This window comes from Rhodohalobacter sulfatireducens (genome assembly GCF_022012475.1).
Taxonomy (GTDB): Bacteria; Bacteroidota; Rhodothermia; order Balneolales; family Balneolaceae; genus Rhodohalobacter; species Rhodohalobacter sulfatireducens.
The window spans coordinates 1-115,343 of the sequence record NZ_JAKLWS010000013.1 but is presented as its reverse complement, the minus strand read 5'-3'; the positions used below and the strand labels follow the sequence as shown (position 1 = coordinate 115,343).

The following is a 115,343-nucleotide window of genomic DNA, read 5'->3' as shown; positions in this document are numbered from 1 at the left end:
GATCCTTCACTGAAAAAATGATGAAACAGGGAGTGATTCTTCGAAGGACTCATGCGTTTAAATTGCCAAATTGTATCAGAATCACCATTGGAACAGAGGAAGAAATGAATCATTTTAAAGAGAGTTATTCAAAGCTCTTAGAGATGTCAGAATTCTAAAATTTTTGAAAGTGAATGAATAATCAAACAACCGGAAATAAGGTAGATATTGAGTGGAAACGAGTTGCAAGACTCCTGCATCTTTCACGTTCTATAGATGATATTGAAGAAAAGGAGCTGGTTCCGGATAAAAAAATTCTGTACCAGTTTTCGGCTCGGGGACATGAGTTGGCTCAAATTCTACTGGGGCTGCATCTCACGAATCCAAAAGATGTAGTGAGTGCATACTATCGTTCAAGACCTTTAATGCTGACTCTCGGCCTGTCTACGGAAGATGCCATTGCATCAGGAATGGCAAAATCGGGTGGCTACAGTAATGGTAGAGATATTGGTGTGGTTTGTAACATGCCCAATGAAAATGGACCGATGGTTTTGCCATTGGCCGGCGATGTTGGATCTCAATATACCCCCGGTGCCGGAAGCGCCCAGGCGATTCAGCTGCTCACAAAATCAGGTAAAGAGGGGTATGAAAGTGCAATATCGGTAATCTGCGGTGGAGACGGGTCTGTGGCTACAAACGGATTTTGGTCAGCTCTGACTATGGCCACCACACTGAATCTCCCCATACTCTTTTTTATTGAGGATAATGGATATGGAATTTCGGTTGAGGGAAGTTATCAAACACCGGGAGGAAACATTGCTAATAATCTCTATTCTTTTAAAAACCTGAAAGTTTATAAAGGTAGTGGGACAGAGCCCGAAGAGACTTCAAAGATTATTCAGGAATCCATAGAATATGTCCGAAATCATCAGGGCCCTGCACTTTTGAGATTGAAAGTTCCCCGGCTCAATGGCCACTCATACCAAGATAATCAGGCCTACAAACAGGAAAAACTTCTGGAAAAGGAACAGGAGAATGATCCGCTTAATAAATTGAAAGATTTTCTGATTCCCGATTTTTTATCTATTGAGGAATGGAGGGACATTGAAGAGGAAACGAGGGAAGAAGTAAAGAAAGCAGCCGAATCAGCCTGGAGTCGTTCATCTCCTTCAGAGGACCATTTGGAATACGCTCTGTATCATGATGGTATGGAGGTTCAAAATGTTGGCGGATTGTTTAGTTCCGATTTTGATTTTCCGAAAACGACAACGGAGCCTCAATCTGCAAAGCAGAGAATCAATATGGTGGAGGCGATCCGGCGAACACTGGAATATGAGTTGGAAATCAATGAGAAAGTTCTCGTTTTTGGGGAAGATGTTGGGAAAAAAGGAGGCGTCCATGCGGTGACATCAGGACTCCAGACAACATTCGGAGGCCATCGGGTATTTGATACAAGTTTATCTGAGGAAGGAATTATCGGTCGAGCCGTTGGATTGGCTTATGCCGGATTTCTGCCGGTAGCTGAAATTCAATTTCGAAAGTACGCAGATCCCGCAACAGAACAACTCAAAAATGCGGGTACCATTCGCTGGAGAACTGCCAATAAATTTGCAGCACCGATGGTAGTCAGAATGCCGGGTGGATTTGCAAAGTGCGGCGATCCCTGGCACAGCGAATCGAATGAGAGCTTCTTTGCGAAGATGATCGGCTGGCAGCTTGTAATGCCATCCAGTGCAGAGGATGCCGCCGGACTGCTTCGATCAGCCATGAGAGATAATCATCCCACTATTTTTTTTGAGCATCGAAATCTGTTGGACTCAAAATACGCTCGTACACCATATCCCGGAGATGAGTTTGTTGTTCCGATTGGGAAGGCTAAGAAACTGCAAGAGGGATCGGATCTGACTATTATCACATGGGGAGCAATGTGTGAAAGGTGTGAAGAGGCGGGCAATAAAACAGATCATTCTATTGATATTATTGATTTGCGAACCATATTTCCCTGGGATAAAGAGATGGTTTTTGAATCTGTGAAGAAAACAAACCGATGCCTGATTGTTCATGAAGACAATCGAACGGGAGGTTTCGGAGGGGAAATCAGTGCTGCCATATCAGACGAACTATTTAAATTCCTGGACGCCCCGGTTCAGCGACTTGCCTTTCCGGATATCCCGGTTCCTTACAATGTTGATTTGATGAATTCGGTAATGCCGAATGCGAAGAATATTGCTGAAAAGATTGAAGAGCTGGTTAGATTTTAGTCGTGAGTCGTGAGTCGTGAGTCGTGAGTCATGAGTCCGAAATAGCGCGAGCGTCCCGCTCGTGCTTACAATAATGTAATTAGGGTACAATAGAGTCATTTACGCCATCGGTATACCAATAATACTCGCTTGAAAACCATCTGGCCACATATAAGAAACTTTCTAAAATTCTTGGTATAGTACACATATCAACATAAGTAAACACTGCTCAATACCATGAAATATCTCGTCACTCTTTTTATTCTCCTCATGCTCATCCCGCCAAAGCCAGTGGAAAATGATGATGAAAGCGGAAACGATTTTTATATCTCCAATCGAGAACCGTTGGTCAAGGAGCCCTATATCCAACTGCCCATTGGTGACATCAAACCAAAAGGATGGTTGTTGGAACAGTTAAAGAGACAAAAGTCTGGTTTGACGGGAAACCTGGATGAGGTCTATCCAAAGGTCGTGGGTGAATCCAACGGATGGCTGGGTGGAGATGGTGACGGTTGGGAGCGTGGCCCCTATTGGCTGGATGGCCTGGTTCCCCTAGCTTACATTTTGGATGATGAAGAGCTGAAAGCCAAAGCTCAAAGGTGGATCGAATGGAGTTTAGAAAATCAGAGAGAGGATGGATATTTCGGACCGATTCCATTTGAAACTGAGCCTGAACCAACCCAAGGGGTCCAAAAAACACCGCGGGAGGATTGGTGGCCGAAGATGGTGATGCTCAAAGTGCTCAAACAATATTATATGGCTACCGAAGACGAGAGAGTTCTGGATCTAATGACCAACTATTTTCGATATCAACTTGAGCATCTGCAGGATCAACCATTGAATAATTGGTCGTATTGGGGGAATCGTCGAGGAGCGGATAACCTGATGGTTGTCTATTGGCTTTACAATTACACAGGGGATGAATTCCTGTTGGAACTGGGTGATCTGATCCATTCTCAAACCTATGAATGGAAGGAGGTGTTTGAAGATGGACGAATCGCAAATCTGAATCCTGTTGCTCATTTGCATACGGTAAATTTGGCGATGGGGCTAAAAGCTCCGGTGATCTACTATCAAAAAAATCAGGATGAACAATCAATACGGTCTGTGAAAGAGGGCTTGGCCGATCTGAAAAATGTCCATGGATTTGTATCCGGACTCTTTGGAGCCGACGAAAATCTTCATGGAAATAACCCCACCCAGGGTACTGAGTTTTGCACCGTGGTGGAGATGATGTATTCATTTGAGCAGATCGCTCGAATCACCGGTGATACCTACTTTTCGGATTATTTAGAAAAGGTGGCGTTTAACGCTCTTCCATCTCAACACGATGATCATTTTGAAACCCGGCAGTATTTCCAGCAGGCCAACCAGGTAAAGATCAGTCACGAGGTTCGAAATTTCTATAATGATGCCAATGCACAGCTCTGTTTTGGTGTACTGACCGGCTATCCATGCTGTACCACAAACATGCACCAGGGATGGCCGAAACTGGTGCAAAATCTATGGTATGCCACACAGGATAATGGCCTTGCTGCAATGATCTACTCATCCAATCAAGTAACTGCCAAAGTTGGGAATGGAACTGAAATTACAATCGCGGAGCAGACTGATTATCCGTTCAAAGAGCAGGTGAATTTTACAATTCAAACTCCAAATGATGTTGAGTTTCCGTTTGAGTTAAGAATTCCTGGTTGGGCTGATACAGCTTCGATTGAAATAAATGGTGAAAGCTGGAAAGAGATCAAAGATAATTCTGGCCAGATGGTAAAAATTGACAGAACCTGGTCTGATGGAGATGAAGTGACATTGCATTTACCCATGGATGTTCGTTTGAGCCGATGGGCTGAACAATCAGTTGGAGTAGAGCGTGGGCCTCTGGTTTATGCATTGAAAATTGGCGAAAGATGGGAACAGAAGCCACCTGAAGAGGGAAATTGGCGGATTGAAAATCCTTACAACGAAGTCTATGCTACCACTCCCTGGAATTATGGATTGACGAATGAAGCGGTCAATAATTCAGATTTTGAGATTATTTATACCGATAAGAAAAATGTTTATCCATGGAATTTAGAGAATGCCCCTGTTGAGATTAAAACCAGCGGAAAGCAGATTAAAGAGTGGACAATGTACCAGAATTCGGCAGGTCCCTTGCCGGCAAGTGGTCAGCACTTGTATGGACATCAAGCAAGTACTGCAGAGGTACAAACTGAAGAAATCACGCTGATTCCTTATGGCTCAACGACTCTGCGAATTTCACAGTTTCCGGTCGTGGAGTGAATAAGTAGAGATAGCGTGAGCGTCTCGCTCGTGCTTGAATATAAATAAGGCACAAATGAGACGTTTTCGTTATCACAAGTACACCCCTCGCGACTAAAGTCGCACTCCCCTCAAGGGGAGATTAGATCTCACCCTTCAAATACTTCTGCCGAACAGGCTCATCCAGTTTTTCGATGGCGTAGCGAAGCATGGTTCGGGGCATCTCTTGATAGTGTTCATCCAAGAATTCTCTAAGCAGTTCCTCATCTTGTTTACCGATCTCCCTCAGCATCCAGCCTGAAGCTTTATGAATCAGGTCTTCAGGTGCATTCAGGTATTTTTTGGCGAGTTCCAGAGTCAGATCAAAATCTCCCTGATCCACAAAATAGAAGGTGGTCATGATGGCGATTCGCCGTTCCCAGAGATCATTAGAATCAGAGAGTTTGTATAGAATGGATCGGTCCTGATCGTACTCAAATAGAAAATGTCCGGCAATATATTTTGCGGATGAATCCACCAAGTCCCAATTGTTGACTCCATCCAAATTATTCATATAAAACCGGTAGATCTCCTGGTGATTCTCAAACTTTTTAGCTTTTTGATATTTATAAACCAGAATGAAAACACCGGTCAATCGCACCTCATGAAATGGAGATTCAAGCAATTTTATGATTTCTTCAAAAGGAAGTTCTCTGTGCTTCTTAGCAATTGCTCTTTGCTTAGGAACCCGAATCCCCAAAAACCGATCTCCTTCACCGTATTCACCTTCACCTGATTTGAAGAATCGCGCGCTGTGTTTGGCGATTTTTGGATCGGCTATTTCTTTTAGAGCCTTTATGACATCTTTTGAGGTGGGCATGATTAGTTCAGTCTTTGTTTATTAAATATCGCGAGACACTCGCGCTATCACTGCACTATCACAACGACGATCAAGTGACCTTGATGCGTCCGAAGGACCTACAAGCGTTACAGTTTTTGAAAGTACAACGAACTCTTCAAGGAGCTCCACCATGTTCCGCACTTTTGAAGGATCTATTATTGCAGAATATATGCCTGAGCAACATCTTCATACTTCTGAATTTGATCGTCAATCCAAGCCTGATCTTCACCCATTTCATCAGCCATCAATCTTGCTACTTCAGGTGCCATTTCAACACTGGCCCTGGCATCGAGAAGTAATGCACGGGTTCTGCGAGAGAGAACATCCTCAATCGTCATAGCCATTTCATTTCGAACGCCCCAAACAACTTCCGCTTTCAGGTAAGGAAGACGCTCGTGAAGCGGTTTACCCAAATCCTCATTTTCGTTGATTAATTTATTGATTTCAACACGGTCTGAACCGTAATGATGGAGTGGATCATCCTGGTCAATATTTTTGAGCCAACCGTGAATACGCAGGTTCTCAGTTACACATTCCTGCACATTCAACCCTGCAACCGTAGCTGCCTGGTCTACGGTATCCTGCGCCATTTTACGATAAGTAGTCCATTTACCCCCGGCTATGGTTACAAGTCCGGATTTGGAAATCATCAATGAATGATCTCGAGAAATGGATGACGTATCTTTCCCATCTCCGGCTTTCACAAGTGGTCGAAGACCTGCAAACACGCTTCGAACATCTTTACGGGTTGGGTTTCCTGTCAGGTATTGTGATGCGTGTTTCAGGATAAACTCAACTTCATCCTCTTGAGCCTTTGGTTCAAGATTTGGGCTATCAACCGGTGTATCAGTTGTTCCCACAACAATTTTTCCATTCCATGGAACTGCAAATAATACCCGCCCATCATCTGTATGTGGAACCATAATCGCTGATTCACCCGGTGAAAATTCTTTATCTATCACAAGATGTACTCCCTGGCTGGGGGCAATTATTGGACTTTTCTCCGAATCATCCATCTGCAAAATATTGTCCGTAAAAACCCCGGTTGCATTTACAACTACACGCCCGTTTATATCAAATGTATCACCGGTAAGCTGGTCTTCAACAGTCACTCCATCAACCATATTATTTGACTTGAGCAATCCCGTCACTTTCAGATAGTTTAGCAATGTGGCATTATGATCGGCTGCTGTCTGGACAAGATTAATGGCCATTCTTGAGTCATCAAACTGTCCGTCGTAGTAGATCACGCCACCACGCAGTCCTTCTCGTTCAAGTGTTGGAAGCCGTTCAATGGTATCTTCCAGTGAAAGATTTTTTGAGGGCCCTAATCCAAGCTTTCCGGCAAGCATATCATAAACTTTCATGCCCACACCATAAAATGGCCCTTCCCACCAATCGTAGTTGGGAACGATAAAGGATTGATTATGGACAAGGTGTGGAGCATTTTGAATTAACAATCCACGCTCCCGAAGAGCTTCAAGAACCAGAGAAACATTTCCCTGCTGGAGATATCGAACACCACCGTGAACTAATTTGGTTGACCGGCTGGATGTTCCTTTAGCAAAGTCGTGTTGCTCCAATAGTAGTGTGCTGTACCCTCGTGTAGCGGAATCTACGGCAACGCCGAGTCCTGTAGCGCCACCGCCAATAATAATTACATCAAAATAACCCGCCTTGTCTTTAGCGGTTTTTAACATTTCTTCTCTATTCAGAAGCATAGTACTTAATTTTATAAATGAATTTTTTCTCTTTTAAATATGGAATCTTTTGCAGGTCTGTTTGTCTTGCTGCTGCTGAGTTTATCGTTAATTGTATCAAAGCAGGACATCGCTAAAAAGAATATACCTGTACCAGAAAAGGTGATTACATATCAAAATCCATCTTTTCTGACCATGCCCTTGTGGCTTTCAGAGCTTTCTTCCAACCTCCAAGCAATTCTGCAGCCCTTTCTTCTTCCATCTGCGCATCAAAACGTTGATCCTCCTTCCATTGTTCATTGATCTCTTGATGATCTTCCCAGTATCCAACAGCGAGACCTGCAAGGTAGGCAGCTCCGAGTGCTGTTGTTTCGAGAATTTTTGGCCGAATCACGGGTGCTTGTAAAATATCGGCCTGGAACTGCATCAAGAGGTTATTGGCGGTTGCTCCTCCATCAACGCGTAGTTCTTTGATCTCGATGCCGGAATCGGATTGCATCGCTTTCAAAACATCCATCGCCTGGTAAGCTATTCCCTCCAATGCGGCTCGTGCAATATGCCCCGAATTTGAACCGCGTGTCAACCCAACGATTGTCCCTCGCGCATGTTGATCCCAGTGAGGAGCCCCGAGGCCGGCAAAGGCTGGAACGAGATACACGCCATCATTATCATCTACGGTTTTGGCTAGTTTTTCAATATCGGCTGATTTTCGAATCAACCCAAGCTCATCCCGGAGCCATTGAACCACAGCACCGGCAATAAAAATACTTCCCTCGAGAGCGTATTCAACCTTCCCATCAATCTCCCATGCAACTGTTGTCAGCAGGTTATTTTTTGATTTGATAGGTTTTTCACCGGTATTCATCATCATAAAACACCCGGTTCCGTAGGTATTTTTCACCATCCCTTTTTCAATACAACGCTGACCAAACAGAGCTGCCTGTTGGTCACCCGCAATGCCTGCAATCGGTACTTCGGCATTCAAGACAGTGGAGTTCGTATTCGCGTAAATTTCGCTTGATGATTTTACTTCCGGCAGCAGGCTTTCAGGAATATCTAACAGCTCAAGTAATTCCTGATCCCACTCCATTTCAGTGATGTTATAAATCATTGTACGGGAAGCGTTCGTTACATCGGTAACATGTGTCTTGCCATTTGTAAAATTCCAGATCAGCCAGGTATCCATTGTTCCAAAGGCCAGCTCTCCATTTTCCGCTCGCTCTCTTGCTCCATCTACATTGTCGAGAATCCATTTGATCTTTGTGCCGAAAAATAGGAGTCGATCACAAGCCCTGTTTTATCCTGGATGGTTTCGGCATAGCCTTCACTTTTTAACTGATCACAAAAGTCAGATGTTCGGCGATCTTGCCAAACAATGGCATTATACACCGGTTTGCCTGTTTCACGGTCCCAAATCAGTGTGGTTTCGCGTTGATTTGTAATTCCTATTCCGGCAATATTAGACCCATCAAGCCCAGCGCTGGTAATTGCTTCTGTAGCAACCCCGGCCTGGGTCGACCATATCTCCTTACCGTCGTGTTCAACCCATCCGGCTTTAGGATAGATCTGTTTGAACTCCTTTTGAGCAGTGGATATGATTTCGCCTTCCTGATTAAAAATAATGGCTCTTGAAGATGTGGTTCCCTGGTCGAGAGCTAAAATAAACTGCTTTGCCATGGTATGGCCTCCTGGTTGGTTAGCAATATTAAAACTATGATGGGTCAATTTGTGAAACCGCTTCCTGAAAATCAATAATGATAATACAGTGTCTTTAAATGTTTTTTGGCAACATGTATGATATTCTCTTCAGATTGCCATTTACAGATAATGAGAATCTAAAATCTGTGTCTCATACAAATTGCTTCCCGGAGTGATAAGCTTTCTTGCAAAGAATAAAAAGGATCGGAATGAGTAGCAGAGATTGATTAAATTAATTTTAAGGAGAGATGATCATCATTACTCTGTACAAGCAGCTGAAAATTGTTAGAACAGTTTCAATAATAACTTTAGGATTCAAAAATGGACTATTACAAGAGTAGTTTCGCAAACATATTTTTTACAGGGCTTATTGCAATTCTGTTTTTGCCCGGATTGATACATTCCCAGGAAAGTCAATCAGAAAAAGACTTGGTTAAATATGTAAATCCCTTAATGGGAACGGATTCGGAATTTTTGTTATCCAATGGTAACACCTACCCGGCTATCGCACGCCCTTGGGGAATGAACTTCTGGACTCCCCAGACCGGAGAGATGGGAAGCGGATGGATGTACGCTTATGATGCTTATAAAATTAATGGTTTTAAGCAAACACATCAGCCAAGTCCATGGATGAATGACTATGGTCAGTTTGCTGTAATGCCGATTACTGGCGAGCTTGCCTTTGAACAGGAGCAGCGGGCAAGTTGGTTTTCTCATAAAGCAGAAGTGGCACAACCGCATTATTATCAGGTGTACCTGGCAGATTATGATGTGAATGCAGAATTTACACCTACTGACCGAGCAGTTAAGTTCCGTATCACTTTTCCGGAATCGGATAGTTCCTGGGTTATTATTGATGCTATGGATGAGGGATCCAGAGTTCAAATTATCCCTGAAGAACAGAAAATTGTTGGTTACTCTTCGAAAAACAGCGGTGGTGTTCCGGAAAACTTCCGAAACTATTTTGTAATCAAGTTCGATCGACCCTTTGAGGAAGTTGTTACCTGGGAAGATGGAACCATTGATTATGACTCTTTTGAGAAAGAAGCCAATCATGTGGCAGGAGCAGTGAGATTTAGAACGGGGAGGCATGATCTAGTTCATATCAATGTTGCCTCTTCATTTATCAGTCTTGAACAAGCTGAATTAAACCTGGAGCGGGAGATCGGTAATAAGAGTTTTGATGAGATTCGGTCAGAAGGAGAAAAGATCTGGAATAACGAGCTGAGCCGTATGAGGGTGGAAGGTGCTACCGATGACCAGTTGGAAACTTTCTATTCATGTTTGTACCGTACACTTCTGTTTCCCCGCAAATTTTATGAGTTCAACAAAGAAGGGGATATGGTCCACTATAGTCCATACAACGGCAAGGTTTTACCCGGATATATGTTTACCGACAATGGCTTTTGGGACACGTTTCGGGCGGTCTTTCCTTTTTTCAACCTGATGTATCCATCCATGAATGAGAAATTTATGAAAGGATTGGTAAACACCTATAAAGAGAGCGGTTGGCTGCCGGAGTGGGCAAGTCCGGGACATCGAAATGTGATGATCGGATCAAATTCAGCATCCATTATTGCAGATGCATACCTGAAGGGAGTACGAGGATTTGATATTGATACTTTATATGAGGCTATACTGAAAAATTCCGAAAATGAAGGACCCCTTGAATCTGTCGGCCGGGCCGGGGTTGATTACTATAATGAATTGGGATATGTACCTTATGATGTAGGAATTAATGAAAATGCAGCACGTACGTTGGAATATGCCTATGATGATTTTACAATTTATAAACTGGCTAAAGCTTTGGACCGTCCACAGGAAGAGATCGATTTGTTTGCGAATCGAAGTCAAAATTACAGGAATTTGTTTGATCCTGAGACAAATTTGATGCGCGGAAAAAATAAAGACGGGAGCTTCCAGGAACCTTTCAATCCATTTAAGTGGGGAGATGCTTTTACCGAGGGCAACAGCTGGCATTATACCTGGTCGGTTTTTCACGATCCCCAGGGATTGATCGACCTGATGGGCGGCGAAGATGCCTTCATTTCGATGCTGGATTCAGTATTTACGTTACCGCCAAAGTTTGATGAAAGTTACTACGGCCAGGTTATTCACGAAATCCGGGAGATGCAGATCGTAAATATGGGGCAATATGCTCACGGAAATCAGCCCATTCAGCATATGATCTACCTATACAACTACGCCGGCCAGCCCTGGAAAACTCAATACTGGGTCCGCGAGGTAATGGATAAGCTTTATTCTCCGCATCCGGACGGGTATTCAGGTGACGAGGATAATGGTCAAACTTCAGCTTGGTATGTGTTTTCTTCGATGGGTTTCTATCCGGTAGCTCCCGGGACGGATCAGTATGTGATTGGCTCACCATTGTTCAAAAAAGTAACTCTTGAGCTTGAAAACGGTAACGCTGTGGTGATCCATGCCCCGGACAATTCTGCCGAAACAAGGTATATAGAATCACTGAAGGTAAATGGCGAAGCTTATGACAAGAACTGGCTAGATTTTAATACGTTGATGGATGGCGCAAACATTTTGTTTGAAATGGCAGATTCACCGAATAAAGATAGAGGCAATACAGAGAGTGCATACCCCTATTCTTTTTCTCGTGAGTATTAAATGTTTTGTTAAAAAGATGCGATCGGTGCAGATAATTTCAAAAAATGAGAAAACAATTATATATGTTCATGGTTAATCGGTTGTAGTCAATAATTTTTTTGCGCTAAAATCAGGGTTACGAAGAAAAAGGTTATTAAAACAATTTTGAAATTAGTTTTATGATGATCTAAGAAGTGGTATGGGTTAATTTTTTAAGATGTATTTATTTTGCCATTAAAAGCTGACTAATAAACCTGTCCATGAACTTTTTAGAGTCCAGGTCATCAACTTTATTGTCTGCTCTTTGATAATTATAGAGGTTATTTTATTGCAAAATAAAGAATCAAAGAAGTTTCGGAAGGTCTTTCATCAGCAATAAATCACTTTCACAGTGGGTAATTGGGGCATCCCTAATTGCGGTTGCTTCCTATAAGTGGAAGGAAGCCATGACTCTTATGATTGAAGGTTAAACTTTTATATCTATATTTATTAAACAAAGAGATATTCTAAAAAACTTATAAAAAATATTAAAAGGGGATGTCATGTTTAACACTGGAGCTCTTAAAAAAGACCTTTTAAGCATCTTTATGCTGGCGTTATTCAGTATTTTTTTTACAGCGGATTTGCTAGCTCAATTTTCTTCTAATACGACACCTGATCTTGAAATTTGGGAAAATCCCAGAATAAACGGGATAAACCGGTTGCCGGCACACGCTACATTCTATTCCTATCCCGACATTGATAAGGCACTTGAAAATGAACGCAGGCAGGCTACAGGTTTTCAATCATTAAATGGTACCTGGAAATTTAATTTCGCTCCCAATCCCGGTAATTCACCGAAGGATTTTTACAAAGAGGGGTTTGATACCTCTTCCTGGGATAATATTCCGGTGCCTTCTAATTGGGAACTTCAGGGATATGGTACCGCTATCTATTTGAATATCCGGTACCCTTTTAATCCTGTGAATCCCCCTTTTGTACCTTATGATAATAATCCGGTTGGATCTTATGTACATACGTTTACTATTTCTGAAGATTGGAATGACAAGCAGATAAGAATCCATTTTGGTGGCGTAAGCTCCGCCTTTTTCCTATGGGTGAACGGCCAAAAAGTAGGATACAGCGAGGATAGCAGGCTGCCGGTTGAATTTGATATTACTCCCTATGCGGAAGCGGGACAAGAGAATACCATTGCCGTTCAAGTTCTGCGCTGGAGCGATGGCAGCTATCTGGAAGATCAGGATCACTGGCGCTTGTCAGGCATTCACCGGGAAGTTTACCTGGTTTCCCGCCCTGAAGTTCATATATCGGACTTTGCTGTGCGAAGTGAACTGGATTCCAATTATCAGAATGGAAAATTGGAAATCCGACCGGAACTGTCGCAAAACATAGATGTTGATTTGGAAGACTGGAGAATAGAGGCTCAACTTTATGATGCTTCTGATACCGAAGTACTACCTTCACCTCTTTCGATTGAGGCTACAAAAATAATTGACGAGCAGTATCCGCAGAGAGATAATGTACCATTTGCTTTGATGGAGGCAGAAATTGAAAATCCGGCAAAATGGTCGGCTGAAAAGCCGAATCTGTACACATTGGTACTTTCTCTAGTTGATCCGGATGGGGACGTAATAGAGGCTACAAGTACAAAAGTAGGGTTTAGAACGGTGGAGTTTAAAAACGGAGAGTTACTTGTAAATGGTAAATCAACGTTGTTGTATGGAGTAAACCGTCACGATCACAGCCAACACACCGGGAAAGTGGTCTCTTTTGAAGAGATGGAGCGGGATGTACAGCTGATGAAACAGTTTAATGTAAATGCCGTACGTGCTTCACATTATCCCAATAACCCTGAATTCCTTGAACTTTGCGATAAATATGGCCTCTACGTAATTGATGAGGCAAACCTGGAAACACATGGTTTGGGAGGTGAGTTATCGAACGAACCAACCTGGAATACAGCGTTTATGGAGCGAGCCATCCGAATGGTAGAGCGAGATAAAAACTATCCCTCCATTATTTTCTGGTCTCTGGGTAACGAAGCTGGAAGCGGCCCGAATCATGCTTCAATGGCTCAATGGATACGCGAGTTCGATCCGACACGATATATTCACTACGAAGGAGCACAGGGAGAACCAACGGATCCCTCATATGTGGATATGATGAGTCGAATGTATCCTACAATAGATGAACTCACTGAAATAGCAAATCGCGACAATGATGATCGTCCAGTCATTATGTGTGAATATGCACATTCAATGGGCAACTCGACAGGAAACCTGAAGGAATATTGGGATGCGGTTCGAAGTCATAAACGGCTTATTGGAGGGTTTATCTGGGACTGGATGGATCAGGGTCTGGTCAAAGAAACATCTTCAGGTGAGACATATTGGGCTTATGGGGGTGATTTCGGAGATGACCCCAATGATGCAAATTTTTGCATAAATGGTGTTATTTTCCCTGATCAAAGCCCTCAGCCAGCACTTTGGGAGGTGAAAAAGGTATATGCACAGGTTCACATGAGTCCTGTGGACCTGTTGTCGGGAGGTATCGAAATTAGTAATGAGTTCAACTTCACCAACCTGTCTGAATATAAGATTGCCTGGAGTCTTACCGAAGATGGGCAGACCCTACAGACAGGAGAACTAAATAACGTTGATGTACCGCCGGCAACAAAAAAATTAGTAGAGATACCATTCAAAAAGCCTGAATTACACCCGAATGCTGAGTATCACTTGAAGGTGGGAGTCCTGCTGAAGGAGAAGACAAAATGGGCAGCGGAAGGTCATGAAATTGCATGGGAACAGTTTGAGATTCCTTACAAGATACCTGTCCAACCCGCTTTAAGTAACAATCAACCCGGTAAATTAGATGTAAGTGAGAATGCAGATAGAATTATTGTAACCGGAACGGAATTCTCAGTGGAGATCGGCAAGCAGTCGGGGGTGATCGAGTCACTGATGTATCATGATAATGAGTTGATTAAAAAACCGCTGGCTCCGAATTACTGGCGGGCTATGACTGATAATGATTTCGCAGGCGGTAATGGAATGGGTGTGTTATTATCGGACTGGAAAGAAGCCAGTGAAGACCGGACCGTTGTCTCAGTTCAAAGCGATGCAGAAGGAGATCAGGCTGGTACGGTAGAGGTGATAGTCGAGGGTTTACTGCCTATGGGCAAGACGACATTTAGTCATATCTACTCTATTTACGGGAATGGCGACATTTCAATTCAGCACAGTGTACAGAAGGGAGGAGAGACCCCTCCCAGTATTCCCAGAGTGGGTATGCAAATGGCTATTCCGGCCGATTACGAAACAATAACCTGGTTTGGCAGGGGACCCCATGAGAATTATTGGGACCGCAAAACAGGGTCTTCCATTGGGTATTATGCAGGAAAAGTGGACGAGCTTATCACCAACTATGTACGCCCGCAGGAGAATGGAAATAGATCAGATGTTCGCTGGGTGTCCTTTACCAATAGCGTCGGAAAAGGTTTATTAGTTGTTGGTGAAGGCCTCATTAATTTTAGTGCCTGGCCTTACAGTATGCAAGATCTTTCAGATGCTTCCCATATCCACGAACTTCCGGATCGAGATTTTATTACTGTCAACTTAGATCACCAGCAGATGGGATTGGGAGGGGACGATACCTGGAGTACAAAATCCAGGCCACATCCTGAATACCGTTTAAGTGAGGGTTCTTATACTTATAGCTTTTTAATACGACCGTTGGACTCGAAAGAGAAATCAGCAGGATTAAAAGCCCGTGAGGGGCTTCCAAATTAGTTGATGATAAAATTTGAACCGTAATCATTTAAAAATCATATTTGGTAACCCTGAAAAACCTGAAGTGGTCGGCCGGATGCATCGTTTGCTGCAATTGAAAGAAGGGTTTCTTCAAAAATTAAACCTGCAGCACCAAAAAATAGTCCATGGATATTACATTGGAATCCTAAAAATGAATGCAAAACTAATCGTTATCTAAATATAATTTTTTGAACTATGGAATTTTCCACAATTGATACAGTTGTTTTTTGTGCCTATGCCTGTATGATTATTTTTCTTGGTCTGTGGGTATCAAGAGATAAAAAAGGTCATCAAAAAAACGCGACAGATTATTTTTTGGCTGGAAAATCACTTCCATGGTGGGCCATTGGAGCATCCCTGATTGCAGCTAATATTTCAGCGGAGCAAATAATTGGGATGTCGGGTTCCGGTTTTGCCGTTGGGCTTGCGATCGCTTCTTATGAGTGGATGGGGGCGGTAACCCTGATTGTTGTCGGTAAATACTTTCTTCCCATCTTTATTGAAAAAGAAATATTTACCATTCCGGAATTTGTCGAAAAGCGGTTTAATACTACATTAAAAACCATTTTAGCGGTTTTCTGGATTGCACTGTTTGTGTTTGTAAATCTTACTACTGTGCTCTATTTGGGAGCTTTGGCTCTTGATACCATTATGGGTACGGGCGACGGAAGCCTCATGATCTACTCACTCATCGGGTTATCGGCAATTGCTGCTGCATATTCGCTATACGGGGGGCTTTCTGCCGTAGCATGGACCGATGTATTGCAAGTGGGTTTACTTGTCTTGGGCGGTTTTGTAGTCACCTTTGCCGGGCTTAATAATGTTACTCCCGAAGGCGGAATTTTGAATGGCCTGACCCATCTCTATGATGTAGCCGGAGAAAAATTTACTATGATACTGGATCGATCAAATCCTGAATTCAGCAATCTGCCGGGTATTGCCGTATTAATCGGCGGAATGTGGGTAGCTAATCTGTATTACTGGGGATTTAATCAATATATCATTCAGCGGACACTGGCCGCTAAATCACTTAAGGAATCGCAGAAGGGTATTATCTTCGCAGGTTTCCTGAAATTACTTATTCCCTTAATTGTCGTTATCCCCGGTATCATTGTGTATGTGTTATATACTCAGCCTGAGGGTACCGCTGTAATCCCCGGTGTTTTTGATGTTTTCACAAGAGCTGATGGAAGTATTCAATACGACAATTCCTATCCGTGGCTTATGAAGGTATTTTTAACGCCCGGCTTTTTGGGATTGGTCGTAGCGGCACTTGCGGCAGCCATTGTATCGTCAATGGCCTCGATGCTGAATTCCGTAGCTACGATATATACGATGGATATCTATCTTCCGTATATCAGGAAAGATGCAACAGATAAACAAACGGTGAATATGGGTAGAATTTCGGCTGCGATTGCATTGATTACAGCCGGTTTTATGGCACCTCAACTCGATAACGTGCCCCAGGTTTTTCAATATATCCAGGAATATACAGGTATGGTTAGCCCGGGTATTCTGGCTGTATTTTTAATGGGATTATTCTGGAAGAAAACCACCTCAAAAGGTGCTATCTACGGAGTCCTGGCATCCATAGTGATAGCGATCTTTTTAAAATCACCGGCAGTGCAGCTTCCATTTTTAGACCAGATGTTTTATACACTCATTAGTACCATTGTGATTATTGCAGGCGTCAGCTTAACAACGAATCCCTACGATGAAGATCCCAAAGCTATTCATACAACAGCTGATATGTTTAAAACAAGCCCCGCTTTTAATATCGGAGCTTACGTAATATTAATTTTAGTAGCGATACTTTATGCCGCTTTTTGGTAAAAAGGGTTTTTAATTCATTTATCATCTATGAAAGATTTGTTTGAAGGAGTTTATAAGAAATTTAAAAGCCACTTTGATTCTGAACCCATTTTAATCCAATCTCCGGGTCGGGTTAACCTGATTGGAGAGCATACTGATTACAACATGGGATTTGTTTTACCTGCAGCGATTGATAAAATGATAGTGTTAGGATTCGCTGCGAATGGATCGGAAAAAATCCGTCTTCATTCTATCGATATGCAGCAAAGCTATGTGGTTGCCCTTAAGAGAGATCTTGAGAAAAGTGATCATCACTGGGCAAATTATATTCTTGGAGTTATAGATCAGCTTCAAACCAGAGGGGATGAAATTGGTGGATTTGATTGCGTGTTTGGAGGAGATATACCCATTGGCGCGGGTCTTTCATCATCTGCGGCGCTGGAAGGTGGGGTTGCTTTGGGACTGTCGAAGCTGTTTGATCTGTCAATCACGAAAACAGAGATGGCCAAAATCGGCCAGGCTGCAGAGAATCATTTTGTAGGCATGCAATGTGGAATTATGGATCAATTCGCGAATATCCATGGTAAAGAAGGTCACGCCCTGAAACTGGATTGCCGGTCTCTTGAATTTGAACTCTACCCGTTTCGCAGGTCGGATATTAAAATCATTCTTTGTGATACGAATGTGCATCGGGAGCTGACATCATCTGAATACAACATTCGGAGACAACAGTGTGAGGAGGGAGTTCAAGTCCTGAAAAAATATTACCCTGAAATTAAAAGCCTGCGTGATGTGAACTTACCGACTTTAAAAAAGCACATGGGTGATTTTAATCCCACTGTTTTCCAACGATGCAAATTCGTTCTTGAAGAAAACAATCGGGTTGAAGCCGCCTGCGAAGCACTCACCAAAGATGATTTGGATACATTCGGAAAGTTAATGTATAAATCTCACTATGGCCTCAGAGATCTCTATGAAGTGAGCTGTAAGGAACTGGATGCTCTGGTTGCAATCGCAGAAACATTGGATGGAGTCTTTGGTTCACGCATGATGGGTGGTGGGTTCGGCGGTTGTACCATCAACCTTGTGAAAGAAGAATTTGTAGATGAATTTATCAGTACGGTAGAAGAAGGGTACAGTGAGCAAGTCGGTGAGGGTTTACAGATATACAAAGCCTCAATTAGTGATGGTGCAAAGCAAATTTTTCAGAATAGCTCCTTCTGGTTGATTGAAAATTAATCCTAAATCTCTATGGGTTACCCTGCGCCTCTCTCCGGTTTTATTACCGGAAAAGACGCAAAGTTTTCCACAGATTCTAATTACAAGTAATTACTGCCTATTCAATTTCAATCACGGAAATGATAGCGCACAAAGCCCTCAATCGCTTCATATTCTGCCAATCCAAGATCATCATACACTTTGGCAGTTCCACGGTTCCGGTCTTCGGAACGTTGCCAGAATTCTCGGGTATCTGAACCCGGGAAAAGAGGACGGTCTTTCTGAGATTGATGTTTGAAAATAGCTCTGCGCTTACGTTTTAGTTCAATTGGGCTCAATGGTACGGCCATCTCAATTTCGTTCACATCCCACTCCTGCCACGCACCTCGGTAGAGCCAGACCCAGCAGTCTTTCGCCCAATCATCGTTTTTTACAATTTCGAGCGCCTCAAAAATGGCTTTCAGACATACGCGATGCGTACCGTGTGGGTCAGAAAGGTCGCCGGCTGCATATATTTGATGAGGTTTCACCTCTCGTAAAAGATCGACTGTAATTTGGATATCTTCATCAGAAAGCGGTTTTTTCTTCACGCGGCCGGTTTCATAAAACGGCATCTCCATGAAGTGCATATTTTCATCCGGAACCCCGCAATAGCGTCCTCCGGCTTTCGCTTCACCCCGTCGGATGAGCCCTTTGATTTTCTTTACTTCGGGGGAATCAACCTGGCCTGGTTTTTTGGACTTCAGGAAGTCGTTTATTTTTCGGAACAGCTTTTCAGCTTTCTGTTCTTTCATGTCAAAAGCTTCGGTGTAATCCAGAACGAAATCCGCAAATCGAACCACGTCATCATCAAAAACCGCAATATTTCCCGATGTTTGATAAGCGATGTGCACCTCATGCCCATGATCGACCAACCGAATCAGTGTTCCTCCCATGGAGATAACATCGTCATCGGGGTGTGGGCTGAATACGATTGCGCGTTTGGGAAAAGGTTCTCTCCGCTCGGGGCGATATTTATCATCTTCATTCGGTTTCCCCCCGGGCCAGCCGGTAATGGTATGTTGGAGCTCGTTGAAAACCTTAATATTAATACTATAGGCGGGTCCCTGTTTGGTAATCAGGTCGGCCATTCCGTTTTCATTGTAATTTTCATCCGTAAGTTTCAAAATTGGTTTGTCGAGCTTTTGGCAAAGCCATACTACTGCTTTTCTCACCAGTTCGTCATCCCACTTGCAAGAAGAGAGGAGCCAGGGTGTATTTATACGCATCAGTTTTTCAGATGCTGCAGTATCCAGTACAATGGCAGTATTATCATGTTCTTGCAGGTATGTTGCGGGGATACTCTCTTTGATATCTCCCTCTACCGATTCTTTTATGATGTTTGCCTTACCTTCACCCCATGCCATCAGGATAATTTTTTTGGATTTCATGATGGTGCCGACACCCATTGTTATCGCGCGACGAGGCACATATTCTTCACCAAAAAAATCGCTCGCTGCGTCTTTACGAGTAATTTTATCCAGTGTAATCAGGCGTGTTGTGGAATCTGGCCGTGAACCCGGTTCATTAAACCCGATATGGCCGGTTCGTCCGATCCCAAGGAGCTGAATGTCAATTCCCCCGGCTTCCTCAATTTTGGCTTCGTACTGATCGCAATAATCGTAAATATCTTCTTCAGGAATCGTACCATCCGGTATGTGAACCTGATTTTCGGGAATATCAATAGAATCAAACAGGTGTTCATGCATAAAGCGAACATAGCTTTGCAGTGAATCAGGCTGTATTGGGTAGTACTCATCAAGATTAAACGTGATCACGTTTTTAAAGCTCAAGCCCTCTTCTTTATGCAGGCGAACCAGTTCATCATACACACCTACCGGGGTTGAGCCTGTAGCCAGGCCTAATACAGCATGTTCATTTTTTTTAGCTTTATCTTTGATGAGAGATGCAATTTCATGAGCAATTGCCACGGAGGCCTCAGAACTGTCTTTATAAATAACAGTTGGAATGTTTTCGTAATAGGTGAGACGCTTGTTAATAGAATTTAACTTCTTTTCTAAGCTTTCCATTGATCGTTCGTTTCAGTTCAGATAATTGTTATGTAGACATCAATATTTACAAATTCTAATATACGCATTAAAGAAAAGAGTGATGATTGGAATCGGTTCCAAATATAAAAAACCAAGTCTAATAAATTTGCTTTTAAAGGATTATTAGTGATTTTTAAGAATGTTCTTATATGAACGATTTTAGAAATTTCACAAAAATATTTGATGTTGGAGGTGAGCTACTTCAACGTTATTTAACTTCTATAAGTGTATGAAATGGAGTTAGTTGCGGGAATAGATTTAGGGGGTACCGATACAAAATTTGGTTTGGTGAGTCGTGAGGGCAAATTATTTGCTTATCAATCCATACCTACGAATGCAGAAATTGGCCATGAGCTATTTTTTGAACAGTTGAGTGATTCGATTCAGGATATGGTGGAGGCACTCGGGCCGGGGTATAAGCTGGTTGGTGTAAGTGTAGGAGCGCCCACCGGAAGTCAGAAAAATGGTACGATTGATAATGCCTCTAACCTGAACTGGCCGAGAAAGTTGCCGGTTGCCAATATTCTTTCTGCCAATTTTAATTTACCGGTTTCAGTATCAAATGATGCGAATGCGGCAGCCGTTGGTGAAATGCTTTTCGGTGTTGCCCAGAATAAAAAAGATTTTCTCTGCGTAACACTCGGCACAGGTTTAGGTTGCGGTATTGTTATAGACGGAGACCTGGTACTTGGTTCACGCGGCCATGCAGGGGAGCTGGGACACGTTTTGATTTCGGGAAATGGAAGGGAATGCGGATGTGGCAGAAAAGGTTGCCTGGAAACGTATGCATCTGCAACCGGAATTGTAAGAACGGCGAATGAACTGATAGCGAGCGAAGAATATCCTAAATCTGTCTTACAATTTTCAGAGAACGGCTCTCTCTCTGCCAAGAAAATTACAAAGGCTGCCAATGAAGGTGATGAACTTGCACTTCGGGCCTTTGAGATAACCGGACGATTTTTGGGCAGAACCCTCGCAAATACTGTTGCACTATTGAACCCGGAACTGATTGTTCTTACCGGAGGGTTATCGCGATCTAAGGAATTGATATTGGAGCCTACCCAAAGAAATATGGAGGAGAACCTTCTTGATATTTATAAAGGAACCGTGGAACTGAAACTTTCAGAAATTAGCGGTAAAAGAACGGCTATTCTTGGCACAGCCGCTTTCATGTGGCTGAAACTGGACAGCCTGAGCAAACAAACGGCATAGATTAAATAATTCCTGAGTATGGTGTTATTTTACTATTTCGGAACAGATCAGAAATTCAGATACCAATGAAACCAATTATCATAAAATCCTGCCTCAGTCTTATTCTTCTATTCTCTTTAAATTTTATGGGATGTACATCTCAAGAGGAGTCCGATACTGAACCGGTGAGCCTGTCAATGGAGATTACTGGTTCTCCAATTGAGATTACATGGAACCTAATCTCAAATTTTGAAAGCAACGATCAGTTACTTGCTTCTTTGACGTTCCATAATACCGGGAATGAAAGTTTTTCTAATGATGGCTGGACTCTTTATTTCAACTCCATACGGGTATTGGATGAAGAGAGCTTTTTACCAGAGTTTGAAGCGACACACATCAGCGGAGATTTCTTTAAGCTTGAACCGACGGATGCCTTCAACCCTATTCCGGCTGGTGGTGAATTTACGAAGGAATACAATGCACAATTTCATGCCATCAAAAAAACCGATGCACCCCAGGGATTTTACTTTGTGAATGAAGACCGTATTGAAGAGGTAGCACAGGTTACTGTTGAACCCTTTGTGGGGGAAGAGCAGGTGAACCGAACCCAGGCAGACAATCTTGAAATCCCCAGTGCAGAAAGCCGGTATCGGGAGAATCAGCGAGTAACAACATTGCCAACCAATCAAGTCAGTAAGATTACACCAACACCTTCATCTGTGGAAATGGGTGAAGGGAGCTTTGAGTTGGAAGATGGAATTACAATTACGTATGCAGTTGACTTTTTAGATGAGGCTGAATATCTGACTCAGCTTTTGGCTGATGAGTTTGAAATTGAAAATTCCATTGAAATTTTGGAAGGTGAGTGGAGTGGTACAGGAATTTTTTTGAACCTTGATACAGACTACCCCGGAAGTGAAGAAGCTTATTCGCTTCAAGTCACCGAACAGAATATTGAACTAACTTCATCTGGAAATGCCGGGATTTTTTATGCCATTCAAAGTCTGCGTTCTCTTATGTCAAACCGGGAGAGCGAAAACATGGAATTGAGTGCGGTTCAAATATCTGATGAACCCGCATTTGGCTACCGCGGAATGCACCTCGATGTAGCTCGAAATTTCCAGAATAAAGAAAGCGTACTACGGCTCCTGGATCTGATGGGAATGTATAAACTCGATAAATTTCACTTCCATCTTACGGATGATGAAGGCTGGAGGCTGGCAATAGATGGATTGCCGGAACTGACTGAAGTTGGCGGCCGACGTGGTCACACAGAAACAGAAGAGCATTTCCTGGCTCCATCATACGGCTCAGGACCTGATCCTACTCCGGGGGCATCATTCGGCAGTGGGTGGTACACGCGTGATGAGTATATCGAAATCCTTCAATTTGCGAATCAGCGTCACATTGAAGTGATTCCTGAAATTGATGTCCCGGGACATGCAAGAGCTGCTATTAAAGGAATGGAAGTACGGTTCAATCGTCTTTCGGAATTTGGACAATCAGAACAGGCAGAGATGTACCGGTTGGCTGATCCCGATGACGAGTCGGATTATATGTCCGTCCAGTATTTTGATGATAACGTCATAAATGTCTGCCGGGAATCTACGTATAATTTTATGGAAAAGGTGTTTGATGAAGTCATATTCATGCATCAAGAGGCGGGAGTTCCCCTGAATATGATTCACGTCGGTGGTGATGAAGTTCCCGAAGGTGCATGGACTGAATCACCTGCCTGCGAGCAGTATATGGAAGAAAGGAATATTGATCGTGCGAGTGATCTTTTTGGACACTTTTTCACTCGATTAGAATCAATGCTTGAGCAGCGTGATTTGCAAATGGCCGGTTGGGAAGAAGTAGGACTCAACGACGAGCATAATGGCCCTAAAGAAGATCCCGAGTATAAAGAAAATGTTGTCCCATATGTTTGGTCGAGCATCTGGGGTTCGGGCCGGGAAGATTATGCATACATGCTTGCCAATGCCGGTTACAAAGTTGTGATGTCAAACGCATCGAACCTTTACCTGGATATGGCTTACAATAAATCCTGGCAGGAACCGGGTTTTTACTGGGCAGCTATGTTTGATACGAAAGATACTTACTCCTTCATTCCATACGACCTCTATAAGAATGCAGAACATGATAACTACGGAAATCCTGTAAGCCCGAGTCAGTATGATGATGCCATTCAATTAAGTGAAACGGGCAGAGAAAATATTTTGGGAATCCAGGGGCAGCTTTGGTCTGAAACGGTGAATGAACCTCAGCGATGGGAGTACATGGTTTTACCACGCCTGCTGGGACTTGCTGAAAGGGCATGGGTTGGAAATCCTTCCTGGGGAGATATGGAAAATATTTCTCAATTGCGGTCGGAACGAGATGATGTGTGGAATGAATTTGCCAATCGCATCGGTCAATATGAACTTGACAGGCTAGATAAAAATTTTGTAAATATTAATTACAGATTGCCGGTTCCGGGTGCAGTTATTGAAGATGGGCTGCTCAAAGTAAACAATGCCTTTCCCGGACTTGATATTCGGTATGAAATAAATGGTGAAACAAGTTCAGAGTCTCCGTTGTACACTGAACCTGTTGAAATATCTGGTGGTGATTCGGTAACGATTTCAGTATTCAACTCTGCAGGAAGATCAGGCAGATCGGTTACAATTCAGTAATCAAATTAAGTTTTTGCGCAATTAATTCTTTAGTTTCTCTGTTGTTACTCAAACAGATGCCATTTTTCTGATTGATTATAGAGGTCAGCCATAATCCAGAGATCTATGGAAAAGTTAAACATCGATAAAGTTGCTAAGCTCGCTCATGTGTCGAGGTCTGTGGTATCGAGGGTGCTCAATAATCATCCCAATGTAAGTGATGAAGCCCGCAGCCGCGTGATGAGTGTAGTTGAGGAATATAATTATCGTCCCAATTCTGTTGCACGTAGTTTAGCTACCAGCAGCACCTACCAAATTGGGGTTTTGTCGGGAATTTTTGGAGAGGAAAGCCTTGGAAATGGGTATTGGACTCTACTCTATCTTGGAATTTTTGAGGAGTGCATCCGGAACGGTTACTATGTGCGTCTATCTTTCTACAATTCTGAAATGAAGAAGGAACTTCACGATTTGATACTAAATGAACACCATCTTGATGGAGTGATTTGTCTCAACGAAGAGGTGACTGAGTTTACGTTACAAACTTTTGAAGATTCCGATATCCCAATTGTATTGGTAGGACACAATCCCAAATACCCGGAAATACCATCAGTAGATGTGGATAATTATGATGCGGCTTACAAAGCCACGGATCATCTCGTTCAATTGGGCCATAAAGATATTGGTGGTATGTTTGGCGATCAAAACGTACAGGAGACTGAACACAGGATGAGGGGTTATCAAGATGCTCTTTGTAATGCGGGAATTGAGCCGAAGGATGATTATACCGCTGTTGGCAGCTACTCCCAGCACGATGGTCATGATACTATGGAGGAGTGGATCAAAAAGCACGACGATATGACGGCCGTATTTTGCGCCAGTGATACGCTTGCGATGGGTACTTTGCTGGCGCTCTTTGAAAACGATATCAGCGTACCGGAGCAGTTTTCAGTGGTTGGGTTTGACGGCCTCCCGATCTCTAAATATATGATTCCGCCTCTAACTACTGTTGCACAGCCTACCTATGGAAAAGGAGAAAAAGCAGCCAAGCTTTTGATAGAAAAAATTAAAAATAAAGATGCTAGAGTTAGGCATGCCAGCCTCAAACCGGAACTTTTGGTTCGTAAAAGTACAGCGAAGCTTTCTTAGTTTTTATTTTTAAAGTTGGCGATCGTTTTTTTTGTGAATTCTGAAAGCACCAGGCGTCCGCTAATTTCTGCTCGTTGTTCAAGCGTAGCGTGCCAGTGCCCGGTTCCCTGCCAAATGATATCTTTGAAGTGAGTTAGTGCATTAAGGTTACTTGAAGCAAGATTTTGCGATATTTCCTCAACAGCTTTATCAAGTTCTTCGGTGTTACTGACCAATTTATTGTAAAGCCCGTTATCCAGGGCCCATCGAGCGTCGTACCATGTTTTTGCATCTAAAGCTAATGTAGAAAAAGCGGATGTGCCCAGTTTTCTTCCAACAGCCGGTCCCACTACAAATGGACCGATGCCAAGGGAAAGTTCACTTAACCGAACGGATGCATTTTCCTGAGCAATGGCAAAATCAGAAGCCGCAATGATTCCGATTCCACCACCGACCGTTTTCCCGTGAACACGGGTAATAATCATCTTCGGGCAGGTTCTCATGGCGTTGATAACATTTGCAAATCCCATAAAGAATTCTTTACCCTCATCTTCGGTGGAGATTGCCGTTAATTCATTAAAAGAAGCACCGGCACAAAAAGCTCCGTCCCCTCCGCTTTTCATCACAATAGCATGGATGTCACCATTTGTACCCGCTTTTCGAATTGTCTCGGTAAGTTTCGTGAGTATCGACCCGGGCAATGAATTACCTTTGGGGTGGTAAAACTCAATTGTTCCGATTCGCCCTTCCGTTTTATAGGTTACATTTCCGTCGCCGTTCTCAGTCATGGTAGCTTGTTTTTTGCTGCAGTTAATTAGTTGTTCTGATGTTGTCAAATTACAGACGAATTAACAAATAGTTTCTCCCCATGATTCGAGATTTTTTGTTAGGAGATGGGAGATCGGGAAGGGATTGGAAATAAGAAATCGGGAATTAACCCGTATTATTCAGTACGCCGTGGAAAGCCGCGGGTCTTCAGTGGGGAAGATAACAAAACCCACCCGGGAATTGTCGTTCCACCCGGTATCACTCAAAGGGACGATGAAGGTAACAACCTCGTTCAAGTACTTTTACTCGTTCCGAAGGTCCTCCTTCGGAACGCCAACCCGAAGCTCCGCTTCCATTCACTCGTCATAACATAACAGCAATCCAACCCTCCAGACGTTTTATCAGAAGCAGAGCTTCCAAAAGGAATGTTCCGAAGGAGACCTTCGGAACAAGTAGGTAACTTCGCTCAAGTTTTAAAACTGAGACTTGAGAATAGAACTGAAGGATAGGGGGGCGTATCTATTACCGTTGGCTTCAGCCAACGGTAAGTTCAAAGGCATCAAACGGGCTTTAGCCCTATTTCTCTTGAACCATTTTTGTGCTCATTAATCTAATTCTAAGAATGTGGCTAAAGCCACAAACTTGTTGTTGGTTTACTAGCCGTCAGCTAAAGCAGACGGTAATAGAGATTAACTGATTCCTTTTTGTGAGCCCGATAAAATCCTTAGCGAAGTGCGACTCAAAGTTGATTTACAGTTCTGTAAGCTACTTGATGTGCACTCAAATTTAGTACGTGTGAGAAACCAAAGTATCTATACCTCGGCCTCCAAGAGCTTTTCCAGCTTGGAAAGCGTATGAACCGGTGCTTCGCATTGGAAGTCTTTGCACAGGTATACCATCAGAAGATCGTCTATTTTATAATGCTCAGTGAAAGGAGAAACTTCCTGGAGTTTGGACGCCAGTTCAGGTGTTTTGACTAATATGGCCGACCCCATTGGAATATTATTACGGCACATCTCGAGAGGCTTTTCTATGAGGCTGTTCATCTCCGGAGTGGTGATCAATACCTCTACTAACTCCGATTTTGAAATCTGGAATGCATGAACAGCAAAGGTATAACCGGTGGGGGATTCTTTTATTTGGCGTGAAAACGTTCCAAAAAGATCTGTGATTCGACTTTCAAATTGGGGATTACCCGTAAGTCGTGAAAGTCGAAGCAGATTTAATGCCGCAACCGAATTTGAGGAGGGTAGTGCTCCATCATAAATCTCTTTTTGTCGGCCGAGAAGTTCTTCTGCACCTGAAGCTGTGAAATAATAACCGCCAAACTGATAATCCAGGAAATCTTTATCGAACTGCTTCTGTAAGTCAACGGCCACTTCAAGGTATTCCGGGTTAAATGTGGCTTCGTAGAGTTCAATCAACCCAAATATTGTAAATGAGTAATCATCAGCCATGCCCTCAATATTTGCCTCTTCATCTTTCAGTCGGTGATACAGGGTGGATTTTTTAGTCAAGCAGTGCTCTTTGATGACTGACCAAGCCTTTTCCGCTTTTTTTATAAACTCTTCTTCCTTGAAGATTATACCCGCTTTAGCCAGTGCGGCGATCATCAACCCGTTCCAATCAGTTAAGATCTTATCATCTAGCAAGGGGCGCTCTCTTTTTTCTCTTTCTGCCTTGAGTTGTTTCAGAATCTGACCAACTTTTTCAGCTTGTTCTTCATCAACAGGGTCTTTGAGATGTGGAATATTCTTCCCGGTTTTTTGCCCGGTTGCTTCGTCCCGGAAATTGCCATCCTCCCGGATATTAAATCGTTGTTTAAAGAGATCAGCATCCTTCTTTTCCAATACAGAATTGATCTCTTCCATTTCCCAAACATAAAATTTCCCTTCTTCACCTTCGCTGTCAGCGTCTTCAGCGGAATAAAAAGCACCCCTTTCTGAGGTCAGGCAATCATCCAAATAATCAACAATTTCATAGGCTGTTTGTTTAAGCAGTGGATCCCCGGTTTCTTTCCAACCTTCTGCATAAGACATCAGTAACATCGCCTGATCGTACAGCATTTTTTCGAAGTGGGGGAGAAGCCATTTATGGTCGGTAGAATAGCGGTGAAATCCGAAACCGACATGATCCCACAATCCACCTAAGCGCATTTTTTTTAATGTGTGATGAACCATTTCCAATGCATTCTCATCATCATTCAGCCTATACCAATTCAACAGAAAAAGAAGATTGTGGGGAGATGGAAATTTGGGTTGAGAAGAAAATCCCCCTTCTTCCGAATCGTATTTTTGGGTGAGTTGCTGATACGTTTGATTGGGTAAGTCGTCCGGCAGGTGACCTTTCGCTTTCCCAATGTCCAAACTTTTAGAAAATCCCTCTTCAATTTTCTCGACGGATTGCAACACATTTTCACGATCTGATTCCCAGGCCTTTCTTATCGCCGGTATAAAATCGAGCATGCCCATTCGGTTTTGCCGTGATTCTTTAGGCAGGTAGGTTGCTGCGTAAAACGGTTTTTTATCAGGGGTCATTACAATGGTAAGCGGCCATCCTCCCCGACCGGTCAGCATTTGGCAGATGGTCATATAAGTGTTATCAATATCAGGACGTTCCTCCCGGTCTACTTTTATGTTGATAAACGCATCGTTCATCAATTTGGCAACTTGCTCATCCTCAAAACTTTCGTGGGCCATCACGTGGCACCAATGGCAGGTTGCATAACCAATTGATAAAAAAATGGGTTTGTCTTCTGCTTTGGCTTTTTCAAACGCTTCCTCACCCCAGGGATACCAATCAACCGGATTTTCAGCATGTTGTTTTAGATAAGGACTTTTTGATTGAGCGAGACGATTCATCTTTTGTATTTGTTTAGTTGTTTTCTAGAAAACAAGGTAGCCATTGAAACCGTTGCAATTCAGGGATTAAGATATTTCTAATACATATCTGAATCATTTTTCTCAAATTCATGCGGGTACAGTTATCAGGAATAAATTATTCAAATCCCATGCAAATTGAAGTCACGGGGCAAACGACTCGCGAAAAGAAGCTGATTCAACTTGAAACGTTGCTGAATTATGAGATTCCGGTATCCGGTACATTGGTATTAATGTGGTGGCTTTTACCTGGTGGCATACTTTTTTTGATATTTGCAGCTGCAGTTATCTTATTTCCACTTTTTACAATCTGGATAGCGGTACTGCTCTTTCAACTGGACAGATACGGATGGTTTTCTGCTTTGATACTTTTTGTAGTGGCTCCACTTTGTATGATCCCTTTTTTCTCGGATGGTTCTGCTACGTATCCTTTCTACTATGTGCTACCCTTGGGATTTTTTGCATTTTATTCGATTATTTTAAGAGTTGTGGTACCAATCTGGGACGAATAAAATTGGCAAACCCACTGTTTTTAAATAGATTGGAGCAATTATAAATCCTCTCAAAAAATGCTCTTTAGAATATGAAACGATTCTTTATACCGCTCACTTTTCTCATTTTACTGTTCACCGCTTGCCAAACCAATCAATCCGAATATGAAAATGCAACAATTATCCATAGCATCACCACGATTGATGCAGTAAATGGTATGACAGATCATCAAACGGTCGTCATTAAAGATGGAAAAATTTTGGAGATTGGTTCATCTGATGAGCTCTTTGTTTCAGCTGAAGGCAATGAAATTATTGACGGAACAGGAAAATTCTTGATCCCGGGATTGTGGGATGCGCATGTTCACTTTTCCTATATCGAAGAATTGGCACCCAGTATGTTCAACCTGTTTCTGGCCTACGGAATCACCAGCGTTCGGGATACGGGCGGACGTATTGAATTTGTAAAACAGTGGAAAGATCGGGCAGCGGCAAATCCCACCGAAGCACCTCGTGTGATGATTGCTGGTCCGCTTCTGGATGGCGAACCAAATGTATACGATGGAAGCAGTCCCGGTAGACCACCGCTCTCGGTTGGATTGGAAACCGTTGAAGATGTTACAGAGATGGTTAACAGGTTAGACAGCATCGGTGTGGATCTTTTGAAAGCCTACGAAATGTTGACTCCCGAACAGTTTGAAGAGGTAATGCGACTTGCCGAGGAAAAGGGATTGAAAGTGACCGGACACGTGCCGCTGAGTATGAATGCGGTGAGCGCATCCAATGCAGGACTGAACAGCATGGAGCATATGCGAAACCTGGAAGTGTCGATGGCATCGAACTGGGAGGATTTGCAGGAGCAGCGGTTGCAAATGCTGGAAGAGGGACAAGATGATCCCGGTGGAATTTTGCGATCCCGAATTCATTCAGCGATGCGAGAAACGGCTATCGAAAATTATGATGAAGAACGAGCGGATGAAGTATTACAAGTCTTAGCCGAAAACGAAACGTGGCAAATACCAACACTGGCGCTGAATACGCGATCCGTTGAGAAATTTTACACCGATTCCGAGTGGCAGGAGACATTTACATTGTTGCCGGATTCCATCGAACAAGAATGGTACGCTAGTGCTGAGGAAGGTGCGCAATCTGAAGTTTCAGAATTTGGAGCTGAATACAGTAACTGGCTGTTCAATATGGTTGGGAAAATCAATGAAGCCGGAATTACTATCATGGCCGGAACCGATACACCGATTGGCCTATTAACTCCGGGTCGAAGCCTTCATCATGAACTGAAAGTAATGGTGGATGCCGGGCTCACCCCGATGGAAGCTCTCCAAGCCGCAACGTTAAATCCCGCCCGTTACTTTGAGATGGAAGACGAATTGGGAACCATCGATGAAGGAAAGTGGGCGGATCTGTTAATTCTGGATGCCAATCCGTTGGATGATATTGAAAATACGTTAGAGATCAACACTGTAATCAGGCAGGGGGAAGTGTATGATCAGGAGGCGTTGGAGGAAATTTTTGAGAGGCTGAGAAATAAATGACTTCTTCTAAACGTCAAGCACCTAATTTCAAATACTTTCGACCCATCGGATAGCAATATCGAAATGTGAAAAGTCAGATAGCTTTCAAGTGTTCATTTTCGTTACTTTATAATAGATTCCAAGAAAATAAAATATAGTTTTTCTTTTATTTGAGAGACTTCTTTGGCCGAAGCCTGGAATAACCCAATAGATGATGAAGTAACGAGTGGTTAATAAAAAGACATTTTTATTTTCTCATTAAAAAAATATTAATTCAATAAAATGGATCCCCAAACATCAAAAATTGAGCTTGCCAAGTTGATATTGGAGTTGGAAGACCCAAAACTCATCAAGAAAATCCATCAATTGTTGCTTGACGAAAATAGCGGATTCCGAAAAAGCTTGACGGAGCTTGAAAAAGAAGAAATAAAACTCGGTATTGAACAATTAAACAGGGGTGAGCGAATCTCTCTCGAAGACTTTTTGAAAAAAGTATCGTGACCTTGTGAAAGTATTTTTATCTCCACTTGCGGAATATAAACTTACAAAGCTCCTCCTCTATCTTGAAGAAGAATGGGGAAAACCATCTAAAGAGAAATTCCTACAAAAACTGGAACAGAAATCTTCTCAAATTTCCAGTCATCCCCGGAGCAATCCTCAAACAGAAGAATTTGATGATATTTATTGGTGTGTGGTTACTACCCAGAGCTCATTTTATTACCGGATTTTAAACAAGGAGATTGAAATTATAACGATTACCGACAATCGGCAGAATCCGGATAAAATTATCAAAGAAATTAGAAGCTATTTTAAAACCTAATAGAGGACTTTGAAAAATTAAGGACACCAAGCATCAAATTTCAAAATCTAAATGATAAATACAGTGTGGCGCAAACAGCCTGCCCCGAGACTTCGAGGTCCCCGTTAGTGTCCATTGATTAAACGATCTATTCAATCATGTATAAAATGACATTTAAACAGTTAGTGTTTCATATCATCTTGCATGCGACAATTTTAGCGGGCATTATTTTCTTTCATTTTTTTTATGAACCGTTCGACAATTTTTTTCTTTTAATGATGATCATTTTTTATGCGTCAATGATTGTTTTCTATGTGCAATTATTTAAAAAATCTACAAAAAATAATGAATAATGAGTGAGACACTCGGGCCATTAGGAGTAAAGAACTTGGTACATCCCCCCATTGCAGATCCATTATTTACCGATGCTTGGGATAAACCTCAAAAAGACGAGGCATGCAGCGATTTATAGATAGATCCAAGTAACGAATATAGGATGGCGCAAGCGTCCTCGCTTGTGACCGTTGTACAGACTTTCGATTTTAATCCGAGTAATCAAAAACGGGAGTTTCTACGGTTTTTTTGGGAGTGACATTTCCCCTGATTTTCTTTTGGAGATGCTCGACCGTTTCCGGAGCAAAATACTGCTCTCCGGTTTCTTCATTAACACGGGCTGGCACGTTTTCAACAATATAAAACTTTCCATCCAGCTCAAGGCTGTAGGTTACATGTCGTTCAGTTAATTTTTCTTCAGCTGTACTCATGGATTTCTCCGTTTTTCGAAATTGATCCATTTTTCAGGATCAGGTTCATACAATGTAATAATTTTCAAAACCGGACGCGATGGGTAACTGCACTGAATGTGAAGCGGCCTGTTTTGCTTGGTAAGCCCAAGAATGAGACAGCTTGGACCACACTTATCATTCGGATAATCTTCAATGATTTTTGCTTCCTTATTTATCGCCTGCTTTACCTCCTGTACAGAAATATTACGAATAATACTTTGATCAACAGCATGTCTCGAGAATTCAAATTGATTATGAATTACCTTTTTGTGTATTTCGTCAAATAGCTTTATTTAAAACGAATTGTTGGATTAAATCCTATTTCCGAAATATTTGCAGCAGACCTTGCAAAGTAACAAAGTAAATAACCGCCATTGGTATATTTCATTTATATCCACTTGGATTGAGTTCTGACGCGTCTAATTACAGTAGAGACTCATTTAATCTAAGTGAGGTTAGTGAGAAGTTCATGTCATACAGCTACTAAGTTAAAACCGTTTGACAAAATCTTTTAACCAGTTCTCTTTAGGTGGCACAACTGGAGTTTTAATCGCTTATGATAAAAAGAAGTAGCTGTTCCTAAAATGGATAAGCTCGTATTTCACCTTCTTTGGTTATAACAAAAAATCTGCGTCCATTGATATCAATATCAAAATGGGATTTTAGACCCACATCAGATCTGAATACAAATCTGTTTAAAAAATTTCCACTATTTTCGAATTCGTGAATCCAAAGTGGGTTATTATGACTTGTATTAGTGGAAACAAAGAGTCGGCCATTCTTACTAACTCCATCTATATATTTTCTCAACGGTTGAACGGCGTTAGCCTGACGCAATACCATGTTCATAAAATTATAATATCCAGTAGATACTGAAACTATTTCCGGCAGGTCAATAGTTTCAGTTTCCCAAAGTAGCTTACCGGTCAGATCGTAGTTACTAATTTTTGGAAATGCTTCATACACCATAAAAACAGACTCTTCGCCGTTGTTCACGGCAAATACATGTGGTTTGAAATAGGGTGGTATTTCGCGATTTGATATTGCAGCCCTGTACAGATCATAATCAAGCTCATCTGTACTTCCTTCAGGAATTTCTCCAAACTGTGCAGTTTCTTCTCCGTTGCGGTTTATCAATTTAAATAAAGCTTGACCAGACGCAGGATTGGGAATAAGTAGTTTTTCTTGGTTGATTACGGTTGGTTTGTTTATTCGGTGCGTTCCGAAGTCTCCATAATCCAGGGAAGAAATGTGATTTCCATCTTGCGAGAATTGATGAATAATGAACTGCCTGTCATCTACCAGAAAAATTGAATCGTCTGACAGGTGAATATTTGACACAGATTGATATTCCCCAGGACCGCTTCCTTTACTGCCAATCTCATGTATAACTTCTCCATCCAGTGAAAGTCGTACTACTTTTTCCAGACTGCTATCAAAAATAATTAACCCCTTACGATCTTCAAATCGTATCCGGTGAGGATTTGCTAAAACCATTTTATCAGATGATACGATAGTCTCAAAATCGTTTAGTTCAGTGATTTTCGGCGTATTGCCACCTTCATCTATTGTTTCAGCACACGAAGCTAAAACAAAGCAAAGGCTAAATATAATTGGCAGGGATGATTTAGTACCCATTCTCAAAAGACTTTCTTATTTATCAGAAATAATTAACAGCTAAATCCCCAACAACAAATTTCAAATCAATCCTTTTGATCAGATGGGGTGGGAGGTGAATTTGTAGATTCAGGTATCTCGATGCTGCCTCCCAAATCCAAATTTTTAATGCGTTCTTCAGGGGAGGGAGCAAGAGGTGGAGGTGGGGGAGAGTCGGGAATTCTAATCCCCAAGTTTTTGATCCCTTCATAGAGTATTAGAAGCTCATCATACTCCTTCTGTAAAATGTCAGCGTTCGTATCCAGAATACTCATATTCATATATTCATTTGCAGCATTCAAGAATTTTTGGGTGACTAGTTTAAGCTTTTCGTCATTTCGTTCTTGATTGGTGTGATAATTAATTTTGAGTGTTTTACGAGACCGAAGTAATTGTTGAACATCCGAAACGATTCCGATTGTTGCATTTGAATGAACTTCTACAGTAACCTGATTTAGATTTTTAGGCAGGTTGGAGAGGAATTTCTCAAATTCAGAAAACTTCATTTCATCGCCATTTATCTTTAACGTCTCGGGATCGTAAATCTCAATAGTTAATTCATCTACGTTTGCTTCTTGTTTAGAATATTCTGATGGAGTAGGTTCACAGCTAAAAAGAAGAGCTAATGAAATAAAAATTGGAATAATGGATGTAATTTTTAAAAAAGTTCGGACTTTGGATTTGGTTTGAGTCATCATACGAAATCGTTTTTTGGTGAGTGCATAATTGAATGGACTGATGGGTCCGTGCGAGGGTTGTTCCATCAGGCTGTTCAACAGCAATTTTTGATATTTGGATACCTGAGTTTCTCCGCGAATCACGGCTTCATCGGCCAGGAATTCGTGATTTAAGAGCATGGCTTTTTTGTAGAAATAGAGAACCGGATTGAACCAGAACACAATTTTTAGAATTTCAACAAACAATATATCCAAAGTGTGTTTTTGCCTGGCATGTGTTAGTTCATGAACCATTATCTCTCGGGCAATCTCGCCCTTCAAATACTGGTCTTTGTTTAAAAAAATTGTACTGTTAAATGTATGAGGTACAACTTTTTCGCTAAGCAGAACAATCTCATAATCGTCAAAAAGCTTTCGTGGATTTCGGTCTGCTTTTAACTGAATCATGTGAACGATTCGAATCAGTCGAACAAAAAGTACACCTGCAACCATCGCGTAGATCAGGAAAGCAATTTGGGCCATTGAATACAGAGACGTCCCCGATGATTCTGATGCCAAAATCCTCTCTTCCGGGCCGGTTTTCAACCACTCTCCTTGAGATAAATATTGTATCTCAGAAAGCTGCTGGTTTTGAAACCTTGGAATGAATGCATCAGACATGCCAACAGGAATGAGCGGTATACTCAACGAAAAGACCAAACTGAAGATCAGGTATCCCCTGTTGATCTGATGCATCTTCTCTTTTTCCAAAATGGCGTGGTAAAAAAGAAGCAGAATTCCCATGCATACGGTTGAGTAGATCAGGTAAAGTGTCATAGTTGCCTCTTTTTAAGTTCTTGTTGAACAATCTCCTGGAGTTCTTCCAGTTCCTCCTCAGTCAAATCGGTTTCGGTTGTAAAGAATGAGGCAAAAGAGGAGGGGGAATCATCAAAATATTTCTTGATCAACCCGTTGATATATCGGGAGAAATAATCCGATTTCTTCACCAGCGGATAGTATTGCCTGGAACGCCCCATCTGTTCATAATCGATGAACCCTTTATCCTTCATTCGTTTTAGAAGTGTAGCAACAGTCGTATTTGCAGGCTTTGGCTCTGGATACATTTCAAGCAGTTCATTCATAAATGCTTTGCCTTGTTTCCAGATGTACTGCATCAGTTGTTCTTCAGATTTTGATAGTTTCATGTTCTACAAGTTTAGAGATATTTCTACAATTGTAGAATAAATATTTATAAAATCCAAATCTCAACTTTTGAAAAGTGCGATGAGCATCGCTTTTAAGTAGAATAAAGAAGAGCAATCAGCGATTTTATCTGGTTTGAGGTGGAAGTGGTTTAGTCTAAATCATTCGATCCAATTGTACCGTTTAAGTAATCCGATTTTGGATCATTCAAAATTCTATCTCAGGCCATATAGGTGGCATTGCTGAGAATGAACTATTTTCGTGCCCAGTATTCGCTGTATTCTTGGATCAGGCATGTCACCAATTTATCTTCGATTCAAACATCAACAAATCCCCATAGTTTCCGTAAGTTACATTGATATTATAAATCTTCACTTCTGATTTACGGGGTTTGTGAGTAGACGAGATATCAACAGGTAGTTAATATGCCGTCTATATCTTAACAGCGGGATATATCCATCAAAGAGAAATGGGCAAATCACTTTGGCAGAACAATTAAATAAGGAAATTAAATTATGGAAGAGTTAAACAACCCTCTCAAGGGGACAAACATCCCACCGCAGCTGCAAAAGCTTTTGGGAAATTTTAAGCTAATTTCAGTCGTCATTGCTGTAGCAATTGTAACGTTCTTATCATTTTATACTGTAGACCCTGAGGAGGTTGGCGTTGTTCAGCGATTCGGCGAATATCAAAGAATAGCTGAACCCGGACTAAATTTTAAAATTCCTTTTATGGAAACTGCACAAATTGTACCTGTTGAACGGCAATTAAAGCAGGAATTTGGCTATCGAACCGTTGAGTCGGGAATTCAATCGCAATACAGGAAAGCTGGATTTGCCGGTGAATCGTTAATGCTGACGGGAGACCTGAACCTGGCTGATGTAGAGTGGGTAGTACAATACCGCATATCCGATCCCTATAAATACTTGTTTAAGGTACGCAATCCCGATAATACACTTCGTGATATGTCGGAGGCGGCCATGCGGGAGGTTGTGGGAAACCGAACGGTTAATGAAGTACTGACAATTGGCCGGGCATCAGTTGCTGCACGGGTTCAGGCAATTTTACAGGAAATGAATACTGAGTACGAAACAGGTGTGCAGGTGGAGCAGGTAGTGTTACAGGATATCAATCCGCCGGATCCGGTCAAGCCATCATTTAATGCGGTTAACGAGGCTCAGCAGCAGCGAGAAACGCTCATAAACCAGGCCCGGTCAGACTATAACCGCGTGATCCCCAGAGCGCGAGGTGTGGCTGAGCAGTCCATTCAACAGGCAGAAGGGTATGCAACCAACCGGACAAATACGGCATTAGGTGAAGTTGCAGCCTTTAATGACCTCTTTACGGAGTATGTACGGGCACCCCAGGTTACAAAGCGGAGAATCTATTATGAAACGATGCAGGAGCTGCTCCCAAAAATTGGCAATAAGGTGATTACAGATCAGGATGGAGCAAATGTATTACCATTGCTTCAGATGCAAATGAACGGCGCTAACTTGTTAAACCAGAATGAGAATAATAATTCAAACAACGAATAAGAGAGAATCATGAAAAAGAAACACATAATTATTATAGGTTTATTCCTCGCGCTGTTCTTGGTAATGTTCGATGGATTCTACACTGTGGATGAAACGGAACAGGTTATTATCACCCAATTCGGTGCTCCGGTGGGAGAGGCTGTTGTTGATCCGGGACTGAAAATGAAAATTCCTTTTATCCAAAAAGTAAACCGGTTTGAAAAAAGGTTCCTGGAGTGGGACGGTGATCAAAATCAGGTGCCTACAAAAGACAAGAAATTTATATTTGTGGACTCTTATGCGAGATGGCATATTACCGATCCGCTGCAGTTTTTCCAGAGAATGCGGGACGAACGGGGAGCACAATCCAGGCTGGATGATATCCTGGACGGTGAAACCCGAAACGCAGTAGCTTCTCATGATTTAGTGGAATTAGTCCGTACATCCAACAGAGAACCCGATGTAGAAGGAGAAATTTATGAAGTGATAGAAGACTCCCTCGAAACGATTGAAGTAGGACGAAATGCAATTCAGGATATTGTTCTTGAGCTTGCAAATGAGCGAACTTCAGATCTTGGAATCGCTGTACTTGATTTTCGTTTTAAAAGAATAAACTACGTGGAAGATGTTCAGCGTACTGTTTATGATCGTATGATTAGTGAGCGTAATAAAATAGCTGATCTCTTTCGTTCGGAAGGGCAGGGAGAAGCTTCACGCATAGAAGGTGAAAAGGAACGTGAACTGCTGGAAATACAATCTGTTGCATTTCGACAGGCACGGGAGATCCGGGGTCGAGGGGATGCAGAAGCAGCGTCTATTTATAATGAAGCGTATAACAGAAATTCAACCACTCGCGAACTCTATGATTTCATCAAGGCGATGGAAGCATATGAGACATCATTTGATGGAAATACGTCCATTTTTCTTTCAACGGACAGCGACTTTTTTAAATACCTGAAATCGATTGATTAATGGGAGAGAGAATCTATGAGATTGATTCCATGATGGCGTGAATAAGAGATCTTATCCAATAAATTGTAAGGGGTAATTCATGAATTACCCCTTTTTTTTTTATGCATCAAACTCTGTGAGTTGCTTTCGCAGTTTCTCCAAATTCGATTTCGCATCGGATTTTTTATTCCTCTCTTTTTCCACAACCGCATCCGGCGCGTTTTCTACAAACTGCTCATTAGCCAGTTTCTTCTCCACACTTTTAAGAAAACCTTCCGTACGATCGATCTCTTTTTGAATTCGTTCTCGTTCTTTTTTCAGATCGATCAATCCCTTCAGTGGAATATAGATTTCAGATCCGTTAACGACCGATGCTGCCGACGCTTCCGGTTTTTCAGCATCTGTATCGAACGAAATCGTTTCTACTGCAAGTAGTTTTCGATAGATCCATTCGGTTGAAGCCAGCTCTTCAGAAAGTTCTTCATCTTTTGGTTTGATGATGATTGTCAAATCAGCTTTTGGCGAGAGATTCATCTCGGCCTGGATATTTCGAATCGCAGAAATCTGTGACTGAACTGTATTAAAGAGAGAGATTGAATCATTAAATGTTTCACCGGTTATTTCAGGCCACGAACTGATGGTCAACGCTTCATCTTCAGACCGGTCCCGGATTCTTTGCCAGATCTCTTCCGTAATGAAAGGTGTGAATGGATGAAGCATTTTCATCAGCATCTCAAAGAAACCAAGTGCCCGTTCCAAATTCTCTTTTGGCATATTTTCTCCGGGCTGATCCGCTTTGCAAACTTCGATATACCAATCGCAGAAATCATCCCAAACCAGCGAGTATATTTTTTTAAGGGCTTCATTGAGGCGATATTTTGAAAAATCTTCCTCCATCGCTTCCAGTGTAGTCTGAATGCGGCCCATCATCCATTTGTCAGCAAGATTCTTCGGATCGATTTCCGTGGTAGGGTTGTAAGATTCATGCTCGTCCATATTCATGGTGAGGAACCGAAAGGCATTCCAGATTTTATTGGAGAAATTTCGACCCTGCTCACATAGACTCACATCAAACAACAGATCATTACCGGCAGGAGAGGCGAAAAGCATTCCCACACGAGTTCCGTCTGCTCCGTACTGATCAATGAGTTCCAGCGGGTCAGGAGAGTTTCCGAGCGATTTCGACATCTTACGCCTCTTCTCGTCCCGAACAATTCCGTGGTAATACACATTGCTGAACGGTTTTTCACCGGCAAAGGCGTATCCGGCCATAATCATCCGTGCCACCCAGAAAAACATAATTTCAGGTGCGGTTACCAGATCTTGTGTTGGGTAGTAATAGTTTAATTCTTTGTTGGGTTCTTTGTTTTTAATAAAATCGGGATCAAAAACAGACATCGGCCATAACCATGAGGAAAACCAAGTGTCCAGGACATCTTCATCCTGGCGGATTTCATCTTCCAATAACTCATTGCCAGATTTTTCTTTGGCTTTTTCGATCGCTTCATCTTTAGTCTTGGCGATTACGTAATCCTCCTCGCCATCGCCAAAGTACCATGCGGGTATTCGATGTCCCCACCAGAGCTGGCGCGAAATACACCAGTCGCGAATGTTTTCCATCCAGTGCTTGTAACTGTTTTTGAACTTGGCCGGATGAAACTGGACCTCGTCATTCATAACATTTTCAAGAGCGGGTTTACTCAGTTCATCCATTTTACAAAACCACTGGAGGGAGAGCCGGGGCTCAATCACTACGTCGGTACGTTCGGAATAACCAACTTTATTTGCCATCTCTTCGGTTTTTACCAGTAAATCTTGTTTTTCAAGATCATGTGTGATCAGTTTGCGAACCTCAAATCGATCCTTTCCAATATAGTGCTCGGCGTCTTCTGAAAGAGTTCCATCGGGATTGAGCATGTCGATGATCTCGAGATTATGCTTTTGCCCGATTTCATAATCATTCGGATCATGAGCGGGGGTAATTTTCAGGCAACCTGTCCCAAACTCCGGATCAACATATTCATCTGCAATAACCGGTACTTCGCGATTAACAATCGGTATAATTACGGTTTTACCGACCAGATCCCGGTATCGCTCATCATCCGGATTTACGCAGACGGCCGTGTCAGCTAAAATGGTTTCAGGCCGGGTTGTGGCGATCGTTACAAAATCATCGGAATCTTTAATGGGATATTTTACGTGATAGAACTTAGATTGTACCTCTTTGTGAATTACCTCTTCATCACTAAGAGCAGTTTGAGCTGCGGGATCCCAGTTCACCATTCGAAGCCCGCGGTAGATATAACCCCGGTCATAAAGTTCAATGAAACAGTCGATGACCATATCATAAAGTTCATCTTCCAGCGTAAAGCGTGTTCGTTTCCAGTCGCACGAAGCACCTAACTTACGCAGCTGTTGCAAGATAATTCCACCGTGCTCTTCGGTCCACTCCCAGGCATGATTCAAAAATTCGTTTCGGGTGAGATCTCGCTTGGTAATGCCTTCTTTCCGAAGCTTTTGAACGACTTTAGCTTCCGTAGCAATCGAGGCATGGTCTGTTCCCGGAACCCAGCAGGTGTTTTTGCCAAGCATGCGAGCGCGGCGTACCAGAACATCCTGGATGGTATTATTAAGCATATGCCCCATATGCAGGACCCCTGTTACATTGGGAGGCGGGATCACTACGGTATAAGACTCGCGGTTATCCGGTTCAGAATGGAAATAGTCGTTCTCCTCCCAATAGTTGTACCACTTTTCTTCTGTGGTTGAAGGATCGTATTGTTTTGGGATATCCTGTGTTTTACTCATAAATCATTTATTGTTTAACTGCAAAGAGCGCAGAGATAGGCTAAGATTATTCTCAGCGTATCCCTGCGCCCTCGGCGGCTTTTTAAAAAAATTATTTTACCCGAATTAACCGTACTCCGAAATGTCCGTCACAGTGGTGAACATGGGGTATAGTTTGATAAGCCAGTCCATCTTCAATCAGAACACTTTCAGGCAGAAAATCATCAAGGGGTTCGAGCTCGAAGTTGTCGTACTTATCAAGGAATTTCTGGATTTGATCCCAATTTTCTTCCGGTTCGATGGAGCATGTACTGTAAACAAGGCGTCCACCTCTTTTTACATGATTAGCCGCTTCATCCAACAACTCCTCCTGAAGTTTAATGCAGTCCTGGAGATCTTTCTCGGTTCGTTTCCACCGGAGATCAGCTCGTTTGCTTAAAACACCAGTTCCGGTGCAAGGCGCATCGAGGAGTACACCGTCGGCCAGTCTTAAGTCAAGATCCCTGGCATCGGCTCTTCGAATTTTAATGTTTTCGGCATGGTAGTCCATTGCACTTCTGGCAAGTAGTTCCAATCGATCCGGATTAATATCTATGGCGGTTAGAGATCCCTCCCCATCCATCATGTCGGCCATCACAATGCTTTTTGTTCCGGGTGCTGCACAAATATCAAAAATGTTTTCACCGGGCATTGGTTCAACAATGGTAGGAGCAAAACCTGCCGCTATATCTTGTACAAGGCATATTCCCTTTTTTAAAAGATCTTTTGCGATAAAAGGTGCTACAGAATCCACTTTAAAATAACCGGGTAGCCAGTCACTTTCTTTATAAGGGATATCCAGCTTGTCCATCCTCAGTTTAAAATTCTTTGTTTTAGTTCGCAGGTTATTCACGCGAACATAATAATGAGGCCTGGTATTGTTAGCCTGCATCAATTTGAAGGCTTCGCGTTCGCCATATCGTTTTACCCAGCGCTTAACCATCCACTCGGGATGTGAGAAAGTAGTAGCAATAAGTTTGGTTCTGTCTTTAAAAGCGGGTTTGGGCAGGTTGTTAATATCACGCTGAATATTTCTGAGAATAGCGTTTACCAGATCTCCGGATTTTGATCCAAGATTATACTTTGCAACTTCAACCGCTTCGTTAATGGAGGCGTAATCGGGAGTTCCGTCCATGAAAAGCAGTTCATACAAGCCTAATCTCAAAATATTTTTAAGTAGAGGCTTCATCTCCTCGACCTTGATGCTCGAAAACTCATTAATGATAAAATCGAGATAGCTTCTTCGTCTTAGAATATTCTGCACATACTCCCGAACCTGTGCTCGTTCCCTGGGCTCAAGATGGTTCGCTTCTGAATAGTCAAGTGTACCATCCTCATCAAAGGTTAAGAGTATATCAATACTTTCCGATCGTGCAGTAGCTTCAGTTTCCAATTATGTCTATAATTTTTAAATGTTTGAATTCGCTCGAAAATCAGCTTTTTTGAAGCCAAATTTATAAAATAAAACAGTTTTAAATATAGAGGTTTGATCGTCTTTTTGCTAATCAGTGATAAGAATATCTCACGGTGATGTTCAGGATCTGCAGTGCAATTGTTGAATTTTGTTTTACAGGTTTAGTTTACGGGTGGAGACTATGAATCATTGAGTGAAGGATTAGGTATCCTGAGAAAGGTTCTGAAAGAATTTTGTTGGAATCAAGCTGGTCTAAACGGTTATTGAGATTCACTGGTTAACAATGAAAGATCAGATAAAATCAACCCAAACTTTTTGATTTTTGAAGTAGAAAGAGGTAAATTTTGAAGCTGTCATGAGTGATGTTTTTCGTGACAAAAAACTCAGGAAATTCGAAATAATCTATCCCGGCTGAGAAGCTGAAAAACGACTAATTGAATGAATAAAGGAACCGTAGCACAAGTCATTGGCCCTGTTGTCGACGTTGATTTCGACCACGGTCAACTCCCAAGAATTTTAAACGCCCTATACATCGAAAGAGAAGATGGTACTAGGTTATACCTGGAGGTTGCACAGCATCTGGGTGAAGATAGAGTTCGCACCATTGCGATGGACTCAACCGACGGTGTCGTCAGAAAAACTGATGTAATTGATACCGAAGGTCCGATATCCATGCCTGTTGGTGAGGATATTCGCGGCAGGCTTTTTAATGTTGTGGGTGAAGCTATTGACGGAATTGAAGCTCCGGAAGGAAAACGATCTTATCCCATTCACCGTGACGCCCCGGCTTTTGAAGATTTAGCGACCAGCAGTGAAATACTGGAAACCGGAATTAAAGTTATTGATCTCCTCTGCCCATATGCTAAAGGTGGTAAAATTGGGTTGTTTGGTGGTGCCGGTGTTGGTAAAACCGTATTGATCCAGGAGTTAATTAATAACATTGCGAAGCAACACGGTGGACTTTCAGTTTTTGCCGGTGTGGGTGAGCGAACCCGTGAAGGAAACGATCTTCTTCGTGAATTTATCGAATCAGGCGTTATCAATTATGGTGACGAATTTAAGAAAGGGATGGAAGAAGGCGAATGGGATATTTCCAAAGTTGATCATGAGGTATTAAACACTTCCCAGGCAACTCTTGTATTTGGCCAGATGAACGAACCGCCGGGTGCCCGTGCACGAGTCGCGTTATCCGGGTTGACTGTTGCGGAGTATTTCCGCGATGAAGTATCCCGCGATATTCTCTTATTTATTGACAATATTTTCCGATTTACGCAGGCCGGCTCCGAGGTATCTGCACTTCTTGGACGAATGCCGTCTGCTGTAGGATACCAGCCAACTCTTGCTACTGAAATGGGTGATTTGCAGGAGCGAATTACTTCAACTAAAAATGGTTCGATTACATCTGTTCAGGCAATTTACGTACCTGCCGATGACTTGACAGATCCTGCTCCTGCAACAACATTTTCTCACTTGGATGCTACGACCGTATTGAGTCGTGCGTTGACACAGATCGGTATCTATCCGGCTGTGGATCCGCTGGATTCCACATCACGAATTTTGGATCCTAAAGTTGTAGGAGAAGCTCATTACGACTGTGCCCAGGAAGTCAAGGAAATTCTTCAGAAGTACAAAGACTTACAAGATATTATTGCCATTCTTGGAATGGATGAACTTTCTGACGAAGACAAATTAGTTGTATCACGGGCACGACGTGTGCAGCGGTTCCTTAGTCAACCATTCTTCGTTGCCGAACAGTTTACCGGTCAGTCTGGTGAATACGTGAAAATTGAAGATACGATAAAAGGATTTAACATGATTTTGGACGGTGAGTTGGATGACCTTCCTGAAAATGCTTTCCACCTTGTGGGAACCATTGACCAGGCCCAGGAAAAAGGAGAAAGAATTCTTGCTGAAGCTGAAGCTTAAAAAGGAGAAGTAAATTGGCAACAACCTATCAAGCACAACTTTTAACACCAGAAGGATCACGTTTCGACGGCCAGGTTGAAAGTGTTCGGGTACCGGGCAGCAATGGTAATTTTCAAATGCTTCATAACCATGCTCCAATTGTTTCCTCTCTTGGTATTGGAAAGATCTCTATCAAGCAAGAAGATCAAAAAGTACTGAATTTTGCTGTGAGCGGCGGATTCGTAGAGATGAGCGACAACCAGTTGACAATTTTGGCTGAAAAAGCTGAAAAATCGACTGAGATAAACAGGGAAGAAGCTTTAAAATATCGCGATGAAATTAAGAAAAAACGTAATATGCTTGATTTCAGAAATGAGGAGCTTGAGACTGAACTGGCCATTGCAGAGAATCGGCTGAAAATTGCCGAATCCTAATTAACAATTTTTTTGAAGCCTGTATCGATTTCGGTACAGGCTTTTCTATTTTTTTGAAGGTAGTATTGAGGTCAGAATAGTAGTAAAGATCAGGAGACGTTAGCCACTTTAATAATTTATTCAATATCAGAAGATTCAACTCTCTGTATTGCCGATAGTTTTTAAGATTAATAATACCAACCAAAGCAAACACTGTTATGCCTTTAATTTCACGAAATGCACTACAAGTGGTATTCGGCGTTTTTCTTTTTCTGTTGATATCTGCCTGTTCAAACACCCAAAAAATCAGTGTTTCAAGCACTTCTGCAACACAACAGCAGGTGAGCTCAGAATTTGATAAAGCTATTGAAAATTCTGTGACCTACGATGGTTTATTCACCGTTTACCAGGATACAACCGATGGATCTGTAAAACTGCAAATAAACGAAGATCAGATCGATCAAGAGTTTATCTATTTCGGAATGTCGAGTAATGGTGTTTTAGATGCAGGGCATTTCAGGGGGGCTTTTCGAGAAAACAAGATTTTAAAAGTACGCCGCTATTTCGATAAGCTTGAGTTCGTCCATGTAAACAATAGCTTTTATTTTGATAATGAGAGTCCTTTAAGCCGGGCATCTGCAGCAAATATTTCGGATGCCGTTCTTTTTTCAACAGAAATTGAAGCAGAAGATAAAGAAAACGGTAAGCTGTTAATCAACGCGGATCCACTATTTATATCTGAAAGTTTAAGCCAGATTAAACCAACTCCAAATCCGCGATCGAGACCCGGAGAATTTTCATTAGGGAGATTGAGTAACGAGAAAAGTAAATACAGTGAAATTCGAAGCTATCCGGAAAACACAGATGTTATCGTTGAGTATGTTTATGATTCTCCCTATGTGACCGGTTCCACAAGTGATGCAGTTACCGATGGTAGAGCAGTATCGGTAACATTCCAGCATACATTTATTGAAATGCCGGAAAATAATTATAAGCCGCGTTTCGATGATCCGAGAGTGGGATATTTCATCACCCAAAAAGATAACCAGGTTTCAACAAGTGCCACTCCATACCATGATCTGATACATCGATGGAACCTCGTAAAGAAGGATCCGGAAGCTGAACTATCAGAACCTGTTGAACCTATTGTTTGGTGGATAGAGAATACCACACCTACAGGTTTCAGAGAAACGATACAAAATGCTACGCTTGCGTGGAATGAAGCATTTGAGAAGGCCGGATTTAAAAACGCCATCCAGGTAAAAGTTCAGCCCGACTCTGCCGATTGGGATGCCGGTGATGTTCGTTATAATGTGCTTCGCTGGACCTCTTCACCGAACCCTCCTTTTGGCGGTTATGGACCAAGTTTTGTGAATCCGAGAACAGGTGAAATTTTAGGTGCGGATATTATGCTTGAGTGGGCGGCTTTTCGGAGTTATACAAGGGCAGACGATCTTTTTACAGGATCATTTGATTTTTTTGATATGCATGAATCGATGGATCCGAGATACTGTAGCATCAGTCAGTATTTGAGTGAAGACAGGCAATTCGCTTCAAGTGCATTATTAATTTTGGATGATGCCGGTGAAGAGGATATAGATGGACTTGAGAAACAAGCTATGACCCGACTTATACTTCATGAAGTAGGACATACTTTAGGCTTGAATCACAATATGCAGGCAAGTTCGATTTACTCACCTGAAGAGATAAACGATCCTGAATTTGCTGCAGAAAACGGCTTGAGTGGTTCTGTAATGGACTACCATTCCATTAATGTAAACTCCGATCACGATGCCCAGAGTTTATACTATGATCTTCAACCCGGTCCATATGATGTTTGGGCAATTGAATATGGATACTCACCTGCTTTAGATGATCCGGAAGCAGAAGATGCACGATTAGAGGAGATCCTTTCAAGATCAACAGAACCTGAACTTGCTTTTGGAAACGATGCAGACGACATGCGTTCATCCGGAAATGGTATCGATCCGCGGGTAATGGTCAGAGATCTTTCCAGTGATCCGGTTGAATACTCCGCAGATCGAATTCAACTCATTTCAACTCTTTTGGATGGTTTGGTTGAAAAATATGGAACTATAGAGGGGCAGTCGTACCAGGAATTACGAAATGCTTTTATTTCGATTATGGGTCAGCGTGCAAGACAAACAACCGTAATTTCTCGTCAAATTGGTGGCGTATATAGAGATCGTGCTTTTATTGGGCAGGAGGGAGGAACTCAACCCTACACACCGGTTCCGGCAGAAAAACAACGAGAAGCCATGAGCCAGTTGTCGGAACACTTGTTTGCTCCGGATGCTTTTGAAGAATCACATGAAGTTTATAAATATCTACAGGAGCAACGCCGGGGATTCGATTTTTTTGGCGAAACTGAAGATCCCAAAGTGCATGATTTAGTTTTGGGAATGCAGGTTGGTGTGATGACTCATATTCTTCATCCAAGTACAATCAAGAGAATTACAAATTCTCGTCTCTATGGAAACACATATGTTGCGGCGGATGTAGTTCGTGATTTGACAAGTGCTATTTTTGATGCAGATGCAAGTGGCAACGTGAATACATTCAGACAAAATGCACAGGTGGAATATGTGAAAGTCCTCGGAGTCGTATTAGAAAGTGATCAACATGATAACCTGGCAAAATCTGCGGCATTGCACAATCTGCAATACATCCGTGGGTTGATGGAGGATAAAGGAAACGTTAATAATGAAACGATGGCACACGCCGCGCATATCACTTATCTGATTGATGAAGCGATTGAGTCATAATTTTTTGCGTACATATTTAAATTTTGATCAGCCACTTTGGTTAATTCCGAAGTGGCTTTTTCTTTTCTTTGGGTTGATTTGCCCGGAATTTTCAAGGAATTAGGTAATACTGGTTCTTACAAAAGAGAGAAGTAGAAAGATATAATAAGGCTAAAGCCCCCGGTCTTCTAGTGGCGTTCTTAGTCCATTGGCTGAAGCCAACGGTAATGGATATTGAATGAGTAAATAAGTTTGGTAACTCTAAATAATTGCAGAACGAGTATCTATTGCCGTCAGCCTGAGCTGACGGAGGGAGGACCTTCTATAACAAGTGGCTTTAGCCACATTTAAGGTCCGAATTGGGCAAAAGCCCGAAAAGAGGGACTTTGAAATATCACGCAGGGAATAGAATAAACGGTAATAGAGAAGCTCAATATTCAATACTTACCAATAATCACTTCTCATCACTGCTCAACAAACTCAAACGTATTCCCATCAAAAAGTCCCTTATCACTGAGTTTTAGGCTTGGGATGACGAGTAAAGCCATAAATGAGATCAGCATGAAAGGAGAGTGAAGATTACTGCCCATTTTGTGAGCCATATTGGTGAGTTTTTCGTAATGGGCTGCCACGTTTTCTCCGGGTTGATCACTCATGAGTCCGGCAATAGGTAGCGGCAGGATTTCCTCCTTATGACCAGAAACAGCCGAGATGCCTCCTCGACTTTTCATGATCAGGTTGACAGCTCTGGTCAATAATTGATCCGAAGACCCAACGGCAATGATATTATGTGAATCATGAGCAACAGAAGATGCAATAGCTCCTTTCTTAATTCCAAAATTCTTGATAAAGGCTACTGCGGGACGTTCTTTTGCATACCGATTCACGACGGCGATTTTTAAAATATCCCGACTTGGAGCTGCTTGAATTACACCACCATTGACCTGCAGGCTAACAGTTTCTCTATCCGTTACCAACTGACCATCCTTCGCCACAATAACCGGTTGCTCCTTATTTTCAGATCTCAGAATAAAATCTGAAGGCTTAACATTATAAGCATTGAAATTATTGATTGGCTTGGTTTCAATATCAGGAAACAAAACCTTGTCATCTTGAAAAACGGGAGCCCCGTTAATCCATGTCTGTTTAATATTCAATGAATCCGGGTTGTCAACAATAATAAAATCAGCCATATCGCTTTTCTGGAGTAAGCCTACTTCTAAATTGTAATGGCGTACGGGCAGTACACAAGCGGCATGGAGAATATCAAACAGATTGTAACCTAGTTTGATTGTCCTGCTTACCAATCTGTTTATATGTCCTTTGATTAGGTCGTCGGGGTGTTTGTCATCGGAACAAAACATTAGCCTTTCCGGATATTTATCGAATAGTTCTACCAGCGCTTCATAATTCTTAGCAGCGCTTCCCTCACGGATGGCAATAAGCATTCCGGCGTTCATTTTATCAATCGCTTCCTCTTTTGTAAAGCATTCGTGATCGGTGGAAATTTGTGCAGAGGCGTACTTCTCAGCTTTGTCCCCTTTCAGTCCGGGGGCATGACCATCAACGGGTTTTTCCAGTTCCAGTGCAGATTTGATTTTGGCCAGTACGTCCGGGTCATCATTTAAAACACCGGGCCAATTCATCATCTCCGAGAGATAGTGTATTTCACCACGTTGCAGAAGCTCGGCTACATCATCATTATCAAGTTCTGCTCCGGAGGTTTCGAATGTAGTTGCAGGAACGCAGGATGGGGCCCCAAAATAGAATTTTAGTGGAACTTTATTACCGTTACGAATCATATACTCCACGCCCTTTATACCGCAGACGTTGGCAATTTCATGCGGGTCAGAAACCGTGGCTACCGTTCCATGCCGTACAGCAATCTTTGCAAATTCAGAAGGGACAAGCATCGAGCTTTCAATATGGATATGCGAATCAACAAACCCGGGCATGATATATTGATCCGGCACGGATTCGTGTTCACGAATATCTGCAATCATTTGACCTTGAATTATAATCTCCCCGTTGAAAATTCGTCGATCGATCGGGTCAACAATTTTTCCCTTGATGGATTTCATGGAGTAACTATTTGTTGTGAGTAATTGTAATAGTGGGTTTGGAAACCAGGGTTTGATAGACTACACAGTATCTCTCAGTCAATTTCAAAAGTGAAGATATCTGGTCTTCCGTCGCATTCGTTTCAAGCTCAAAATGAAGTCGGATCTCTTTAAAGCCTACCGGTGCTTCTTTGGAAACCCCTAATGTGCCGCGAAAATCGAGATCGCCTTCGGCCGTGATTTTTGCATCATCGAGAGGGCATTCGATAGCCGTAGCAACAGCGTTCATAGTTACACCGGCGCAAGCTACAAGAGCTTCAAGGAGCATATCCCCGGAACAGACAGCCATTCCCGATCCCCCCGTAGCTGGATGTAGACCGGCTTTAACCATCGCCTGGCCGGTTTCAATTTTACAAGAAATTCCATCCTCCAACTTACCTGAAGCCTTTAAAGTAACCATGGCTGCATCGGGATGATCTTTATACTCTTTTTTGAGTGGTGATTGTAACTCACGTAATTTTTTTGAATCCATAGAAATTAAGTTGTTTTACATTTCTCAAAATGTATGAGGAAAAACAATTAACCTCATATAAAAATAACGCGTTTATAGGTTAAAGGACCTTCAAGGACAATTCTTTTGTTGATAAGTAACCGTGTTAAATAATTCTATTCTACAAAGGTAGGTTAACTTTTATCCACGGAAATATTAAATCCTGAAGTGAGTTTGAGCAATAATTATGGGGCTAAAACCCAGGAAGGTAGGGGCTGAATTCGTATCCGTTGGTTGAAACCAATGGTAATGGATAGTTAACTCAGTTTAAATTTTACTCATTACGAAGCTCCGGTTTCGAAATGTTATGATGAAGCTCGATCTTCTCCTTAATAATTATGCAGGTATGGCTTTCTGTCGATGCTGCTTGATGGATGAAAAAGGAAGCTGAAGCTTCCGTTATGCAGTTGCGAAGGAGGTCAACTACGCCAAACCTGTTGTAATAAGTTTTAGTATCAATAACGCTTACGATCACTGAAGGTTTAACTAAGGAGACTGTTTAGGTTAGGCTTCGTTGACCAGGGACTTTCGCAACGAGTAAAATCACTATGATTTACAACTTCTTCAGAATGATGACTCGATCTCCATAGAATGTAAGGTCAGCTTTTAACCAATCTGCAATCCACCGAAAGGTTTTCTTCGAGTAGAAGGATACATGCGTTTCATCATGCGTGTAGTGCCATTCTGAGAAGGTTTCATCTTCCGGTCTTAAGAGTGTCATGATACCGAAATATCCACCTGACTTTAGCAAAGGCCAGAGCTGTTCAAACTCCACTGCAGGATTGTAGAAATGTTCCACCGTCTCTGTTGATGTAATAAAGTCGTATCTCTTTCCGAGGACTGTCGGTTTATTTGCATAGAAAGGGTCATAAATTTCCATAGATTGTCCGGCCTCCTCTAACATAACACTGAGTGTAGGACCGGGGCCGGCGCCGTAATCCAGACCGTAACTTTGTGGTTTTAACTTATTAATGAGCGGAATGAAGAGTTGGCTTAAAAAATCTCTGTAGTCTTCATCTTCCGGGTCATTTTCGTGCTGATCGTAACGTTGTTTCTCACTCGACGGATCCAGACGTTCCATGGGATCTACAAAAACAAGATCACAAACTCGGCAAATGTGATAATTGTAAAGATTATTAGTATGAAGATGATGTGTATCTGAGCTACTACAAAGAGTACATTTTAACATTTTTGAAAAAAGTTCATCTATTAAAAAAGATTCTTCGTATCTATTTGAAAATGGACTCATCAGGAAGTTTAAATGAAATCAACATATAATTCATTTATTGATTGTTTAAAAAGAAATAATGATTAAATAGATTAAAAAAGTCGTACATTTTAATAGAATTAGTTATTTATGTTAACTTTTTTTAATATTAGGGACTAACTTGGGGTGATGTTCATTAATGAAAAGGTACAATTTTTTAAAATGTTCTTACTAACACAGATAATAACAATCAATTAGAGTAAGAAAACAACTATTCTATTTAATAGATAGAGGCTTTTATGGGTAAATACGCCATTTTTATCGTTTCGGCTCTTATCTTTTCCATGCTGACTTATTCGAGCGCGTTGCGGAATGCTGTATTTATGTCAAATACCAGGACTGTACAAACACACAGTGAAAATCAGGCATACAATATTGCACAAAGTGCTGCGATGGTTGCTATAAATGATATTCGAAGCGACCCAAGTGGAAGTCCTTTCAACCCTGACCCCGATAGCACCTATTCATATCCTTCTTCGAGTGATTTTGAAGACTGGGTGGAGATGCATGGTGAATACAATGTTACGACAACAAATCAAGGAGATACGTTGTTGACAATTCGATCTACCGGAAGGTTTGAAGAATCAGTTTACCAAGTGAGGATTGGTTTGGTTAAAACTACCGGTGGAGGTTTTGTCTGGCCTCCAATTGATACGGCTGTTCACGCAGAAGAAGATATTACCTTGTCAGGCAGCGGTACTATCCAGGGGAATGCTTCAACGAATAGTGCAAGTCCCGGTGCAGTATCCATGAACGGCGGAGCAGGGATAACAGGCAATTTGGCAATAGGCCCCGGAGGCAATCCGGATGATATTGTTAATAAACCCAACTGGCATGGTGGAGTTCAAGGGGAAGTTTTTGCATTGGATACACCTTATGAATATGAATTACCAGATTTTCCAGATTTACCCGTTTTACCTACAGGTTCTTCATTCGAAACTGAAAAGTGGAATGATCCGACTGATTTTTACGCCAATCAATACACCGGATATTACATACCTGAAATTTCTGTAAATCAAAATCGGAGTATGAATATTCACGTAGGTGATCAAAACAGGAAAATTTATGTTGGCAATCTTGATGTTAAGAATGGGCATATAAATTTTGTGGGAACCGGAAAAGTTGAATTATATGTTTATAACGATATCAATTTTGGTGCAGGAAGTTCACTAAACTGTAATGCTCAGTGGAGTGCTTCTCCTTGTAATGGTGAAACAAGTCAACTAATGACATATTATGGAGGCTCCAATGAGTTTAGGCTCGCTGGGGGCCAGTATTTTAATGGGAACCTTTATATAGAGAGTGCTGATGCAAAGTTTACCGGAGGCAGTAAATTTAAAGGGAATCTAATATCTGGCGGTGATGATCTTGAGGTAGCAGGAGGGTTTGAAGGTGTTAGTGCTTTTTATGCTCCAAATGCTTATGTGCAATTTAAGGGGGGTGGAAATTTAAGAGGCTTTGTTGTTTCAGATAGTTATAGATCAACTGGTGGAACATGGGTTTATGAAGAAAATTTAGATACAGATTTACCTGACTTAGATGGCAATGGTGGAGGCGCACCCACGTTCTCAGTTACGTATTGGAATTAAGAAGAGAAAAATAGATGTCAACCGGTCAAATATTCTTAACGTTAGCTTCACTGGTTTTGCTGGGATATATCTCACTCAATATACAACGTATGTATGTGAGTTCTGTAGAGACAACAGTTGATATGCAAATGATGAACGATGCAGTAAACTTTGGGCGAGATCTGAGTGAGGAGGTTCAATCCTATGCTTATAAGTATAGTCAATTGGATGCTCAGCTTGGGGGATTGGATGATGAAACGGATCCCAGTTCACGAAGAACAGATACATCTCAGGTTGGACGAGTTTTTCACGCAACGGTTGAACTATCAAACGAGGTAGAATTAGACCATGGACAGAATGGTAGATGGGCTACAATAAGAGTTTATGAAGAGGTTGATAATTCTCTTGAAATGAAAGCCGAGCTTAGAACGGGTGTGGTGAATTTAAATTAATTGTTAGGAGAGAGTATGGGTATTCAACTTGATTTTATTATTCCGCCAATTATAGTGGGTCTGCTAGTTATTGTAGTGTTCCAGTTGAATTCTTTTATCATGGAAACATCACTTGATAATCAGCTTACCACCAACATGCAGACTTTTGCCGAAGTTACCTCTCGGGTGATCCAGGAAGAGCTGAAAATGGCCAATCAAATAGTAAATCCCGCAGATCCTGCAACTCCGGATTCAGTTTTAACATTTGTAAGTGTAACAACTGATACTATTACCATCCAGCGATCTGGAAAGAACCTCGAAATCATCAGTAAGAGCAGTGTCTCACCCTCAACTCCAGATACAATCAGATACCCGTCGAGCCTCTCATCTTTGATGTTTGACCTGGAAAGAAAACCTGTGGGTGAACCAATTCCTTATTACTTAAATATTGAAATTGAGACGGAGAGTGATCCGGATCATCATGCCTCTACACGTGGAGATGTAGAAACGGTTAGAGCGTTTGCGGAAAATGAGATTTATCTGAGAAATGTACATCGGCTATCTATTACAGGAGGGCCTCCGGGGTCTGGAGGTTCAGGCGGTTCTGGTTCTGGTGGTGGGAATGATAATAGTGGAGGTGAAGATAACGGTGGTAATTCTGGAGGATCTGGAGAAAATGATGATGGAGAGGAACTGGATTGCACAGGGCCACCGTGGACACGTCCACCCGGATGCTAAAACCGGGAATATTTTTGAACTTGAAGTGAAGTATCACAAAGAAGAATAGTTGTTATTTGAAAAGCTTTAAATCCGGTACTTACACTAACCAAATTTGAAAGTAATAAACAAACACTACTCAGAGTAAACTTTATTCCTGATTTTGCTCATAAATGATTAGTCCTGAGAGTCCAAAAAGATCAGTTCTCCACCCCACTATTCATAGATTCATCAAGGGATTGTTGACTTTGCATTTGTTCAATCTCTTCTTTGAATTCTCTTCTTTGTTCATCCAATAGCTCCGGTCGTCCTCTGTATCCATCATCGCTGTTTAAGCGCTCTTCAAGAGTTGGAATAAGCTCCACCTTTAGCAGAACAACAAGTTCTTGTACAGTATGTTCTGTTGAGTTATAGCCAAAGAGATATTTCAGGCCGAGAAACCATCCAGGCAGATCTTTCAATATGGGAACTCCTCTGCGAGTTGTGGTAACCTCTGTTTCATAGAGTCCGGCTATTACAGTGCTTTCCCCGCTTAACATCAAAACTTCGGTAGTTGCTTCTTGTTTGTTCACGATTGTACTGACAGGATCTGGTTGTGCAGTACTGCGTTCTGTTTCTACCGTCATATAAATAAACGGTGCTCCCTCTTCATTATAGTAAATATTAGGAGTAACGTTTAAAATCGTACCCGTACTAAAAAATTCGTCCGTAATATTTCCGGCAAAGTCACGCTGCTTTATTGAAAAATCCTGCCCGACCTGGATATTTCCAGTCCGACCATCAAGTACTTTAATGGAGGGAGAGGACAATACTTCTCCATTTCCACTCTCCTCAAGTGCCCTGAAAAGTGATGTTATCTCCCAAGTTCCGGTGGAAAAGATATCACTCCAATTGATTTCTACATCAAAAAGTTCGCGTTGAACATCCACTGCTGTTGCAGTTTCTACACTTACCTCGCCATTTCTAACAGTAGACCAGTCAATTCCCAGCTCACGAACAAAATTTCGGTCACCTTGAAAAAACGTTGCAGAAATCTTAATCTCCCTTGAGCCAAAGTTCACTTGAACTTCTTGTTCTTCTTCTTCATCACCGTCACCTGTTTGTCCCTGTTGTTGATCCATGGGAATACTCTGTATCTCATAGTACTTGGGATATTCCGTGACATACATATTATTATATTCAGCTATTCTATTTAAAGCATCTTCCCAGTGCATTTGCGGAATTTCTACTCCAATAGGCCCATCGTATTCAGTTTGATTGACAAAAATTTTATCTTTGAACTCAATAGAGAGTTCCTCGAGAATGGTCATAGCCTGGTTAAATGAAACATCTTGCGAGAGAACAACCAATTCGTCCGGATTTGTATATTCCCTTACCGGCATACGATCCTGGCCAACCGCCATTTGAAAACCTAACACGAGTATGAAAACGGAAAGTAGTTTTAGTTTTTTCATGTTGGGAAATTTCTAAGAATTGTCTTGTGATTGAGAAAATGTGAGGGTAACTGTATCAGCAATACCCCCTCGATTTAATTGAAAAATTACTTCCCGGGCATCCAGGTTGATATTACTAAGTCTTCCTAAGTAAACCCGATCTCCTATAGTAAGTCTTTTTAGTACACCTGTCTGATCAATGATATGGGCAGTTCTGCCGGTCAATGCAATCAAACGGCTTGCTTCAACATTCGGTAAATTTTCTTCATTTGGCGGTATCGGTCTGATAAGTGGATAATATGGGTTATACTGTATACTGCCGAGTGGTGAGGATGTATTGAGTTCTGCCCGGTAACTTGTCCAATTTCCTCTTCTGTAATAGGCACTGAGATTAATTTCAAAAGTAACCCTGTTCAGACTTTCCAGTTCTTCAATATTGTTTAATTGCAAAGCTCGAATCTGAATAATCGGCCGGCTATATTCAATCCTGTAGAGAAAATTAGTAAGATTACTATAGTTACCTTCTCCGTTAAGAGTTGCATTTATAACCCCATGATCTTCATTTAGTACCGAATCGGAAAAAGAATAATTCAATTCAGTAAACGAAATATCTTCATTAATTTCTTGCAGGTAGTCATAAAGATTACTCGAGCTATGCGAGGCAAAGAGTTCTTTAGGGTGATTCATGCGAGTAAAAATCACCTCATTATAATTTGCTTGGGCTGAAGAAAATTGATTTGCCAGATTTTGAACCTCCTCAAGTTCTGCCCTTTTTTCATTTAGTGTTGTTTGTGTTGTGGCGATCTCTTCATCAAACCGGTTGTGGATATAGAGCCAACCACCTCCGACCATAATAATGAGTGTTAACAACAGGATAATTGTATTTCGAATGCTGTATTTCATCTATTACCGCCCCTCCCGGATCCGTATGATAAAATTACGCTCCCTGTAGGCCCGGGGTAACTCCTGCACCGCTTCAAGAGCTGCTGAGACAGTTTGAAATTGACCGACGCCTATACGCCACCATCTTTTGTTGTCTTCAAGAACCACGTCCCATAGTGTAGCCTTATAGCCTTCTTCCTCTAGAATTTCAACCTCCCGGCCTGCGCGCTGCTCATCTGTTATGGAGTGCAAGACAATGGTGTACGCTCCCTCAAGCATCTGATTTTCAGGCCCCATGAGACCGAAAGAAGACTGTGAACGGCTGTTTATAATGGGGGGTTCCTTAAAAGATGCTGGGTTATTGTCAGTTTGTTCATTATCGTCACCATTGGGTTCTATACCAGAACCCATAGGTTCAGATTCTGCGATTTCACTAACCTCAGTTTGTTCAATTTCCGGGCTTTGAGAGGAGCTGCTCATTGCTGATGATTGAGATTCTGATACGGGTGCAGCTATCTCTTCCGCTGGCATATCTTCGGAGAGTTCATTCGAGGAGAAATTGATTTCTACCTCTGATCCTTGTTCAGTATCAAAGCTTTGTTCAGGCATCTCCTGCAGGAATGGTTCAATATCCTGTCTGATATTGTTCACACGCATCCCAAAAGAATAGACCGTAGCCCCTCTCATTTCAGTTTGAGAAACTTGTTGGATATTCGCATCAGTAAAGATCGATGCAAACTCAGGAATTTGTGAGCGATTCATGGAATATCCATTAAAGTTTAAGCTGTTATTATCTGCAGTTGAGAGATTTTCCAACCAAACATTAGGGATATCAGCAATTCCTTCGTTTAAAATTCTAAAAGTTTCCGACCATTGTTGATTATACTGCGCAAGCTCCAACAAGCGTTCATTTTCGGCATTCAGGATAGAAATTTCACTCATCAGATCTTCAGTCATAGTTGCCGTTGGCCGAAGTTCTTCAATTTGATTGTCCAAAATCTGAATTTCCTGCTGTAAATCGGTGAGCTGGCTTGATTTGGCCTGGTAAAGATAATTTAGGTAGAGGGGCGTTAAAGCGATGAGTATTAATATTGCAATTCCATGCCATTCCAGTTTTAATACCCTCTGCTTTTCCCGAATATATTCAGGGAGTAAGGAGAGGTCTGAGTACTCCTTTTCATGAATTTTACTGGCTGCCCAAGCTGCACCAATTGATGTTAAATAGGGCTGTAAATAAACCGGCGAGTCTAAAATTTCATCGGTATAATTCAGGTGTTTACTGTCAAGTGTGAGATAATCAACATCAACGTCCTCAAACTGCTGGTCAAAATATCTCTTGGCCTTTTCACTTAACTTTGCACTTCGGACAAGAAGTAAACGCGTAATTTTCGGAAGATCCCCTTTATCAATTTCAAAGAGAATTTTACTGAATATGGTGTTCAGTACATCATTTGACTCTTCACCATCAGTGATAATTGGAATAACGTTCACAATCTGTTCTCCCTTCATAAAAATAATACGGCTTGAATGGGTACCAATAGCAATTAGTCCTGTGATGTCGTCAGTCCCCAACGTATAGTTTACGCGGGCAAGGCCTGCCCAAATAGCTTCATCGGGTAGTCGTTCCTGGATTAATACTTTCTTATTGAGATATGTTTCGGATAGCTCAATCAGGTTCAGGAAGCTGTTATCGTCGGCATAATGGGCGAGCAAGCAGGTCTTGTCGTCAAGCTGAACCCAGGAATATTGGTCAGGATTTATCTCTTCATCTGGGGTTGTTTGCAGTTTTTCACGAAAGAACTCAAGACGTTCATTCTTTTTCATGGAACCGGGATCCACATTTTTCAGTACCTGGAATGTGGTGCGCCCGAAGGGTATATGAGTTCCAATACGTACTTTTCGCTTGCCGTATTGTGTGAGATAGTCCGCGAGCAGTTGTTCATTCTCCCGCTCGATATCCGCCTCATCCTCCGTCTTGGTCATATCGAAGCTTTCTTCCAGGTCGGAAGTGTCGGTTTCTTCCCGGGAAGATTCTTCTGTTTCGTCTAAATCTTCAAAACCTGTAACCGTCTCCGAAGATGTAGGGTCATCCATTTCAAAGATCTCTTCGTAATCTTCAGAAAAATCCAGGTCACCGAGCCCGGAATCAGAAACAGTGGTGATGGGGTGCGGAAGGTCGACTGTATCGACTTCTACAAGTTCAAGGCCGTTTTTGGTAGTTCGAAGACGAGCCATACGAAGCCTGTTCTCTTCATATGTAAGTCCAATATATTCTTTCTTAGCCAATGCGGAGCTTGGTTATTTTAAAAGTTGTTTAATTCGGGTTTTATTATTCGCTTGATTGATCGCTTCATCAGTGCTGATAATTCGCTGTTTCACCAGTCGCACCAAATCCTGTTCGAGTGTATGCATTCCATACTGGCTTCCCTCGTTCAGCATTTGGTATATTTCAGACACGTTATCGTTCCGGATAGCAGCTCGAACCGGTGGAGTAGCTACAAGTACCTCTTTGGCAAGTACTCTTGTCCCCTCAAGTGTATTGACAAGCTTCTGGCTGATAACACACGTTAAAACGTCGGCAAGACGAACACGAACCCGTTCCTGTTCATTGAGTGGCGTCTCACCGATAATTCTGTCTATACTTTCCATAGCCGAAGCCGTGTGCAGCGTAGAAAACACTTTATGTCCCGAGTCTGTAACTTCCAACGCATTTCTGATTGCAACATCGTCTCTTAACTCACCAATAACGACAATATCAGGATCCTGCCGCATCGCTTGAACGATTCCATCCCTGAATGACTCTACATCCCTTCCAACTTCCCTGTGTCTAATGATACATTTTTGAGGTTTGTGAACCAACTCAATGGGTGACGCAACAATTACAATATGTCCTCTAACCGAGCGGTTATTCGCATCAATGATGGTATCAAGTGTTGTTGATTTACCCGAACCTGTGATCCCGGTTACTAAGGTTAAACCATATTTAAGATATTTTAAACTTAAATATCGTGCAACTTCCGGGTGTAAATTTAACCCTTTAAATGGACGAATTTCATTATTGATCTGGCGCATATTCATCGCCAGGTTATCCATATCAAAATAGACGGTAGCACGATACCTGCGATCCCGGTTTGTAGACAGAGAGTATGAAAAGTCGATACTTCTGTTTACGAGTAGATGCTCCATCTGCTCGTCACTCAATAAGTTAAGTATTAATATATTCGTCTCAAGTAAAGTATACTGCTGACTCTTTTCCCATGGTTTTTTTGTACCATGAATCCGATACCAAACTTTTCCAAAGCAGCCATCTCCTCCCAAATCAATATCAGATGCTTCCATCTTCTGCATTCGGTCTAGATATTCCTCTATATGATCCCGCATCACGTTTCTCTCGGCCGAAGAGAGTTCATATAGAGTGTTTACGAGGTATTGAATTAGATCTACCCCACGTAATTCATCAGGAACACCCGAGAGGGTTTTATCGAATAGTGTCTGAATATCGTCATCCACAATCGTAGTCATACCCTTAGTTATCTTCGTTGGTTTGATAAGCTAATTTTCTCTGAATATATAGCAGCTTCTTGCCGGCGTAAATGAGTTTTTGGTTCTGCAGGTCAATTAAGTTCATGATAAACATTTTAAACAGGCGATCCGGCCTGCTTTCAAAGAATTTGAGTACATCTTCCCGTTTTAGACGTATAACCGCTGTTGGCCGGGTGGCGATCAATGTGCCTGAAGGCGCCCTGTTTTTAAATAAAAATGTTTCTCCAATAAAATCACCGGGATGCAATTTTGCAATATATACGTCCTCTTTAAAAAGCGATACGCTGCCATCAACAACTAACCATCCGTCATTTACAAAATGTTCTTTCTCTGAAACAATAGTTTCACCGGCGTTGTATTCTTCCAGTGATCCACATAACAAAAATTCCCGGTAATCTTCCGGCGGAAATTTTCGCAAAAGAAGAGGAGATGAATCCAGCACTTGCTGTACCCTCGGGTGATGCAGTAAGTCTTTTTTTCGACTATCCATTTGGCCAATCAATTAATTCGTGTAAAAATTAACTGTGTATTCTCTTTTGTTAAAAAATTGTACCCAGAGATTTGAGGAATATCACAGTATCAATAAAAAATTAAAGAACCGTTCATCATATAATAAAGAAAATGAACTGTTCATGGACTCTCGCTGATACGGTATTGTTCCTTTAATTAAGATATAAGAATAATTGAATATTAATAAATTTTAATAAATAAAGCTTAAATATACTCTGTTCAGTTTAGCTTTACCAGAATGTTCTTAGAAGTGGTTTGTGTTAATCTTCCAATGTGATGGCCATTACTTCCTCTATTGTAGTAATACCATTTTTAATTCGTTTCCGTCCCGATGCTCTAAGCGTCAGCATGCCATTTTTAATAGCATATTTACGCAGGGCATCTTCATCGATCTCATCTCCTGCATCAAAAATCATTCTTTTTACTTCGTCATCAAAATAGAGCGCCTCCATGATAGCGATTCGGCCATCGTACCCCTGGTTGCACTTCTCACACCCCACCGGTTTGTAAAATGTTATTTCCTCAATTTCATCTTCGCTAAAACCAAGGTTTTTGGCCGGCTGCCTGATCTCCTCTTTATCGTATTGTTCTTTGCAATGCTTACATAACTTTCGCACCAATCGCTGGGCCATCACCAGGTTAATAGCATTTGCAATTAGAAAAGGTTCTACGCCCATCTTAAAGAGCCTGGATACGGCACTGGGTGCATCATTCGTGTGAAGTGTGGAGAAGGTCAGGTGCCCCGTATTTGCAAGTTTGATGGCAATTTCAGCAGTTTTCAGGTCTCGAATCTCACCGACCAGTACAATATCAGGGTCATGTCTCAAAATTCCCCGCATGGCATTATCGAACGTCATACTCTCGGAAATCTTTAACTGTCGTGCACCTTTGATCAGGTATTCTACCGGTTCCTCAATGGTTAATACATTAAACTCGGGGCTCATCACGGAGTGCAACGCAGCCACCAACGTGGTTGATTTACCTGATCCGGTAGGCCCCGTAATAATCACAATTCCGGACGGCTGGTTAATCGCCTTATTAAAATCTGCATACGCTTTCTCCTGCAGGCCAAGCTCGTCAAGATCTGTAATGACTTTCCTGTCATCCAGAACCCTTATTACCACAGACTCAAGTTTTCGCTCAAACTCTTCACCGACCATCGGCATGATTGAGACCCGGAAACGAATATTGGTGGCATCAATACGCCGTTGTATATACCCGTCTTGGGTTGAATCCCTCTCAAAACGATCCACATTCATGGTTTTATCTTTCACAACTGCCGATAGGGCTTCCGGTTTTACGTTGGGCTGTGAATGCCAAACCTGGAGCCGCCCGTCCATTCTGAAAAGAATATCCGTCACATTTTCTTTCCCGGGTATGATATGGATATCACTCGCACCTTTTCGAACCGCTTCAACAAGCATACCCTCCACAAGGGAGTTAAGCATACTTTTATTGATCTCTTTATCCAGCTCCTCTTCATCCAGATCCTCTTCGGTGATTTCAGGTTCTTCGAACTCAATATCATCCAGGATTCGGAGGAACTCATTCTTTTGATCATAAACCTTATTAATGATCAAGTCTACAGTTTCCTGCTTGCAGTAGGTCAGTTCATAGAGTTTGTACGGAAGTTCTGAAGCCAATATAGAGATCTGGGGATCGGTCGGATCAGCAGAAGCCAGTATGATCAAATCCTTATCTGCCTTAAACGGAACGGTTTTCCGGTAGATCATCTCATCCACAACATCGTCGGGAATTTCATCCAACATGCTGCGAATATTCCCGATCATCTTCTTGGAGGGTGAACCATTTGGCAATACTTCCCGGAAGGCATAAAGACGGGAGATGGTCTTCATTACTTCATGGCGGTCGGCATCAAAATCTTCTATGATAATTGTACTGAGACGCCGCCGAATGGAAGCCGGTTCTTCCTGATGGGTATTTATAGCTTTCTCAAGCTGCTCATGGGTAATGATACCATTTTCAACAAGGGCTTCACCCAGGCGTTTTCGTACAAAAAATGTATTCTTTTTAGCCGTATCCATTGTAGAATCAGGTTTGCTCAAGAATCACGAAATATAAAGATTAGAGCATAGCATGTAGATAATTAAATATAGCTAATAAATAATTAAACCCAATATAGACGTTTTTAATACCAATTTATACCGGTGCATTCTACTTGTCAAACCCGGGGTAAGAGCTGCAAAAGACGGATCTCGTTGGATAGAAGAATATTCCAGATCTGGCGGTTGTTTATTTCGTCCGCTGTGTCTTGAATTACGAAACGATAGCTACCTGAAAATATTAGGCCCATAGCGTGTATAAGACATAAGGTTTCTAAAAAAGCATAATTGTTTGGTGACGACATAGGTGGTATTGAGGCTGGATTTATTTTCAGTAAAGATGTACGTAATTCGTGCCGAGAACAGATGAGTCAGGAAGATTTTGGGACGATGATGCCGGAAACTTAACGGGCAAAAAAGAATCAAATTGGATTGCTCTTTGTTACTCATCGAATCAGTCTTGCCAAACAAACAGATAAGATTTATATCCTTGAAAATAGCTCCATTCGTGATTCCGGGAGTCTTGACGAATTGATATCCAATGAGAACTATTATGTACGCGGTTAAAGGCTGACTACCAAAACAGGCATGACTTTACCCAAATTACATTCACTTTATCATCAGAGTGATTATAATCCCGGAAAAACTGTAAGGATTTCGAAAATTTCGATTAATTAAGAAAAGGAGATCACACAATACAATGACATCATCATGCTAAACACAAAGCAACGAATCTTTGTTGGGGAATTTATTGTCGGTGCTTTAAACTTGGCCCCTGATTTTATATAGCTCAGAGCTTCTTAGTATTAAAACCGTGAAGGATATGTTTGTATCTTTTGCAGCGGTTTTCGCCGGCGCCCTGATTTTTGATCTACATATATACAGAAAGGAACTACAGGCGTAAAGATAAAACCGGAATTAGAATAGATTAGAGATTGGGCATGGATGGGTCAGTTTTTGTTATTAATCTTGTCCATGATGCAGGTTTGGTGTATTTTTGCATCAAAATAGAGGAGGAGTAATGACAAGACAAAGTATAACATTTACCAAACCTAACGATGAGTGGTTAAAGGCCCAGGTTGACAAGATGGAGTATAAAAGTAAAAGTGAGCTTGTTAACGATTTGGTTCGAAGAGCACGGAACCGGGAGGAAGAGGTAGAATGGATCCGCTCTAAACTAATCGCTGCAGAGAGGGGGGGATTCACCGGAGAAACCCGTGATGAAATCCTGGCCGAATCGAAGCAGCAATTACGCCGGGATGGCCAGCTATAAGTTAAGCAATCAGGCAAAAGAAGATCTGATTCGAATCCATCAATACGGAGTTCGAAATTTTGGAGAAGAGCAGGCGGATAGATACCTGCTTGATTTTTTTGAGCAGTTTGAGATCATTTCCCGCTATCCTGACCGTTACCCGAAAGTCGATTATATCCGTGAAGGATATCGACGGTGTGTTTGCGGGGTGGATGGTATTTATTACCGGGTAAAAAATGAAACCGTCGAGATCATGGCAATAATCGGTCGCCAGGATATGAATCAAATTTAGAAAAATTGATATTAGCAGCCTTGTGTTCGTGGTTTACTTTGATCAGGCTGTCTCTCAACAAGATGCGCAACTTTAAACCTGAAAACCTTAAACTTTGAACGGCGGCAACCCGCTTCACTCCTCAGTCTTCAAATTCCTTAACCTTTCCCCATAATCCACAAGAAAACGCTCATAGGGTTTATCCAGCAGTTCGGAGGAGATCAGGAAGTCGGCAGATGACCGGTTGCACGCAAGCGGAATATTGTAAACGATACAGATTCTGAGCAGGGCTTTTACGTCCACATCGTGGGGTTGCGCCTGGAGCGGATCCCAGAAAAAGATCAGGATATCCAGATCGCCATCGGCAATTGTGGCGCCGAGCTGAAGATCACCGCCCAGCGGTCCGCTCATAAAGCGGTAGACTTTGAGGCCCAATTTTTCCTCAATTAAACCACCGGTTGTTCCGGTTCCGTAGAGCTTGTGGTCTTTCAGAGTGCCGCTATTGTAATCAACCCAGTCGATCAGATCTCGTTTTCGGTAATCGTGGGCCACCAGCCCGATTCGTTTTTTCTCTTTCATTGTAGCGGTGTGGGATGCAATACTTGGATGAGGTTTTTTACTGGATTTTTTTGGAAAAATGATAGGTTTTCTGAAAAAAATGTAAGGAATTTGAAAATTCCGGTTCATACAGAGTAGAGTATAGGTGCAACAAGAACAGAATACTATGCATGAAGAGAATAAATACAGAAGCGAGAAATATTTTAAAAGTATGAATAGAAAGAATGGAAACAAAGCTGAAAAAGTGGTTCGGATTTTAATTCATGAAATAGAATCGATTCGGTATGTGAAAGAATGGGCAAAAGCAGCAAATGTGTCACAGAGTTGGTTAAAGAAGGAGATGAAGACTACATATGACAAACCACCCAAAATTATTTTACGAGAAGTGCGCTTCGAGATCATCGTGTTCCTAATCATAAAAAACGGAGCTGAGGTAACCAGTTTAACAGTAGCTTTTGAATCGGGTGTAGGTGAAACAAGTGATGCTTTGTATAAGTTCTTGAGTAGACATTACAACACTACATTCAGCGAATTAAGAGAGTATCTTTTGACTGAAGAGCCTGATGTAAGTTTTACTTGGTTAGAATGGAAAAAACTGTTTGGCTTCTATGAATACCTGAATTGGCGAGAAAAAAACCGAAATTGGGGATAGGTTTTACTTGCTATGGTGAATAGCAATAATTTTTTTGTTTGTAAGCATTCATCAAAAGATTTGGTGGGTGGTCTAAACATTAACCAAATAAGGAGGATTGATATGAGAACTTTAAGTTTAGAAAAAATGGAACAGATAGAAGGTGGAGATTTAATTGGTTGCTTAGGAGCGCACGCTGCTACTATTGCTCTCTTAGGTGGTGTCGCGGCGCTTTCAGGACCTGTCGGCTGGGGGGTTGCTATCGGATTTGCTGCAGGCGGATATGGCGCTGGTCTAGCTATAGGATATGAATGCCTGTAAGGAATGTATGGTTACCATGTAGAAATAAATTACTTACATGGTAACCATCATTTTTTTTTTAAGATAAGTATAAATACTCAAAAAAGATTTTTTGAAAATCCTGAAAATTCTCTACCAAACAAACGAAAAGCTCATCAGTCGGATCCGGCAAAGTGAGTGGTTCTATAGTATTTGGATTGCGGGGAGCTGTCTCTTCTTTGTCGGTTTAGGAGGTTCATTGAATTTGGTAGCGGAAAGAAGTCCGAAAGAGACGCGTATCGTTTTCAATCTGTTGGCATACCTACTTGTAATGACCGACGTATTAGCTACTCTGTTGAAATTTCAGAGTAAGGCGTTGATTGAACCGAGACATTTGAGGGTGTTTCCGATAAGCCGATGGAAATTTTTGAAATTTCATTCACTTTTGCTTGTATTAGATATTAAATCATTTACGTTTGCGACGGTCATCCTTGTGAGTTCACTTTTTTTTGTATTTCACTCTCTGTACATAGCAGCGGCTTTTAGCCCATTTTTTTGGATTTTACTTTGGGCTAATCTTATTGCTTTTACCCTTGCTATTCATTGGGTGGCCGGAAAGTGGCTATACCGTTACCGAAAAAATATTACGAACCTCGGTTTTATATTCATCGGTATTATACTCGTGGCAGTCTTAACCGAATCAGAGTTTATTTTTACGAAGCTCCCGATTATAAGCTTTGTGGGAAACGGGCTTTTCGGGTTATTAATGCACGATATACAGATTGTTTGGACTAATATAATTTATTTATTTGTTAGTTTAGCTTCTGTTCTGGCACTTCTGGCATGGTCGTCTTCTAATCATTAAAAAAAAATTCCGTGGTAATGTGGATTCATATCAAAACCCAGTTCAGTATAATGATTCGTTATATGAGTCTGCTTTTTATGCTCACAGGCATAGGTTTAGCTGTTGGGATGTTGCTTTCAATTATCTATAAACATCAACAATTTTTTAATATACCATTGGTAATTGTGTTCGGGTGCAGCTTTTTAGGACCTACTCTCGGAGATGTGTTCAGCGGAAAAAGGGAGTTTATAAATTATTGTCTGGCTCCCTGGAGTATCCGTGCAATATTCTTTTCCAAATGCATCGTTTGGATACTCGTTATGATTACTGTCCCGTCACTCTTGTTGTTTGGAAGTTCTTTTTTCTTTGAGAACACCTTAGGAGAATATAAGGGTGCGGTTCTTTTGTTAGTTACATCAATACCGGTGTTTATGATCTTGGGTACTAGGATCAGTATCATTCCAAGAGGGGAACCAACTGTGGAGAATAATGCTTCGCTCTATCTCTTGATGTTCTTAACGATTCCCTTTGCTACCATACCTTATGTTTTATTTTACCTATGGTTTGACAGCTTGCTCTTCTGCCTCTTATTCTCTATTACGACTTTTGGATTGTGGTATTCTTATGTGTTGCCGACGGTAATTAAGAAATTTAACATTCAACATTGTAATCTGATAGAAAGATGAGCATAATTGAACTGGTTGATCTAAAAAAAGTGTATATGGGCAACCATGTTGCATTGGATGGTGTGTCAATGACAATTCCACACTCCACTGTTTTCGGTTTATTGGGACCAAATGGTGCTGGGAAATCGACGATTATAAATATCCTGGCGGGAGTTGTGAAAAGGTCCGAGGGAATTGCAAAAATTTTCGGGAAAACAATAGAACATGATGATTATATACATAAAAAAGATATTGGATTTGTTCTTGAAGATCCTCATTACCTGGAAAAACTAACAGCAACCGAATACCTTCATTTTTGTGGAGCACTTTATGAGTTAAAGTCGACCGATATTAAGGAACGAGTAAATGAATTGCTTACCTTTTTTGATCTCAAAGGGCGTGCAACATCACAAATTGAAACCTATTCGAATGGTATGAAGAAAAAAGTGTCGTTGGCGGCAGCACTTATTCATCAACCCAAACTGCTTATTTTGGATGAACCTTTGGAAGGAATTGACCCGACTTCGGCCAAACAGATTAAAGATACATTACGTTTGATGGCGGACAGAGGCGTTACCGTGGTTTTAAGTTCACATAATCTTGACACGGTAGAAAAATTTTGTGATGAGGTAGCTATTATTCACAAGGGAAAGCTTGTCTTTCAGACCAAAACAGAGGAGATCCGTATCAAAATAAAGGATGAGGTAAGTCAGGAACGATACCAATCCCTGGAAGAGATATTTATTGATGTTGTTTCAGATGAAGACGATAAACCCGCTTCAAGTTTGTCGTGGTTATGAGTGTTTAAGTCATATTCGGCTAATTAGTTTTAAATAGAGGTACAACACGTATGATTTTCAAAATATTCATGAAAAAAGACTTCCAGCCTGATTATGAGACAGACAGCTACGCTTATGATAATATTCCAATTTCAGTGCTTTTTGTAAGTATAACCGCAATCTATTTGGTGTTGGCCTACATATCGGATCAATTTATTCTGGGAGATGAAGTATATATTCGCAGTTTTTCTGATCAAACTATTGAAGCGGTATTAAATATGCGTGAGCGTTACGGTTGGTTAAACTATGTATTTATACCTGTTACTCTATTTTTAAAAATATCCTTTCCTGCTCTTTGTATAACTATAGGTACTGTTCTTTCTTCTCTTGAGATTAAGTTTAAAACTTTTTTTAAAGCAGTCTTGTTGGCTGAGGTTGTTTTCATTCTCGCCCAGATATTGTATCTCATCAATCTGTCTCGGCATCTGGATGCTTTAACTATTGAAAAATCATTGAATTACTTCCCATTATCTGTAATCAGTATTTATGGTGTAGAAAACGTAGTCCTCTGGCTTCATTATCCGCTTCAAACTCTCAACCTATTCGAAGTTTTCTACATTTTGATTATCTCCTGGCTTCTGTCCAGGCAGTGGAAGCCCAACTTCATCGAGAGCCTCAACATTGTACTGCCTTCTTATGGAACCGGGTTACTTCTGTGGTTGGTTCTCGTCACTTTTTTAACCCTTCAAATCAGCTAACCATGAAAAAAACAGTTTTAAAATGGATCGTTGGCGGGGTTGTTACAGCTATTTTACTATTGGGGGTTTTGATTGCCAACCAACTTCTTGAACGTGAAAACAGAATAGAAAAAATTTCCAACTGGCCTGATCTGGAGGTGGAAACACTTGAAGGAGAGCCAGTATCCACTCTTGAATTTTATTCGGACGGTCCCATTCTGTTTACTTATTTCAATACGGCGTGCGAGTATTGCAGAAATGAAATCACAGATATTTCAAAACACACTCAACTTCAAAGAAGCGCTGAAATAATTCTTATCTCAGATGAAAGCCGAAAAGAGATTGAAAAGTTTAGAAATGATTTAAAGATTATTGAGAATACAGAGTTCATTTTTTTGAGAGATGTAAAGAAGAGAGTAAAGGAATTCTACGGGATAATGGGCGTTCCTTCTACTTATTTATATAACGGGGATGGAGAATTGGTTCAGTTATTCAGGGGGGAAACAAAGGCTGAACTTCTCTTTTCTACGATTCGAAAAGATAATTGAGAAGGAGTTCATGAACGTTAAAAGTACCATACTGATTGACCCATTTCCGGCAACGGGGCATATAAATGCATGTATTACACTTGCACGGTTCCTCGCTCCCCGGGGGGGGCATATCTGGTTTTCAGGACTCCAGAATTTCAGGAATATAATTAGAAACGAAGGATTTGATTACTATATCATACCATCATTTTTATTTACTACCGCAAGAATTGAAATTGAGGAAAAAGGCCGCTTAAAATTTATAATGGAGAACATTGGTGGTTCAAGATTCAAGAGAATCCAAAAAAAATTCAAGAAAACGGCATCAGATTATGATCGGATGATAGATTCTGTAAAGCCCGATTTGATTCTGCTTGATGATCACTATGCTCAGAAAGCATTCTATTATTCTAAGTATCAAATTCCGATCATAGCAGTTCAAACAATGCTTCCTCCTTTAAAATCAAAGGGAGTGCCTCCATTTCAATCAAAACATATTCCCACGAATAATAAGCTATCTCACAGTTTTACAGAATGGCTTTGGAAAAAAAACATGGTTGGCCGGACACTCAAGAAACTAAAAAATAATGTACTGACTCTTGGTCAAACAGATCTTAGCGTTCTCCGGAGTCTTTGTCCTGATTCGGAACTCACCATTCAAAAAGAACGCTGTTTTGGAGTAGGGATTCGCGAACTGCCTATGATTTCTACCTCACCGAAGGCGTTTGACTTTCCCCGATCCATGATGAATACAGAGGTGTTCTATTTTGGAAAGCACGAGAATAGTTCATTTGAGAAAATTGAAGACAGGCGCCTGCTTGATTTATTAAAAAAAGTTCAAGAACAGAAAAACCTTGGGCAAGACAAAATGTTGATTTACTGTTCTCTGGGAACTTTAACTCAGATCCGGGAAAAAATATGTAGGAAATTTTTCAGAAAAATCATCATAACAGCAAAAAATCATCCCGCTATTGAATTTATTCTCTCAATCGGTGAGCATTTTGATATTAATGATTTGTCAGATACGCCGGAAAACCTGAGGATATTTTCATTGGTTCCGCAAAAACAGTTGTTAGAGAATGTGGATATCATGATCACTGCCGGAGGCCTGAATTCCATCAGAGAGTGTATTGATGCCGAAGTTCCAATGATTGTCTATCCAATGAATAAAAAAGCAGATCAACCGGGAAATGGTGCCAGGGTTGCATTTCACAATCTTGGGGTAACCGGGAATATTAGAACGGCTTCGCCGCGATCTGTTTCCCGGAAGATTGGATCTGTTTTAGATGGGATGGAACGGTTCAGAAGATCGCTTCGCAGGATGAAACAAAAGATTAGAGAGTCGAATCGTACAGAAGAAAAGAAAATTCTTGAACTAATATTTCAACTAACTGGCAAGAGAACAGGCAACTTGAAAGCGCATTATGAAATACACTAAAAAAGATTTAAAGAAAATTCATGTTCAGCAGTTAGGGGAATATGCATGCGGACTGGCGTGTTTAAGCGCGTTGACAAAATACTATGGCGGTCACGTTTCACAGGAGCGGCTCAGGGAGATTAGCGGCACGACCTTAAACGGAACTTCACTACTGGGACTCTATCAGGCAGCCGAACAAATTGGTTTTGATGCAACCGGCTATGAAGCGGATATGGAGAACCTGAAAGATTTGAACCATCCCGTCATCCTCCATGTAATACAGGATGAAAAAAGGGAACACTTTGTCGTGAACTATGGGTTTGAAGATGGCAAATTTGTTATCGGTGATCCGGGATGGGGTATTGTTGAATATAGTGAAGATGAGTTGCTGGCGATATGGCAATCTAAGACACTCCTTAGTTTATCACCAGGCAAAACATTCAAAACCGCTAAAAGTACTTCTCAAAGCCAGTTCAAATGGTTCAAGTCATTAATCCGTGATGACATTCCGATCTTGACCATAGCGGGTGTAATGGGAATAGTGATAGCAATACTGGGGTTGTCAATGGCTGTTTTTACACAAAAATTGATCGATGACTTCCTACCTAACAATGAAACAGAGAAAATATTTATTGGTACTCTTGCATTGGCAATCCTGCTCATTGCAAAAGCTTTTATCAGTTACATAAGAGGTATTTTTATGGCTCGACAAGGTAAAGATTTAAATGTTCGAGTAGTGAAGTCTTTTATTGAAAAAATTATATACCTCCCGATGACATATTTTAAAGGATACAGCACTGGCGATCTCATAGCCAGAATGAACGACTCGATGCGGATAAAAAATACAGTTGCCTTAATCACGGGTGACATCCTTATCAATCTGTTGGTAGTTATCGTCTCATCGATTTACATATTTATATTGTCAGTCGAATTAGGATTGTTGTCTGTATCAAGCATGCTCTTTTTTTTCCTGGCGGCCTGGTATTACCATCCAAAAATTCTTGATAATCAAAAAGAAGTGATGGCGGCTCATTCGGGGAACGAAACACAGTATATTGATTCGATTTCCGGTATTTCAAGTATAAAATCATTTAATAAAGAAGAAATCTTTAAAGACCGGATCCACTCTGTCTACGACATTTATCAAACTAAAGGATACGATCTTGCCATATTGGGCAATAAATATGGATTTATTACACAACTATTAGTGGCAATTTTCATTTCACTTTTTTTCAGTTTAGGTGTTTATTATGTAATGCAGGAAAAGCTGTTGCTTGGAGAACTCATGGCCATACTAACGATGGCTGGATCTATAATTCCCTCCCTTGCCGGCTTGATGGTTGCAAACATCCAAATTCAGGAAGCTAAAGTCGCATTTAACCGTCTGTTTGAAATTTCATCGTTGGAGAAAGAGTATAACCCAGAATCCCCAAATGGTTTGATGGTTCAAACGAAATCTAAAGAAGTTCTTTCTATAGAGAACCTGGTGTTTCGTTTTCCAGGCCGAAGTCCGCTTTTAAAAAACATACAATTCAGGTTAACAACGGGAGAAGCAGTGACATTGTTTGGTAAGGTAGGAAGCGGGAAAAGTACCCTTGTGGATATCATGCAGGGTTTTTATCAACCCGAACAAGGATACATTAAACTTAACGGTCGAAAAATAAGCAAATGGGATATAACTGAATGGCGCTCAGCATTAGGGGTTGTATCACAGTCCGAAAAAATTTTTAATACGACTGTGTTGGATAATATTTGTCTGAGTAATGACCCTAATGAACCGGAAAGATGCGTACAGTTTTTGAAAAAAACAGGTCTTGGCACTTATCTTGATAATCTTCCTCAAGGATATCTTACCATTTGTGGTGAAGACGGACAACATCTTTCAGGAGGACAAAAGCAATTAGTTACTATAGCCAGAGCCCTGTATAAAGAACCTTCATTTCTTATGTTGGATGAATCGACTTCGGCAATAGACTTTGATACAGAAAGGGAAGTACTTAACATCTTAAAAGGATATGCAAAAAAGAATCAAATTGGATTGCTCTTGGTTACTCATCGAATCAGTCTTGCCAAACAAACAGATAAGATTTATATCCTTCAAAATGGCTCAATTCATGATTCTGGAACCCATGAAAATTTGATATCCAATGATAACTACTATGCAAGAGGGTATAGATATATAACCGAGTACACATAACTAACTATTATAGTATCTTTTTTTGATATACACTTCTATTTGTAACTGTAGCCTCTTCTCTAACTACTTATTGAATACTCAGAAAACGAGTTTGCATTCATATTATCCAAACAATCCCAAAGTGATTCACAATACAAAACGACGAATCTTTCCCTGGGCCTCTATCATCTGTCTCTTGAACTTTTGTGCTTTGATTTTTTATAGTTTTGAACTCCTTGAGCCAAAAGGCGTGATTTAGTTGTTTGTTTTTGTTGCAGCAATTTCGGCAGTCCTTGTGGTTTTTTTCTACATAGATACAACGAAGAACAACGGGTGAAAAAAATGAAGCTGGAACGATAAGGTTTGGGAAGGTCAGTCTCGTATGTATCATTTATTGTTTTTAAAATTTTGTTCCATATGTATTTTTTTCACAAAAATTGAGGGACGTCATTGTGACAGAAGAGTTAAACATAAGTTATGTAATCAGGTAAAAAAAACCCGTTACAGGCATTTAAAATGATAATTAGACTTTAGATAGATATATGAAAAGAAAAAACATTTATTTATTTATAACTGTAGTTAGTACTATTTCAATAGTAGTAGTTAACCTATTATATTTTATGTTTGATATAGGTTTTTATACATATTTATTTTCCTTTCTTTTTTTTGCTCTTCTTGCCTACAATTACTATCGCCAGTACAAAAATAATACAGGCACAAATTAATTTTTGTACTCATTATTAATAAGGGTAAACTCATCTTTCGGGCGAAAACAAAAGAGATACGTGATAAAATAAAGGATGAGATAACTCAGGAGAGATACCAATCTCTGGAAGATATTGAATGGATCCGCGCCAAACTCGTTACCACCGAAAAACGGGGTTTTACCGAGCATACATAAGAGAATATGCTGGCCGAATAAAATGAGCAATTGCGTCAGGGTGGTCAACTATAAGTGAAGTAATCAGGCAAAAAAAGTCTGATACGAATTCATCAATACGTAGTCCAAATTTTGGAGGCTAACCTCCATTCAATGCCATTGAAAGAACGCGAGAATATCCATACTGTATCCTACATCTAAAATTATAATCTTAACAAACGGCGAGGTTAGAATTGCAAGTACCCGGCATCTTGCATCTTACAACCCAACTCACTCCTCCACCTTCAAATTCCTTAACCTTTCCCCATAATCCACAAGAAAACGTTCATATGGTTTATCCAGCAGTTCGGAGGAGATCAGGAAGTCGGCAGATGACCGGTTGCACGCAAGCGGAATGTTGTAAACGATACAGATTCTGAGCAGGGCTTTCACGTCCACATCGTGGGGTTGCGCCTGGAGCGGATCCCAGAAGAAGATCAGAATATCCAGATCGCCATCGGCAATTGTGGCGCCGAGCTGAAGGTCACCGCCCAGCGGGCCGCTCATAAAGCGGTGGACTTTGAGGCCCAATTTCTCCTCAATTAAACCGCCCGTTGTTCCGGTTCCGTAAAGCTCGTGGTCTTTCAGAGTGCCGCTATTGTAATCGACCCAGTCGATCAGATCTCGTTTTCGATAATCGTGAGCAACAAGCCCGATTCGTTTTTTCTCTTTCATTGTGGCGGTGTGGGATGCAATACTTGGATGTGGTTTTTTAGCCATCGGAATATTTTGTTTGTGAGAAGTTTGAAATTCAAAAGCGTTTCAGTAAGTAAGGTCACTTGAGCTCAAAATCACAAAATTATTTTGGACAATTTCGTAGGCCTAAAATTAGATAATGGATTGCAAAATCTGACTGGTATAAAATCGAAGTGCTGAAGGATAGCGCAAGCGTCTCGCTTGTGCTTCAGATATTATGAGAAAAAGGTTTTTTTTGATTTTGGGGCTTACCTTATTAAGAAGTCATAACTGTCCAAAACATTTATTTTGAAATCAGAAGACGTAGAGTCTGTCTCAGGCTTTCAGCCTGTTTGCAGGATTCCGCATGTAGACTTGGGGCGTTGCCCCAAGCTACATTGTAACAGGCTTTCAGCCTGAAACATCACAGCCCGGGGCCTCGCCCTGGGTGGAAGAACCAATTCCTGCCGCCAGGCTGCACCAAAGGTATCCCTTGGGGAAAAGCCTGAGACAGTTCCCGGTTTGTTCAAGCAGAGGTTGAATTTTGAAAATTACGCCAAATCTGACCATGTATTCAAAAAACAAAGATTCTTTCCAACTTTAGAAACGTTTTGGACAGCAATGTTAAGAAGTGTAGAATCGATTAATCTCATTTCGGGATTTTCTGCATTAAACAGTATCTTTCCTGACTTGAAAAACCACAGAAATTGATAATTAAAAAAAATTACTATTTACCATGGCAGTAGAACGAACATTGACGATCCTGAAACCCGACTGTGTACGAAAAAATCTGATCGGTGAAGTAACCAAAAGAATTCAGGAAGCGGGATTCAAAATCGTAGCGATGAAAATGACGAAACTCACCGAAGATACCGCCGGTGGATTTTACGCGGTTCACAAAGAGAGGCCTTTTTTCGGTGAACTGGTTGAATTTATGAGCAGCGGCCCGTGTGTACCGATGATACTAGAAAAAGAGAATGCAATTGCAGATTTCCGTGAATTAATTGGCGCAACCAATCCTGAGGAAGCTGACGAGGGAACTATCCGTGCTGACTTTGCGGACAGTGTCGGTGAGAACATCGTTCATGGTTCCGACTCTGTTGAAAACGGAAAAATTGAAGCCAACTATTTCTTTGCTGAATCTGAAGTGGTAGCGAATAAGGCGTAACCACCCCATACCTCTCCTTGCGAAGGAGGGGATTCTTATCAATCAAAAAAATTTTATGTCCATCCAAATTCGATTTCTCCTTCTCTCACTTATAGCTTTTTCAATGATCGCTTGCAGCGAACCAAATGAAACAACTGCCGAGGAAGCCGAACCGATGAAAGTGCGGACCGGCGCCGAAATGTTGATTGAAAATCACCTGGATGAACTGGACGGTCAGCGTGTTGGATTAGTGATGAACCCCACCGCCCGGATTGGTAATACTCATATGTTGGACACGCTTATGGCGTTGGATGTGAATGTATCTGCACTTTTTGCGCCCGAGCATGGATTTCGAGGTGAAGCCGGTGCAGGTGAAAAGATTGAGGACGGAGTTGATCAGGAAACCGGACTCCCGGTTTTTTCTCTTTATGGCGATACCCGAAAACCAACTCCCGAAATGCTTGAGGAAGTGGATCTTCTCATTTTTGATATGCAGGATGTTGGTGCGAGATTTTATACCTACAACGCTACGATGGGTTTGGTAATTGAGGCCGCGGCCGATGTCGGAATTCCGGTTTGGATTTTAGACCGTCCGAATCCAGCAGGCGGTGATTATGTGAGCGGATGGTTAATGGAGGATGAACACCAGTCGTTTGTGGGAGCCTACCCGATTCCCGTTGCACACGGATTGACGTTAGGGGAACTTGCAGAGATGGCAGTAGACGAAAACTGGTTGAATACGGACGCTCAGCCGGATGTTCGAGTCATTCAAATGGATGGCTGGACCCGCGATATGAAATGGCCGGATACCGGGCTTGATTGGGTTGCGCCATCACCTAACCTACCAACCTTCGATCATGCGTTTATGTACTTAGGCACAGTTTATTTTGAGGGGACATCGTTATCGGAAGGGCGAGGAACAAATGATCCGTTTTTAACAGCTGGTGCACCGGCCACTTATTTATCTGACGGAGTTTTGGAGGATCTGAATAATCTTACAAATAATGTGTCCGTGGAAGCGACAGAATTTACACCCGAATCCATTCCCGGGGTAGCGATCAGTCCGAAGCACCAGGACACAGTTTGTTATGGAGTAAAGATTACGCTGAATGGCTATGATTTCGATCCGGTCAGAACTGGCCTCAAGATTTTTACAACACTTGTTCAATCTACTTCGGAGTATGAAATCAGAGATTTTATCTACCTGTTGGCCGGCTCAACCGAGATTGATCAGCTTATGAGCGGAGAGCTTACTGTTGAGGAGATCAATTTTGAACTGGGTGAATTTCTTGAAAGCAGAGAGCAGTACCTTTTGTACTAACCGTTGAGTCGGAGTTATTAAGACATGGTATTTTTTCTTAGTAATACAGAATTATGTTCAGCAAATATTGATTCAATAATACAAGACTTATCAGTGGCACTAAAAATAACATGTCTCTCCAAATACCATTTCTCTCACTAATCACTTCAATTTCTGCCGGCGCCATTCATAGCAAACCAGGGCAGCACTGACCGATGCGTTGAGGGACTCTACACCGTTATACATTGGAATAGAAAGGAGGAAATCGCAGTGCTCGCCGGTTTTTTGTCTCATTCCACGTCCTTCATTTCCGATTACAAAAGCCATAGGAACGTCGAACGTTTGCTCCCAAAGAAGTGAATCGCCATCCATATCCAGGCCGGCGATCCAGAATTTGTTATCTTTAAGTTTCAGAATCGCCTGGTTCAGGTTAACAGCCCGTACAATTGGAATGCGTCCAGCGGTTCCGGCACTGGTTTTGTAAGCTGCTGCACTGACTGGTGCCTGCCGGTGTTTAGGTACAATTACCGCATCCATCCCGGAGGCGGCAGCAGTTCGTAAAATTGCACCAAAGTTATGAGGATCTTCAATCTCATCAAGCAATAAAATACCCGTGTTTTGATTCGGCTCAATCCGTTCAAGCCAATCTTCAAATTCTTCATACTGAATTTGGCTGATGGCAGCCACTATTCCCTGGTCATTTACTTTCCCGACTAACTCATAAAGTTTAGATCCGGGAACCTCAGCAACAGGAACACGGTTATCAGAAGCAAGAGACAAAATAGTGGAGAAAGTTTGTTTATTAAGCTTCCTGTTGATATAAATTTTTTCTACCTCATCTGCCCGATTCTTGAGCAGTTCCTCAACAGGATTTCTTCCGTAAATAAATTCGTTTGATTCGTCCAATGAATTCAAAAACTTTTCTTAATGATGAACACTTCGTACTTTAGTAATGGTGCTTGAAAAGATATAATCTAATGACAGATCAACCTAAAAAAACAACCCCGTCTTATAAAAATTTGCAACTACAAGTTAGCAAATCCAAGAATGGACTACTAGGGCGACTGATATCGCTGCTGTCGAATATTCATACGTTTATACCGCTATTGTCAGGAGTTCTTTCAATTCTATGCGGTTTAACACTGGTAAGTATAACCATTTTAGGATTTATAACACCACTTTGGATTTCGGCTGTACTTACCCTGCTTGGAAGTATATCAAGCATGGTGGGTGGTTTCCTGATTTACCAGGTAGTATCGTCTTATGAATCATTCGATACGTTGGTCAATAAGGCAATTCGCCGTGTTGTAGACTCTCAAAATTAACTATTCTCCTAACCGATATGGATGAAAAAGAGCGGTTTGAAGTTTACGAGAGAGTTCATCTGCGGAAACACGAAGATTTGGCTGATGAGGATAAGATCGACAAGCTGAAAAATAAACATCGATCAAAATGGATCCAGATTATTTTCAATGTAGTCGTAATCACCGGCTTGGCTTATGGATACCTCGTTGGATATCGTCCGTTTCCGGAATGGGTGTATTACATTCTCGCCTTTATTTTTGTGCTCAATGTTGTGCTTCTCTACTGGCAAAAAAATCAAATTGAAGAATTGGCAAGTTATTTGAAGCAAAATCTTGATTCCGAATCATCGCTATCCTGATAGATCGATCTATGTCGAGTTCAACTCTTGAACCGCTTATTGATAAGAACTTTCTGGTGATTGCTCACCGTGGTGCCAGTAAATATGCCCCTGAAAATACCATGGCGGCTTTTAAACTGGCCCATAAAATGAAGGCGGATATGATTGAATTGGACGTTCAGCTTTCAAAAGATGGAATGCCCGTGGTTTTTCACGATGCGAAGCTCGATCGACACTCCAACGGAAAAGGGTTGGTTTCATCTTTTCTGATTGATGAACTTCATCAATTGGATGCCGGAAATTGGTTTTCAATAGAACACAAGGGTGAAAAGATACCCTCGCTTGAGCAGGTATTGAAGTGGGCTTCAGGCAAAATTATGGTAAACATCGAAATTAAAAAAGAATCGGTTGGAGATTTGGTTGAGGGCGGAGTAGAGGAAAAAGTTATAGAACTGGTTCAGAAAACAGGAATGGAAAAGAACGTTATTATCTCCAGTTTTGATTACAGGGCGATTGAGCGTATCAAAACGATAGAACCGAAAGTGTTGACCGGATTACTCTATCACAAAAAAAGTTCTTCAAAACGGGGACCGGAAAAACTCTTGAGAGATTACCGGGCTGACTACTTTCACTGCAGCAGATCGGAAATGAATAAAAAATGGCGTGCTCAACTTAATGAATTCGGGAAGAGATATCTGATCTATACGGTTAACAAAAAGAAACAGATGGAAAAGTGGATAGAGATGGGAGCTTATGGAATATTTTCTGACAAACCGGACCTTTTACGGGAAGTTGCCGATCAATATCTAAGCAAATCTGCCTAAATAAATAAGTTTTTTGCATTGTTTTCGGTTTTGGTTTGAATGGGAATAAAAGGCCTGCTATTTTCCTTCAACCATCAACCAATTCCCCAACCCACCCTATGGCAACTAAATACATCTTTGTAACAGGAGGAGTTACATCATCGCTCGGAAAGGGCATCATTTGTGCATCTCTTGGAAGGCTTTTAGTGGCTCGCGGCCTTCGAGTAACCGTTCAGAAATTGGATCCGTATATCAACGTTGATCCCGGTACCATGAACCCTTACGAACATGGCGAAGTTTATGTAACCGATGACGGTGCGGAGACCGACCTTGATCTGGGTCACTACGAACGATTTTTGGGAATCCGAACCTCTCAGGAGAATAATGTCACCACCGGCCGGGTCTATTATGACGTAATTATGAAAGAGCGGCATGGTGAATATCTCGGTAAAACCGTGCAGGTGATTCCGCATGTGACGGATGAGATTAAGTCTCATGTGATTGGCCTTGGTGAATCAGAAAATTTTGATGTGGTGATTGTTGAGATTGGTGGCACCGTGGGTGATATTGAGAGTTTACCGTACATTGAGGCGATGAGACAGCTGCGGTATGACGTGGGACGGAAGAATACGCTTTCAATCCATCTGACACTTGTGCCTTACCTGGCGGCTGCCGGTGAATTGAAGACTAAACCAACGCAGCATTCCGTAAAAACACTTTCTGAGAGTGGCATGAGCCCTGATTTGCTGGTTTGTCGATCTGAGTATCAATTGGATGAATCAATCCGAAAGAAAATTGCGCTCTTCTGTAATGTGGATTATGAGGATGTGATTGCTTCGCTCGATGCAGACAGTATCTATGAAGTTCCCCTTTTGATGCAGGCAGAAGGATTGGACAGCCGTGTGATTGAAAAATTGAATCTGCCCGCAAAAAATGCCGATCTTAAAAAATGGAAAGGTTTTGTTGATAAAATAAAGCATCCCACCGATGAGATTACCATCGCACTGGTTGGAAAATATGTTGAACACCATGATGCTTACAAATCCATTGCCGAAGCGTTAATTCACGGTGGAGCAATGAACGACACACGTGTTAATATCAAATGGGTCCAATCCGATTTTATTACGCCTGAAAATGTTGAGAAACGATTGCAAGATGTATCGGGTATTCTGGTTGCCCCCGGATTTGGCGACAGGGGAATTGACGGAAAATTAGCCGCTGTTAAGTACGCACGTGAAAACAACATTCCATTTTTTGGAATCTGTCTCGGCATGCAGTGTGCAGTCATTGAATTTGCTCGAAATTGTGCAGGATTATCCGGAGCAAATAGTACTGAATTCGATGAAAATTGTGAGTATCCAGTCATCGATTTTATGCCTGAACAGCTCGAGATTGAAGATAAGGGAGGTACAATGCGGCTTGGAAAATATGAATGCAAGATTACAGGAAGTACTAAAGCAAGGGCGGCATATGGGGAAGAGATGATAGAAGAGCGCCATCGCCATCGTTTTGAAGTGAACAACAAGTACAGAGAAAAATTGTTTGATAAAGGTTTGATGATCGCCGGAATTAATCCTGAGCGAGATCTTGTTGAAATGATTGAAATCGAGTCGCATCCCTGGTTTGTGGGTGTTCAATTCCACCCAGAATTAAAGAGTACGGTGAATGAGCCGCACCCGCTTTTTGTGGCTTTTGTTGGCGCTTCACTGGCCAATAGCAAAGGTAAAAGTGTGGACACCGAAGAATCGAAAGAAGCTGTTTCGTAGAAAATCCGAAGATCCGCGAAGTTTGACCCACCCCAAACCCCTCCCTATCCCGACCAAAAAAAGTCGGGACAAGGAGGGGCTTCTTGGTTTTGGAATAATTAAAACTCCCCTTCCTTGTCAGGCTGCTTTTGCCTGATAGGGAAGGGGCTGGGGGATGGGTTCTTATAAAGTAAAATAAATACTAATCCATTGCCCAACTCCCAATTCTCAAATAAAGTAAGAGTTCGAGCCTGTGCGGTCATCGTGCAAGACTCGTCAATTCTTCTTACGAAAATAAACTCACCAACTCGTCCGGAACCAATCTGGATGCCACCGGGTGGCGGTGTGGAGTTAGGTGAATCACTTGAAGAAGCTTTATATCGTGAGATTTTAGAGGAGACAGAACTTGAAATTAAAAAAAAGCAACTGCTCTGGATATATGAGTTCATCGAAGAACCCTATCATGCGATCGAGTTTTATTTTCGATGTGAAGTAATTGGCGGAAACCTAAAAAAAGGATCAGACCCCGAACTCAAAACGGATCAGCAAATGCTTTTGGATCTCGCTTTTATTCCATTTAGTGAGGCTCAAAATCTTCCAATCGCGCCATCATTTATTAAAGAATTCTGCAAAAATGGAGGCGAGTTTTTTACGGATATACGGCACATAATAAATTCCCCATTCGAAGGGGGCGCAGGGGGATGATCTTGTGTTCTGAAAACTATTCTTATCTGTTTCCCCCTTTAAAGGGAGATTTTCCCATCCGGCGTGGTACTCCGATCCCCTTTTCTTTATATTGAGAACTATTTTTAAAGCCTAAATTTATATATGCGATTTATACTTTTACTATTCAGTTTTCTTTTATTCTCCGCCTGCTCCAATCAAACAGATATCGGATTTGTATATCACAATGTGAACGGATATACACTCATGAACAGCGAACTTCATCAGTTTGAAGCGTTAGCAGTGGTTGATGGAAAAATACTCGCAACTGGAACTAATGAGGAGATACTGGATGCCTTTTCTGACTTTGCGCAATTCAATGGAAACGGTAATACATTGCTTCCGGGATTGATTGATGCCCATGCACACGTGATGGGTCTCGGAATCCAGGAATTGGATGTGAATGTGGCCGGGATTGAATCGTTGGATGAGACACTTCAGGTCATTGAAGCGTTTGCAGCCGACCATCCCGATCGGGAATGGATTACCGGGCGCGGCTGGAACCAGGTTTTGTGGGAAGAGAATGAATTTCCAACCGCATCTGACCTTGATGAAGTAGTTTCGGGTCGACCCGTTTTTTTAACTCGAATCGACGGCCACGCCGGATGGGCAAACAGCAGGGCGATGGAATTAGCCGGAATTGATCAGACCACCGAAGATCCAACAGGTGGACGCATTATTCGGAATGATAATGGCGAGGCTACAGGTGTTTTTATTGATTCGGCTATGAATCTCATTGAAACGAGTATTCCCGAAATAACCCAAGAAGACAGGAAAGAAGCGTTACGGCTGGCGATGGAAGAGATGTCGAAACACGGATTGACATCGGTTCATGATGCGGGAATTGATCAAAAAACCTGGAATTTATACACTCAAACAGCCGATAACGATGAGCTTATTACGCGAATTTATGCAATGATATCGGGAACAGGCAATACATTTGATGCACTCTCCGATAATGGTCCGATTAACAGTTACGCGGACGACATGCTGGCACTCCGAAGCGTAAAACTCTATTCTGATGGTGCATTGGGCAGCCGCGGTGCAGCCATGCTGGATGATTACAGCGACGATCCCGGAAACCGGGGGTTGCTCTTTCATAACCAGGAAGAGATGAATCAAATGTTGATGAAAGGAGCTACCCAGGGATATCAAATGAATGTTCATGCCATTGGAGATGCGGGAAACCGGCAGGTCTTGGATGGGTTTGAATACTTAGAAAATGAACGGGGTGATCAGGAAAATTTCAGGCATCGAATAGAACATGCCCAGGTAGTAGATTTGGAGGATATTCCCCGATTCGAAGAACTTAACTTAATCGCATCTATGCAGCCAACTCATGCCACCAGCGATATGAATATGGCGGAGGACAGAGTTGGATCAGAACGAATCCAGGGCGCGTATGCATGGCAGGAATTTTTGAACCAGGGCACCGTAATTGCCGCCGGATCTGATTTTCCGGTGGAGGATGTGAACCCGTTCTACGGTTTATATTCTGCGGTGACAAGGAAAGATCACGGAGGTATGCCACCGGGTGGTTGGTACAGCGAACAGAGTTTGAGCAGGATTGAAGCACTTCGCGCGTTTACAATTGATGCCGCCTATGCTGCTCACCAGGATCATTTGATTGGAACCCTGGAGCCCGGAAAGTGGGCCGATTTTATTGTGATTGACAGAGATTTCTTTGAAGTCCCGGCCTCCGAAATATGGCAGACGGAAGTATTGGAAACATGGATTGCCGGAGAAAAAGTTTATCAAAAAGAAAATTAGTATGAAAATTCGAGTCGAGCAATTAAATCCAACAGTTGGGGCTCTTGAAGCAAATGCTACATTGATTTTAGAGTCACTCGAAAAGGCTGAATCGGCTGGTATTGATCTGTTGATTTTGCCCGAGATGGTACTCATTGGCTACCCTGCCCAGGATATTTTGGAAAACAAAGCATTCCAGCGATCGGCCTATCATTACAATGAAAAGATTATCAATGCCACAAAAAATACGGCCCTTCTATTTGGAAGTATCACGAAGAATGAAGGTGTTGGACGTCAGATGTATAACACTGCACTTCTCGCAAGAGAGGGTAAAGTGTTGGGTGAAGCTCATAAGACTCTGCTTCCCACCTATGATGTTTTTGATGACCTCAGGTACTTTGAGCCAAATGACAGGTTCAAATGCCTTGAATTGGATGGAAACAAAATCGGTGTGACCATCTGCGAAGATATCTGGTACAATGAAAATGAAGTCCAGTACCATACCTATGAAACTGATCCGGCGATTCTTTTGAAGGAGGATGGAGCACAAATTATAATCAATATTTCGGCGTCTCCATTTACCAAGACAAAGCATGAGAATCGTAAAGAGATGCTTCAGAATCATGCTAAAAAAATGAATCTCCCGGTTCTTTACAGCAACCAGGTAGGTGCTCAGACAGAGGTTCTCTTTGATGGCGATTCCATGGCGATAAATTCTGGTTCGGAAGTGATCGCCACAATGAAAACATTTGAAGCCGGTTGGTTTGATGTTGATTGGAATTTGGATAAAAATAATATTACGGCTGCCTCTGATCACCAAAACGATACCTATCCTGAAAAAGGGCCGGCACGGATTTTTGAGGCGCTAAAAATGGGTGTGTATGATTATGTTCATAAACTCGGAATTGCAGATCAAGTGATTTTGGGATTAAGCGGAGGCATCGATTCGGCGTTGGTCTGCACAATTGTTGCCGAGGCTCTGGGTGCCGAAAATGTGAAAGCACTCAATATGCCAAGCACATTTTCAAGTGAGGGAAGTGTTTCCGATTCAGAAAAGCTTGCCGAAAATCTTGGAATTGAATTGTTGGATGTTCCGATACAATCCATTTTTGATGAGTTTAATCAACAGCTCAAACCCATTTTTAAAGGAACGGAGTTTGGAGTTGCTGAGGAAAATTTACAGAGCAGAATTCGGGGGGTGCTGCTGATGGCGTGCGCCAACAAGTTCGGCTATTTTTTGATGACTACGGGAAACAAATCAGAATATGCAGTGGGCTATGCAACCTTGTACGGAGATATGAACGGTGCGCTCGTTGTAATTGGCGACCTCTATAAAACACAGGTTTACGAAATGGCCCGATGGCTGAATGATGAGTATTATGAAAAAGAGGTGATACCTGAAGCAACCATTACAAAACCTCCAAGTGCGGAGCTCAGGCCGGATCAAAAAGACACGGACAGCCTGCCGGAATATGATGTGTTGGATGATATACTTTATCGTTATATTGAACTGCAAGAGGGAGCACAGTTTATCATCGACGATGGTTACGATGAACAGACGGTAAAAAAAGTGATTCGCCTTGTTGAAGCGAATGAGTTTAAAAGATACCAGGCTGCTCCCATCTTAAAGGTCAGTTCAAAAGCATTCGGCATCGGCCGGCGTTGGCCAATAGTTCAAAAATGGACTGCAAATAATAAATGATGAAAATTCTTTACAATTGAATTGACAAATGGTTCGTTTTTCAACTTTTTTGTAGAGACTTATCCATAATATCTACTTAACCTTATCAGGAAAACCTAAATCCAGTTAACTAAATACAGATCTATGAAACAGTTCCTCCTAATTCTCTCTTTTTGCCTGATCACAAACATCGTTTACTCACAAAATCAGGCCCAGGATGAGACAGAAACAGAGGTGCCCGTTAAATTACTCCCATACACAAACCCGTTGACTGACAGCCGGGATGAAGCTGAAGTAGAAACCGATACATTGCAGGTCACTAAAGTTGATAAAGAGGTCTTGCGAAGAATTTCAAATGCTTACAAAATGCATGTGTTGGCGATAGATGCTCAAGTGCAGGGAGATTTGGTTCAAGCTGAAGACTACATCAATAAAGCATTTGCCGCTATACAGTCGATGATGGACGATTTTCCTGAAGTTCAGAATAACCGCAGGTTTACTGAATTGTACCGATCAGTGATGGCGGAGCACAGTGAGTTTTACGGGATCAAGGAGGTGAAAAATGGAGCTGAAGGAGAGATTTTTGCTATACGCGAGGAATTGTTTTCTGAAGAGGATGACTGGATTGCTGAAGGATATACGATGCCCGATAACCTGACATTCAACAAAACTGAAGTCCCACTGGTTGAAAATCAGCATGTGAATCGCCACTTGATCTACTATACCCAAAAACGTCCGGACGTAATGGAGCGTTGGCTGGAGCGTTCTGAGTACTACTTCCCGATGATGATTGAAATTTTTGAAGAGGAGGGAGTCCCCACCGAGTTGGTACATCTTTCTATGATTGAAAGTGGTTTGGTGCCTACAGCACGCAGCTGGGCTGCCGCTGTCGGAATGTGGCAATTTATTCGTGCCACCGGGTCTGTTTATGGACTTGAAGCGAATTGGTGGGTTGATGAACGGCAAGATCCAATCAAAGCAACGCGAGCCGCAGCTCGACACTTGAGAGATCTTTATGAAGTTTGGGGCGATTGGCACCTGGCCATGGCAAATTATAACATCAGCCCGAGAGGATTAAGAAGAGCAATAAATGCCGCTGGCGGTGAGGAAGATTATTGGGTGGCTTACCCCTATTTACCTCGCGAAACTCGTGGATATGTCCCTGGTTTTATTGCAGCAACGATGATTGCTATGAACCCGGAAGAGTTTGGTTTCCAGCGAGACTATGGACAAGAAGCTTATTCCTACGAAGTAGCTGAAGTTGATGGGTTGATGCCATTGGAGAAACTTGCCGAAGCTGCAGGAATTACTGTTAAAGAACTGAAAGATTTAAACCCTGAGCTGTTGAGATGGGCCACACCTCCCGGCGGAAAATATCCTTTAAAAATTCCAACCGGTATCAAAGACGATTTCTTGGCTGCATACCAGGAGATTCCTCAGGAGGAGAGAAGTACCGACGTAGCCATGCATACCGTCAGCAGTGGTGAAACACTCGGATATATTGCTCAGAGGTATGGAACCTCCGTGCGCTCGCTTTTTGCAACCAATGAAGGATTGAGCAGTACCATTTACCCCGGCCAAACCATTGTTGTACCGGTGGCCTCAGGCCCTGAAGAGGAGATCTCCTCAAATCGTCCATCCAATCAAGGTACATCTTCGTCAAGCAGCCGAAGAAGAGCATCAGCGCCTTCGAATACAACGGGTGTGACTTACACTGTAAAAAGTGGGGATACCATCGGGCACGTAGCAGAGTGGTATGATGTTCGCGCATGGCAAATTCGCTCATGGAATGGAATTGGAAATACGATTCGAGTTGGTCAGCGATTAACTGTTTATGTGCCGAACAATCGTGTAAGCTACTATAATAATGTTGATGGACTTGCATTTGCACAAAAACAGGAGATTGAGCGGCGTCAGCGATCGGGTGAAAATATATTTGATCTTCAGGTTGGCGGTTCTTCCGGTTCCGGCGACACTGTTACATACACGGTTCGGCGAAATGATACGTTAACAGGTATAGCGAATCGTTATGGTGTGACAGTTAATGACATAAAAAATCAAAATAATTTAAGCAGTTCCCGGATTTACGCCGGACAAACATTGAAGATCACAAAGAGGTAAATTGAGTGCATGAAGCATGCCCGAAAACTTATATTATTTATATCACTGGCCGCAATTTTAACTTTCTCTGCGGCCTTTGTTTATCAGAGCGATCTGTTTTTCCAGATCAAAAAAAATCTCACCATTTTTAGTGATGTCTACAAAGAAGTAGCTATTCAATATGTAGATGATGTGAGCCCTGAAACACTCATGCAGCGCAGCATAAATTCCATGCTGGAGACGCTGGATCCGTATACCGTTTTTATTGACGAGGGTGAACAGCGACAGATGGAGATTCTTTCATCAGGTTCCTACGGCGGTATCGGGATCGATGCCGGATATCGTGGAGATCAAATTGTAATTATTGCACCTCTGGAAGGTTATCCGGCACAACGAGCCGGGTTAAGGCCGGGTGATATTATCAAAGAGATTGATGGAGTGAATGTAGAAGGATTGACTCCCGAAGAGGTACAGCAGCTTACCGTCGGGGATATTGGCTCAGAAATTGACCTTAAAGTTCAACGGCCGGGTTTCGACCAGGCAATGGACTTTACTCTCACAAGAGAACGAATTGAGGTTAAAAATATTCGCTATGCGGCAAAAATTGGGGAGAAACAAAATTTTGGATATATCCAGTTGGTTCGGTTTGGACAGGGAACATCTGAAGAGCTGCGGGAAACACTTCTTGAGATGGAGCAATCGGGGTCATTTGATGGATTGATTTTAGACCTGAGAAACAACCCGGGCGGTCTTTTAAATGAGGCTGTTTCGCTGGTGGATAAATTTATTGAGCCGGGGGTCACAGTCGTAGAAACAAGGGGTCGCCTTGAGTCTCATAACAGTACACTCGTTTCGCAAGAACCGGCTATGTATGATGATCTCCCGATGATTGTGTTAATTAACAGCGGAAGTGCCAGTGCTTCGGAGGTTGTTGCCGGCGCCTTGCAGGATCTGGACCGGGCACTGATTGTGGGTGAAACAAGTTTTGGGAAAGGTTTAGTGCAAACAGTTCGCCCGCTCTCTTACAATACATCATTGAAAATCACGGTATCCAAGTACTACATACCAAGCGGGCGAAGCATACAGTCTATTGAGTACCTGCACTCTAACTCCGGGGACAATAACAGGTCTGTTCCTGATTCACTTCGGAGAGCGTTTAAAACAAAGAACGGCCGTGTTGTGTACGATGGGAACGGTATTAAACCTGATATAGAGTTCCAGGAAGAACCCTCCACCATGCTCGACCTGGCCTTGCAAAAAAACAATCGATACTTCTTTTTTGTAAATGATCTTCTTGCCAATTCTGAGAACTCAGGCCAGCTGGAAATTCCATCCGATCTATTTGACCGATTCACAACCTATTTGGTTGAAGATGGTTTTACATATGAAACCCCCGTCGATCAGCACTTGGCAGCGCTGGAAACAAATATCGACAATTTTTCGCAGGAAAGATCTGCAAGGCAAAATGTAGATGAGTTAAATGCATTGTTGAGAGATTATAAAATTGCCCAAATTTATCAGAATGAAGAATTTATTGATAAGAAATTGAAAGCGGAGTGGATCTCTCAAACCAAAGAAGATGAAGAGAGAATTAAAGCCGTTTTGGAACTGGATGAACTTGTGAATATCTCGTTGGATTTCCTGGATAACCCATACCAGTATCGCACCGAGTTGAGGCCATAATAGTTTGGGAAAAGCTGATTTACATACACACACAAATGCCTCAGACGGCGATCTCTCTCCCGAAGAGCTTATCGAGAAAGTTTCCAAAAAAAATCTTGAAGTCATCGCAATTACTGATCATGATACCATTAACGGATATCTTGATGCCAAAAAATTTGCCGATGAAAAGGAGATAGAGCTCATTACAGGTGTGGAGATTTCAACAGTTTGGAATGAGAGAGAAATCCACGTACTGGCCTATGGTTTTGATGAAGAGAATACCAACTTTCTCAGTCTTATTGCCAATCAAAAACAAGCCCGCCGCAAGCGCATGAAGGCGATTGTTGATGTCTTAAAAAAGGAAGGCATTGATATTGATTATGCTGAAGTTCGTGCTGAGTCGCATCCCGGAAATATCGGTCGGCCACATGCGGCATCTGTTTTAATCAATAAAGGTTATGTTGCTTCGGTATCTGAGGCATTTATACGTTATCTTTCAAATGATAAAATTAAACAGATAAAAACGGAATATGCTGTATTGGAAGATGTACTCTCAGTTGTGCATGAAGCCGGAGGGATACTATCGATTGCACACCCAGGGCCTATGTACTCGAAGAATGAGATGATAAATCTGCTGAAACACCCGTTTGACGGGATAGAATGTATACATCCAAGCCATAGCTATAAAGTTCAAAAGATGTACCTGGATCTGGCAAAATCAAGGAACTTGTTGGTAACCGGGGGGAGTGATTTTCACGGTTCGGGAAAATCGGAATATGATCCCTATTTAGGCGTTGTAACTATTGGAATGCAATTTGTGGAAGCATTGAAAAGATCAGCAAGATCTCGAAAAAATATGATCGTTCAGTAATTATGACAGTATTAGAACAGAAAAAAGATATTCATTGGCCTCACATTAAAGTAGCTGTTGTGGCTGCCCGCTGGAACTCTTTTGTAACGGATGAGATGCTGGATGCCGCAGTTCAGGCCTTACAGGCTAAAGGAATTCAGGATTCAAATATCACATCTATGAGATGTCCCGGTTCATTTGAAATTCCACTTACATGTAAGTGGTGCCTGGAACATCTTGAGGTGGATGGGGTTGTAGCCATTGGTGCCGTGATTCGTGGTGGCACCCCACATTTCGACTATGTTTGTGATTCAGTAACACGTGGGATTACCGACCTGAATCTTTCATCAGGAAAACCGGTATCTTTTGGTGTACTAACTACAGACACCGTTGACCAAGCCAGGGAACGGGCCAGCGAAGAAAAGGGAAATAAAGGTGCTGAAGCGGCTCTGGCTCTTTGCGAAATGATTGCTCTTGAGCAGTCAATCAAGAGTTCATCGGGCTAAAAAACACCTTGAAATATGATGATAATACCTCTAATATAGAGAGTTGGAAAGAATTACATAAAAATGTCTTTAAAATCATTATCACTTACAGATAATCAGCAAACAGAAGAGGATAAGAAGCTTCAGCAACAGGTAAAATCTTCTGGTGCCATACCCAAACATATTGCAGTCATCATGGATGGGAATGGCAGATGGGCACAGAAAAAAGGAAACATTCGTCTGTTTGGCCACAAAGCCGGGGTAGAGTCTGTTCGCGATATTACAGAATCGTGCGCTCAACTTGGAGTGGAATATCTGACTTTATACGCTTTTTCTACTGAAAATTGGAATCGTCCATCCGCTGAAATTAACGGCTTGATGAGACTCTTGGTTCAGACTCTCAGGAACGAGGCTGAACGGTTGAATAAAAATGATATTAAACTTGTAACCATCGGACAGACTGAACGGCTTCCCGGAAAATGTCAACAGATGTTAGAGGAAGTGATTGAGCTGACGGCAGATAACAAGCGAATGCAGTTGTGCCTGGCGTTGAGCTATTCTGGGCGATGGGATATTAAGGAAGCGGTAAAAAATATTGCTAAAGAAGTTGAAAAGGGTAACATTACGCCCGACCAAATCGATGATGATTTAATTGGTTCTTTCCTGTCAACTGCATCTGTTCCTGATCCCGACCTGATTATTAGGACAAGCGGAGAGTTCAGAATCAGTAATTTTCTGTTGTGGCAATTGGCCTATTCAGAACTGTATATTACAGAAACCTACTGGCCTGATTTTAGGCGAGATGAACTCTACCAGGCAATATTTTCATTTCAAAAACGTGATCGAAGATACGGGAAAGTTAAAAACGGACATAACAAAAGCATGTCCGCATCAGTTATAAACCAAATTAGATCATAAACAGAAGGTAAGATTGCATTACGTGTTCAATACCAAGCACTTCTTCTATTTAACATTTTTACTGTTTTTTGCTTTTTCACTCAGTCAAATCGCCTCTGCGCAGGATAGCGATTCAACCTCGATTGAGATACAGGACCCAACCTCAATATCTCCAAGGGATTATCAAATTCGGAATATTACTCTTACCGGATTGATTACAGCCCGCGAGAGTTACCTGTTGAATAGCAGTGGACTTGAAATTGGAGAAACCATACAAATTCCCGGAGAGGAGATATCCTCAGCCATTCGCCAGATCTACAGAACCGGTATCTTTTCGGATGTGCAGATCAGTTATGAGAGGGTGGGCACCGACGAGGTGATTATAAATATCCGGGTTGAAGAGGAACCACGCCTTGAAAGGTATGAAATTACCGGAGTAAAACGATCGCAGCGACGTGATCTGAGGGAACAGCTCAACCTTTTAAGAGGATTTGCGGTGACCAACTCCATTCGCGAACAGGCTCTCATAACTATACGGAGATTTTTCAGGGAGAAAGGTTATTGGGATACGGATATTGAGATTCGTGAAGAGCTTTCGGATGATGGCAGAAACCGGCTCAGGCTTGTTTTTGAAATTGATGCTGGAGAACGTACAAAAGTGCGTGAAATCAATTTTGAAGGAAATGAGCAGTTTGATGACAAGAAACTAAGAAAGGAGTTCGATACCATTAAACAAGACCGCTGGTGGAGAATTTTTAAACGCCACGTATATACGGAGGAAGAGTTTGAGGAAGGCAAAAGCAATATTTTGCAATTTTACAGAGATAATGGTTATCGCGATGTACGGATTGTTGAAGATTCTGTTTATGTAGATGATTGGAGAAGAAAAGAGGGAGTCTATTTTGATATTGAACTCCATGAGGGTCCTCAATACAGAATTCGAAATCTTGAATGGGATGGAAACACAGTTTATACCGACGAGCAGCTCACAAACTTTTTCCAGTTCCAAAAAGGAGATGTATTCAACGAAACCCGCTTCTACGAAAATCTTGAGTTCAGCCAGGATGAGACAGACATAACAAGTCTCTACAACAATATTGGATACCTGTTTTTCCAGGTGAATCCGGATATACAAATTGTTGAGGGAGACTCCCTGGATGTTACTTTTGAGATTATTGAAGATGAGATCGCCACGATTCGAAGAGTCTCTTTCAGTGGAAATACGAAGACGCATGATGATGTAGTTCGCCGAACCTTGCGAACAGTTCCCGGTAACACATACAGCCGGTCAGCAATTATACGTTCCGTTCGTGAATTGAGTACCCTTGGTTATTTCACACAGGAAGGAATAACTCCCGATATAAATCCAAATCGTGAAGAGGGTACAGTTGATATCTCTTATCAGCTCGATGAATCCCAGGGAACAGATAACTTTGAATTTTCCGGTGGTTTTGGTGGCCGTCAGATCGGTGTGATTCTATCGGCCCGTGTAAACTTCAACAACTTTTCGGTGGGCCGAATGTTTGAACCCGGAGGCTGGAGTCCTATTCCATCCGGCGACGGTCAGAAACTTTCACTGGGTGTACAGGTAACGGGACGCGGTTACCAGAGCTACAGCTTTAGTTTTACTGAGCCATGGCTGCGAGGACGTCCAACCTCCCTGGGAGTAAGTGCCTCGTATAACTTCCTGAACTATAACACGCGGCGGTTTACAAGTTTAGATCAACCCGATCGGAGAAATGAGCTTTTTACAGCCAGTGTAAGTTTAGGTAAACAGTTGGACTGGCCGGATGATTACTTCTCAAGACGGCTTATTCTTACCTATAACCGTTTTAATGTACTTGGTTTTAGCGGAATCTTTGAAGACGGTCAGGCCGATATTTTAACTCTACGAAGTGTACTATCAAGAAACTCTTTGAATAACCCGATTTCACCGAGTGCCGGGTCAGAATTCAGCGTCTCGGGTGAGGTTGCACTCCCTGTTCCGGGTTTTGCACAATTTTATAAGTTACGCACAGGTTATCAGCATCATTACAATATTGTAGAAAAACTGGTGTTGAGTGGTACGGTTGATTACGGTTATATGGGATATTTCAGTGAAAATAACCGGAGTAATTTCCAACGGTTTTTCCTTGGGGGGACTCAGATACAACAGCGGCAAAACTTCCTGAATGACAATATCGATATGAGGGGGTATCCCGGTGGATTTGATGGCGTGATTTCGCCTCTTGATGAGAATCAAAACCAGATTGGAGGGCGTGTTTTCAGTAAATATACCATGGAGTTACGCTATCCGGCGGTTAGTTCAGACCAAATTCAATTAATTCCATATGTTTTTATGGATGCCGGTAATGCCTTTAATAATTTAAGCGAATTTGATCCGTTTGAAGTGAAACGTGCCGCGGGTTTTGGTGCCAGGATCTATCTGCCCATTTTGGGTTTGGTTGATCTGAGTTACGGTTACCGTCTTGATGGAACACCGGCTTCAACAGAAGGACCGGGTTTAAATCCGGGCGAATGGGAGTTCTTGTTTAACATTGGAGCACCGTTTTAAAATGTCGTGCAAAACATGCACATATTTGATCGTTCTCGTTCTGTTTTTAATTGTTGATGCAGCTGATGCGCAGGATCAAAAAATCGGGTTTATAGATTCGGATGTCATCATGCAACAAATGCCGGAATACAGTGGGATAGAGCAGCGATTAGATCTCCTTTCGGAAAACTGGCAGCAGGAAATTGATGAAATGGAGGAGGAGATTGCCGAGCTGGAGCGTGAATTCGAAGCCCGGGAAATACTCTTTACTGATGAAATTCGGCAGGAACGGCTCAACGAGATCGAACAAAGGAAACAAGAACTGGATCAATACATTGAAGAAAAGTTTGGTCCGCTGGGTGAATATTACACCCGTCAAAAAGAATTGCTCGAGCCTATACAAAGATTAATTTTTGATGCGTTAACTCGTGTCGCCGAAAGAGATTCATATGATTTTGTGTTCGACAGGGCCGAAGATACCCGCTTCCTGATTACCCGGGAGGAATGGAACCTGACGAATGATGTGATGTTAGAACTGGGTATCAATGAAACAGGAAATTGAAAGATATAAATGTTAATTTTGGAGCTTTAAAAAAATCAACCTCTATGAAAAGATTATCAATTACTCTATTACTTTTACTGGTGCCGCTTGCAGTCTCGGCCCAGCTTAAAGTTGCGGTAATGAATCCCGATTCTGTTTTGGATGCTATGCCCGAAACCGAACAGGTTCAAGCCGAACTTGAAAGCTATATCCAGGAACGTCAAAATGCTTTCCAGCAGCGTTACCAGGAATGGATAGATCAAATGACTGCATACTCGGAACAAGCTGAAGCCGGTAATATAAGCCAGGAACAGCAACTACAGGAAGAAGAAAGGCTTAACGAATTGCAGCAAGAGCTAAACAGTTTTCAGCAGCGTATTCAACAGCAGATCCAACAGCGACAGACGGAGCTTTTCAACCCGCTTTTAGTACGGGTGGAAGAAGCGATGGCTGAAGTCTCCGAGGAGATGGGATATGATTATGTACTCAACAGAGCTTCAAACATGGGCGATCCCATCGTTTATTACACCTCAGACAGGGCTCCGGATATCACTCAACAGGTAATTGACAAACTTACTCAAAATTAATTCGATCAAATCGTATCATGAAAAAATTAAATATACTTTCTATAGTAACGCTTATTATTCTCACAGCTCTGATGGCTGCTCCAACAGCGCAGGCACAGGTAGCCGCCGAGGGCGATATGGAAATTGGCTTTGTCGATCCTCGGGCTGTACTGCAGCGAATGCCTGAAATGAGTGCTGTTCGGCAAAGAATCCAGAATTTGGCTGAGAGAAAACAAACTGAACTTGCTGAAAGACAACAGGAACTTCAATCTGAAATTGAGTTGTATCAGCAAAAAGTAGGTGTTATTTCTGAGCAAGCTCGTCAGGATGAGGAACAACGACTTACACAATTGGACCAGGAATTCAGACAGCTGCAATCCCAGGCTCAACAAGAGATTGAGCAACGACGTGCAGAATTAATGGCACCGTTGTTGCAGCAGATCCAGGAAGCAATTGATGCCGTAGCTTCAGAGCAAGGTCTGGATTATGTGCTCAATACGACAACTTCCACAGGTGATGTGATTATTCTCTATGTATCACCCGATGTAGAGTCTGAATATGATATCACAGACGCCGTTATGCAGAATCTCGGCATCTAAGTTCTTGACTTGAATGACGAAAGGCACAAGCGAGTCAACTACGCTGAAGCTTCGTTGACCAAGGACGCTTGCGCCATCAATGTCATCATCTAATTTTTTAATTTGATTGTAAAGGCGATCTGAATTTCAGGTCGCTTTTTTTATTGTTTTGAGTTGAACCTTGAGCAATTTGGCAGAGTCCGAACGAAGAGAGGTCATGCAAGATTTGCGTGTTAAATGAAAGAATTTGATCAGGATCCATTACCCTAAGAGAGTCAAAATGTGACGGGTTTTCCACTTCGCTAAAAACGCTATCAGTTTCTACTGTACTCTCTTTCTTCGATTTCGAATATAATCTTCGAAAATATACCCGCCTAATTTGTTAAGAGATGAGTAGTATGCTCGCCCTTTGTTAGCTTCCGTTAATTCACGGACGAAATTCTGTAGATAGGGATCCCTGGCAATCATAAATGTGGTGATATCTATCTGTTCCCTTTTGCAAACTACAGCTTCATCCAACACTTTATTCACGATTTTTCGGTCAAGGCCAAAGCTGTTTTTATAGAGTCTTCCATTTTCAATCATACAAGATGGTTTTCCATCGGTAATCATAAAAATCTGTTTATTAGAAAACTTTTTCCGCTGAAGAATATGGCGCGCTTTCTGTAATCCCTGTAGTGTGTTCGTATGATAAGGGCCCACTTTCAGATATGGCAGGTCTTTCACCTGTATGTCCCAGGCCTCATTTCCAAACGCCACAATGTCCAGCGAATCTTTGGCATAGTTATTCATGATGAGCTCCGAGAGAGCCATGGCCACTTTTTTAGCAGGTGTGATCCGGTCTTCTCCGTAGAGAATCATGGAGTGGCTTACGTCAATTAACAGCACAGTGGAGACCGATGTATAGTGATCGGTATCATACACCTGGAGATCATCTTCTCTCAACTGAAACTGGTCGAGAGAGCTGTGTTTCAGCATGTTCATCATTGTACCGGTACTGTCGATATGGGCGGTATCATCACCGGCTTTCCACGGACGGGTTTCGGGTTGTCGTTCCAGGCCCTTGCCGGTGTAATTGGTTTTATGCTGCCCCTCGCCACCTTTCTTGAGTTGATTGAAGATCTCTTCCAGTGCTTTCTGTCGAATACTTCGGTCTGTTTTCGAAGTCGGCATCATCACCGATTCTTCCTCATCAAAACGAATGTATCCACGCTCTTTCATCTCATCGATAAAATCTCCGATTCCATAACCCTCTTCAAACTGGTCGGTAATTTCGTACTCTTCATCAATTTGATTGAGCCAACGGAGTGCCTGTGAAACGTCACCGCCTGAAATGGTTAAAAGTTCCTGGAATAGATCCCAAAGTGTATCAAAAGGTGATTTGCCGGATCGATTAAATCTATCGTCCCATTCTGAGTAGATGAAATGCATAAATGATATCTGCTGACTTTTTTATTTATCTTATAACCTCTTTAAAGGACAAATCATTGCATGCTAATTTAGAATTAGCAACTTAGGAATAGTAACCATTGTTTAATGAAATTTGAAACGGAAGTTTGATGGATCGATATCAATTTGAGACGAAGCTCTGGGAGCAAGGGTTTCAACGAGTTATGGGTTTAGATGAAGTCGGGCGTGGGTGTCTTTGCGGACCTGTGGTGGCTGCGGGCGTGATTTTAAAACCATGCTCGAGAATCAGTAAAGACGTTGCCGACAGTAAATCGATTGATGAGAAAACTAGAATTCGGTTGAGGGAAGAGATCAAAGAGAAAGCCCTGTTTTGGACCGTGCAAAAGTGTTCCCCCGGCGAAATTGATGAGATCAATATTTTAAAAGCCTCCATTCGTGCTATGATGCGATGCTCGGAGGAAGTGGGCGCCGAGCCTGATTATCTTTTGGTAGATGGGAATCGATTTACATCATCCGTTATTCCTCATAGTTGTATTGTAAAGGGAGATGATAAATCGGTGTCTATTGCTTCGGCATCAATACTTGCCAAGGTTCATCGCGATCAACTTATGCGGAAACTGCATAAAGAGTATCCACATTTTGGATGGGAAACAAATGTTGGCTATCCAACCAAAGAGCATTTTGAGGGATTAAAAAATCACGGGTACACCAAACACCACAGGAAGAGTTTCAAATTAAGGACTGAAAAAGTTTATAAGGAATCCAATAGTTGAGGTTTAGAACGCGTCATTAGATGAGTGATTGAACAAGTTTAAAATTTGAACTGGAACAACTTTATACGTTGACTGAGTCCATTACCTGTATATACTAAATGAACGCTTATTTGCATCGAGGTTTAAGCAGAGCGCCAGCATTATTGTGTTGGTAAGAAAAGCCGATCCTCCATAACTCATAAATGGCAGTGGAATCCCGATAATTGGCAGCAACGCCGTGGCGCTTCCTATGTTGATAATAAATTGAGCAAAAAACAGGAATGTCACACTCACGATGACTAACTGTGCAAATGGGTGTTTATGGTTGATGGCCATCGAAAGCATCTTTAATAACAGTAGGCTGAATAGAATCAGGACCAGCGATGATCCGATAAATCCAAACTCCTCACCTACAACACAGAAGATAAAATCGGTCCATTGTTCGGGTAAAAATCGAAGCTGGGTTTGTGTTCCCTCCATGAATCCTTTGCCCTGGAGGCCGCCGGAACCGATCGCCGTTTTAGCCTGTAAGACGTTCCATCCGGCGCCGAGGGGGTCTAATGTAGGATTGGCGAATGACTCGATTCTTGCGCGCTGGTGGGGCTGTAGAACTTGTTCTAATGCAACTTCGGTACCCACGACTATCAAAAGGCCCATCACAAGTGAAGTTGCTGTTAACCATGTTCTGCGTTGTAGAAGGAAAATCCCAATTGTTACGATAGCTACCATGATAGCTCCCCACATCCAATCTAAAACCGTAAAATAACCGATAAGGGCAGGGGCAATCATTAAAAGTGAAATACCGTATGGCAGGCCTGACCAAAAAAGTACAACGGGCAGAATAGCCAGATAGACAATGGCAATGCCAGCCTCATTCTGCATGAGAAGAAGTATTACGGGTAGAATGAAGAACCCAACGGTAGTGAGAGCCGTTTTTAAATTTTCCGCGGAGATATCCCTTCGGCTGGTCAGGTAATTAGCGGCTGCAAGGATCGTAGCAATTTTTGTGATTTCACCAACCTGCAAGTTTAGAGGGCCAATTCGAAGCCAGCTCCGTGACCCGCTTACTTCAACACCAAAAAAGAGAGTGATGACCATTAATAGAATACACAATGCATAAAAAAGGTATGCACCACCCTGGAATGTTCTCGGTGAAATAAATTGTAGTCCAATCAAAACCACTATCGACAACCCAATCCAGATTGCCTGCTTGAAAAAGTTATTTTGAATGTATTCAGGCAAAAACTGGGAGACAGGCCCTTGCGTTGCACTATAGATGGCAGCCAATCCAATTGAAAATATGGCGACCCAAATAGCAATAACCGACCAGCTAAATTCTTTTGAATTGATCATCAGTTGACCTCCGCGGTTTGTGTTTCTTTTGATCTGAAATCAAGTACATAGTCTAACACCCGCTGGCGATTAAGTTCTCGCGTTAAATATTTTTCGATAACGAGTGATGCAATCGGTGCCGCAGAGATGGAGCCATAACCTGCATTTTCAACCAACACAGCCACGGCAATTTGCGGATTATCCATCGGGGCGAAGGCAATAAACCAGCCATGATCTTCTCCATAGGGATTTTGGGCCGTACCTGTTTTACCAGCAACTTCAATACTATCAAGGTTAGCGTAGTAGCGTCCGCCACCGGTACTAACAACACCTCTCATTCCCCGTTTCACGTTTTCAAGCTGATTCGGATTCAGCCACTCAATCTTTTCAAATACCGGGTTGGTGTACTGAAACTCTCCACTTCGATCTTTGATGGCACTGACTACATGTGGTTGAACGCGATAACCACCATTCGCTATAGTTGAAGTGGCTACAGCCATTTGAAGGGGAGAGGCAGAGACCATACCCTGCCCGATTCCGAGACTCATCAGGTCACCAACCCCCCAGTACCTGTCTCCAAATTGTTCATTCATATATGTACTGTCTGGCACGATTCCAGATACTTCATATGGAAGATCGATGTTGTTTTTAGGTCCGATACCAAAATCCTTAATTAGCTCAGACCATGAATCAAGCATTCCACGACTGGCTATTCGGTCCATGATCCAAAAGAAATAGGTGTTGCTTGAATAGGTGATCGCATCTTCGAGATTGTAATTCCCCGGGTCAGCTAAATCGCCGTATCGCCGACCGCGAGTGTAGTACCCGGGATTGTAGATTTCGGTTTGAGGTGTGATCAGGCCAAGCTCCAGGCCAACCAATCCCATAAATGGTTTAAATGTTGAACCGGGAGGTTGGCGGGATGAAATTGCTCGATTATAAAGTGGGGTGTGGGGATCTTGGTTTATCTGCTGCCAGTACTCTGAATCCATCCGACCCGCCAGCTTTGATAGATCGTACTGTGGTGAGCTAACCATACTCAATACTCCACCCGTCTGAGGGTCCATGGCAACAATTCCGCCGCGTTTATTTACCATAAGTTCTTCAGAAAGTTGCTGTACTTCGGCATCCAGAGTAGTGATGAGGTCTGCCCCTTTCTTGGGAGCCATGTCCAGCATACCATCCTCGTATGAACCAAGTTCTTGACCAAATGCATTCACACGAATATACTCAGTACCGACTTCTCCCCGCAGATAATCATCATAGATCATCTCAAGCCCGCTCTTGCCAATTTTATCACCCAGCAAAATTTTCTCAGAGGCAAGATACTCCTCACGAGTGGCCTCTCGCAGGTAGCCCATAACATGCGATGCTTTTACATTGGTTGGATAGTTACGCTTACTCTCAACTTGGTGACCTATGCCGGGAAGCTGCCAAAGATTTTCCTGGATGGCTGAGAACGTTTCAAAAGAGACTTCGGTAAACAGCCGTGATGTTCGATGCCAGGAATATTGCTGGGCTTCATTCATTCTTTCTCGTACCAAATCCTCTTCAACCTGTAATAGTTGTGAAAGATGCGGAATTTTCTCCTCGTTAAATCGCGAAGGTGTGATGGTAATAGAGTATATGGGTTGATTTTCAACTAAAATGATGCCGTTTTTGTCATAGATAAGCCCTCTTGCAGGATTGACCACCTCCATTCGAAGTGAATTTTGCATACTGAGAGGAGTATATGTTTCGTACTCAATAATCTGAAGTTGGAAAATGCGTGCCAAAAGGATAAGCAGACCGATAACAAGTACGGCACGAAGAACTTTGGCCGAAGTACGAACTCGATGTGATTGTCTGTTTATAGACATAACTATTTCAAATTATAGATCTTCTCGTACCAGATATATAAAACTTCCAAGGATTGCGGTAAATACCGAACTTACCAACAGAAAACTCCATAAAACTCCAATAGATGTATAAAGCCCCGAAAAAAGGCTAACACCATAAAAAATAAGATTATGAATAATAGCTGAAACGAGTATCAACAGAAATACCTGCCAAAAGATAAATCCAGTGTTAGAAATACGGTTCAGATAACCGTGTAGTATAAAAATCAACAATGTTTTTGAAAACATATGGAGTCCCCACAGATCGGTAAGTGCATCCTGTGAAAATCCAAGAAACCCGGCAAATAACAGAGCATTGATTTTGGGTTGTTTTGCACAAATCCATAGTAGAAAAACCAGAACCAAATCAGCTTCTGAACCAAAAATTTCAAAATGCCGCAGCAATACTGTTTGTATGACGACTATTCCGATCCCAATTAAAATCAATCGAACGTTTTCGGATAAAATCAAAACAGCTCCTCCTGTGCTTCATTGAGGTTTTGTATAGTTGTATCCGGTTCAAACTCAATGATAAATGCCTCTGCTATAGTTGAAAGATCGGCAAAAGCTTCTAGGTAAATGGTTTGAGTTTCGATACCCGCACCCGATTCAATTTCCGTCACTTCACCGACAGGAATTCCCGCCGGAAATTGGTTACTGTATCCCGAAGTGTAAACATATTGTCCGGGTTCAACCTGGACAGTTTCGGGGATAAATCGCAAAAGCAGCTCCCGGTTCGATCTTGCCGGCCAGGAAACAATTCCATAGGCACGGTTTTCTTCAATTTGAGCACTGACACGAAACATGGAATTAGAATAGGGTAACACCTGTGAATAATCTTTTGCCACAATGATCACTTGCCCAATCAAACCGTCGGAATTAATTACGGGCATACCAATTTTTACGCCATCATCCGTACCTGCGTTTACGGTTATGGAACTGTTTATGCTCACTAAATCTTTTGCAACAACACGTACCGGAATTAACGGAAGATCACTTTCCTCACGCAGGTTCAGCAAATCTCTTAATACACGGTTTTGCTCTTCTACGGATCGCAGACGGTTCAACTCATCTTGAAGAAGAATATTTTGTCTGTGCAGGTATGTGTTAGTTGAAATAGCCTGACGATAGATACGAAAATTGGAAAGCGGTTGTTCAAGGTAGCTAAGAACAGTAATGGAGACTTTGCGAAGATTTTGGAGCCCCCCCTCATGTCGATTCACCATCAAGGTAATGGCAAGCAACAGGATAATCGCAGTAATGATGTAGTCTTTAACATCCGTTAATTGTCGCATTCACATGTAGGGAGAATTTTACGTAATTACAGTTCTGTAAAAATCGAGGTCTTCAAGAATTTCTCCGGTTCCGCGTACAACGGCAGTAAGCGGATCTTCTGCTATGTGAACGGGGAGATCTGTGGTTTCCATAATCAATTTATCGAGATTTTTGAGCAGGGCGCCTCCGCCGGTCAGCATAATTCCACGATCCAAAATATCAGCGGAAAGTTCGGGAGGTGTTTGTTCCAGCGATTTCGTTATGGATTCGACGATGGTATTTACAGATTCTGAAATAGCTTCTCTTACATCTTTAGAAGTTACCTGACGGGTTCGTGGAACACCATTCACAAGATCTCGTCCTTTGGTGATCATCTCAAGCTCTTCATCCAATGGAGCGGCCGATCCGATTTCACATTTAATTCTTTCAGATGTACGCTCACCAATCAGCAAGTTGTGGTTTCTTCTGAAATAGTTAACAATATCATCGTTTAATTCATCCCCGCCCAGCCGGACAGATTGAGCATGTACGATACCGGATAAAGCAATGACTGCAATTTCTGTTGTACCACCGCCAATGTCCACAATCATATTTCCGACCGGTTCATGAACATCCAGTCCAATTCCGATTGCAGCTGCCATCGGCTCATCCACGAGGTAAACCTCTTTGGCACCTGCGTGTTCAGCACTGTCACGAACAGCTCGTCTTTCAACCTCGGTAATTCCGCTTGGTACACAGACCACCATTTGCCGGGTTGTGGAATACCATTTCATTTTCACTTTTTGAATCATATCCCGGATCAGCTGCTCTGCAACTTCAAAATCGGCAATTACGCCATCTCTAAGGGGGCGAACCGTTCGGATATTTCCATGTGTTTTTTCATGCATTAAGCGGGCTTCATGACCGGTTGCGACAGGTTCATTCCTGTTATTCAGAGCAACAATAGAAGGTTCATTGAGAACAATTCCCTGTCCTCTCGCATAAACCAGCGTGTTAGCCGTTCCGAGGTCAATGGCGATATCGGTATAAAGAAAATCGAAGAGTCCGTTTTTCTTTTGACCTTTTTTACTGCGGGGTTTTGATTTTGTGTAATGCTTGGACATTAGGCTGGTTGACTTTGCAAAATTATTGAATTCAGAGCATCACAAAAATACATGATTAGTGATGCAGTTGCGAACATTTGTTTTAGAAAATAGTCGATTTTTTTAGTGTTTAAAATGTCGTATCCCGGTGAATACCATGGCCATGTTATTTTTATTGGCAGCTTCTATCACTTCTTCATCTCTAATACTACCGCCGGGCTGAATGACAGCAGTAGCTCCAGATTGAGCAGCTGCAATAACACCATCTGCGAACGGGAAGAATGCGTCTGAGGCAATAGCACTTCCTTTCAACGAAAGATCTTCGTTCATCGCCTTACGAACGGCAATAACTGAACTCTCCACGCGGCTGGTTTGCCCAGTTCCAATTCCACAGGTAGATTGCTCTTTCGCATAAACTATGGCGTTCGATTTTACGTGCTTCACGACTTTCCAGCCAAAAAGCATATCTGAAAGCTCTTGATCGGTTGGTTGTCGTTTTGTAACTACTTTCAGGTCATCGCCAGTTACTATCTTACTGTCTATTTGTTGATAGAGTACTCCGCCAATGATTGAACGAATGGAGTAATCATTGGTTCCATTTGGGAAATCAATTATCCGAATCAAACGCCGGTTTTTCTTCTGTTTGAGAAAATCAATCACGCCATCTTCATATTCGGGTGCAAGTATAATCTCAGTAAAAATGGAATCGATTGATTTGGCTGTTTCCAAATCGAGAGGCCGGTTTGTAATCACAATTCCACCAAACGGGGAAACAGTGTCGGTTGCAAACGCCCGTTGATACGCCTCATTCAAATTCGATTTTGTTGAGATCCCGCAGGGTACCGTATGTTTAAAAATCGCCACAGTTGGATCTTCATCCTTAAAATCGGCCATTGTCCGAAGGGCGCTGTCAATATCAAGGTAGTTGTTGTAGCTGAGTTCCTTGCCGTGGAAGCAATCTATAAAATCATTCTGCCGTCCATAGACCGAGGCTTTTTGGTGTGGATTCTCCCCGTATCGTAGTCCGGCGTGTTTTGGAATAGAAAGATTGAGCTGTACCGGTAATTCCTGTTGATCAAGTTGATTGAAATACTGACTGATTGCTGCATCATAATCCGCTGTGTGTGCAAACGCCTTCCTCGCAAATTTCAATCGTGTTGAGTAACCGATTTCATTACTTGAACTAAACTCAGACTGAAATTCCCGGTACTGCCCGGGGTTTGTCAATATACACACGTGAGCAAAGTTTTTAGCCGCTGCACGAACCATTGTAGGTCCGCCAATGTCGATATTTTCTGTTGCAGCAGCAGCGCTAATATCATTATTCTTGATAACTTCTTTGAACGGATAGAGATTCACTACAACCAGTTCAAACGCAGAGATCTCTAATTCTTCAATCTCATCATTATCCGGCTGGTGGCTTGTTCTTGCTAATATTCCACCGTGAACTTTTGGATGCAGCGTTTTAACACGACCGTTGAGACATTCAGGAAATCCTGTGACTTCACTGACATCTGTTACGGGGATTTCTGCATCACGAATGGTTTTGGCGGTACCACCTGTACTTACAATTTCCACTCCGGCATTGTGTAATGTTTTTGCTAAATCGGCAATACCGGTTTTGTCGGATACGGAGAGTAGAGCACGTTTAATCTGCAAAGGTTCCTGGGGTAAAGACGAAAGGGGTTTAAGAGACACGTTAAGGGTTAATTATGGTTGATTGATTAATTTTTTTATGACTGAAGGAAGCAATTTGTGTTCCGCTTTTAAAACTCGTTTTGCCAAATTTTCAGGTGTATCGGTTGAGTGAACCGGCACTTTTTCCTGGCTTATAATCGGGCCTTTGTCGTACTCTTCATTTACATAATGAACCGTACACCCCGATTCCTTATCGCCGGATTCAAGTACCGCACGATGAACATTCAGTCCATAAAAGCCTTTCCCCCCATATTTCGGGAGTAGGGCGGGATGTATATTAATGATTTTGTTTTGGTACTTTTTGATAATCAAATCCGGAATTTTTTTTAAAAAACCTGCAAGCACTATCAGGTCCGGTTTCCATTCAGATAGCTGTTCATTGAGCTTCGAAGAAAAAGTTTCGTCATCCTTATCTGTAATGATTGAAACCGGGATATTATATTTTCTGGCACGTTTTATAGCTTTTATTTCGGATTTATTGACGATAAGTCCGGCAATTTCTGCCCGAATTTTTCCCGATTCAATCTCATCAATGATAGCCTGCATATTTGTGCCCGATCCGGACGCAAAAATTACCAGTTTTTTCACACAATCGATTATTCTTGGATAATTTAAATCTGCGATAAAGATAAAGAATATCAAGCGGATTATTTGGAACTATTTTCTGCCAAAACCCTCTCTTTATTCACTGGGTTTTAAAGCCTCACTTGCTTGTTCAAAAGTTGAGAATTCTTTGTAAACATCCTTGGCATTTACATCATAATGGAGTGGAATTGCGCTAATTCCAAGCGTTCGGCGTGTTCGGTTCACGAGCGGAGTGATAAGCTGTAAATCGGCTGGTTTCTCCATTTCCAGAAATGCCTGCTACCGATTTCGATCCTCATCAATCGAGATGTCAATAAACTCCACGTTGGGATTATTTTGGAAGGTCGCCTTCAGTTGATCCAGCTCCGGTTTCTTTTCAATACAGGACCCGCACCAAGTTGCCCAAAAAGAGACGAAATAGGTTTTCCCACTAAAATCTTCCAAGTTGTAGTTATTTGAATTTCTGTCAACAAGTGGATGGCTGGGAAGTTTGTCCGGATGGTCATCAGAAAAATCCCAAAGGACAGTTGCATTCACCATTTCTCCATTCTTGTCGTATCCAAAATTGTGTTTTTCAACTATCAGCGGTTGGCTCAAGAGGAAGTATATAAAAATCCCCACTATTGTGATAGCAAACCCTACTCTATAATATCGCTGTATATCATCACATGTCAGAAGAATAGTAAATGTTCCGACTGTAAAAAGTATGAGAATAAATGGCAGGTAGAAAAAATTGAACAGGTCAAAAATTACAAAAGGTATAAAAAGCAGTGGCAACAGTTTTTTTGAAGTGCCTTGATTTATTCTGCCACTCATGTAAAGCGCAACAAAGCAGATAAGAATCGGAACCCATTTCAGAAGATTGATGACATGAATACGCATTGGATTCCAAAACAGGAAGAAATAAAACAGGGTGCTCATAGCAGCAACAGAGCAAATGATACCTGTGAATAGTCTTATAGTTGTCTTTAGTTTGTTTCTTTCGGAGCCAAGGATGTAATTCAAGAATTAGTTAGCGTTATTTTATTTTCTAGCTAACAAAAAATGAGGATAGTTACAAATCCGGGTGGAAATCAAAGAATGAGTTGCCAGTATCCTACATCAATCCATTCGTCAAATTTGTACCCAATTTCCCGGAGTTGCCCTGCTTTTTGAAAACCAAATTTTTTGCACATAGCAATGCTGGCCGGGTTTGGTAAAGATATGGCGGAGATGACACAGTGGAATTCTCTTTCTCTCAATTTCTCAATCATTGCCCCCTTCAGTTTAGAGCCAATACCTTTTCCGAGATGCCCTGAATCAAGGTATATACTTGTTTCAACAGTGTACCGGTAAGCTGATTTTTCTTTCCACTTGTCAGCATATGTATAGCCTACAACCTGATTATTCTCTTCATAAACAATCCATGGATAAACTTTGGTAATCTTTTGGATTTTATCTTTTATCTCTTTGAGAGAGAGGGGCTTTTCCTGAAAAGTTATCCGCGAATCTTCCACATATTCATTGTAAATCTCGTGGATTCGTTTTGCATCGGATAAGGAAACATCTCTGATCATGTTGAATTTCCATTCGTTAATTTGGAAAGGTGCACGATGTTAACGTTGTGGTAAGAGTAAGAACGCATTAAATTGAAAAATTACCAATTCTGCGTTTTTAATATCGGCCATCTAAGTTGACGATGAAGAGAAAAAAAGAAACTCGAATGGTAATGATGAGTTAAGCAGCAAAGATTATGATGGGAGATTACCGGTCAATCAGCATTCGAATCTATATCAGTTAAATCAGATCCTTGAATGATCGGTTTGAAAGGTCGTTTATTTTCCCGAAACACCTGGTAGTTATTGAAAGACCAGATAATCTGATTCACTGTAATCTTTATGATCGTTGCTATGGGTATAGCAACGAGCATTCCAAGAATTCCGGCTGTTTGAGCTCCTATCAGAATGATAAAAAGAATGGCCACGGGATGCATATCTGCCGATTTTGAAAAAATAAGCGGTTGAAGAACTACATTATCTAATATTTGGGCAAACATTACCGCAAGAATACAGGGGATCACCAGTGAGAAATCACCGGTTTCTATGATGGAAATAAGGATGGAGATCAGGTATCCTATTACCGGGCCAAAATATGGAATCGTATTTGCCACACCAATAATAATTCCAACAGTTCCGGCATTGTTTAAACCTGCAACCGATAATGCCAGCCATGATGCAACTCCCACCAGTGTGCATTGTAAAAGCACACTTCTGAAGTAATATCCAAGCCGACTTTCAATCTTATCGATTAAACTTAACGTGGTTTCGAAATATTTGTTCGGAACCATTTTCATAAGATCTCGGCGAATTTTATAACCATCTTTAAGGAAGAAAAAGGTGGCAAACGGAATTACAAGAAAAGCGGCGAAAAGGTTGGTGAAAATTGAAATTACATTGCCAAGAACATTTGAGAGCCGTCCGAAGTTAAATATATCCTCAATAAAACCGGTAACATTCTCTTCAAGATACCCGGTTGGTATAAAGTTGAAATAATTTCTGAGGTGTGTTTCAACCTGTTGGGCAATAATGACTAAATTTTCGCTTTGAAGCTGACGAGTTAATATGGCCATTCGGTTTGCAACCATGGGGATAATACTGGTGGAGATCCAAATCACAATCAAAAGAACGGTCGTCAGCGTTAAAGCAATAGCCACTGTTCTGGACATACCTGCCGCCTGCATGCGGTTCACAAAGGGCTCCAGAAGATAGCTAAATATCAATGCAATGATTGCATATACTGCGAGGCTGCTATAATTGTATAAAATCAATCCGACGAGCAAAACACCCGCTGCGAACAGGAATGACTTGACAACTTTTTCCAGTGTGAGATTTCTAAGCATGGAGTTTTTCCGTGATACGAGGTAATGATTTTTTAATTACAGAACCGGAAAATCCGCGTCCTGCCAGATATCGGTAGATCTTTTGTTTTCGCTTGTAATCGTCCTCTTCCCTCAAAAAATGACGCTTGCGTTTCATTACCAAATCTACGCAAATCTGTTGTTGCTGTAAATGATCAGTTTTTTCGGAGAGTACCTCTTCGATGATTGACCTGTTGATCCCTTTTTTATAGAGATGAGATCGGATTTTTTTTGGACCCCATTGATTGAGTTCTGTCTTCTCCTCAATAAATTTAGCGGCGAAGGATTTATCATTCAGATACCCTTTTTTTCCTAAACTTTGGAGTACCTGTTCAATATCACTCTCTTTATATCCCTTTTTGGCTACTTTTTGTTTGAGTTCAAATGAGGAGTGATCTCTTCTCGAAAGATAACGAAAACAGGCCTCACGAATGGCAACAAGGTCCTCAGCATCTTTCAGTTGTCGAAAAAGAGAAAGCGTCATTAAGACGCCCTCCTCGATAGAAAAGTCATTCCGCGTTTTTCGGCTAATACCGATCAGGAATTCTTTGTTATGAAAAAGTGAAAATCGGTCACTATTGTTTTTTTGAACAGTAATTTTCGTAACGGATAGCGGCAGTTTGCTCTCGATATCTGGATTCGAATTGCCGGACATCCGTTGAGTTTTACTCATCCTGTTCTGCTTTTTCTTTCTCTTTCTCTTTTTTCTTCTCTTTCGATTTATCTTCTACTTTCTCCTCAGGTGGCATCAATTTATCCCGAACGGTTTTTTCAATCTTATCACAAAGTTCTTTTTCCTCTTCCAGGAACTGCATTGCGGCATCGGTTCCCTGTCCGATCGGTTCACCACCGTATCGATACCAGCTACCTCGTTTTTCAATGATATCGTACTCTACGGCAAGATCCAGGATTTCGGACGTTCGCGAGATGCCTTGCCCATAGAGTATATTGAATTCAACCACTTTGAAGGGTGGAGCCACCTTGTTTTTGGCGATTTTAACTTTAGTTCTGTTCCCCATCACTTCGTCTCCTTTTTTGATGGAGCCAATTCGGCGAATATCGATCCGAACTGATGAATAGAATTTCAGAGCACGTCCACCGGTGGTAGTTTCGGGATTTCCGAACATCACTCCAATTTTTTCACGAACCTGGTTAATGAATACACAAGCCGTGCGGGTTTTGCTCACCACACCTGTAATTTTTCGGAGTGCCTGAGACATCAACCGTGCCTGGAGGCCCATGTGAGAATCTCCCATTTCACCTTCAAGTTCTGCGCGTGGAACCAGGGCGGCAACTGAGTCAATTACAATGACGTCCAGTGCGCCGGAGCGAATTAGCGTTTCGGTTATTTCGAGTGCCTGCTCACCACTGTCGGGCTGAGAAACGAGCAGTTCGTCGGTATTGATCCCGAGATTTCGTGCATACTTCGGATCAAAGGCGTGTTCGGCATCAATAAATGCGGCATATCCTCCGGCTTTTTGGGCCTGTGCAATTACCTGGAGTGCCAAGGTTGTTTTACCGCTGGCCTCCGGCCCATAGATTTCCGTAACTCGTCCCCTTGGTATTCCCTTTACGCCCAAGGCATAATCCACCATGATGGATCCGGTAGAAATCGTAGGCACCTCGTTATCAGTCTGATCGCCCAGGCGCATAACAGTTCCTTTTCCATGCTGCTTTTCAATTTGCCCAATTGCTATATCAATCGCTTTTTGTCTGTCGTCTTTGGATGATGCCATAATGTTCAGTTTTCAAGTTTAAATTTGTTTGATCAGAAAATAAAAACGAGAGGTGTCAGCCTCCTGTCACCCCGGTTTCTATATTTCATCAAGTGCACAAAATCAGTCAGATGTTAATCAACAATAAACTAAGTTGAATATATGTGCATTATATGTATGAACCAAATATTTAGAATTCCTTACAAAAAAGTTTTTAAACTGATTAACAGAGAATCAGAATAACCGTAAAACCGAAAAATTTTTTGAATAGTAATTTGAAATTTGTCTTCATCATTCCGTATGTGATTCTATTTTTTTGTTATACCGGTTTTTCTTGCTGTTTGAATACTCTTTACAAAAATAGCGATTAATTCACTGCATTCATTGATGTCTGTTTTAACAAGTTCAGGTGATTTATGAAGTTTTGCCCTTGTGGTCATTATTAAATTACCTCTGGTCTCTTTCAATTCTTTGAGAATGACTTTCATCTTGTGAATAAAGTCTTTTCTTGACTCTGCAGCCTGTGCTTCTCCATAGTGCCCCGAAGGGATCGCTTTGCGGAATCCCCGGGGATGTCCCGGATCGAATCAGTTGTCCGGATAAATATCGACCAGCTCTTCTTTTCTGATCAACTGTTTCTGAAATTTCAATCATTCGAACTCCAAAGTCTATCAAACGGTCTTCAAGGTCATATTTTTTTTCGTACATATGATTTCCCTTTTAAGTTCTGGTTCCATCCTTTCATTTGTAAGAACCAATGAGGCTGAAAACCTTACAGAAAAAGTTTTAAACAGACTGACCGAGCAATCGTGAAACTGATTAGTGGAAAAGTTTTTAAATGTTTGAATATCGCTTTTTTAGTTAATCGGTTTGTCGGTTTTTCTGTTGTTTTTTCTGACTAAAGACATCTAAAAAGTGTATCTATCACCTCCTCACACTGCCCGGAAGTAGTATAAGGTGCCGGACCAATCCGTAAAATATCATCTCTTGCATCGGTAAAAATATTTTTTTCGAGTAACATAGCGCGTAGGTTTCGGGCTTTTTCAGATCTCAACGCCAAAAATCCACCGGTTTCGTCTAGGGGACGCGTATTTGCATGTTCAATTCCGGAGCCCTCAAAATTCTTTTCATCAAAAAGGTCACGCAGATATGAGAGCTGAGAGGAATACTGCTTTCGTAAAACTTCGGGTGTAAGCCCCTGTTTTTGGAAAAATTCTGTGACAGCTGCACCGCGAAATTGAGAAATCGGATCATAGGTAGCCGTTGCAAATTTTTGGTCACCATCGTCAAAGGAAACGGGTTGATCGTCTCTTGGATGATCCAACTGCTCAAAGGCCGAAAACCATCCTGTAATAACAGGGCGTAGATTACAATCCTCCGGATATCTTAAAAAGCAGTTTGCCTCGCCCCATTGCATGTACTTGTATCCTCCAATGAGCAGGTAAACATGATCCAGCTGTTTTTCTTTAAAGGATAGCGGAACAACGTTCGTCCCGTGATAATCATCGATCATAACCGGTACATCTGCCTTTTTTGCGACTTGTGCAACCTCCGAAAGTTTGGTGTTGATTTCAGCCGTCTCAAAATAGACACGGGAAAGCATAACAGCCGCGGTCCGCTCATCCAGGTTTTGGCGGACAGCCTCCAGAAGTTTGTTATCATCTTCATGAGGGAGGTATACAATTTCCAGGCCTTCCTCTTCCAGTCGCCGAAGCTGACGGTACATCGAATGAAACTCACCGGTGGTGGTGATGATTTTGGGCTTGTTCTTCAAATCGAGTGAAGAAAGCCAGGAAACCAGAAGCACATGCGTATTTTGTTCGCGGCAGTACTTTCCGGTGGGGTCATCATAATAATTTCGAAGATAGTCCCGCATGATTTCCGTTTTTTCAAAACCAAAATCCCACTTTTTATCCACTTGGTCGGCAACTATTCGCATATACTCCTGGATCCCCTCAAATGCCTCATCCGGCCACGCCTGGTGCGAGTGACCGGTAAAAAGCAGCCGGTTGGCTACATTAAAATGAGAATAGTGCGGCTGAAGTGATTTCGCTAAAACGTCAAATTCCTGCATGATATAACCGTAGATCGGCTCGCCGAGCCGATTATTTTATTGTGGATTTGTTAATCATCTAAAGTCTAACCCTTTCGGCAAAATGAGAAGAGTTGAGGAGAGGTGCCAGTGGAAATATTATATGATGCTAAAAAGAAAAGAAAAAATCATACCCAAAAATGTAGGTTGAAAATTGCTACTAATGATTACAGCTTTTTAGGAGTAATTGATAACAAAAAGGAAATAATTATGAATGATAATATAGATTGGTTTTTGGCATTAATAAGAATTGCAGGGGTATCTTTTCCAGTATCATCTTCTCTTGTTCAGCTACATGCAGAAATTGATTCCATGCAATTAAAAAAGCGGTTAGCAAAAGTTGAAGCTCCCATTAGTCACTTACATACAGATATATCGGAATTATCAAACCTTATTTACAAGAAACTAAAAGAATAGAATTCAACTGTCATAGAGTTTAATGAGAAGATCTATTCGAAGTTTAGTAAAGCACTGGCTGTATTAGATTCTCGAAAATTCATAAAAGCTCATCATGCAATTGGTAACAGAAAGCAAGGTAGTATAAGTTTACAAGATCCCACCTTTATTTTGTATCTATGTTCAAATCATGAGGAAAATCATGAAATGCAGCTCCTGTATAACTACATGGATGAATGTGAAATTGGTGATTCACTAAATGGTAATAATATGGATATTGATCTACCAACTCCAGTAATAAAGGCTGTTTTTAAAGTATATGAGTCTAATGGCTAAGCATCTGTTCAAAAGAATTTGGAAGCTGTTATTATAGGTGTATTGTCTAATCTTTAAGAAGCTAAACCATCTCCAAATTTCCTTCCAACAACTTTCCAATCTCCTGTTTAGACACACCCAATTTGAGTAATGTTTTAATCATTAAATCCAGTGTGATTCCGGAATCTCCGGCTTCCATTTTTGCAATTCTGGATTGGCTGGATCCAATCGCTGTAGCAAGCTGTTGCTGTGTCCATCCAAGTTTGTTTCTACGGGATTTGATAAGGCTGCTAAGTTCAAGGCGAATTTCAATGAAGGCTTCTTCTTCAGGGGTGAGCCCTAAAAACTCTGCTGCAGATCCTATCTGAAATCCTTTTTCTTCCAGTTCTTTTCGTTTTTCTTTATCCATAATGCTCTGTTTTAAAATTCTACTGTTTATAACGAGCTAATCTGTTTTTACATCTGTCAATCACTTCATTGGGTGTCTTCTGAGTTTTCTTTGCAAAGACATCCAGTATTAAGATAGCATCATCATCTATGAAATAGATAATTCGCCATGTTTTATTCTGATCATTAATTCTCAACTCATGACAATTCTTGCCAATCGATGGCATCGGTCGCGAGTCCGGCATTTCTAACAACTCACCTTGCTGAAGTTTTCTGAGTAGAAAACCAGCTTTCAATCTCGCATCCGCCGAAAAAGGCGGGGTTTTCACTTCTCCCTGAATCCAGACTAACGGTTTATCTCTTAATGACATATCGTAATATGTCATATTTGACATAATTAAACAATTAAAAAATGATTGAATCCATTTTGCGACTCCACGACTTTGCGGCTATTCAAAATCTCCTTTCTCAAACCGTTCAGCCAAACGTTTCTCATTTACGCGCTTAAAATCCACCAATTTATCTGCATTCAGCGAAGCAAGAGTCATCTCTCTTTTTCCCAATGCTCCACGCGCTCTTGCGATTTTCCATCCGGCCACGGCCATCGCGGCGCGGGCGGCAGAGGCTGCGCAATAGGTGGACAAAACGGCGTCATCATTAGAAATGGAAGCCAGCTTCTTAAACACATCAGGCGTCCACAACTCTTTATTCACATCAGGTGAAAAGGCATCCTGGAAAATGAAATCTATTTTATGATTGATGATGGATTTTTTGTCATGTTCCTCAAACAGATCATCAAAAAAGCCGAACCAAAAATGCAGAGAAAGTTGGTCAGTGAGTTGAATTCGGTTCATGCCGGGATAAATATCCTGAAGAACCGTTCTTAACATGGGCAGTGAATTCTGAAGACCGGGTTCGTCTGCAAACTCAAAATCTTCGGTGATATCCGCATCAATCGGAAAAGCTTCCACGCTGTAGTATGCGATTTTTGTATTGAGATTCATTTTTCGCAGATAATCCAGTGTCAAGAGCAGATTCAGGCCGGTTCCAAAACCTACTTCAAAAATATGTAGAGATGATCTTTTCTCCAGGGCTTTAAACAAACCATTAGTCTCAAAGAATACATGTCGGCTTTCGGCCACCGCGCCATTTGGATTGTGGTAGAGCTGATCAAATGTTGGTGAATAGAGAGAGGTGGAGCCATCGCCGGTTTTTTTGATGATGGGTTTTGAGCTTTTTTCAGGCATTTCTTGAGTTATAAAATGATGAATCGAAAGCTCCCCTCTTGAGAGGGGAAAAGCGTAGTCATGATAGCGAGGGGTGTGTTCGACGTGCAATCAGTTTTTGGTTATTATTCGAAGCTAAATCAACGTTAAACACACCTCTGATCAAATCGCTAAACGCTATTTAATCGGTCTCCTCTCAAGAGGAGAGAACTAAATTACAGAACCGGATTTGCCGCATCCTTTCCAACCACGGTCATCCAGGGACGGACTTCCCAGCTATCTACGATTCCATTTTTAACATAGGGATCATTTTTCGCAAACTCTTCCGCTGAATTTGGTGAATCGTCCTCAAACAAAAGATAGGCTTGATCAGCCGGATCTTGAAGTGCTCCACCAAGAACAAGCTTGCCGTTTTTATTCGAATCCCAGGCCATTTTCAGGTGTTCATCGCGAAATTTTCCACGTCGTTCGAGGTAATCGGGGGCTAAATCATAGATTAGTAAGTAATGCATAATGATATTGATTCTGATTGAAAAGGCTATCAGCCATCAGAAAAATGTAGATGACAGATAACTCATCAATAATAATTGTTAGTATTCTGAAATTATAACAATATACGCGTTTAACGGTTAGATTATGATTAAAAGGGTCCTTTCAGAGTGCGATAGCTCCTGAAAGAGTCCCTTGCCATGAAGTCGAACTCTGCGAGGACCTGTCGGAC

97 protein-coding genes and 1 pseudogene (1 of these 98 running past the window's edge) are annotated in these 115,343 nt (G+C 41.8%); 52 read left to right on the top strand and 46 right to left on the bottom strand.

The genetic code is table 11. The annotated features are described in order from the left end of the window. The 3 genes from hisC to L6773_RS11655 form a co-directional block, all read left to right on the top strand. On the top strand, window positions 1–158 hold the 3' portion of the coding sequence (gene hisC / locus L6773_RS11665; RefSeq protein WP_237854598.1) for a histidinol-phosphate transaminase. It extends 955 nt beyond the left edge of the window; 158 of the gene's 1,113 nt are visible here — the last part of the coding sequence; its start codon lies off the left edge, out of view; the stop codon is at window positions 156–158. A gap of 15 nt (window positions 159–173) precedes the next feature. Continuing rightward, window positions 174–2,240 (top strand): alpha-ketoacid dehydrogenase subunit alpha/beta, encoded by a 2,067-nt coding sequence (locus L6773_RS11660; RefSeq protein ID WP_237854597.1) that lies wholly within the window; start codon window positions 174–176, stop codon window positions 2,238–2,240. Window positions 2,241–2,456: 216 nt separating this feature from the next. Beyond that, entirely contained in the window at window positions 2,457–4,499 is a 2,043-nt protein-coding gene (locus L6773_RS11655) for a beta-L-arabinofuranosidase domain-containing protein (protein ID WP_237854596.1), read from the top strand. Between the two features lie 121 nt (window positions 4,500–4,620). Here the strand turns inward: L6773_RS11655 and L6773_RS11650 are convergent, their stop codons facing one another. From L6773_RS11650 to glpK, 3 genes and pseudogenes are all read right to left on the bottom strand, one after another. Then, on the bottom strand, window positions 4,621–5,337 hold the full coding sequence (locus tag L6773_RS11650) for a DNA alkylation repair protein (protein WP_237854595.1): 717 nt from the start codon (window positions 5,335–5,337) through the stop codon (window positions 4,621–4,623). A gap of 176 nt (window positions 5,338–5,513) precedes the next feature. Further along, window positions 5,514–7,073, bottom strand: a complete 1,560-nt coding sequence (locus tag L6773_RS11645) for a glycerol-3-phosphate dehydrogenase/oxidase (protein ID WP_439653430.1) — start codon at window positions 7,071–7,073, stop codon at window positions 5,514–5,516. A gap of 151 nt (window positions 7,074–7,224) precedes the next feature. Then, window positions 7,225–8,735 (bottom strand): annotated as a pseudogene (gene glpK / locus L6773_RS11640) (glycerol kinase GlpK). A 342-nt stretch (window positions 8,736–9,077) separates the two neighbouring features. Between glpK and L6773_RS11635 the strand changes: the two are divergent. From L6773_RS11635 to L6773_RS11620, 4 genes are all read left to right on the top strand, one after another. Next, window positions 9,078–11,393, top strand: a complete 2,316-nt coding sequence (locus L6773_RS11635) for a GH92 family glycosyl hydrolase (protein WP_237854593.1) — start codon at window positions 9,078–9,080, stop codon at window positions 11,391–11,393. A gap of 521 nt (window positions 11,394–11,914) precedes the next feature. Further along, complete coding sequence (gene lacZ / locus L6773_RS11630; protein ID WP_237854592.1) at window positions 11,915–15,160, top strand: beta-galactosidase, LacZ type; 3,246 nt, start codon at window positions 11,915–11,917, stop codon at window positions 15,158–15,160. A 216-nt stretch (window positions 15,161–15,376) separates the two neighbouring features. Then, a complete protein-coding gene (locus L6773_RS11625) occupies window positions 15,377–17,014 on the top strand; it encodes a sodium/sugar symporter (RefSeq protein WP_237854591.1) in 1,638 nt (545 codons plus the stop codon). Window positions 17,015–17,041: 27 nt separating this feature from the next. Continuing rightward, window positions 17,042–18,232 (top strand): galactokinase, encoded by a 1,191-nt coding sequence (locus tag L6773_RS11620; protein ID WP_237854590.1) that lies wholly within the window; start codon window positions 17,042–17,044, stop codon window positions 18,230–18,232. 107 nt (window positions 18,233–18,339) lie between these two features. Here L6773_RS11620 and nagB read toward each other — a convergent pair whose 3' ends face one another. Beyond that, window positions 18,340–20,280 carry a glucosamine-6-phosphate deaminase gene (gene nagB / locus L6773_RS11615; RefSeq protein WP_237854589.1) on the bottom strand — a complete coding sequence of 647 codons (1,941 nt, stop codon included), beginning with the start codon at window positions 20,278–20,280 and terminating at the stop codon, window positions 18,340–18,342. 255 nt (window positions 20,281–20,535) lie between these two features. Here nagB and L6773_RS11610 point away from each other — a divergent pair, with 255 nt between their 5' ends. The 3 genes from L6773_RS11610 (at window position 20,536) to L6773_RS11600 (ending at window position 25,292) form a co-directional block, all read left to right on the top strand. Then, a complete protein-coding gene (locus tag L6773_RS11610) occupies window positions 20,536–21,513 on the top strand; it encodes an ROK family protein (protein WP_237854588.1) in 978 nt (325 codons plus the stop codon). A 65-nt stretch (window positions 21,514–21,578) separates the two neighbouring features. Then, window positions 21,579–24,167: a family 20 glycosylhydrolase gene (locus L6773_RS11605; protein WP_237854587.1), complete on the top strand. Its 2,589-nt coding sequence runs from the start codon at window positions 21,579–21,581 to the stop codon at window positions 24,165–24,167. Between the two features lie 105 nt (window positions 24,168–24,272). Then, window positions 24,273–25,292, top strand: coding sequence for a LacI family DNA-binding transcriptional regulator (locus tag L6773_RS11600; protein ID WP_237854586.1), 1,020 nt, complete (start codon window positions 24,273–24,275; stop codon window positions 25,290–25,292). On the opposite strand, the gene L6773_RS11595 is transcribed toward L6773_RS11600, so the two are convergent. Together L6773_RS11595 and L6773_RS11590 are read right to left on the bottom strand one after the other, a co-directional pair. Then, window positions 25,289–26,059: an enoyl-CoA hydratase/isomerase family protein gene (locus L6773_RS11595; protein WP_237854585.1), complete on the bottom strand. Its 771-nt coding sequence runs from the start codon at window positions 26,057–26,059 to the stop codon at window positions 25,289–25,291. The two genes, L6773_RS11600 and L6773_RS11595, sit on opposite strands and share 4 nt — an antisense overlap. 792 nt (window positions 26,060–26,851) lie before the next feature. Then, complete coding sequence (locus L6773_RS11590; protein ID WP_237854584.1) at window positions 26,852–28,900, bottom strand: thioredoxin domain-containing protein; 2,049 nt, start codon at window positions 28,898–28,900, stop codon at window positions 26,852–26,854. Between the two features lie 149 nt (window positions 28,901–29,049). Here L6773_RS11590 and L6773_RS11585 point away from each other — a divergent pair, with 149 nt between their 5' ends. The 4 genes from L6773_RS11585 to L6773_RS11570 all read left to right on the top strand — a co-directional run bounded on the left by L6773_RS11585 (window position 29,050) and on the right by L6773_RS11570 (window position 31,758). Then, complete coding sequence (locus L6773_RS11585; RefSeq protein ID WP_237854583.1) at window positions 29,050–29,430, top strand: hypothetical protein; 381 nt, start codon at window positions 29,050–29,052, stop codon at window positions 29,428–29,430. Window positions 29,431–29,501: 71 nt separating this feature from the next. Beyond that, window positions 29,502–30,959 (top strand): amidohydrolase family protein, encoded by a 1,458-nt coding sequence (locus tag L6773_RS11580; protein WP_237854582.1) that lies wholly within the window; start codon window positions 29,502–29,504, stop codon window positions 30,957–30,959. A 261-nt stretch (window positions 30,960–31,220) separates the two neighbouring features. Continuing rightward, window positions 31,221–31,439, top strand: a complete 219-nt coding sequence (locus L6773_RS11575; protein ID WP_237854581.1) for a hypothetical protein — start codon at window positions 31,221–31,223, stop codon at window positions 31,437–31,439. Window positions 31,440–31,443: 4 nt separating this feature from the next. Next, window positions 31,444–31,758, top strand: a complete 315-nt coding sequence (locus tag L6773_RS11570; RefSeq protein ID WP_237854580.1) for a type II toxin-antitoxin system RelE/ParE family toxin — start codon at window positions 31,444–31,446, stop codon at window positions 31,756–31,758. A 521-nt stretch (window positions 31,759–32,279) separates the two neighbouring features. Here the strand turns inward: L6773_RS11570 and L6773_RS11565 are convergent. The 5 genes from L6773_RS11565 to L6773_RS11550 all read right to left on the bottom strand — a co-directional run bounded on the left by L6773_RS11565 (window position 32,280) and on the right by L6773_RS11550 (window position 36,039). Further along, window positions 32,280–32,501 (bottom strand): hypothetical protein, encoded by a 222-nt coding sequence (locus L6773_RS11565; protein ID WP_237854579.1) that lies wholly within the window; start codon window positions 32,499–32,501, stop codon window positions 32,280–32,282. Next, window positions 32,498–32,815 carry a DUF4258 domain-containing protein gene (locus L6773_RS21750; protein WP_369431569.1) on the bottom strand — a complete coding sequence of 106 codons (318 nt, stop codon included), beginning with the start codon at window positions 32,813–32,815 and terminating at the stop codon, window positions 32,498–32,500. Before L6773_RS21750 ends, L6773_RS11565 begins: the two co-directional genes overlap by 4 nt. Window positions 32,816–33,101: 286 nt before the next feature. Continuing rightward, window positions 33,102–34,160, bottom strand: a complete 1,059-nt coding sequence (locus tag L6773_RS11560) for a 6-bladed beta-propeller (protein WP_237854578.1) — start codon at window positions 34,158–34,160, stop codon at window positions 33,102–33,104. Window positions 34,161–34,225: 65 nt separating this feature from the next. After that, on the bottom strand, window positions 34,226–35,671 hold the full coding sequence (locus L6773_RS11555; protein WP_237854577.1) for a M56 family metallopeptidase: 1,446 nt from the start codon (window positions 35,669–35,671) through the stop codon (window positions 34,226–34,228). Continuing rightward, a complete protein-coding gene (locus tag L6773_RS11550) occupies window positions 35,668–36,039 on the bottom strand; it encodes a BlaI/MecI/CopY family transcriptional regulator (protein WP_237854576.1) in 372 nt (123 codons plus the stop codon). Before L6773_RS11550 ends, L6773_RS11555 begins: the two co-directional genes overlap by 4 nt. A gap of 513 nt (window positions 36,040–36,552) precedes the next feature. Between L6773_RS11550 and hflK the strand changes: the two genes are divergently transcribed. Further along, a complete protein-coding gene (hflK, locus tag L6773_RS11545; RefSeq protein ID WP_237854575.1) occupies window positions 36,553–37,575 on the top strand; it encodes an FtsH protease activity modulator HflK in 1,023 nt (340 codons plus the stop codon). Window positions 37,576–37,584: 9 nt separating this feature from the next. After that, window positions 37,585–38,526 (top strand): protease modulator HflC, encoded by a 942-nt coding sequence (hflC, locus tag L6773_RS11540; RefSeq protein WP_237854574.1) that lies wholly within the window; start codon window positions 37,585–37,587, stop codon window positions 38,524–38,526. A 99-nt stretch (window positions 38,527–38,625) separates the two neighbouring features. Here hflC and L6773_RS11535 read toward each other — a convergent pair whose 3' ends face one another. Beyond that, the gene (locus L6773_RS11535) at window positions 38,626–41,313 is read right to left on the bottom strand and encodes a valine--tRNA ligase (protein ID WP_237854573.1); all 2,688 of its coding nucleotides are present in this window, start codon (window positions 41,311–41,313) and stop codon (window positions 38,626–38,628) included. 91 nt (window positions 41,314–41,404) lie between these two features. Continuing rightward, on the bottom strand, window positions 41,405–42,724 hold the full coding sequence (gene rsmB, locus L6773_RS11530; RefSeq protein ID WP_237854572.1) for a 16S rRNA (cytosine(967)-C(5))-methyltransferase RsmB: 1,320 nt from the start codon (window positions 42,722–42,724) through the stop codon (window positions 41,405–41,407). Window positions 42,725–43,183: 459 nt separating this feature from the next. Here rsmB and atpD point away from each other — a divergent pair, with 459 nt between their 5' ends. The 3 genes from atpD to L6773_RS11515 all read left to right on the top strand — a co-directional run bounded on the left by atpD (window position 43,184) and on the right by L6773_RS11515 (window position 47,849). After that, complete coding sequence (gene atpD, locus L6773_RS11525) at window positions 43,184–44,671, top strand: F0F1 ATP synthase subunit beta (RefSeq protein WP_237854571.1); 1,488 nt, start codon at window positions 43,184–43,186, stop codon at window positions 44,669–44,671. 14 nt (window positions 44,672–44,685) lie between these two features. Further along, a complete protein-coding gene (gene atpC, locus L6773_RS11520) occupies window positions 44,686–45,084 on the top strand; it encodes an ATP synthase F1 subunit epsilon (protein ID WP_237854570.1) in 399 nt (132 codons plus the stop codon). A gap of 197 nt (window positions 45,085–45,281) precedes the next feature. After that, window positions 45,282–47,849 carry a zinc-dependent metalloprotease gene (locus tag L6773_RS11515; RefSeq protein ID WP_237854569.1) on the top strand — a complete coding sequence of 856 codons (2,568 nt, stop codon included), beginning with the start codon at window positions 45,282–45,284 and terminating at the stop codon, window positions 47,847–47,849. Window positions 47,850–48,292: 443 nt separating this feature from the next. Here the strand turns inward: L6773_RS11515 and ade are convergent, their stop codons facing one another. From ade to L6773_RS11500, 3 genes are all read right to left on the bottom strand, one after another. Then, window positions 48,293–49,909: an adenine deaminase gene (gene ade / locus L6773_RS11510; RefSeq protein WP_237854568.1), complete on the bottom strand. Its 1,617-nt coding sequence runs from the start codon at window positions 49,907–49,909 to the stop codon at window positions 48,293–48,295. 7 nt (window positions 49,910–49,916) lie between these two features. After that, window positions 49,917–50,420, bottom strand: coding sequence for an OsmC family protein (locus L6773_RS11505; protein WP_237854567.1), 504 nt, complete (start codon window positions 50,418–50,420; stop codon window positions 49,917–49,919). A gap of 571 nt (window positions 50,421–50,991) precedes the next feature. Next, complete coding sequence (locus L6773_RS11500; RefSeq protein ID WP_237854566.1) at window positions 50,992–51,519, bottom strand: class I SAM-dependent methyltransferase; 528 nt, start codon at window positions 51,517–51,519, stop codon at window positions 50,992–50,994. A 509-nt stretch (window positions 51,520–52,028) separates the two neighbouring features. Between L6773_RS11500 and L6773_RS11495 the strand changes: the two genes are divergently transcribed. From L6773_RS11495 to L6773_RS11485, 3 genes are all read left to right on the top strand, one after another. Further along, complete coding sequence (locus L6773_RS11495) at window positions 52,029–53,294, top strand: DUF7305 domain-containing protein (protein WP_237854565.1); 1,266 nt, start codon at window positions 52,029–52,031, stop codon at window positions 53,292–53,294. 14 nt (window positions 53,295–53,308) lie between these two features. Continuing rightward, window positions 53,309–53,725, top strand: a complete 417-nt coding sequence (locus tag L6773_RS11490; protein WP_237854564.1) for a hypothetical protein — start codon at window positions 53,309–53,311, stop codon at window positions 53,723–53,725. 99 nt (window positions 53,726–53,824) lie between these two features. Continuing rightward, window positions 53,825–54,442: a hypothetical protein gene (locus tag L6773_RS11485; RefSeq protein ID WP_237854563.1), complete on the top strand. Its 618-nt coding sequence runs from the start codon at window positions 53,825–53,827 to the stop codon at window positions 54,440–54,442. Between the two features lie 179 nt (window positions 54,443–54,621). Here L6773_RS11485 and L6773_RS11480 read toward each other — a convergent pair whose 3' ends face one another. The 6 genes from L6773_RS11480 to L6773_RS11455 all read right to left on the bottom strand — a co-directional run bounded on the left by L6773_RS11480 (window position 54,622) and on the right by L6773_RS11455 (window position 62,834). Beyond that, a complete protein-coding gene (locus tag L6773_RS11480; protein WP_237854562.1) occupies window positions 54,622–55,875 on the bottom strand; it encodes a type II secretion system protein GspD in 1,254 nt (417 codons plus the stop codon). Window positions 55,876–55,887: 12 nt separating this feature from the next. Next, entirely contained in the window at window positions 55,888–56,757 is an 870-nt protein-coding gene (locus L6773_RS11475; RefSeq protein WP_237854561.1) for a hypothetical protein, read from the bottom strand. Window positions 56,758–56,760: 3 nt separating this feature from the next. Next, window positions 56,761–59,022, bottom strand: coding sequence for an SPOR domain-containing protein (locus L6773_RS11470; protein ID WP_237854560.1), 2,262 nt, complete (start codon window positions 59,020–59,022; stop codon window positions 56,761–56,763). 12 nt (window positions 59,023–59,034) lie between these two features. Beyond that, window positions 59,035–60,258 (bottom strand): type IV pilus twitching motility protein PilT, encoded by a 1,224-nt coding sequence (locus tag L6773_RS11465; protein ID WP_237854559.1) that lies wholly within the window; start codon window positions 60,256–60,258, stop codon window positions 59,035–59,037. Between the two features lie 4 nt (window positions 60,259–60,262). Then, a complete protein-coding gene (locus tag L6773_RS11460; RefSeq protein ID WP_237854558.1) occupies window positions 60,263–60,769 on the bottom strand; it encodes a cyclic nucleotide-binding domain-containing protein in 507 nt (168 codons plus the stop codon). 280 nt (window positions 60,770–61,049) lie between these two features. Then, complete coding sequence (locus tag L6773_RS11455; RefSeq protein ID WP_237854557.1) at window positions 61,050–62,834, bottom strand: GspE/PulE family protein; 1,785 nt, start codon at window positions 62,832–62,834, stop codon at window positions 61,050–61,052. A gap of 450 nt (window positions 62,835–63,284) precedes the next feature. Between L6773_RS11455 and L6773_RS21485 the strand changes: the two genes are divergently transcribed. From L6773_RS21485 to L6773_RS11445, 3 genes are all read left to right on the top strand, one after another. Then, window positions 63,285–63,419 carry a hypothetical protein gene (locus tag L6773_RS21485; RefSeq protein WP_255727745.1) on the top strand — a complete coding sequence of 45 codons (135 nt, stop codon included), beginning with the start codon at window positions 63,285–63,287 and terminating at the stop codon, window positions 63,417–63,419. Window positions 63,420–63,873: 454 nt separating this feature from the next. Further along, the gene (locus L6773_RS11450; RefSeq protein WP_237854556.1) at window positions 63,874–64,125 is read left to right on the top strand and encodes a ribbon-helix-helix domain-containing protein; all 252 of its coding nucleotides are present in this window, start codon (window positions 63,874–63,876) and stop codon (window positions 64,123–64,125) included. Beyond that, complete coding sequence (locus L6773_RS11445) at window positions 64,073–64,396, top strand: type II toxin-antitoxin system RelE/ParE family toxin (RefSeq protein ID WP_237854555.1); 324 nt, start codon at window positions 64,073–64,075, stop codon at window positions 64,394–64,396. The genes L6773_RS11450 and L6773_RS11445 overlap by 53 nt, the downstream gene beginning before the upstream one ends. Window positions 64,397–64,510: 114 nt before the next feature. Here L6773_RS11445 and L6773_RS11440 read toward each other — a convergent pair whose 3' ends face one another. Then, on the bottom strand, window positions 64,511–64,954 hold the full coding sequence (locus L6773_RS11440) for a methylglyoxal synthase (protein ID WP_237854554.1): 444 nt from the start codon (window positions 64,952–64,954) through the stop codon (window positions 64,511–64,513). Between the two features lie 190 nt (window positions 64,955–65,144). Here L6773_RS11440 and L6773_RS11435 point away from each other — a divergent pair, with 190 nt between their 5' ends. The 7 genes from L6773_RS11435 to L6773_RS11405 all read left to right on the top strand — a co-directional run bounded on the left by L6773_RS11435 (window position 65,145) and on the right by L6773_RS11405 (window position 73,009). Then, window positions 65,145–65,585, top strand: coding sequence for a helix-turn-helix domain-containing protein (locus L6773_RS11435; protein WP_237854553.1), 441 nt, complete (start codon window positions 65,145–65,147; stop codon window positions 65,583–65,585). 12 nt (window positions 65,586–65,597) lie between these two features. Continuing rightward, entirely contained in the window at window positions 65,598–65,885 is a 288-nt protein-coding gene (locus L6773_RS11430) for a hypothetical protein (protein WP_237854552.1), read from the top strand. Between the two features lie 1,484 nt (window positions 65,886–67,369). After that, the gene (locus L6773_RS11425; RefSeq protein ID WP_237854551.1) at window positions 67,370–68,152 is read left to right on the top strand and encodes an ABC transporter ATP-binding protein; all 783 of its coding nucleotides are present in this window, start codon (window positions 67,370–67,372) and stop codon (window positions 68,150–68,152) included. A 68-nt stretch (window positions 68,153–68,220) separates the two neighbouring features. Beyond that, window positions 68,221–68,889, top strand: a complete 669-nt coding sequence (locus L6773_RS11420; protein ID WP_237854550.1) for a hypothetical protein — start codon at window positions 68,221–68,223, stop codon at window positions 68,887–68,889. 2 nt (window positions 68,890–68,891) lie between these two features. Continuing rightward, window positions 68,892–69,416, top strand: a complete 525-nt coding sequence (locus L6773_RS11415) for a TlpA family protein disulfide reductase (protein ID WP_237854549.1) — start codon at window positions 68,892–68,894, stop codon at window positions 69,414–69,416. 10 nt (window positions 69,417–69,426) lie between these two features. Continuing rightward, a complete protein-coding gene (locus tag L6773_RS11410; RefSeq protein ID WP_237854548.1) occupies window positions 69,427–70,833 on the top strand; it encodes a glycosyltransferase in 1,407 nt (468 codons plus the stop codon). Next, the gene (locus L6773_RS11405; RefSeq protein WP_237854547.1) at window positions 70,820–73,009 is read left to right on the top strand and encodes a peptidase domain-containing ABC transporter; all 2,190 of its coding nucleotides are present in this window, start codon (window positions 70,820–70,822) and stop codon (window positions 73,007–73,009) included. The genes L6773_RS11410 and L6773_RS11405 overlap by 14 nt, the downstream gene beginning before the upstream one ends. A 1,129-nt stretch (window positions 73,010–74,138) precedes the next feature. Here the strand turns inward: L6773_RS11405 and L6773_RS11400 are convergent. Beyond that, on the bottom strand, window positions 74,139–74,582 hold the full coding sequence (locus tag L6773_RS11400; protein WP_369431568.1) for a methylglyoxal synthase: 444 nt from the start codon (window positions 74,580–74,582) through the stop codon (window positions 74,139–74,141). Window positions 74,583–75,318: 736 nt separating this feature from the next. Here L6773_RS11400 and ndk point away from each other — a divergent pair. Both ndk and L6773_RS11390 read left to right on the top strand, forming a co-directional pair. Then, on the top strand, window positions 75,319–75,750 hold the full coding sequence (gene ndk, locus L6773_RS11395) for a nucleoside-diphosphate kinase (protein ID WP_237854545.1): 432 nt from the start codon (window positions 75,319–75,321) through the stop codon (window positions 75,748–75,750). A gap of 55 nt (window positions 75,751–75,805) precedes the next feature. Beyond that, entirely contained in the window at window positions 75,806–77,050 is a 1,245-nt protein-coding gene (locus tag L6773_RS11390; protein ID WP_237854544.1) for an exo-beta-N-acetylmuramidase NamZ family protein, read from the top strand. A 141-nt stretch (window positions 77,051–77,191) separates the two neighbouring features. On the opposite strand, the gene rlmB is transcribed toward L6773_RS11390, so the two are convergent. Then, on the bottom strand, window positions 77,192–77,935 hold the full coding sequence (rlmB, locus tag L6773_RS11385) for a 23S rRNA (guanosine(2251)-2'-O)-methyltransferase RlmB (RefSeq protein ID WP_237854543.1): 744 nt from the start codon (window positions 77,933–77,935) through the stop codon (window positions 77,192–77,194). Window positions 77,936–78,006: 71 nt separating this feature from the next. Here rlmB and L6773_RS11380 point away from each other — a divergent pair, with 71 nt between their 5' ends. The 16 genes from L6773_RS11380 to L6773_RS11300 all read left to right on the top strand — a co-directional run bounded on the left by L6773_RS11380 (window position 78,007) and on the right by L6773_RS11300 (window position 95,605). Beyond that, a complete protein-coding gene (locus L6773_RS11380) occupies window positions 78,007–78,354 on the top strand; it encodes a hypothetical protein (RefSeq protein ID WP_237854542.1) in 348 nt (115 codons plus the stop codon). A gap of 17 nt (window positions 78,355–78,371) precedes the next feature. Further along, a complete protein-coding gene (locus L6773_RS11375) occupies window positions 78,372–78,692 on the top strand; it encodes a hypothetical protein (RefSeq protein WP_237854541.1) in 321 nt (106 codons plus the stop codon). 11 nt (window positions 78,693–78,703) lie between these two features. Continuing rightward, window positions 78,704–79,495, top strand: a complete 792-nt coding sequence (locus L6773_RS11370) for a glycerophosphodiester phosphodiesterase (RefSeq protein WP_237854540.1) — start codon at window positions 78,704–78,706, stop codon at window positions 79,493–79,495. 98 nt (window positions 79,496–79,593) lie between these two features. Next, window positions 79,594–81,240: a CTP synthase gene (pyrG, locus tag L6773_RS11365; protein ID WP_237854539.1), complete on the top strand. Its 1,647-nt coding sequence runs from the start codon at window positions 79,594–79,596 to the stop codon at window positions 81,238–81,240. Window positions 81,241–81,429: 189 nt separating this feature from the next. Further along, window positions 81,430–81,924: an NUDIX domain-containing protein gene (locus L6773_RS11360; RefSeq protein ID WP_255727744.1), complete on the top strand. Its 495-nt coding sequence runs from the start codon at window positions 81,430–81,432 to the stop codon at window positions 81,922–81,924. 123 nt (window positions 81,925–82,047) lie between these two features. Further along, window positions 82,048–83,712: an amidohydrolase gene (locus tag L6773_RS11355; protein ID WP_237854537.1), complete on the top strand. Its 1,665-nt coding sequence runs from the start codon at window positions 82,048–82,050 to the stop codon at window positions 83,710–83,712. A 1-nt stretch (window position 83,713) separates the two neighbouring features. Then, window positions 83,714–85,393: an NAD+ synthase gene (locus L6773_RS11350; RefSeq protein WP_237854536.1), complete on the top strand. Its 1,680-nt coding sequence runs from the start codon at window positions 83,714–83,716 to the stop codon at window positions 85,391–85,393. Window positions 85,394–85,516: 123 nt separating this feature from the next. Beyond that, window positions 85,517–87,493, top strand: coding sequence for a LysM peptidoglycan-binding domain-containing protein (locus L6773_RS21595; RefSeq protein WP_304622110.1), 1,977 nt, complete (start codon window positions 85,517–85,519; stop codon window positions 87,491–87,493). A 9-nt stretch (window positions 87,494–87,502) separates the two neighbouring features. Next, window positions 87,503–89,155 (top strand): S41 family peptidase, encoded by a 1,653-nt coding sequence (locus L6773_RS11335; protein ID WP_237854535.1) that lies wholly within the window; start codon window positions 87,503–87,505, stop codon window positions 89,153–89,155. Between the two features lie 4 nt (window positions 89,156–89,159). Then, window positions 89,160–90,005 carry a PHP domain-containing protein gene (locus L6773_RS11330; RefSeq protein WP_237854534.1) on the top strand — a complete coding sequence of 282 codons (846 nt, stop codon included), beginning with the start codon at window positions 89,160–89,162 and terminating at the stop codon, window positions 90,003–90,005. 2 nt (window positions 90,006–90,007) lie between these two features. Beyond that, window positions 90,008–90,490 (top strand): 6,7-dimethyl-8-ribityllumazine synthase, encoded by a 483-nt coding sequence (ribH, locus tag L6773_RS11325; RefSeq protein ID WP_237854533.1) that lies wholly within the window; start codon window positions 90,008–90,010, stop codon window positions 90,488–90,490. A 63-nt stretch (window positions 90,491–90,553) separates the two neighbouring features. Continuing rightward, complete coding sequence (gene uppS / locus L6773_RS11320) at window positions 90,554–91,387, top strand: undecaprenyl pyrophosphate synthase (protein WP_237854532.1); 834 nt, start codon at window positions 90,554–90,556, stop codon at window positions 91,385–91,387. A gap of 22 nt (window positions 91,388–91,409) precedes the next feature. Further along, window positions 91,410–93,920 carry an outer membrane protein assembly factor BamA gene (bamA, locus tag L6773_RS11315; RefSeq protein ID WP_237854604.1) on the top strand — a complete coding sequence of 837 codons (2,511 nt, stop codon included), beginning with the start codon at window positions 91,410–91,412 and terminating at the stop codon, window positions 93,918–93,920. A gap of 25 nt (window positions 93,921–93,945) precedes the next feature. Next, window positions 93,946–94,461 carry an OmpH/Skp family outer membrane protein gene (locus L6773_RS11310; RefSeq protein ID WP_237854531.1) on the top strand — a complete coding sequence of 172 codons (516 nt, stop codon included), beginning with the start codon at window positions 93,946–93,948 and terminating at the stop codon, window positions 94,459–94,461. A 44-nt stretch (window positions 94,462–94,505) separates the two neighbouring features. After that, on the top strand, window positions 94,506–95,027 hold the full coding sequence (locus L6773_RS11305; RefSeq protein WP_237854530.1) for an OmpH/Skp family outer membrane protein: 522 nt from the start codon (window positions 94,506–94,508) through the stop codon (window positions 95,025–95,027). Window positions 95,028–95,044: 17 nt separating this feature from the next. Then, a complete protein-coding gene (locus L6773_RS11300; RefSeq protein WP_237854529.1) occupies window positions 95,045–95,605 on the top strand; it encodes an OmpH/Skp family outer membrane protein in 561 nt (186 codons plus the stop codon). A gap of 300 nt (window positions 95,606–95,905) precedes the next feature. On the opposite strand, the gene L6773_RS11295 is transcribed toward L6773_RS11300, so the two are convergent. Beyond that, window positions 95,906–97,015, bottom strand: coding sequence for a vWA domain-containing protein (locus tag L6773_RS11295; RefSeq protein WP_237854528.1), 1,110 nt, complete (start codon window positions 97,013–97,015; stop codon window positions 95,906–95,908). Window positions 97,016–97,143: 128 nt separating this feature from the next. Here L6773_RS11295 and rnhB point away from each other — a divergent pair, with 128 nt between their 5' ends. Further along, entirely contained in the window at window positions 97,144–97,767 is a 624-nt protein-coding gene (rnhB, locus tag L6773_RS11290) for a ribonuclease HII (protein ID WP_237854527.1), read from the top strand. A gap of 81 nt (window positions 97,768–97,848) precedes the next feature. Here the strand turns inward: rnhB and L6773_RS11285 are convergent, their stop codons facing one another. The 16 genes from L6773_RS11285 to L6773_RS11215 all read right to left on the bottom strand — a co-directional run bounded on the left by L6773_RS11285 (window position 97,849) and on the right by L6773_RS11215 (window position 112,280). Next, window positions 97,849–99,099 carry an FtsW/RodA/SpoVE family cell cycle protein gene (locus L6773_RS11285; protein ID WP_237854526.1) on the bottom strand — a complete coding sequence of 417 codons (1,251 nt, stop codon included), beginning with the start codon at window positions 99,097–99,099 and terminating at the stop codon, window positions 97,849–97,851. Continuing rightward, window positions 99,099–100,937, bottom strand: a complete 1,839-nt coding sequence (gene mrdA / locus L6773_RS11280; RefSeq protein ID WP_237854525.1) for a penicillin-binding protein 2 — start codon at window positions 100,935–100,937, stop codon at window positions 99,099–99,101. The genes L6773_RS11285 and mrdA overlap by 1 nt, the downstream gene beginning before the upstream one ends. A 12-nt stretch (window positions 100,938–100,949) precedes the next feature. Further along, entirely contained in the window at window positions 100,950–101,426 is a 477-nt protein-coding gene (gene mreD / locus L6773_RS11275; protein WP_237854524.1) for a rod shape-determining protein MreD, read from the bottom strand. Further along, on the bottom strand, window positions 101,423–102,250 hold the full coding sequence (gene mreC / locus L6773_RS11270) for a rod shape-determining protein MreC (protein WP_237854523.1): 828 nt from the start codon (window positions 102,248–102,250) through the stop codon (window positions 101,423–101,425). Before mreC ends, mreD begins: the two co-directional genes overlap by 4 nt. Window positions 102,251–102,268: 18 nt before the next feature. Next, window positions 102,269–103,333: a rod shape-determining protein gene (locus L6773_RS11265; protein WP_237854522.1), complete on the bottom strand. Its 1,065-nt coding sequence runs from the start codon at window positions 103,331–103,333 to the stop codon at window positions 102,269–102,271. A 102-nt stretch (window positions 103,334–103,435) separates the two neighbouring features. Then, complete coding sequence (purH, locus tag L6773_RS11260) at window positions 103,436–105,010, bottom strand: bifunctional phosphoribosylaminoimidazolecarboxamide formyltransferase/IMP cyclohydrolase (RefSeq protein WP_237854521.1); 1,575 nt, start codon at window positions 105,008–105,010, stop codon at window positions 103,436–103,438. A gap of 12 nt (window positions 105,011–105,022) precedes the next feature. Then, window positions 105,023–105,598 (bottom strand): phosphoribosylglycinamide formyltransferase, encoded by a 576-nt coding sequence (gene purN / locus L6773_RS11255; protein ID WP_237854516.1) that lies wholly within the window; start codon window positions 105,596–105,598, stop codon window positions 105,023–105,025. 93 nt (window positions 105,599–105,691) lie between these two features. Beyond that, window positions 105,692–105,859: a hypothetical protein gene (locus L6773_RS11250; protein ID WP_237854514.1), complete on the bottom strand. Its 168-nt coding sequence runs from the start codon at window positions 105,857–105,859 to the stop codon at window positions 105,692–105,694. A gap of 15 nt (window positions 105,860–105,874) precedes the next feature. Then, window positions 105,875–106,516, bottom strand: coding sequence for a TlpA family protein disulfide reductase (locus L6773_RS11245; protein WP_237854512.1), 642 nt, complete (start codon window positions 106,514–106,516; stop codon window positions 105,875–105,877). A 152-nt stretch (window positions 106,517–106,668) separates the two neighbouring features. Then, complete coding sequence (locus tag L6773_RS11240; RefSeq protein ID WP_237854511.1) at window positions 106,669–107,151, bottom strand: GNAT family N-acetyltransferase; 483 nt, start codon at window positions 107,149–107,151, stop codon at window positions 106,669–106,671. Between the two features lie 194 nt (window positions 107,152–107,345). Then, window positions 107,346–108,473 (bottom strand): AI-2E family transporter, encoded by a 1,128-nt coding sequence (locus L6773_RS11235; protein ID WP_237854509.1) that lies wholly within the window; start codon window positions 108,471–108,473, stop codon window positions 107,346–107,348. Further along, window positions 108,466–109,164, bottom strand: a complete 699-nt coding sequence (locus tag L6773_RS11230; RefSeq protein ID WP_237854507.1) for a regulatory protein RecX — start codon at window positions 109,162–109,164, stop codon at window positions 108,466–108,468. Before L6773_RS11230 ends, L6773_RS11235 begins: the two co-directional genes overlap by 8 nt. Beyond that, complete coding sequence (gene recA / locus L6773_RS11225) at window positions 109,157–110,227, bottom strand: recombinase RecA (protein WP_237854505.1); 1,071 nt, start codon at window positions 110,225–110,227, stop codon at window positions 109,157–109,159. The genes L6773_RS11230 and recA overlap by 8 nt, the downstream gene beginning before the upstream one ends. Window positions 110,228–110,514: 287 nt before the next feature. Further along, window positions 110,515–110,694 (bottom strand): hypothetical protein, encoded by a 180-nt coding sequence (locus L6773_RS21745; RefSeq protein ID WP_369431566.1) that lies wholly within the window; start codon window positions 110,692–110,694, stop codon window positions 110,515–110,517. Continuing rightward, window positions 110,654–110,914, bottom strand: a complete 261-nt coding sequence (locus tag L6773_RS11220) for a hypothetical protein (protein ID WP_237854503.1) — start codon at window positions 110,912–110,914, stop codon at window positions 110,654–110,656. Before L6773_RS11220 ends, L6773_RS21745 begins: the two co-directional genes overlap by 41 nt. A gap of 190 nt (window positions 110,915–111,104) precedes the next feature. Next, window positions 111,105–112,280 carry an aminotransferase class V-fold PLP-dependent enzyme gene (locus L6773_RS11215; protein ID WP_237854501.1) on the bottom strand — a complete coding sequence of 392 codons (1,176 nt, stop codon included), beginning with the start codon at window positions 112,278–112,280 and terminating at the stop codon, window positions 111,105–111,107. A 108-nt stretch (window positions 112,281–112,388) separates the two neighbouring features. Between L6773_RS11215 and L6773_RS11210 the strand changes: the two genes are divergently transcribed. Then, window positions 112,389–112,715 (top strand): hypothetical protein, encoded by a 327-nt coding sequence (locus tag L6773_RS11210; protein WP_237854499.1) that lies wholly within the window; start codon window positions 112,389–112,391, stop codon window positions 112,713–112,715. Between the two features lie 376 nt (window positions 112,716–113,091). Here L6773_RS11210 and L6773_RS11205 read toward each other — a convergent pair whose 3' ends face one another. From L6773_RS11205 to L6773_RS11190, 4 genes are all read right to left on the bottom strand, one after another. Further along, window positions 113,092–113,418, bottom strand: coding sequence for a helix-turn-helix domain-containing protein (locus L6773_RS11205; RefSeq protein ID WP_237854498.1), 327 nt, complete (start codon window positions 113,416–113,418; stop codon window positions 113,092–113,094). Window positions 113,419–113,437: 19 nt separating this feature from the next. Next, window positions 113,438–113,791 (bottom strand): type II toxin-antitoxin system RelE/ParE family toxin, encoded by a 354-nt coding sequence (locus tag L6773_RS11200; protein WP_237854496.1) that lies wholly within the window; start codon window positions 113,789–113,791, stop codon window positions 113,438–113,440. A gap of 54 nt (window positions 113,792–113,845) precedes the next feature. Then, window positions 113,846–114,643, bottom strand: coding sequence for a tRNA (5-methylaminomethyl-2-thiouridine)(34)-methyltransferase MnmC2 (gene mnmC2 / locus L6773_RS11195; RefSeq protein ID WP_237854494.1), 798 nt, complete (start codon window positions 114,641–114,643; stop codon window positions 113,846–113,848). A 194-nt stretch (window positions 114,644–114,837) separates the two neighbouring features. After that, window positions 114,838–115,134, bottom strand: a complete 297-nt coding sequence (locus tag L6773_RS11190; RefSeq protein WP_237854492.1) for a YciI-like protein — start codon at window positions 115,132–115,134, stop codon at window positions 114,838–114,840. Between the last annotated feature and the right edge of the window lie 209 nt (window positions 115,135–115,343).

Excerpts from the sequence above, each read along its gene's own strand:
- L6773_RS11660 (WP_237854597.1), top strand. The coding sequence starts at position 174 with ATGAATAATCAAACAACCGGAAATAAGGTAGATATTGAGTGGAAACGA.
- L6773_RS11655 (WP_237854596.1), top strand. The coding sequence starts at position 2,457 with ATGAAATATCTCGTCACTCTTTTTATTCTCCTCATGCTCATCCCGCCA.
- L6773_RS11650 (WP_237854595.1), bottom strand. The coding sequence starts at position 5,337 with ATGCCCACCTCAAAAGATGTCATAAAGGCTCTAAAAGAAATAGCCGAT.
- L6773_RS11635 (WP_237854593.1), top strand. The coding sequence starts at position 9,078 with ATGGACTATTACAAGAGTAGTTTCGCAAACATATTTTTTACAGGGCTT.
- lacZ (WP_237854592.1), top strand. The coding sequence starts at position 11,915 with ATGTTTAACACTGGAGCTCTTAAAAAAGACCTTTTAAGCATCTTTATG.
- L6773_RS11625 (WP_237854591.1), top strand. The coding sequence starts at position 15,377 with ATGGAATTTTCCACAATTGATACAGTTGTTTTTTGTGCCTATGCCTGT.
- L6773_RS11620 (WP_237854590.1), top strand. The coding sequence starts at position 17,042 with ATGAAAGATTTGTTTGAAGGAGTTTATAAGAAATTTAAAAGCCACTTT.
- nagB (WP_237854589.1), bottom strand. The coding sequence starts at position 20,280 with ATGGAAAGCTTAGAAAAGAAGTTAAATTCTATTAACAAGCGTCTCACC.
- L6773_RS11610 (WP_237854588.1), top strand. The coding sequence starts at position 20,536 with ATGGAGTTAGTTGCGGGAATAGATTTAGGGGGTACCGATACAAAATTT.
- L6773_RS11605 (WP_237854587.1), top strand. The coding sequence starts at position 21,579 with ATGAAACCAATTATCATAAAATCCTGCCTCAGTCTTATTCTTCTATTC.
- L6773_RS11600 (WP_237854586.1), top strand. The coding sequence starts at position 24,273 with ATGGAAAAGTTAAACATCGATAAAGTTGCTAAGCTCGCTCATGTGTCG.
- L6773_RS11595 (WP_237854585.1), bottom strand. The coding sequence starts at position 26,059 with ATGACTGAGAACGGCGACGGAAATGTAACCTATAAAACGGAAGGGCGA.
- L6773_RS11590 (WP_237854584.1), bottom strand. The coding sequence starts at position 28,900 with ATGAATCGTCTCGCTCAATCAAAAAGTCCTTATCTAAAACAACATGCT.
- L6773_RS11585 (WP_237854583.1), top strand. The coding sequence starts at position 29,050 with ATGCAAATTGAAGTCACGGGGCAAACGACTCGCGAAAAGAAGCTGATT.
- L6773_RS11580 (WP_237854582.1), top strand. The coding sequence starts at position 29,502 with ATGAAACGATTCTTTATACCGCTCACTTTTCTCATTTTACTGTTCACC.
- L6773_RS11575 (WP_237854581.1), top strand. The coding sequence starts at position 31,221 with ATGGATCCCCAAACATCAAAAATTGAGCTTGCCAAGTTGATATTGGAG.
- L6773_RS11565 (WP_237854579.1), bottom strand. The coding sequence starts at position 32,501 with ATGAGTACAGCTGAAGAAAAATTAACTGAACGACATGTAACCTACAGC.
- L6773_RS11560 (WP_237854578.1), bottom strand. The coding sequence starts at position 34,160 with ATGGGTACTAAATCATCCCTGCCAATTATATTTAGCCTTTGCTTTGTT.
- L6773_RS11555 (WP_237854577.1), bottom strand. The coding sequence starts at position 35,671 with ATGACACTTTACCTGATCTACTCAACCGTATGCATGGGAATTCTGCTT.
- L6773_RS11550 (WP_237854576.1), bottom strand. The coding sequence starts at position 36,039 with ATGAAACTATCAAAATCTGAAGAACAACTGATGCAGTACATCTGGAAA.
- hflK (WP_237854575.1), top strand. The coding sequence starts at position 36,553 with ATGGAAGAGTTAAACAACCCTCTCAAGGGGACAAACATCCCACCGCAG.
- hflC (WP_237854574.1), top strand. The coding sequence starts at position 37,585 with ATGAAAAAGAAACACATAATTATTATAGGTTTATTCCTCGCGCTGTTC.
- L6773_RS11535 (WP_237854573.1), bottom strand. The coding sequence starts at position 41,313 with ATGAGTAAAACACAGGATATCCCAAAACAATACGATCCTTCAACCACA.
- atpD (WP_237854571.1), top strand. The coding sequence starts at position 43,184 with ATGAATAAAGGAACCGTAGCACAAGTCATTGGCCCTGTTGTCGACGTT.
- L6773_RS11515 (WP_237854569.1), top strand. The coding sequence starts at position 45,282 with ATGCCTTTAATTTCACGAAATGCACTACAAGTGGTATTCGGCGTTTTT.
- ade (WP_237854568.1), bottom strand. The coding sequence starts at position 49,909 with ATGAAATCCATCAAGGGAAAAATTGTTGACCCGATCGATCGACGAATT.
- L6773_RS11505 (WP_237854567.1), bottom strand. The coding sequence starts at position 50,420 with ATGGATTCAAAAAAATTACGTGAGTTACAATCACCACTCAAAAAAGAG.
- L6773_RS11500 (WP_237854566.1), bottom strand. The coding sequence starts at position 51,519 with ATGGAACGTCTGGATCCGTCGAGTGAGAAACAACGTTACGATCAGCAC.
- L6773_RS11495 (WP_237854565.1), top strand. The coding sequence starts at position 52,029 with ATGTCAAATACCAGGACTGTACAAACACACAGTGAAAATCAGGCATAC.
- L6773_RS11490 (WP_237854564.1), top strand. The coding sequence starts at position 53,309 with ATGTCAACCGGTCAAATATTCTTAACGTTAGCTTCACTGGTTTTGCTG.
- L6773_RS11485 (WP_237854563.1), top strand. The coding sequence starts at position 53,825 with ATGGAAACATCACTTGATAATCAGCTTACCACCAACATGCAGACTTTT.
- L6773_RS11480 (WP_237854562.1), bottom strand. The coding sequence starts at position 55,875 with ATGAAAAAACTAAAACTACTTTCCGTTTTCATACTCGTGTTAGGTTTT.
- L6773_RS11475 (WP_237854561.1), bottom strand. The coding sequence starts at position 56,757 with ATGAAATACAGCATTCGAAATACAATTATCCTGTTGTTAACACTCATT.
- L6773_RS11465 (WP_237854559.1), bottom strand. The coding sequence starts at position 60,258 with ATGACTACGATTGTGGATGACGATATTCAGACACTATTCGATAAAACC.
- L6773_RS11460 (WP_237854558.1), bottom strand. The coding sequence starts at position 60,769 with ATGGATAGTCGAAAAAAAGACTTACTGCATCACCCGAGGGTACAGCAA.
- L6773_RS11455 (WP_237854557.1), bottom strand. The coding sequence starts at position 62,834 with ATGGATACGGCTAAAAAGAATACATTTTTTGTACGAAAACGCCTGGGT.
- L6773_RS11450 (WP_237854556.1), top strand. The coding sequence starts at position 63,874 with ATGACAAGACAAAGTATAACATTTACCAAACCTAACGATGAGTGGTTA.
- L6773_RS11445 (WP_237854555.1), top strand. The coding sequence starts at position 64,073 with ATGAAATCCTGGCCGAATCGAAGCAGCAATTACGCCGGGATGGCCAGC.
- L6773_RS11440 (WP_237854554.1), bottom strand. The coding sequence starts at position 64,954 with ATGAAAGAGAAAAAACGAATCGGGCTGGTGGCCCACGATTACCGAAAA.
- L6773_RS11435 (WP_237854553.1), top strand. The coding sequence starts at position 65,145 with ATGAATAGAAAGAATGGAAACAAAGCTGAAAAAGTGGTTCGGATTTTA.
- L6773_RS11430 (WP_237854552.1), top strand. The coding sequence starts at position 65,598 with ATGGTGAATAGCAATAATTTTTTTGTTTGTAAGCATTCATCAAAAGAT.
- L6773_RS11425 (WP_237854551.1), top strand. The coding sequence starts at position 67,370 with ATGAGCATAATTGAACTGGTTGATCTAAAAAAAGTGTATATGGGCAAC.
- L6773_RS11420 (WP_237854550.1), top strand. The coding sequence starts at position 68,221 with ATGAAAAAAGACTTCCAGCCTGATTATGAGACAGACAGCTACGCTTAT.
- L6773_RS11415 (WP_237854549.1), top strand. The coding sequence starts at position 68,892 with ATGAAAAAAACAGTTTTAAAATGGATCGTTGGCGGGGTTGTTACAGCT.
- L6773_RS11410 (WP_237854548.1), top strand. The coding sequence starts at position 69,427 with ATGAACGTTAAAAGTACCATACTGATTGACCCATTTCCGGCAACGGGG.
- L6773_RS11405 (WP_237854547.1), top strand. The coding sequence starts at position 70,820 with ATGAAATACACTAAAAAAGATTTAAAGAAAATTCATGTTCAGCAGTTA.
- L6773_RS11400 (WP_369431568.1), bottom strand. The coding sequence starts at position 74,582 with ATGAAAGAGAAAAAACGAATCGGGCTTGTTGCTCACGATTATCGAAAA.
- ndk (WP_237854545.1), top strand. The coding sequence starts at position 75,319 with ATGGCAGTAGAACGAACATTGACGATCCTGAAACCCGACTGTGTACGA.
- L6773_RS11390 (WP_237854544.1), top strand. The coding sequence starts at position 75,806 with ATGTCCATCCAAATTCGATTTCTCCTTCTCTCACTTATAGCTTTTTCA.
- L6773_RS11380 (WP_237854542.1), top strand. The coding sequence starts at position 78,007 with ATGACAGATCAACCTAAAAAAACAACCCCGTCTTATAAAAATTTGCAA.
- L6773_RS11375 (WP_237854541.1), top strand. The coding sequence starts at position 78,372 with ATGGATGAAAAAGAGCGGTTTGAAGTTTACGAGAGAGTTCATCTGCGG.
- L6773_RS11370 (WP_237854540.1), top strand. The coding sequence starts at position 78,704 with ATGTCGAGTTCAACTCTTGAACCGCTTATTGATAAGAACTTTCTGGTG.
- pyrG (WP_237854539.1), top strand. The coding sequence starts at position 79,594 with ATGGCAACTAAATACATCTTTGTAACAGGAGGAGTTACATCATCGCTC.
- L6773_RS11355 (WP_237854537.1), top strand. The coding sequence starts at position 82,048 with ATGCGATTTATACTTTTACTATTCAGTTTTCTTTTATTCTCCGCCTGC.
- L6773_RS11350 (WP_237854536.1), top strand. The coding sequence starts at position 83,714 with ATGAAAATTCGAGTCGAGCAATTAAATCCAACAGTTGGGGCTCTTGAA.
- L6773_RS21595 (WP_304622110.1), top strand. The coding sequence starts at position 85,517 with ATGAAACAGTTCCTCCTAATTCTCTCTTTTTGCCTGATCACAAACATC.
- L6773_RS11335 (WP_237854535.1), top strand. The coding sequence starts at position 87,503 with ATGAAGCATGCCCGAAAACTTATATTATTTATATCACTGGCCGCAATT.
- ribH (WP_237854533.1), top strand. The coding sequence starts at position 90,008 with ATGACAGTATTAGAACAGAAAAAAGATATTCATTGGCCTCACATTAAA.
- uppS (WP_237854532.1), top strand. The coding sequence starts at position 90,554 with ATGTCTTTAAAATCATTATCACTTACAGATAATCAGCAAACAGAAGAG.
- L6773_RS11305 (WP_237854530.1), top strand. The coding sequence starts at position 94,506 with ATGAAAAGATTATCAATTACTCTATTACTTTTACTGGTGCCGCTTGCA.
- L6773_RS11300 (WP_237854529.1), top strand. The coding sequence starts at position 95,045 with ATGAAAAAATTAAATATACTTTCTATAGTAACGCTTATTATTCTCACA.
- L6773_RS11295 (WP_237854528.1), bottom strand. The coding sequence starts at position 97,015 with ATGCATTTCATCTACTCAGAATGGGACGATAGATTTAATCGATCCGGC.
- rnhB (WP_237854527.1), top strand. The coding sequence starts at position 97,144 with ATGGATCGATATCAATTTGAGACGAAGCTCTGGGAGCAAGGGTTTCAA.
- L6773_RS11285 (WP_237854526.1), bottom strand. The coding sequence starts at position 99,099 with ATGATCAATTCAAAAGAATTTAGCTGGTCGGTTATTGCTATTTGGGTC.
- mrdA (WP_237854525.1), bottom strand. The coding sequence starts at position 100,937 with ATGTCTATAAACAGACAATCACATCGAGTTCGTACTTCGGCCAAAGTT.
- mreC (WP_237854523.1), bottom strand. The coding sequence starts at position 102,250 with ATGCGACAATTAACGGATGTTAAAGACTACATCATTACTGCGATTATC.
- L6773_RS11265 (WP_237854522.1), bottom strand. The coding sequence starts at position 103,333 with ATGTCCAAGCATTACACAAAATCAAAACCCCGCAGTAAAAAAGGTCAA.
- L6773_RS11250 (WP_237854514.1), bottom strand. The coding sequence starts at position 105,859 with ATGGAGAAACCAGCCGATTTACAGCTTATCACTCCGCTCGTGAACCGA.
- L6773_RS11245 (WP_237854512.1), bottom strand. The coding sequence starts at position 106,516 with ATGAGCACCCTGTTTTATTTCTTCCTGTTTTGGAATCCAATGCGTATT.
- L6773_RS11240 (WP_237854511.1), bottom strand. The coding sequence starts at position 107,151 with ATGATCAGAGATGTTTCCTTATCCGATGCAAAACGAATCCACGAGATT.
- L6773_RS11235 (WP_237854509.1), bottom strand. The coding sequence starts at position 108,473 with ATGCTTAGAAATCTCACACTGGAAAAAGTTGTCAAGTCATTCCTGTTC.
- L6773_RS11230 (WP_237854507.1), bottom strand. The coding sequence starts at position 109,164 with ATGAGTAAAACTCAACGGATGTCCGGCAATTCGAATCCAGATATCGAG.
- recA (WP_237854505.1), bottom strand. The coding sequence starts at position 110,227 with ATGGCATCATCCAAAGACGACAGACAAAAAGCGATTGATATAGCAATT.
- L6773_RS21745 (WP_369431566.1), bottom strand. The coding sequence starts at position 110,694 with ATGAAAGTCATTCTCAAAGAATTGAAAGAGACCAGAGGTAATTTAATA.
- L6773_RS11220 (WP_237854503.1), bottom strand. The coding sequence starts at position 110,914 with ATGTACGAAAAAAAATATGACCTTGAAGACCGTTTGATAGACTTTGGA.
- L6773_RS11215 (WP_237854501.1), bottom strand. The coding sequence starts at position 112,280 with ATGCAGGAATTTGACGTTTTAGCGAAATCACTTCAGCCGCACTATTCT.
- L6773_RS11205 (WP_237854498.1), bottom strand. The coding sequence starts at position 113,418 with ATGGATAAAGAAAAACGAAAAGAACTGGAAGAAAAAGGATTTCAGATA.
- L6773_RS11200 (WP_237854496.1), bottom strand. The coding sequence starts at position 113,791 with ATGTCAAATATGACATATTACGATATGTCATTAAGAGATAAACCGTTA.
- mnmC2 (WP_237854494.1), bottom strand. The coding sequence starts at position 114,643 with ATGCCTGAAAAAAGCTCAAAACCCATCATCAAAAAAACCGGCGATGGC.
- L6773_RS11190 (WP_237854492.1), bottom strand. The coding sequence starts at position 115,134 with ATGCATTACTTACTAATCTATGATTTAGCCCCCGATTACCTCGAACGA.